73 protein-coding genes, 10 tRNA genes, 1 rRNA gene, 1 other RNA gene, 1 pseudogene and 1 riboswitch (1 of these 87 only partly in view) are annotated in these 96,201 nt (G+C 71.7%); of the genes and pseudogenes, 43 read left to right on the top strand and 43 right to left on the bottom strand.

The window, feature by feature from the left end:
- Window positions 1-86: 86 nt before the first annotated feature.
- The gene (locus Srubr_RS32675) at window positions 87-635 is read right to left on the bottom strand and encodes a MarR family winged helix-turn-helix transcriptional regulator (RefSeq protein WP_189994571.1); all 549 of its coding nucleotides are present in this window, start codon (window positions 633-635) and stop codon (window positions 87-89) included.
- Between the two features lie 134 nt (window positions 636-769).
- On the opposite strand from Srubr_RS32675, the gene Srubr_RS32670 reads away from it, so the two are divergent.
- Window positions 770-2,035 carry an MFS transporter gene (locus Srubr_RS32670; RefSeq protein WP_189995288.1) on the top strand — a complete coding sequence of 422 codons (1,266 nt, stop codon included), beginning with the start codon at window positions 770-772 and terminating at the stop codon, window positions 2,033-2,035.
- A 100-nt stretch (window positions 2,036-2,135) separates the two neighbouring features.
- Here Srubr_RS32670 and Srubr_RS32665 read toward each other — a convergent pair whose 3' ends face one another.
- Window positions 2,136-3,779 (bottom strand): ATP-binding SpoIIE family protein phosphatase, encoded by a 1,644-nt coding sequence (locus Srubr_RS32665; protein ID WP_189995290.1) that lies wholly within the window; start codon window positions 3,777-3,779, stop codon window positions 2,136-2,138.
- 136 nt (window positions 3,780-3,915) lie between these two features.
- Complete coding sequence (locus tag Srubr_RS32660; protein ID WP_189994572.1) at window positions 3,916-5,289, bottom strand: NAD(P)/FAD-dependent oxidoreductase; 1,374 nt, start codon at window positions 5,287-5,289, stop codon at window positions 3,916-3,918.
- 376 nt (window positions 5,290-5,665) lie between these two features.
- Here Srubr_RS32660 and Srubr_RS32655 point away from each other — a divergent pair, with 376 nt between their 5' ends.
- Complete coding sequence (locus tag Srubr_RS32655; RefSeq protein ID WP_189994574.1) at window positions 5,666-6,487, top strand: TetR/AcrR family transcriptional regulator; 822 nt, start codon at window positions 5,666-5,668, stop codon at window positions 6,485-6,487.
- Window positions 6,488-7,507: 1,020 nt separating this feature from the next.
- Window positions 7,508-9,427, top strand: coding sequence for a sigma-70 family RNA polymerase sigma factor (locus Srubr_RS32650; RefSeq protein ID WP_189994576.1), 1,920 nt, complete (start codon window positions 7,508-7,510; stop codon window positions 9,425-9,427).
- A 7-nt stretch (window positions 9,428-9,434) separates the two neighbouring features.
- Here Srubr_RS32650 and Srubr_RS32645 read toward each other — a convergent pair whose 3' ends face one another.
- Both Srubr_RS32645 and Srubr_RS32640 read right to left on the bottom strand, forming a co-directional pair.
- On the bottom strand, window positions 9,435-12,812 hold the full coding sequence (locus tag Srubr_RS32645) for an AfsR/SARP family transcriptional regulator (RefSeq protein ID WP_189994578.1): 3,378 nt from the start codon (window positions 12,810-12,812) through the stop codon (window positions 9,435-9,437).
- Between the two features lie 544 nt (window positions 12,813-13,356).
- On the bottom strand, window positions 13,357-15,432 hold the full coding sequence (locus Srubr_RS32640) for an asparagine synthase-related protein (protein ID WP_189994581.1): 2,076 nt from the start codon (window positions 15,430-15,432) through the stop codon (window positions 13,357-13,359).
- 712 nt (window positions 15,433-16,144) lie between these two features.
- Between Srubr_RS32640 and Srubr_RS32635 the strand changes: the two genes are divergently transcribed.
- From Srubr_RS32635 to Srubr_RS32620, 4 genes are all read left to right on the top strand, one after another.
- The gene (locus Srubr_RS32635; RefSeq protein WP_189994583.1) at window positions 16,145-17,569 is read left to right on the top strand and encodes an MFS transporter; all 1,425 of its coding nucleotides are present in this window, start codon (window positions 16,145-16,147) and stop codon (window positions 17,567-17,569) included.
- A 101-nt stretch (window positions 17,570-17,670) separates the two neighbouring features.
- The gene (gene lhgO, locus Srubr_RS32630; protein ID WP_189994585.1) at window positions 17,671-18,882 is read left to right on the top strand and encodes an L-2-hydroxyglutarate oxidase; all 1,212 of its coding nucleotides are present in this window, start codon (window positions 17,671-17,673) and stop codon (window positions 18,880-18,882) included.
- A gap of 359 nt (window positions 18,883-19,241) precedes the next feature.
- Window positions 19,242-20,057 (top strand): tRNA (guanosine(46)-N7)-methyltransferase TrmB, encoded by an 816-nt coding sequence (trmB, locus tag Srubr_RS32625; protein ID WP_189994587.1) that lies wholly within the window; start codon window positions 19,242-19,244, stop codon window positions 20,055-20,057.
- 83 nt (window positions 20,058-20,140) lie between these two features.
- The gene (locus tag Srubr_RS32620) at window positions 20,141-21,436 is read left to right on the top strand and encodes a PrsW family intramembrane metalloprotease (protein ID WP_189994589.1); all 1,296 of its coding nucleotides are present in this window, start codon (window positions 20,141-20,143) and stop codon (window positions 21,434-21,436) included.
- A 69-nt stretch (window positions 21,437-21,505) separates the two neighbouring features.
- Here Srubr_RS32620 and Srubr_RS32615 read toward each other — a convergent pair whose 3' ends face one another.
- Both Srubr_RS32615 and Srubr_RS32610 read right to left on the bottom strand, forming a co-directional pair.
- Entirely contained in the window at window positions 21,506-22,450 is a 945-nt protein-coding gene (locus Srubr_RS32615; protein ID WP_189994591.1) for an aldo/keto reductase, read from the bottom strand.
- A 78-nt stretch (window positions 22,451-22,528) separates the two neighbouring features.
- Window positions 22,529-23,596, bottom strand: coding sequence for a M23 family metallopeptidase (locus tag Srubr_RS32610; protein WP_189994593.1), 1,068 nt, complete (start codon window positions 23,594-23,596; stop codon window positions 22,529-22,531).
- Between the two features lie 9 nt (window positions 23,597-23,605).
- A riboswitch (cyclic di-AMP (ydaO/yuaA leader) is annotated at window positions 23,606-23,773 on the bottom strand.
- 347 nt (window positions 23,774-24,120) lie between these two features.
- On the opposite strand from Srubr_RS32610, the gene Srubr_RS32605 reads away from it, so the two are divergent.
- Window positions 24,121-24,194 (top strand) — tRNA-Met (locus tag Srubr_RS32605).
- A gap of 65 nt (window positions 24,195-24,259) precedes the next feature.
- Here the strand turns inward: Srubr_RS32605 and Srubr_RS32600 are convergent.
- Complete coding sequence (locus Srubr_RS32600) at window positions 24,260-25,393, bottom strand: dihydrofolate reductase family protein (protein ID WP_189994595.1); 1,134 nt, start codon at window positions 25,391-25,393, stop codon at window positions 24,260-24,262.
- Between the two features lie 85 nt (window positions 25,394-25,478).
- Here Srubr_RS32600 and Srubr_RS32595 point away from each other — a divergent pair, with 85 nt between their 5' ends.
- On the top strand, window positions 25,479-25,988 hold the full coding sequence (locus tag Srubr_RS32595; RefSeq protein ID WP_189994597.1) for a MarR family winged helix-turn-helix transcriptional regulator: 510 nt from the start codon (window positions 25,479-25,481) through the stop codon (window positions 25,986-25,988).
- Window positions 25,989-26,091: 103 nt separating this feature from the next.
- On the top strand, window positions 26,092-26,727 hold the full coding sequence (locus Srubr_RS32590; RefSeq protein ID WP_189994600.1) for a GTP cyclohydrolase II: 636 nt from the start codon (window positions 26,092-26,094) through the stop codon (window positions 26,725-26,727).
- A gap of 13 nt (window positions 26,728-26,740) precedes the next feature.
- Here the strand turns inward: Srubr_RS32590 and Srubr_RS32585 are convergent, their stop codons facing one another.
- Window positions 26,741-28,165 carry a DHA2 family efflux MFS transporter permease subunit gene (locus Srubr_RS32585; RefSeq protein ID WP_189994602.1) on the bottom strand — a complete coding sequence of 475 codons (1,425 nt, stop codon included), beginning with the start codon at window positions 28,163-28,165 and terminating at the stop codon, window positions 26,741-26,743.
- A 19-nt stretch (window positions 28,166-28,184) separates the two neighbouring features.
- Window positions 28,185-28,817: an NADPH-dependent FMN reductase gene (locus tag Srubr_RS32580; protein ID WP_229926651.1), complete on the bottom strand. Its 633-nt coding sequence runs from the start codon at window positions 28,815-28,817 to the stop codon at window positions 28,185-28,187.
- 147 nt (window positions 28,818-28,964) lie between these two features.
- Between Srubr_RS32580 and Srubr_RS32575 the strand changes: the two genes are divergently transcribed.
- Window positions 28,965-29,651, top strand: coding sequence for a TetR/AcrR family transcriptional regulator (locus Srubr_RS32575; protein WP_189994604.1), 687 nt, complete (start codon window positions 28,965-28,967; stop codon window positions 29,649-29,651).
- Window positions 29,652-29,966: 315 nt separating this feature from the next.
- Here Srubr_RS32575 and Srubr_RS32570 read toward each other — a convergent pair whose 3' ends face one another.
- A complete protein-coding gene (locus Srubr_RS32570) occupies window positions 29,967-31,991 on the bottom strand; it encodes an ATP-binding protein (RefSeq protein ID WP_189994606.1) in 2,025 nt (674 codons plus the stop codon).
- Window positions 31,992-32,418: 427 nt separating this feature from the next.
- On the opposite strand from Srubr_RS32570, the gene Srubr_RS32565 reads away from it, so the two are divergent.
- The 3 genes from Srubr_RS32565 to rrf all read left to right on the top strand — a co-directional run bounded on the left by Srubr_RS32565 (window position 32,419) and on the right by rrf (window position 35,565).
- Entirely contained in the window at window positions 32,419-34,182 is a 1,764-nt protein-coding gene (locus Srubr_RS32565; RefSeq protein WP_189994607.1) for an Eco57I restriction-modification methylase domain-containing protein, read from the top strand.
- A 2-nt stretch (window positions 34,183-34,184) separates the two neighbouring features.
- Window positions 34,185-35,288 carry a BsuBI/PstI family type II restriction endonuclease gene (locus Srubr_RS32560; RefSeq protein ID WP_189994609.1) on the top strand — a complete coding sequence of 368 codons (1,104 nt, stop codon included), beginning with the start codon at window positions 34,185-34,187 and terminating at the stop codon, window positions 35,286-35,288.
- Between the two features lie 160 nt (window positions 35,289-35,448).
- Window positions 35,449-35,565, top strand: a 5S ribosomal RNA gene (rrf, locus tag Srubr_RS32555).
- Between the two features lie 253 nt (window positions 35,566-35,818).
- Here the strand turns inward: rrf and Srubr_RS32550 are convergent.
- The 4 genes from Srubr_RS32550 to Srubr_RS32535 are packed head-to-tail and all read right to left on the bottom strand — an operon-like array spanning window position 35,819 to window position 39,652.
- Window positions 35,819-35,995 carry a hypothetical protein gene (locus tag Srubr_RS32550; protein WP_189994611.1) on the bottom strand — a complete coding sequence of 59 codons (177 nt, stop codon included), beginning with the start codon at window positions 35,993-35,995 and terminating at the stop codon, window positions 35,819-35,821.
- A 43-nt stretch (window positions 35,996-36,038) separates the two neighbouring features.
- A complete protein-coding gene (locus Srubr_RS32545; RefSeq protein WP_189994613.1) occupies window positions 36,039-36,995 on the bottom strand; it encodes a thiopeptide-type bacteriocin biosynthesis protein in 957 nt (318 codons plus the stop codon).
- 12 nt (window positions 36,996-37,007) lie between these two features.
- Complete coding sequence (locus tag Srubr_RS32540) at window positions 37,008-38,075, bottom strand: lanthionine synthetase C family protein (protein WP_189994615.1); 1,068 nt, start codon at window positions 38,073-38,075, stop codon at window positions 37,008-37,010.
- Entirely contained in the window at window positions 38,072-39,652 is a 1,581-nt protein-coding gene (locus Srubr_RS32535; protein ID WP_189994623.1) for a lantibiotic dehydratase, read from the bottom strand. The genes Srubr_RS32540 and Srubr_RS32535 overlap by 4 nt, the downstream gene beginning before the upstream one ends.
- A 13-nt stretch (window positions 39,653-39,665) precedes the next feature.
- Here Srubr_RS32535 and Srubr_RS41115 point away from each other — a divergent pair.
- Window positions 39,666-39,965 (top strand): annotated as a pseudogene (locus Srubr_RS41115) (site-specific integrase); the annotation flags it as partial.
- Between the two features lie 24 nt (window positions 39,966-39,989).
- Window positions 39,990-41,219: a hypothetical protein gene (locus Srubr_RS32530; protein WP_189994626.1), complete on the top strand. Its 1,230-nt coding sequence runs from the start codon at window positions 39,990-39,992 to the stop codon at window positions 41,217-41,219.
- Window positions 41,220-42,475: 1,256 nt separating this feature from the next.
- Here the strand turns inward: Srubr_RS32530 and Srubr_RS32525 are convergent.
- From Srubr_RS32525 to Srubr_RS32500, 6 genes are all read right to left on the bottom strand, one after another.
- Window positions 42,476-43,045, bottom strand: a complete 570-nt coding sequence (locus Srubr_RS32525) for a hypothetical protein (RefSeq protein ID WP_189994628.1) — start codon at window positions 43,043-43,045, stop codon at window positions 42,476-42,478.
- 439 nt (window positions 43,046-43,484) lie between these two features.
- Window positions 43,485-43,560, bottom strand: a tRNA-Lys gene (locus Srubr_RS32520).
- Between the two features lie 100 nt (window positions 43,561-43,660).
- Window positions 43,661-45,178, bottom strand: a complete 1,518-nt coding sequence (locus tag Srubr_RS32515; protein WP_189994630.1) for an amino acid permease — start codon at window positions 45,176-45,178, stop codon at window positions 43,661-43,663.
- A gap of 108 nt (window positions 45,179-45,286) precedes the next feature.
- Window positions 45,287-47,446, bottom strand: coding sequence for a DEAD/DEAH box helicase (locus tag Srubr_RS32510; RefSeq protein ID WP_189994632.1), 2,160 nt, complete (start codon window positions 47,444-47,446; stop codon window positions 45,287-45,289).
- A 245-nt stretch (window positions 47,447-47,691) separates the two neighbouring features.
- Window positions 47,692-48,237, bottom strand: coding sequence for a hypothetical protein (locus Srubr_RS32505; RefSeq protein WP_189994634.1), 546 nt, complete (start codon window positions 48,235-48,237; stop codon window positions 47,692-47,694).
- Window positions 48,238-48,394: 157 nt separating this feature from the next.
- Complete coding sequence (locus Srubr_RS32500; RefSeq protein ID WP_189994636.1) at window positions 48,395-48,745, bottom strand: metallopeptidase family protein; 351 nt, start codon at window positions 48,743-48,745, stop codon at window positions 48,395-48,397.
- A gap of 93 nt (window positions 48,746-48,838) precedes the next feature.
- On the opposite strand from Srubr_RS32500, the gene Srubr_RS32495 reads away from it, so the two are divergent.
- The 6 genes from Srubr_RS32495 to Srubr_RS32470 all read left to right on the top strand — a co-directional run bounded on the left by Srubr_RS32495 (window position 48,839) and on the right by Srubr_RS32470 (window position 51,950).
- Window positions 48,839-50,359, top strand: coding sequence for a metallophosphoesterase family protein (locus Srubr_RS32495; protein ID WP_189994638.1), 1,521 nt, complete (start codon window positions 48,839-48,841; stop codon window positions 50,357-50,359).
- Between the two features lie 81 nt (window positions 50,360-50,440).
- Window positions 50,441-50,513, top strand: a tRNA-Glu gene (locus Srubr_RS32490).
- Window positions 50,514-50,549: 36 nt separating this feature from the next.
- Window positions 50,550-50,624: transfer RNA gene (locus Srubr_RS32485), tRNA-Asp, on the top strand.
- A gap of 24 nt (window positions 50,625-50,648) precedes the next feature.
- A tRNA-Phe gene (locus Srubr_RS32480) sits at window positions 50,649-50,722 on the top strand.
- A 110-nt stretch (window positions 50,723-50,832) separates the two neighbouring features.
- Window positions 50,833-51,528 carry a histone deacetylase gene (locus Srubr_RS32475; protein ID WP_189994640.1) on the top strand — a complete coding sequence of 232 codons (696 nt, stop codon included), beginning with the start codon at window positions 50,833-50,835 and terminating at the stop codon, window positions 51,526-51,528.
- A 101-nt stretch (window positions 51,529-51,629) separates the two neighbouring features.
- The gene (locus tag Srubr_RS32470; RefSeq protein ID WP_189994642.1) at window positions 51,630-51,950 is read left to right on the top strand and encodes an ABC transporter ATP-binding protein; all 321 of its coding nucleotides are present in this window, start codon (window positions 51,630-51,632) and stop codon (window positions 51,948-51,950) included.
- Here the strand turns inward: Srubr_RS32470 and Srubr_RS32465 are convergent.
- Window positions 51,947-52,978, bottom strand: a complete 1,032-nt coding sequence (locus Srubr_RS32465) for an ABC transporter permease (protein WP_189994644.1) — start codon at window positions 52,976-52,978, stop codon at window positions 51,947-51,949. The two genes, Srubr_RS32470 and Srubr_RS32465, sit on opposite strands and share 4 nt — an antisense overlap.
- 163 nt (window positions 52,979-53,141) lie before the next feature.
- On the opposite strand from Srubr_RS32465, the gene hrpA reads away from it, so the two are divergent.
- The 3 genes from hrpA to Srubr_RS32450 all read left to right on the top strand — a co-directional run bounded on the left by hrpA (window position 53,142) and on the right by Srubr_RS32450 (window position 57,634).
- Window positions 53,142-57,086: an ATP-dependent RNA helicase HrpA gene (gene hrpA / locus Srubr_RS32460; protein WP_189994646.1), complete on the top strand. Its 3,945-nt coding sequence runs from the start codon at window positions 53,142-53,144 to the stop codon at window positions 57,084-57,086.
- Between the two features lie 93 nt (window positions 57,087-57,179).
- A tRNA-Asp gene (locus Srubr_RS32455) sits at window positions 57,180-57,254 on the top strand.
- A gap of 188 nt (window positions 57,255-57,442) precedes the next feature.
- Window positions 57,443-57,634 (top strand): DUF6274 family protein, encoded by a 192-nt coding sequence (locus Srubr_RS32450; protein ID WP_189994648.1) that lies wholly within the window; start codon window positions 57,443-57,445, stop codon window positions 57,632-57,634.
- 461 nt (window positions 57,635-58,095) lie between these two features.
- Here the strand turns inward: Srubr_RS32450 and bldC are convergent, their stop codons facing one another.
- Complete coding sequence (gene bldC / locus Srubr_RS32445) at window positions 58,096-58,302, bottom strand: developmental transcriptional regulator BldC (RefSeq protein WP_003949541.1); 207 nt, start codon at window positions 58,300-58,302, stop codon at window positions 58,096-58,098.
- A 519-nt stretch (window positions 58,303-58,821) separates the two neighbouring features.
- A complete protein-coding gene (locus tag Srubr_RS32440) occupies window positions 58,822-59,664 on the bottom strand; it encodes a hypothetical protein (RefSeq protein WP_189994650.1) in 843 nt (280 codons plus the stop codon).
- A 199-nt stretch (window positions 59,665-59,863) separates the two neighbouring features.
- On the opposite strand from Srubr_RS32440, the gene Srubr_RS32435 reads away from it, so the two are divergent.
- The gene (locus Srubr_RS32435; protein ID WP_189994652.1) at window positions 59,864-60,970 is read left to right on the top strand and encodes a Leu/Phe/Val dehydrogenase; all 1,107 of its coding nucleotides are present in this window, start codon (window positions 59,864-59,866) and stop codon (window positions 60,968-60,970) included.
- A gap of 290 nt (window positions 60,971-61,260) precedes the next feature.
- The gene (locus Srubr_RS32430; RefSeq protein ID WP_189994654.1) at window positions 61,261-61,506 is read left to right on the top strand and encodes a DUF3073 domain-containing protein; all 246 of its coding nucleotides are present in this window, start codon (window positions 61,261-61,263) and stop codon (window positions 61,504-61,506) included.
- A gap of 100 nt (window positions 61,507-61,606) precedes the next feature.
- Here Srubr_RS32430 and purM read toward each other — a convergent pair whose 3' ends face one another.
- From purM to Srubr_RS32410, 4 genes are all read right to left on the bottom strand, one after another.
- Window positions 61,607-62,671, bottom strand: coding sequence for a phosphoribosylformylglycinamidine cyclo-ligase (purM, locus tag Srubr_RS32425; protein WP_189994656.1), 1,065 nt, complete (start codon window positions 62,669-62,671; stop codon window positions 61,607-61,609).
- A 36-nt stretch (window positions 62,672-62,707) separates the two neighbouring features.
- Window positions 62,708-64,237 carry an amidophosphoribosyltransferase gene (purF, locus tag Srubr_RS32420; RefSeq protein ID WP_189994658.1) on the bottom strand — a complete coding sequence of 510 codons (1,530 nt, stop codon included), beginning with the start codon at window positions 64,235-64,237 and terminating at the stop codon, window positions 62,708-62,710.
- A gap of 202 nt (window positions 64,238-64,439) precedes the next feature.
- Window positions 64,440-64,889, bottom strand: coding sequence for an META domain-containing protein (locus tag Srubr_RS32415; RefSeq protein WP_189994660.1), 450 nt, complete (start codon window positions 64,887-64,889; stop codon window positions 64,440-64,442).
- A 35-nt stretch (window positions 64,890-64,924) separates the two neighbouring features.
- Entirely contained in the window at window positions 64,925-65,722 is a 798-nt protein-coding gene (locus Srubr_RS32410; RefSeq protein WP_189994662.1) for a maleylpyruvate isomerase family mycothiol-dependent enzyme, read from the bottom strand.
- 119 nt (window positions 65,723-65,841) lie between these two features.
- On the opposite strand from Srubr_RS32410, the gene Srubr_RS32405 reads away from it, so the two are divergent.
- Window positions 65,842-66,426, top strand: a complete 585-nt coding sequence (locus Srubr_RS32405) for a Uma2 family endonuclease (protein WP_189994664.1) — start codon at window positions 65,842-65,844, stop codon at window positions 66,424-66,426.
- Window positions 66,427-66,483: 57 nt separating this feature from the next.
- On the opposite strand, the gene purL is transcribed toward Srubr_RS32405, so the two are convergent.
- Genes purL through purS form a run of 3 tightly spaced genes read right to left on the bottom strand, consistent with a single transcriptional unit; the run spans window position 66,484 to window position 69,679 of the window.
- A complete protein-coding gene (gene purL, locus Srubr_RS32400) occupies window positions 66,484-68,742 on the bottom strand; it encodes a phosphoribosylformylglycinamidine synthase subunit PurL (protein ID WP_189994666.1) in 2,259 nt (752 codons plus the stop codon).
- On the bottom strand, window positions 68,739-69,419 hold the full coding sequence (gene purQ / locus Srubr_RS32395; protein WP_030792523.1) for a phosphoribosylformylglycinamidine synthase subunit PurQ: 681 nt from the start codon (window positions 69,417-69,419) through the stop codon (window positions 68,739-68,741). Before purQ ends, purL begins: the two co-directional genes overlap by 4 nt.
- Window positions 69,416-69,679, bottom strand: coding sequence for a phosphoribosylformylglycinamidine synthase subunit PurS (purS, locus tag Srubr_RS32390; RefSeq protein WP_014673609.1), 264 nt, complete (start codon window positions 69,677-69,679; stop codon window positions 69,416-69,418). Before purS ends, purQ begins: the two co-directional genes overlap by 4 nt.
- A 310-nt stretch (window positions 69,680-69,989) precedes the next feature.
- Between purS and Srubr_RS32385 the strand changes: the two genes are divergently transcribed.
- The 8 genes from Srubr_RS32385 (at window position 69,990) to Srubr_RS32350 (ending at window position 74,520) form a co-directional block, all read left to right on the top strand.
- Window positions 69,990-70,307, top strand: a complete 318-nt coding sequence (locus Srubr_RS32385) for a histone-like nucleoid-structuring protein Lsr2 (RefSeq protein WP_030619653.1) — start codon at window positions 69,990-69,992, stop codon at window positions 70,305-70,307.
- Between the two features lie 164 nt (window positions 70,308-70,471).
- Window positions 70,472-70,543: transfer RNA gene (locus Srubr_RS32380), tRNA-Gly, on the top strand.
- A gap of 80 nt (window positions 70,544-70,623) precedes the next feature.
- A tRNA-Gly gene (locus tag Srubr_RS32375) sits at window positions 70,624-70,696 on the top strand.
- 126 nt (window positions 70,697-70,822) lie between these two features.
- Entirely contained in the window at window positions 70,823-71,767 is a 945-nt protein-coding gene (locus Srubr_RS32370; RefSeq protein ID WP_189994668.1) for an ABC transporter ATP-binding protein, read from the top strand.
- Entirely contained in the window at window positions 71,764-72,543 is a 780-nt protein-coding gene (locus Srubr_RS32365; RefSeq protein WP_189994670.1) for an ABC transporter permease, read from the top strand. Before Srubr_RS32370 ends, Srubr_RS32365 begins: the two co-directional genes overlap by 4 nt.
- 13 nt (window positions 72,544-72,556) lie before the next feature.
- On the top strand, window positions 72,557-73,810 hold the full coding sequence (locus Srubr_RS32360) for a sensor histidine kinase (protein WP_189994672.1): 1,254 nt from the start codon (window positions 72,557-72,559) through the stop codon (window positions 73,808-73,810).
- Window positions 73,807-74,421, top strand: a complete 615-nt coding sequence (locus Srubr_RS32355) for a response regulator transcription factor (protein ID WP_030792512.1) — start codon at window positions 73,807-73,809, stop codon at window positions 74,419-74,421. Before Srubr_RS32360 ends, Srubr_RS32355 begins: the two co-directional genes overlap by 4 nt.
- A 23-nt stretch (window positions 74,422-74,444) precedes the next feature.
- Window positions 74,445-74,520, top strand: a tRNA-Gly gene (locus Srubr_RS32350).
- A gap of 67 nt (window positions 74,521-74,587) precedes the next feature.
- Here the strand turns inward: Srubr_RS32350 and Srubr_RS32345 are convergent.
- From Srubr_RS32345 to ffs, 6 genes are all read right to left on the bottom strand, one after another.
- A complete protein-coding gene (locus Srubr_RS32345; protein WP_189994680.1) occupies window positions 74,588-75,487 on the bottom strand; it encodes a phosphoribosylaminoimidazolesuccinocarboxamide synthase in 900 nt (299 codons plus the stop codon).
- A 69-nt stretch (window positions 75,488-75,556) separates the two neighbouring features.
- Window positions 75,557-77,053 (bottom strand): N,N-dimethylformamidase beta subunit family domain-containing protein, encoded by a 1,497-nt coding sequence (locus Srubr_RS32340; RefSeq protein WP_189994682.1) that lies wholly within the window; start codon window positions 77,051-77,053, stop codon window positions 75,557-75,559.
- Window positions 77,054-77,341: 288 nt separating this feature from the next.
- Window positions 77,342-79,207 (bottom strand): M48 family metalloprotease, encoded by a 1,866-nt coding sequence (locus Srubr_RS32335; RefSeq protein ID WP_229926652.1) that lies wholly within the window; start codon window positions 79,205-79,207, stop codon window positions 77,342-77,344.
- 284 nt (window positions 79,208-79,491) lie between these two features.
- The gene (gene purD, locus Srubr_RS32330) at window positions 79,492-80,751 is read right to left on the bottom strand and encodes a phosphoribosylamine--glycine ligase (RefSeq protein WP_189994687.1); all 1,260 of its coding nucleotides are present in this window, start codon (window positions 80,749-80,751) and stop codon (window positions 79,492-79,494) included.
- A gap of 156 nt (window positions 80,752-80,907) precedes the next feature.
- Window positions 80,908-83,373 carry a DNA polymerase III subunit gamma and tau gene (locus Srubr_RS32325; protein ID WP_189994689.1) on the bottom strand — a complete coding sequence of 822 codons (2,466 nt, stop codon included), beginning with the start codon at window positions 83,371-83,373 and terminating at the stop codon, window positions 80,908-80,910.
- Between the two features lie 109 nt (window positions 83,374-83,482).
- An RNA gene (gene ffs / locus Srubr_RS32320) (signal recognition particle sRNA small type) lies at window positions 83,483-83,581 on the bottom strand.
- Between the two features lie 119 nt (window positions 83,582-83,700).
- Between ffs and Srubr_RS32315 the strand changes: the two genes are divergently transcribed.
- The 4 genes from Srubr_RS32315 (at window position 83,701) to Srubr_RS32300 (ending at window position 88,215) form a co-directional block, all read left to right on the top strand.
- Window positions 83,701-83,785 (top strand) — tRNA-Ser (locus tag Srubr_RS32315).
- Between the two features lie 631 nt (window positions 83,786-84,416).
- Window positions 84,417-85,760 carry a transcriptional regulator gene (locus Srubr_RS32310; protein ID WP_189994691.1) on the top strand — a complete coding sequence of 448 codons (1,344 nt, stop codon included), beginning with the start codon at window positions 84,417-84,419 and terminating at the stop codon, window positions 85,758-85,760.
- Window positions 85,761-85,832: 72 nt separating this feature from the next.
- On the top strand, window positions 85,833-87,005 hold the full coding sequence (locus Srubr_RS32305; protein ID WP_189994693.1) for a serine hydrolase domain-containing protein: 1,173 nt from the start codon (window positions 85,833-85,835) through the stop codon (window positions 87,003-87,005).
- Window positions 87,006-87,297: 292 nt separating this feature from the next.
- The gene (locus Srubr_RS32300; RefSeq protein ID WP_189994695.1) at window positions 87,298-88,215 is read left to right on the top strand and encodes a restriction endonuclease; all 918 of its coding nucleotides are present in this window, start codon (window positions 87,298-87,300) and stop codon (window positions 88,213-88,215) included.
- Window positions 88,216-88,438: 223 nt separating this feature from the next.
- Here the strand turns inward: Srubr_RS32300 and Srubr_RS32295 are convergent, their stop codons facing one another.
- The 6 genes from Srubr_RS32295 to Srubr_RS32270 form a co-directional block, all read right to left on the bottom strand.
- Window positions 88,439-88,744, bottom strand: a complete 306-nt coding sequence (locus tag Srubr_RS32295) for a hypothetical protein (protein ID WP_189994697.1) — start codon at window positions 88,742-88,744, stop codon at window positions 88,439-88,441.
- A gap of 414 nt (window positions 88,745-89,158) precedes the next feature.
- Window positions 89,159-89,818, bottom strand: coding sequence for a hypothetical protein (locus Srubr_RS32290; protein WP_189994699.1), 660 nt, complete (start codon window positions 89,816-89,818; stop codon window positions 89,159-89,161).
- Window positions 89,815-90,045 carry a hypothetical protein gene (locus tag Srubr_RS32285; RefSeq protein WP_229926653.1) on the bottom strand — a complete coding sequence of 77 codons (231 nt, stop codon included), beginning with the start codon at window positions 90,043-90,045 and terminating at the stop codon, window positions 89,815-89,817. The genes Srubr_RS32290 and Srubr_RS32285 overlap by 4 nt, the downstream gene beginning before the upstream one ends.
- 237 nt (window positions 90,046-90,282) lie before the next feature.
- Complete coding sequence (locus Srubr_RS32280) at window positions 90,283-91,062, bottom strand: SDR family NAD(P)-dependent oxidoreductase (RefSeq protein ID WP_189994702.1); 780 nt, start codon at window positions 91,060-91,062, stop codon at window positions 90,283-90,285.
- Window positions 91,063-91,257: 195 nt separating this feature from the next.
- Entirely contained in the window at window positions 91,258-91,734 is a 477-nt protein-coding gene (locus Srubr_RS32275) for a cupin domain-containing protein (RefSeq protein ID WP_189994704.1), read from the bottom strand.
- Window positions 91,731-94,589: a GNAT family N-acetyltransferase gene (locus tag Srubr_RS32270; protein ID WP_189994705.1), complete on the bottom strand. Its 2,859-nt coding sequence runs from the start codon at window positions 94,587-94,589 to the stop codon at window positions 91,731-91,733. The genes Srubr_RS32275 and Srubr_RS32270 overlap by 4 nt, the downstream gene beginning before the upstream one ends.
- A 79-nt stretch (window positions 94,590-94,668) precedes the next feature.
- On the opposite strand from Srubr_RS32270, the gene Srubr_RS32265 reads away from it, so the two are divergent.
- From Srubr_RS32265 to Srubr_RS32255, 3 genes are all read left to right on the top strand, one after another.
- Window positions 94,669-95,412: a siderophore-interacting protein gene (locus tag Srubr_RS32265; RefSeq protein ID WP_189994707.1), complete on the top strand. Its 744-nt coding sequence runs from the start codon at window positions 94,669-94,671 to the stop codon at window positions 95,410-95,412.
- Between the two features lie 37 nt (window positions 95,413-95,449).
- Entirely contained in the window at window positions 95,450-96,046 is a 597-nt protein-coding gene (locus Srubr_RS32260) for an HhH-GPD-type base excision DNA repair protein (RefSeq protein ID WP_189994710.1), read from the top strand.
- A gap of 64 nt (window positions 96,047-96,110) precedes the next feature.
- Window positions 96,111-96,201, top strand: the start of a protein-coding gene (locus tag Srubr_RS32255) for an HdeD family acid-resistance protein (protein ID WP_189994712.1). The gene runs 605 nt beyond the window's last position; 91 of the gene's 696 nt are visible here — the first part of the coding sequence; it begins with the start codon at window positions 96,111-96,113; its stop codon lies off the right edge, out of view.

Here is a 96,201-nt window from a genome sequence, read left to right as displayed (position 1 = left end):
CGCGGCAACCCGAAGAACTTTACGGTTCGGACAGGGGCGTGTCAACACCCCCTGTCAAGATCTTTTCTGTGGCCCCGGGCCGGGCCTCAGTCCAGGTCGGTGAGCCGGCCGCCGGCGTCCGGCTGCGCGTGCTCGACCCGGCGCAGGAGCCGGGTCAGGACCTCGCCGAGCACCGCGCGCTCGGCGGGGGTGAGGTCCTGGAGCAGATCCTCCTCGAAGACCGTCGCCAGGCGCATGGCCTCCAGCCACTTCTCCCGGCCCTCGGGGGTCAGCTCCACGATGACGCGCACCCGGTTGGACTCGTCCCGCTCCCGGGTCACCAGCCCCTCGGCCACCATGCGGTCGATCCGGTGGGTCATCGCGGCCGGGGTGAGGCCGAGCCGCTTGGCCAGGTCGCTCGGGCCCATGCGGTAGGGCGCACCGGAGAGGACCAGTGCCTTGAGGACCTCCCACTCGGCGTTGCTGATGCCGAGGGCGGCGGTCTGGCGGCCGTACGCGACGTTCATCCGGCGGTTCAGCCGGGACAGCGCCGACACGATCTTCTCGACCTGGGGGTCCAGATCCTGGAACTCGCGCTGGTAGGCGGCGATCTGTTCTTCGAGTGTCGGCTCCGTGACGCCGGGGGTGTCGGCCATGGCCGCAGTATCGCACGCGACCCCTTTGCCTTGAAGTCCTTGACTGTGTACTCTTTAGCTTCGAACTTTAGCTTTGAAGTCTTCAGATCTAACTAGTGAGAGAGGTGAACGTGACCAGGGCGATGGGCGCAGCGATGCGCCGGATCCACGTGGGCAACGCACTCAGCGCGTTCGGGCTCGGCTTCACCGTCCCGTACCTGTACGTCTATGTGGCGCAGGTGCGAGGACTCGGAGCCATGACGGCGGGGCTCGTGCTCGCCGTCTTCGCCGTGGCCGCGCTGATCGTCCTGCCGTTCGCCGGCCGGGCGATCGTGCGGCGCGGCCCGCTGCCGGTCCTGCTCGCCGCCCTGGTCCTCGCCGCTCTGGGCGCGCTGAGCCTCGGTCTGGCGGGCGGTGCCGCGTCCGTGCTGCTGTCCGCCGCCGCGCTCGGCGCCGGACAGGCCGTGATGCAGCCGGCGCTGGCGACGATGATCGTGGACTGCTCCTCGGCGGACACCCGCTCGCGCGCGTTCGCGATGCAGTTCTTCCTGCAGAACCTGGGGCTCGGTGTCGGTGGCCTCATCGGTGGCCATCTGGTCGACACCACGCGCGTGTCCTCGTTCACGCTGCTGTTCGCGATCGAGGCGTTGATGTTCCTGCTGCTGGTCGGGGTGATGGCGACCGTGCGGATGCCGCACTCGCCCCGGATGGCGGACGCCCCGGCGCGGTCGGCCAAGGGCGCCTGGAAGCAGCTGCTCGGGAACCGGGCGATGGTGCAGCTGTGCGTGCTGGGCTTCGTGCTCTTCTTCGCCTGCTACGGCCAGTTCGAGTCGGGTCTGAGCGCCTACGGCGTGGAGGCGGCCGGGATATCCACGTCCGCGCTGGGCACGGCGCTGGCCGCGAACACGCTGATGATCGTGGTCGCCCAGTTCGCCGTGCTGAAGCTGGTGGAGCGGCGCCGGCGGTCCCGGGTCATCGCCGCGGTGGGCCTGATCTGGGCCGTCGCCTGGCTGGCCGCCGGGTACGCGGGGCTGGGACACGGCAGCCAGGAGATGGCCACGGCCGCCTTCGTGTCGACGTACGCGCTGTTCGGGCTGGGTGAGGCGATGCTGTCGCCGACGGTCGCGCCGCTGGTCGCCGATCTGGCGCCGGAGGGGCTGGCCGGGCAGTACAACTCGGCGTTCGCGCTGGTCAAGCAGTTGGCGCTGGCGGTCGGTCCGGCCGTGGGCGGCCCCTTGGGCGCCTCCCTGCACGCGCCGTACATCGTGACCTTCCTGCTGTTCTCGCTGTCGATCACCGTGCTGGCCCTGCGGCTGGGACGGCGTCTCACCGCGGTGCAGGACCGTCCGTGGACGGGGCGGGAGAGCCGGGTGGTGAGCCGGGGCCAGGCGGCTGCGGAGCCGGTGACGGCCGAGGCGTAGGGCCGCGCCGCGGGTGTGATGCCCCGCAGGGGCGTGGGGAACCACACGGCCGGCCATGGACCGCCCGCACCCGGGCAGCGGCGCCGCGCCCGCTCGGCGCTCACCCCTTCGGCAGGACGAACTCGCACCACACCGCCTTGCCGCCACCCGGTGTGCGGCGGCAGCCCCAGTTGGAGGCGATCGTCGCCACGATGGCGATGCCGCGGCCGGACTCGTCGCCCGGTTCCGCGCGCCGTCGGCGCGGCAGGTGGTCGTCGCCGTCCGTGACCTCGATGATCAGGCGGCGGTCGGTGCGGCGCAGGCGCAGCCGCATGGGCGGGGTGCCGTGCTGGAGGGAGTTGGTGACCAGCTCGCTCGTGGCGAGGACGCCGAGGTCGTGCAGTTCGGCGGGGAAGCGCCAGCTGGTCAGCACGCCGGAGGCGAACGCCCGGGCGCGGGGCGCCGCCTCGACGCCGCCGAGGAGTTCCAGGGCCGCGTTGCGGAAGAGGTCGCCGTCGGGGCCGGTACGCGCCGGGTGCTGGAGGACGAGGACGGCCACGTCGTCGTCGTGGTCGGCGGTGACGCCGGCCGAGCGGACCAGGCGGTCGCAGACGACCTGCGGGGTGCCGGTGGCGCCGGCGAGGGCGCCGGCGAGCGCGGCGATGCCCTCGTCCAGGTCGGCGTCCCGGCGCTCCACCAGGCCGTCGGTGTAGAGGACGGCCGTGGCGCCGGGGCCGAGGGCGACGCACCCGGAGGAGTGCATCCAGCCGCCGGTGCCGAGTGGCGGGCCGGTGGGTTCGTCGGCGCGGGAGACCACGCCGTTCTCGTCGCGGACCAGGATCGGCAGATGACCGGCCGACGCGTACACCAGGCGGCCCTCGTTCGGGTCGTGGATGGCGTAGACGCAGGTGGCGATCTGGTTGGCGTCGATCTCGGCGGCCAGGCCGTCGAGTAGCTGGAGCACCTCGTGCGGGGGCAGGTCGAGGCGGGCGTAGGCGCGGACTGCCGTGCGGAGCTGGCCCATGACGGCGGCGGCCCGCACCCCTCGGCCCATGACATCGCCGATGACGAGGGCGGTCCGGCCGCCGCCGAGGGTGATCACGTCGTACCAGTCGCCGCCGACCGCGGCCTCGGTGCCGCCGGGGTGGTAGGTGGCGGCGATGCGCAGGTCGTCGGGCTGTTCCAGTTCCTGCGGGAGCAGGGAGCGCTGGAGGGTGACGGCCGTCTCGCGCTGGCGGCGCTCGCTGGCGCGCAGGCGTTCGGCGGCCTCGGCGTGGTCGGTGACATCGGTGGCGAAGACGAGGACGCCCGCGTCCCGGTCGCCGTCCTCGGTGACGGGGGTGCAGGTGAAGGTGTACGAGCGGCCGTCGACGGCCTTGCGGGACTTCAGGGTGCGGGGTCTGCCGCTGCGCAGCACCTGGTCGAGCAGCGGGAGCAGGCCCAGTTCGGCGAGTTCGGGCAGGGCGTCGCGGGCGGGGACGCCGGTGGGGCGGGTGCCGAACGCCGTGGTGTAGGCGTCGTTGACGTAGCCGATGCGGTGGTCGGGGCCGTGGACGAGGGCGACGAGGGCCGGGACACGGTCCAGGACGTCACGCGCGGGCAGTACGTCGACGGCGGGCACCGGGTGGCCGTCGGCGGACCGTTCGGCGCGGGCCGCGGGCACGGAGCCGTCGCCCCGCCGGTCCGGGGAGACCGCCGACTCGGTCCGCGCGGCGGCGCGGCGCTGCGTTCCGGGGAGCCGGGCGCTCCAGCGCGTGAAGTTCACTGTGGGAAAAGCCTCGTGGGTGCTGTGGGCGGGCGGGGGCTCGTCCGGGGACGTGGGCAGTCTGGCAGGGGGGCGGACCACGGCGACAACCGTCAGACGCCTCGACGGTGCGCGGAGTTCCCGGGACCGGTCAGGACTACCCCTTCGGGTCGTCGGAGGGGCTGTGGGGAGGCTTTCCACCGGCCGCCAGTTCGAACTCGGCGCGGGGATGTTCGAGCGAGCCGAGCGAGACGATCTCCCGTTTGAACAGCCCGGCGAGGGCCCATTCGGCGAGCACCCGGGCCTTGCGGTTGACGGTGGGCACCCGGCTGAGGTGGTACGCGCGGTGCATGAACCAGGCCGGGTAGCCCTTCAGCTTCCGGCCGTAGACCTGGGCGACGCCCTTGTGCAGGCCGAGGGAGGCGACGGAGCCGGCGTACCGGTGGGCGTACGTCTCCAGGGGCTCGCCGCGCAGCGCGTGCGCGATGTTGTCCCCCAGCACCCTGGCTTGACGGACCGCGTGCTGGGCGTTGGGCGCGGTCTCGGCGCCGGGTTCGGCGGCGGTGACGTCGGGGACGGCGGCGGCGTCTCCCGCGGCCCAGGCGTGCTCGGCGCCGTCGACGGTGAGCTGGGCAGTGCAGCGGAGCCGGCCGCGGTCGGTGCGCGGCAGGCCGGTGGCGGCGATCAGCGGGTGCGGTTTGACGCCGGCCGTCCACACGAGCGTGCGGGTCGGGAAGCGCTGGCCGTCGCTGAGGACGGCGACCCGGTCGGCGCAGGACTCCAGGCGGGTGTTCAGCAGCACCTGGATGTTTCGGCGGCGTAGCTGGGTGACGGTGTAGCGGCCCATCTCCGGGCCGACCTCCGGCAGGATCCGGTCGGTGGCCTCCACGAGGATCCACTTCATGTCCTCGGGGCGGAGGTTGTGGTAGTGGCGCGCGGTGTAGCGGGCCATGTCCTCCAGTTCGCCGAGGGCCTCGACGCCCGCGTAGCCGCCGCCGACGAAGACGAAGGTGAGGGCGGCGTCGCGGAGCGCGGGGTCGCGGGTGGAGGAGGCGATGTCCATCTGCTCGATCACGTGGTTGCGCAGGCCGATGGCCTCTTCGACGGTCTTGAAACCGATGCCGTACTCGGCGAGGCCGGGGATGGGCAGGACGCGGGAGACCGAGCCGGGGGCGAGCACCAGTTCGTCGTAGCCGAACAGCTCGGCGGAGCCGCCCCGGTCGGCGGTGGCGAGCGTGCTGACGGCGGCCGTGCGCACCGCGTGGTCGATGGAGGTCACCTCGCCGACGACGACGTGGCACCGGTCGAGGACGCGGCGCAGCGGTACGACGACGTGGCGCGGGGAGATCGAGCCGGCGGCGGCCTCGGGAAGGAACGGCTGGTACGTCATGTAGGGATCGGGGGTGACGACCGTGATCTCGGCCTCGCCCCTGTTCAGCTCGGCCTTCAGCTTCCGCTGGAGACGCAGGGCCGTGTACATCCCGACGTAGCCGCCGCCGACAACCAGAATGCGCGCACGTTCCTTCACCATCCCATGACGCACCCGCCGCTGGTGTTTGTCCACAGGCCCGGCAATTTGTGTGACCGGCGGCCGGGTGCGCGCGGGACCGGCCGGGGTGCCCGGTCGGGAGAAAACGGGGCAGGTCAGCGGGGGCGGGCGAGTGGGCGGGAAGGGAGGGAATCGGGACGTACACGTCCCGTACTCCGATCGGGGGGCGCACTGTACGGAACCTGCCCCTTCTGAATTGACTGCCTCTCAACTATGTTCGTGTGTCGACGGAGTGTAGGGAATGTGGTCGAACGGGCCCGCGACGGGCGGATCCGGTCGGAACCGATGCCCGTTCCGCGCGCTTCGCAGCCAGTGGCGGGGAGTCTCCGGGGGGAGACGTCATTACCGGGGGAAACACATGCATGTTCAGGACACGCATTGGGCATCGGCTACCGCCATCGCACCCGGCGGCAGAACGATGAGTACGGCGGCGGGCACGGGACGCGCGGACGGGGCGCGGACCACTCCGCTGCGGGTCGACGCGCAGCGCAATCTGGAACACGTGCTGCGCGCGGCGCGTGAGGTGTTCGGCGAGCTGGGGTACGGCGCGCCGATGGAGGACGTGGCGCGGCGCGCCCGGGTCGGGGTCGGCACGGTGTACCGGCGCTTTCCCAGCAAGGACGTGCTGGTCCGGCGGATCGCCGAGGAGGAGACCGCCCGGCTGACCGAGCAGGCGCGGGCCGCGCTCGGGCAGGAGGACGAGCCGTGGTCGGCGCTGTCGCGGTTCCTGCGGACATCGGTGGCGTCGGGGGCGGGGCGGTTGCTGCCGCCGCAGGTGCTCCGGGTCGGCTCCGCCGGTTCGGACGGGTCGGGGGCGGCGGGTACGTCTGACGCGTCCGGAGCGTCGGGCGAGGAGGCTCGGGTGCCTCAGCAGCGGGTGCAGCCGGGGAACGGTGAGCTGCGGCTGGTGCCGGACGAGTCCCCGCTGGGGGCCGACGACGCCGGGGCCGGGGCGCTGCTCGACGTGGTCGGGCAGTTGGTGGAGCGGGCTCGGGCGGCGGGTGAGCTGCGGGCGGATGTGTCGGTGGGGGATGTGCTGCTGGTGATCGCCACGGCGGCGCCGTCCCTGCCGGATGCGGCGCAGCAGGCGGCGGCTTCGGCCCGGTTGCTGGACATCCTGCTGGAGGGGCTTCGGTCGCGGCCGGCGTCGGCGTCCGCGTCCGCGTCGGCGTCGGCGTAAGCGCGGCTCGGCTTCGCCTTCGGCGGATTCGTGTTCCCACCCGCACCACCCGTGCGGCTATCGCGGTCGGGTGCGGGTGGCCCCTGTGGGGCGCGTTCGCCGTCGGCGGCTGCGGGGGCTCGGGCGTCGGATACGGGAGCCGCGGGCGGCGCTGCCGGGGTCGGGTGCCGGGAGGCGGATGCCGAGTACCGGAAGGCGGATGCCGGGTACCGGGAGGCGAGAGGCGGGCGCTGGGTGCCGAGAGGCGGATGCCGGGTGCCGGCGCTGGGGGCCGAGGGGCGGATGCTGGTCGGCGGGGGTCGGGAAGACCGGTGCCGGTGGTCGGGGGTAGCGGCGAGCCGCCGCGCCGTTGCCGGGTGGTCCTGGAGCAGCGGCTCACCGGTCGGCGCAGCCCCGGTCGCCGCAGCACGACGGACCGCCGGGCGGTACTCCGCAGCGGCCGTGGCTCAACTCCTCCGGACGGCCCCGCCCCGACGCCGTAGCACCACAGCCCGTCGGGCGGTACTCCGCAGCGGCCCTGGACCGGCAGCCCTTCGGGCGGCGTTGCTCAGTGGGCGTGGCGCGACGGGTCGTCGGGCAGCGCCGGCACGGCAGCCCTCCAGACGGCGTCGTCCAGTGACCGTGGCCCAGCGGTCTTCCGGACAGCGCTGTGACAAGGCCGCAGGGCATCAGCAGGCCGGAGGCCGTAGCGCAGCGGCTGGACGGCGTTGCCGACCGGTCTTGGCCGCAGCGGCTCACCAAGCGACGCTGCCCCAGTCGCCGCAGCACGACGGATCGCCGGGCAGTGCTCCGCAGCGGCCCTGGACCGGCAGTCCTTCGGGCGGCCCCGCCCAGTCGACGTAGCGCCAGTCGGGCTGGTGCTGGTGGGGTAACTCTGCGGTGTGCAACGGGTGTTCGGGGGAGTGTGGGTAAGTGCGCTCGGATGAGTGGATGGGATGCGCGGGGGCGCTCGGCGGGGTGGGGTATGGCAGTCTGAGCCGGTGACGGGTTGGGCTGGGTCGGTGTCGGGGGCTTTCCGCGATGAGCGCTGACGGGTGGGACGGGTCACGCGGGGACGACGGCGGCGCGGAGACGCGCGGGCCGGCCTCGCCGTACGTACCCAGCCAGGGCGGACCCCGTGCGCGCGGGGACGGCGGCGTGCCCGCTCAGCGGGACGGCAGCGTGCTGCCGCCGCCCCGGGAGGCGCCGGCCGCCGACGGTGAACTGATCGGCCGGATGCGGGCCGGTGACGACTCCGCCTACGAGGAGCTGTACCGGCGGCACGCCGACGCGGTACGCCGGTACGCGCGGACCTGCTGCCGGGACGCCCACACCGCCGACGACCTCACCGCCGAGGTGTTCGCCCGGATGCTCCAGGCGGTGCGCGGCGGCGCCGGGCCCGAGCACGCCGTACGGGCCTACCTGCTGACCTCCGTACGCCGCGTCGCCGCGCACTGGGCCAAGTCCGCCCGGCGCGAGCAGCTCGTCGACGACTTCGCCGTCTTCGCCCAGCAGGCCGCGCGCGCCGCCGAGGCGTCCGACGCCGCCGCGCTCGACCTGGGCGCCGACGTGCGCGCCCTGCACGAGGCCGAGCAGTCCCTGGCCATGCGGGCCTTCCGCTCCCTGCCCGAGCGCTGGCAGGCCGTGCTGTGGCACACCGAGGTGGAGGACGAGTCCCCGAGCGAGGTGGCCGTCCTGTTCGGGCTGGACGCCAACGGCACCCGGGTGCTCGCCAGCCGCGCCCGGGAAGGACTGAAGCAGGCCTACCTCCAGGCCCACGTCAGCACGGCCCTCACCGCCGACGAGGAGTGCGCCCGCTACGCCGACCAGCTCGGCACCTACGCCCGCCGCAAGCTGCGCGTCCGGGCCGAGCGGGGACTGCGCGAGCATCTCGCGCAGTGCGCCCGGTGCCGGCTGGCCGCCGCGCAGATCGAGGAGGTCGCGAGCGGCATCCCCGCGGTCGTCCCGGTCGCGGTCATCGGCTGGTTCGGGGCCGCCGGGTACGCCAAGGCGCTCGGGATCGTGGCCGGCGGCGCCGGGGCCGGGGCCGCGGGGGCCGCCGCCGCGGCCACCGGCTCGTCCGCCGGGGCGGGCGGCGCGGGCGGCGCGGGCGGGGCCGCGGCCGCCGAGGGGCTCGGTGCGCCGGTGAAGGCCGGCATCGTGGCGGGCGTGGTCGCCGTGGCCGTCGCCGCCGTCGCACTCGCCCTGGTGAACGACGACCGGCCGGTGAAGGAGGCCGCCGCCAGACCGTCGCAGTCCGCACCGGTCCTGCGCTCCGAGCCGCCGGCGCCCGTGCCCGCTTCCCCGAAGCCCCGGCCCGAGCCCTCGTCCCCGAAGCCGGTGGCCGACGCCCCCGAACCGCTGCCGGCCACCCCCATACCGACTCCGACTCCCACTCCGACGCCGACGCCGAAACCCAAGCCCACGCCGGCCCCCGTTCCCCCGCCGAAGCCGAAGCCGAAACCGAAACCGACGCCTACGCCGAAGCCGACCCCCACCCCGACCCGGGCCCCGGTACCCGCGCCGACCGTCTATGAGCTGAGCGCCCTGCGTTTCGACGCCTCCGGTGACGGCACCGAGCCCGAGATCCGGCTGGCCGGGAGCAGCTGGGTGTGGCAGCGGTACGGCATGTCGGTCGGCGGCACGTCGTACGCGCGCGGGGTGACCGTGCACGGCGAGTCCTCCGTCACCGTCGACCTCAACCGGCAGTGCACCGCGTACGACGCGTGGGCCGGCGTGGACGACATGACCCTCGGGCTCGGCAAGGTCTCCTTCTCCGTCCACGCCGACGGGGTCCCGCTGTGGCGGTCCGGCGTGGTCAAGGGCCGTGGTCCGGCCGTCCCCGTCCACGTGGACCTCACCGGGCGCAGGACCGTACGGCTGGTGGTGGAGCCGCACGACCACGGCCTCGGCCGGGTGGCGCTGGCGGACTGGGCGGAGTCCCGGTTCACCTGCCGGTAGGCCCCGCTCACCCGGCGGCCGTACGGCTCGCCTCCGTCGCCGCTTCCAGTTCCCGCAGGACGTCCGCCGCGTCGAGCAAGGCGCCCCGGGCGCACTCGGCGGCGTGGCGGTCGGGGCCGAGGGCCGCGCGGGCGCCGGCGTGCACCCGGGCGGCCTCGGCGCGCTCCGGCTCGGGCCGCGGGACACCCGCGCGCCAGCGGTCCGCGGCGGTGAACAGCCGTACGGCGAGCGCCAGATCGCCGTACCGGGCCAGCAGGCAGGCCGCCGCGTCCGTCAGACCGGCGGTGACCGCCTCGGCGCACCGGTGGTCCACGGCCTCGCGCAGGGCCTTCGCCAGCACCCGCAGGCCCTGGGCCAGGCCCGACTCGTCGGCGACGACGAACCCTTCGACCACCCGTTGGGCCGCCACGAACTGCGGGGGCGCGGTGCTGCCGTCCCCGACCAGCGCGCAGGACGACCGGAGCAGTTCGCGGGCCCGGTCGAGGTCTCCGTCCGTGCGGGCGATGTGGGCGCGCAGCAGCAGGACGAAGGCCCGTGACTCCGGCACCGCGTACCGTTCGGCGGCCGACTCCGCCTCGTCCAGGGCGGCCAGCGCGCCGTCCCGGTCGCCGGAGCGGTAGTGGATCTCGGCGAGCCGGGCGATCAGGAACGGCGCCTCGGCGTCCGCGCCGACCTCGTAGGCGAGGCGCAGCCCCTCCTCGTACTCGGCGCGTGCCTCGTCGTACCGGCCGCGTGCCATGGCCGCCTCGCCGGCCGCGCCGCACACCTGGGCGAGCATCCAGCGGTCGCCGACGCGCCGGCCGAGGTGCCGCAGCTCGGCCAGGTCCTCGTCGACGCCCTCAAGATTGCCCGAGGTGTCGACGGTGACGTGGGCGCGGTACATCAGGGCGACGGCGAGTTCCCAGTCGCCCCCGTACCTGCGGGCGTTGGTGACGGACGCCGACAGGTTCGGCCGGACGTCGGCCGGGCCGCCCAGGTAGTACGTGGTCAGCGGCCAGAGGATGCCGGGGAACCGGGCGGCCTGAGGGCCGCCGCGCTCGTAGGCGCGCCGCACGCGCGCGACGTACTCCGGGGCCCGCTCGTCGCCCGCAAGGTGGTCGGCGTGCGACTCCGCGGTCAGGAACAGGTCGAGCATGCGCAGGTCGGTCCGCAGCTCGTTCAGCGGGTGCCGGGCCTGGCCGTCGGGGTCGGCGAGGAAGGCGCCCACCGGGTCGGCGGACGCCACCCGGGCCATCAGCCCGGCGGTCGGCGCGCCCGCGGGCAGGGTGTCCAGGGCGGCGCCCAGGCGGAGCACCAGCCGTACCCAGGACACCGCCTCCTGGCGGTGGCTGCGCAGCCACCAGAACCAGCCGATGGCCAGCACCAGGGCGCCGGCCTCGGCCTCGTCGCCCGCGCGGACCGCGCGGTCCAGGGCCGCGCGGACGTTGTCCAGCTCGGTCTCCAGGCGGGAGAACCAGGGCAGCTGGGCCGCCGACCGCAGCTGCGGGCCGGCCTCCTCCACCAGCGAGCGCACCCAGGCGCGGTGGCGTCGCTCGGCCGCCGCGCGCACCGCGGGGAGTTCGGCCGCGCGCTCGGTGGCGTACTCGTGGATGGTCTCCAGCATGCGGTACCGCATGCCGGTGCCGGTGCCGTCCGGGGCGCAGGGGGCGGCGACCACCAGGGACTTGTCGACCAGGGCGCCGAGCAGGTCGGCGGCGGGGCCGGTGCACACGGCCTCGGCCGCCGCGAGGTCCCAGCCGCCGGCGAACACCGACACCTCGCGCAGTACCGTCCGCTCCCGCTCGTCCAGCAGGTCCCAGGACCAGTCGACGACCGCGCGCAGCGTCTGCTGGCGGGGCAGGGCGGTGCGGCTCCCGGAGGTGAGCAGGCGGAAGCGGTCGTCCAGGCGGTCGGCGATCTGCCGCGGGGTCAGCAGCCGGAGCCGGGCGGCGGCCAGCTCGATGGCGAGCGGCAACCCGTCCAGGCGACGGCAGATCTCCGCGACGGCCTCGGTGTCACCGAGCACCGCGTCGGCGTCGGGGCGGACGGCCCGCGCGCGCTCGGCGAAGAGGCGGTGCGCCTGCTCCGGGACGAGGGGCTCGACCGGGCGCACCGACTCTCCGGGGACGCCCAGGGGTTCCCGGCTGGTGGCGAGGATCGTGAGCCCCGGGCACCGGGTGAGGAGGGTCTCGGCGAGGGCGGCCGCCGCGCCGATGACGTGTTCGCAGTTGTCGAGGACCAGGAGCAGGCCGCGCGGGGCGCAGTACTCGACCAGCAGGGCCGTGGGGTCGGCCTGCGGGAGGCCCAGCTCGTTGGTCAGCAGCACGGTCTCGCGCAGACCGAGCGCGCTGACCACCGCGCCGGGGACCGCCTCCGGCCGGTCGAGCGGGGCCAGCTCGACCAGCCAGGCCGAGGGGTGGGCCGCGGCGGCCTCCTCGGCCAGGCGCGTCTTCCCGGAGCCGCCCGGTCCGGTGAGCGTCACCAGGCGGGCCCGGCGCAGGTCGGAGCGGATGGCCTCCAGTTCCGGTCCCCGGCCGACGAAGGAGGTCAGCCGGGGGCGGAGGTTCCCGGCGCGGCGGGGCGGGTGCGCGCGGGTGAGGGGCGCCGCGGTAGGGCGCTCCGGGGTGGTGGGGGACTGCGGGACTGTGGGGGACTGCGGGACTGTGGGGGACTGCGGGACTGTGGGGTGCTCCTGTCTGAGCAGCGCCGCGTGCAGGTCCTTCAGCTCCCGGCCGGGGTCGGTGCCGAGGGTGTCGGCGAGGGTGCGGCGGGCGGACTCGTAGGCGGCGAGGGCGTCGGCGGTGCGGCCCGTGTCGCGCAGGGCGCGGATGAGCAGGACGCGCAGCGGCTCGTCGTAGGGGTGGGCGGCGGTCAGTTCCCGCAGCTCGGGTACGACCTCCTGGGCGCGGCCGAGGCCGAGGGCGGCGGCGGCGCGGGCGCGGGCCGCCTCCAGGCGCAGGGCCTCGGGGCGGGCGGCGGCGGTGCGGTCGGGCAGGTCGGCGAGGGCGGGGCCGTACCAGAGGGACAGGGCCTCGGTGAGGGTGCGGTGGGCGGCGGCCGGGTCGCCGGCGGCGAGGGCGGCGGTGCCGGCGTGGGTGAGCCGCTCGAAGACGTGCAGGTCGACATCGTCCGGGGCGGCTTCGAGGCGGTAGCCGCCCGTCGTGGAGGTGACGGCGTCCCGGCCGAGGGCGCGGCGGAGCCGGCCGACGAGGGCCTGGAGGGCGGCGGGGGCGTCCTGCGGCGGGGCGTCCGCCCAGATCTCGTCGATGAGGGTCTCGGGGGTGGCGGTACGGCCGGGCCGCAGGGCCAGGGCGGCGAGCAGCGTACGCAGCCGGCGCCCGCCGACGGGTACGGCAGTGCCCTGGTCGTCCGCCGCTTGGGTCACGCCCAGGATTCTGTACCGCATCCGGCCATTGTGGCGGGGGGCTCGGGGCTGGGGCACGGGGGTTCGGCGCCGGGGGTGTCGGAAGCGGTGCGGTGCCCGGCCGGGGCGGACTCACCGCCTCGCGCCTGCGGCGCGCCGATACGGGTGACGCCCACAGGGGCGCGGCACCGTACCCGGTACGCGGCTCCACCACGCAGACACAACCAGCCCACCACGAGCCGCCACCGCGCGACGGCCGCGCTGGGCCCGGCGCCGGCGCACCGGGTCCGGGCGGAGCAGGGGAATTGGGGCGCGAAGTTTGTTATGGGGCTCGGAGCCGGTACATCGGCCGCCCGGAAGACGGACTCGCCGCCGCGCCCGCGGGGGCGCCGATGCGGGCGACGGCCACCGCACCGCCCCGGGGGCGTGGGGCTGTATCCGATGTGCGGCTCACCACGCAGGCCCGACCAAGCCACCACGAACCGCGACCACGCAGGCCCGACCAACCCACCACAAACCCCAACCACACAGGCCCGACCAACCCACCACAAACCCCAACCACACAGGCCCGATGAACTCCCGCCGCTCACGCCCCCGGCGCCAGCGCCCCGCGCCTCGGCCGGATTCCCGAAGGGACCGCGCGGGAGCGGGACGGGGTTCCCGTCCAGCACGTGCCGCGGCGGGCGAGGAGGCGCCGTAGCCACAGTTCGAGGGAGACCAGGTCGGCGAGGCCGTCCAGCGGCAGGGGCTCGCCCGCCGCCCCGCCCCGCAGGGCCGCGCGGACGACGCGGGCCTCCACCAGCCCGGCGTCGGCGAGCAACGGTGTGGCGAACAGGTCCAGGAGGGGGTCGGCCGCGGCCCGCAGTCCGGCGCGGGCCGTCGCCACCGTGGAGGCGTGGGAGGGGGCGCCCCAGCCGGCCGGGAGGCCGGTGACGCCGGCGCCCTCCAGGACCGTGCGCAGGACGGCGGCACGGGCGCCGGGCCGGACGCGCAGGGCCTCGGGAAGGCCGCGGCAGGCGCGGACCACCTGGTTGTCGAGGAACGGCGCGTGCAGTCGCTGGGAGCGGACCTCCGCGGCCTGCTCCAGGACGCGGAGGTCGGCGGCGTGCCGGGCGAGCGCGGCCCGTGCGCGGTAGTCGCCGGGCCGCTGGACGCCGGTTCCGGAGCGGTCGGCCTCCGCCTGGAGCAGAACCGATACTTCGGCCAGCGCCTCCCCCGTCAGCCACCGCGCGGCGGGACCGGGCCCGGCCCAGCTCAGCGCGGCGAGGGACGCGTCGGCCGCCCCCTGGGGCTCGTCGAAGCGGCGCCGCATCAGCCGCTCGGCGAGTTCCTCCAGGCCCGCCCGGTAGGGGGTGCGGGCCAGGCGCCGGGCCGCGCCGTACACGCGGGCGGTAACGAACACCGAGCCGTCGGCGCGGGCCAGCGCGGCGACCGGCCGGACCAGGTGGCGCCGCCGGCGGTCCACCAGGAGGTCGGCGAGGCGGGCGGGGTGGGCGTCCAGGACCTGACGGGCGCCGTGGCCGGTGAAGTGGTCGGCGCTGCCGGCGGCGAGCCGCGCCCGGTGCCGGGCCGCCTGGACCAGGCAGGGGCCGGGTTCGTCGGTCAGCGGGCCGTCCAGGTCGGCGTACGGCAGGGTCTCCTGGCCGCCGGTGACCACGACGTGGTGCAGGCGGGGGCCCGCGGCCAGGGCCGCCGCCCGTTCCAGTTCGGCCTCGCGGCCGGGCACGGCCAGGTCGTTGAAGGTGACGGCGAGGAGGCGTTCGCCGGCGCCGGTGCGGTGGCCGAGGAGCGTGCCGGGCCGGCCGGGCAGCCCGGCGGCCAGCAGTGCGAGGGTGCCGGAGGCGGGCCCGCCGGAGAGGTCGGCGCCGACGCCGGGGACCGGCATCCCGCGCGCGGCGCGCCGCTCGGCAGGTCCCATGCCGGGCACCGGCCCGGGGTCCAGGTCGGGTACGTGCCGGGGGGCGGCGAGCCGGGTGCGGACCGCCTCCACCAGGGCGTCCCGTACGGCGTCCACGGCGTGGTCGGGGTCGGCGGGGGGCGCGGCCACGGCGAGGGAGGCGACCGGCTCGTACCCGGTGATCTCGCGCGCTCCGGCGCGCAGCACCAGGGCGTGCCCCGGCGGAACGCGCCGTACGCCGTCGTAGGGGGTGGTGTCGCGCAGCGCGGCCGGTACGTCCGGGGCGGCGAGCAGGGCGGCGAGGTGGGTGAAGTCGAGATTGGCCTCGATCAGGTCGGCGAGGGGCAGGGCGGCGGTGGCGTAGGCCGTGCCGCCCTCCCAGGGGGTGTGGAAGACCGGCCGGGCGCCCGCGAGGTCGCCGCAGACGGTGATGCGGCGGCCGGCCTGGACGACGGCGGTGTAGCTGCCGGACCAGGTGGTCAGGTGGCGCACCGCACCCCCGCGCGCGGTGAACAGGCCGCGCCGCAGTTCCTCGTCGGTGGCGCCGCAGATGCCGAGGACGGCGATGCGGTGCTCGGGGTCGGCGTGCACCACGCGCACCTCGTCGGGGCGCCAGTCGCCGACCGCCCACAGGGGGTCCGGGTCGCCCCACAGGAGCTGGGAGCCGACCGGTTGCAGGGTTTCGCCGTCGTAGCCGACGGCCCCCGCCGTGCCGGTCCCGGCGGTGCCCGCGGCGGTGCTGCTCCACCCCACCAACCACCGCATCGACGCCTCCACAGGCTGTGGACCACCAGTGCACCGTACGAACCGGCCCCCATGCTGCCATGAAGAACAGGCCGGGGAGGTGCGGCGTGGCCGCCTTCGACCGAGGGATGTACGCGGTGCCGGAGAAGGGGAGTTGACGGGTGGCGGGCGGGTGGGGCGGAGGCTGCGCTCAACGGGTACGACGCGAACGCGCCCCCAATGCGCTCCCCCAAATCCCCTTTCACGCCCTCAAGTTGCATGGTCACGAAGGAAATCCACCGCACGATCGAGTGATTATTTTCAGCCAAATCCGTGACGGCGCACCGGAATCGAGCACTCTCCGTACAGGACTGCGGAGCGCCTGGCGGCTTACCCATACGCACGGTCCGGGAGACGGACGACGCCTCCCGGACCGGTCCGCCACCCGCGGGGATGAAGGCGGCGGTGTCCCCCAGCCCACTGGATCCAGTACAGCGGGCCGACCCACGCACGGCCATGGAATCGCCCGCCGGGTGGCCGGAGAAGAGCGCACGGGCGGGCGCACGGCCACACGGTCGGGGGCACGTCGCGACAGCCCGTGCACGGTGCGTACAGGGCCGCGCCCGCCTACCGACCACAATCCCGCCATCCGGAACATTGCCCCTTAACGCTTGGGATGCGGCGAACTACGCTGGGTTTACGAATGCCGCACGGTTATGCCAGCGCGGCAGCCGTCTGTGTCGAGGGGTGGCGCATGTCCAGGGAGCAACGCGGGCCGAACGAAAAGCTCGGCGCCGTTCTCGCCCTCGCGGGAATCAGCAACGCCGGACTCGCCCGGCGCGTCAACGACCTTGGCGCCCAGCGCGGTCTGACGCTTCGCTACGACAAGACGTCCGTGGCGCGCTGGGTGTCGAAGGGCATGGTGCCGCAGGGTGCAGCGCCGCATCTGATCGCCGCCGCCATCGGCCAGAAGCTCGGCCGCCCGGTCCCGCTGCACGAGATCGGCCTGGCGGACGCGGATCCCGCGCCGGAGGTGGGGCTCGCCTTCCCCCGGGACGTGGCACAGGCCGTGAAGTCGGCGACCGAGCTGTACCGCCTCGACCTGGCCGGCCGCCGGGCCGGCTCCGGCGGCATCTGGCAGTCCCTCGCCGGATCGTTCGCAGTGAGCGCATACGCAACGCCCGCCTCGCGCTGGCTGATAACCCCCGCCGACAGCTCGGTCGCGCGGGAGGCGAGCACCGCCGAGGGCTCCGGCCCGCCGCTCAAAGTCGGCCACAGCGATGTGCAGAAGCTCAGGGAGGCCGCCGAGGACGCCCGGCGCTGGGACTCCAAGTACGGCGGCGGGGACTGGCGTTCGTCGATGGTGCCGGAGTGCCTGCGGGTGGAGGCGGCACCGCTGCTGCTCGGCTCCTACTCCGACGAGGTGGGCCGCGCCCTGTTCGGCGCCTCCGCCGAACTCACCCGGCTCGCGGGCTGGATGGCCTTCGACACCGGGCAACAGGAGGCCGCGCAGCGGTACTACATCCAGGCGCTGCGCCTCGCGCGCGCGGCGGCCGACGTCCCCCTCGGCGGGTACGTGCTGGCCTCCATGTCGTTGCAGGCCACCTACCGCGGCTTCGGCGACGAGGGCGTGGACCTCGCGCAGGCCGCGCTGGAGCGCAACCGGGGGCTGGCCACCGCCCGCACCATGAGCTTCTTCCGGCTGGTCGAGGCGCGGGCCCACGCACGCGCGGGCGACGCGCAGGCGGCCGGCGCGGCGCTGAAGGCGGCGGAGGGCTGGCTGGAGCGGTCCCGTCCCGGCGACAACGACCCCTCCTGGCTGGGTTTCTACGGATACGACCGGTTCGCCGCGGACGCCGCCGAGTGCTACCGCGATCTGAAGGCACCGCGTCAGGTGCGGAGGTTCACCGAGCAGGCGCTGTCGAAGCCGACGGAGGAGTTCGTGCGGTCGCACGGGCTGCGGCTGGTCGTCTCCGCCGTGGCCGAGCTGGAGTCGGGGAACCTCGACGCGGCGTGCGAGCAGGGGGTGCGGGCCGTGGAGGTGGCGGGACGGATCTCGTCGGCGCGGACCACCGAGTACGTGAAGGATCTCCTGCACCGGCTGGAGCCGTACGGGGACGAGCCGCGGGTGGTGGAGCTGCGCGAGCGGGCCCGGCCGCTGCTGATGGCACCGGCGTAGGGCCGCGCCGCCTCGGCGTCTGCCGGGGGGCCGCCGCAGGCCGGGCGTTTGAAGCCGCTGTCAGTGGCGCAGTGCACTATCGGGAGTGGAGGTGGTGCTCGGTGCTGGGCGGGGCGTACGACTGTGATGTGCTCGTGGTCGGCGGGGGGATCGTCGGGCTCGCGACGGCGTACGCGATCACGCGGGCGGCGCCGGGCACCCGCGTGACGGTGCTGGAGAAGGAGGACGGGCCCGCCCGGCACCAGACGGGACGCAACAGCGGGGTCATCCACAGCGGGATCTACTACCGCCCGGGCTCCCTCAAGGCGCGGTACGCGGTGCGGGGCGCCGCCGAGATGGTCAAGTTCTGCGCCGAGTACGGCATCGCGCACGCCGTCACCGGCAAGCTGATCGTCGCCACCGAGCGCGCCGAGCTGCCCCGGCTGCACGCGCTCGTGCAGCGCGGCCGGGAGAACGGCATCCCGGTGCGGGAGCTGGGACCGGCGCAGATCGCCGAGTACGAACCGGAGGTGCGCGGCCTGGCCGCGATACACGTCGGCACCACGGGCGTGTGCGACTACGCGGCCGTGGCCCGGGAGCTGGCCCGGGCCTCCGGGGCGGAGATCCGGTACGGCGCGGAGGTGGTACGGGTGGACCGGCGGCCGGAGCGGGGCGTGGCCGTGCTCACCGCGGCCGGCGCCGTCGTCCGCGCGCGGGTGCTGGTCAACTGCGCCGGGCTGCGCTGCGACGAGGTGGCGCGGCTGACCGGGGACGAGCCGGGGATGCGGATCGTGCCGTTCCGCGGGGAGTACTACGAGCTGGCCCGGCCCGAGCTGGTGCGGGGCCTGGTGTATCCGGTGCCGGACCCGGCGTTCCCGTTCCTCGGGGTGCATCTGACCCGGGGCGTCGACGGCGGCGTGCACATCGGCCCCAACGCGGTGCCGGCGCTGGCCCGCGAGGGGTACGGCTGGGGGGTCGTACGGCCCCGGGAGCTGGCCGGGACCCTGGCCTGGCCCGGCGCGTGGGCGATCGCCCGGCGGCACTGGCGGTACGGCGCGGGTGAGCTGCGCCGCTCGGTGTCCAAGGGGGCGTTCCTGGAGGCGGTGCGCAGACTGCTGCCCGGCGTGGACGCCGGGGACCTGGTGCCGGCCCCGGCCGGGGTGCGGGCGCAGGCGGTGCTGCGGGACGGGACGCTGGTGGACGACTTCCTGATCAGGGAGGGGGCGCGGGCGGTCCACGTACTGAACGCGCCGTCGCCCGCGGCCACTGCCTCGCTCCCCATCGGCCGCGAGATCGGACGCCGGGCACTGACCATGCTCACCTCACCGGAGTGACCCACCCGCCCCGAGGAACCGACCGCGCGGACCCGGACCACCGGGCCCGTGGAACCGGTCCCTGAAACCCGCCCGCCGGGCCCGTAGGACCGATCAGACGGGACCGGACCGCCGGGCTCGCCAGGACCAGCCGCGCGGAACCGACCACCAGCCCCGGGAAACCGGACCACCACACCCCGAACACCAGCCCCCGGAGCCGGGCCACCGGACTCATGAGACCAGCCCCGTGGAGTCGGCCCCGGGACCAGGCCCCCGAACCCCTGGAACCACCCCCGGACCCGGCCCACCGGCTCCGGAGGACCGGCCCCGAAACCGGACCACCGGACTGGGCGGACCGGACCCGTAAAATTGGGCTTACTGTGTCTGACTCCCTGAACTCCCCCGCCGTCCCGTCCGCCCCCGGTGACCCCGTCCGGCCCGTCCGGGCCAAGGGGGAACCGCGCTTCCCGGACGGGCCCAAGGCGGACCCCGCGGGTTCGCACTTCGAGCGGCGGATCCGGAGTTTCCAGCCACGGCGCAGCCGGGTGACGGCCGGGCAGGCGGACGCCCTGCAGCGGCTGTGGCCCAAGTGGGGCCTGGACATCGACGGGCAGCGGGTGATCGACCTGGCCGAGCTGTTCGGCAACGACCGTCCCGTGGTCCTGGAGATCGGGTTCGGGATGGGCGAGGCCACCGCGCGGATGGCCGCCGGCGACCCGGACACCAACATCCTCGCCGTCGACGTGCACACCCCGGGCCAGGGCAACCTGCTGGGCCTCGCCGACCGGGACGGCCTCACCAACATCCGGGTGGGCAACGGCGACGCGATCATCCTGCTGCGGGAGATGCTCCGCCCGGACTCGCTGGACGGGCTGCGCGTCTACTTCCCCGACCCCTGGCCCAAGAAGCGGCACCACAAGCGGCGGCTCATCCAGCCCGAGTTCCTGACGCTCGCCGCGACCCGGCTGAAGCCCGGCGCGCTGCTGCACTGCGCCACGGACTGGGAACCGTACGCCGAGCAGATGCTGGACGTGCTCACCGCGCACCCCGACTTCGCGAACACGCAGCCGGACGGCGGTTTCGCGCCGCGCCCGGAGTTCCGGCCGCTGACCCGTTTCGAGGGACAGGGACTGGACAAGGGACACGTCGTGAACGATCTGCTGTTCCGACGCGTACCGCACCGCCAGGACGGATAGCCGACCGGAGGGCCCGGACCACTCAACCGGCCGGGCCGATAATCCGCTCAGCCCCTCGTCCCGTCACCGTTAGGGTCGATGCCGTGGCCACCAGTCCTCCGTTCCCGACCCTTCCCCCGAGCCCCGGCGACGGTGTGCTCCGCCACCCGCACTGGTGGCAGCGCAGGTGGGTGCGGTACGGGGCGCCGAGCACGCTGCTCGCGCTGTCCGGGCTGGTCATCCTCGCGCTCGTGCGGCGGCAGACCGGCACGGACGGCTTCCTCGTCGGGCTCGGGCTGGCCGTGCTGCCCGTGCCCTGGCTGATCGCCGCGTTCCGGTGGCTGGACCGGGTGGAGCCGGGCCCCTGGCGGAACCTGGTGTTCTCCTTCGCCTGGGGGGCCTGCGCGGCGGCGCTGATAGCCATCGTGGCCAACAGCTTCGCCACCGAGTGGATCGCCACCTCCACCGCCGACCCGGCGAGCGCCGACACCCTCGGGGCCACGGTGATAGCGCCGGTCGTGGAGGAGTCCGCGAAGGCCGCCGCCGTGCTGCTGGTCTTCCTCTTCCGCAGACGCGACTTCACCGGGATCGTGGACGGCGTGGTGATAGCGGGGACCACCGCCACCGGGTTCGCGTTCACCGAGAACATCCTCTACCTCGGTACGGCCTTCGGGACCGACCAGCTCACCGGCGACCGGGGCATCGCCTCCGTCACCGCCGCCACCTTCTTCGTGCGCATCGTCATGTCCCCGTTCGCGCACCCCTTGTTCACCGTCCTGACCGGCATCGGCTTCGGCATCGCCGCGCTGTCCGCCGAGCGCCGGCCCGTCCGGCGGGTCCTGCTGCCGGTGTGCGGACTGCTGCTCGCGATGGGCATGCACGCCTTCTGGAACGGCTCGGCCACCTTCGGGCAGTACGGGTTCTTCGCCGTCTACGGCGGCTTCATGGTGCCCGTGTTCGGGCTGGTGACCTGGCTCGCGGTCTGGACCCGGCAGCGGGAGCTGCGCGCCGTGCGGGCGGAGCTGCCGGCGTATGTGCTGGCCGGGTGGCTGGGGCCGGGCGAGCCGTTCGCGCTCGGGTCGATGCGGGCGCGCCGGATGGCCCGGGACTACGCCCGGCACCACCACGGCCGGCCGGCGGCCCGGGAGGTGGCCCGCTACGAGCGGTACGCCACCTCGCTCGCCTTCCTGCGCCGGCGCGGACGCGCGGGCAAGGCCGGGGCGGACTTCACCGTGCGGGAGCGGGAGCTGCTGGCGGAGCTGTGGCGGCGCCGGCACGTGGCCCGGCCGGCGCTGGAGTACGCGAGCCGGGCCGCCGCTCCGGCCCCGGTGTACCGGCCGGCGGCGCCGTACGGATACCCGGCGGTGACGTACTCCCCCTACAACCCGTACCGGACCTGACGGGAGGGCGTGCCGGACGCCGGGCGGGCGGGCGGCACCGCCGGAGCGGGCCGTCGTACGGCCGTCCTTCTAGGCCGAGGCCTCCGTCAGCTTCGCGACCTCCGCGTCCGTCAGCGTCAGCTCCGCCACACCGAGCAGCGCCGGAAGCTGCTCGGGCGTGCGGGCGGAGGCGATCGGGGCGGTGACCGTCGGCTGGGCGGCCAGCCAGGCCAGGGCGACCGTGGCGACCGGGGCCTCGTGGGCGGCGGCGACCTCGTCCAGGGCCGCCAGGACCTGCTGGCCGCGCTCGGAGGCCACGTAGTCCCGCACCCGGTCGGCGCGGGCGCTGTCCACCGTCGCGCCGGGCCGGTACTTGCCGGTCAGGAAGCCCGAGGCGAGCCCGTAGTACGGGACGGCGGACAGGCCCTCGGCGGCGACGAGTTCCTGGAGCGGGCCCTCGTAGGTGTCGCGGGAGACCAGGTTGTAGTGCGGCTGGACGGCGACGTAGCGGGCCAGTCCCTCGCGGTCGGAGAACTCCAGGGACGCGCGCAGGCGCTCGGCGCCGATGTTGGAGGCGGCGATGTGCCGGACCTTGCCGGCCTTCACCAGCTCGTCCAGCGCGCCGATGATCTCCTCGACCGGCACCTCGGGCTGGTCGAAGTGGGTGTAGTAGAGGTCGATGTAGTCGGTGCCCAGGCGGCGCAGCGAGGCGTCGGCGGCGGCCTTGATGTTCGCGGCGGACAGCCCCTGGAACTCGGGGTGCTGGCTGACCTTCGTCGCGATGACCACGTCCGAGCGGTTGCCGCGGGCCTTGAGCCAGGCGCCGAGGACGGTCTCGGACTCGCCGCCCTTGTTGCCCTCGACCCAGGCCGAGTACACGTCCGCGGTGTCGATGAAGTTGCCGCCCGCCGCGGTGTAGGCGTCGAGGACGGCGAAGGAGGTCTGCTCGTCGGCCGTCCAGCCGAAGACGTTGCCGCCCAGGGCGAGCGGGAAGACCTTGAGGTCGGAGGAGCCGAGTGTGCGAAGTGACGTCATACGCCATGTCAACGCCGGCGGGGGCCGATCGCATCCCGCCGCCGGCGCCGATTTTCCCGGTCTTCCGGAAAGGGACCGTCAGGGGGTGAGGCCCTTGTCGCGCAGCCACGCCATCGGGTCGATGCCCGTGGGCGCGCCGCCGGGGTGGACCTCCAGGTGCAGGTGCGGGCCGGTTACGTTGCCGGTGGCGCCGACGCGGCCGATGACCTCGCCGGTGCTGACCTTCTGGCCGGCCGTGACGTTGATCGACGACTGGTGGCAGAACCACAGCTCGGTGCCGTCGTCCAGGGTCAGGATGGTGCGGTAGCCGTAGGCTCCGGCCCAGCCCGCCTCGGTGATCGTGCCGCTGTGCACGGCCTTGATCAGGGTGCCGGTGGGGGCGGCGAAGTCCAGACCGGTGTGGTGGCCGGAGGACCACATCGAGCCGGCCTGCCCGAACGTCGAGGTGATCGTGTACGAGGAGGTGGGCAGCGCGTACTGCTTGGCGAGCTCGGCCAGCCGCTTCTCCTCGGCCGCCCGCTTCGCCTCGGCCGCCGCCTTCTCGGCCTCGGCCTCCGCCTTCTCCTTGGCGGCGGCGGCCTTGGCGGCGGCCTCCTCCTCGGCCTGGGCGGCGGCCTCGGCGGTCTGCTTCTCGGCGGCGGCGAGCGCGGCCGCGGCGGCCTTGCTGTCGGCCTGACCCTGCTGCTGCTCGGCCTGCGCCATGATCCGGTTGCGCAGCACCTCGCCCGCGTCGGCGGTGTCCTGGCCCGCGTCGGAGGCCACGGCGACGGTGGCGAGCGTGGTGGTGCCGGCCGCCTCGGCGGGCCGGTCGTCGCCGGAGCCGTCCTGGAAGAGGGAGCCGACCGAGGGCAGGTCCGGCATGGAGATGGAGACCGGCGGCTTGCCGGTGTTGGCGCTGGCCATGCCGCCCGCGCCGACCGCGGCCATGACGCCGACGCCGAGGACCGTGGAGCTGCGCGCGAAGCCGCCGCGCTGCTTGGCGACCCGGTGCCGGCCGCGGACCGGGGCGACGGTTTCCTCGGTGGGGTTCCACTCCTCCCACGGGCCCTCGTCGGCGCGGTAGGCGCCGTAGCCGAAGGTCTCGGGCTCGGACTCGCGCTGTGCCGGTATGGACGGGGCTTCGGGGCCAGGCCGGTTGGACGCCACGCGGGCGTACTCCTTTCCTTCCTCCGCCTACCGGGTTAGCTGACGGGTTCGGAGCAGGAAGGTCTCCTACGCGCGTATACCGGTCGTGGACTCGCGTGAGTACACGACGGTATCCGCGTGATTCACCCCAAGGTGGTGGTTCCCCGGTTCCCTCGCGGGATTCGGCGCGTGCGCACGGAGCCGCCTCTTGTGACGGCTGGGACGACCGCGCTGCGTTATCGAACGTTAATAGACCTGACAGTCACTTTCCAAGCCGGTCCCCTTGATCATTAACGTTTTCACCGGTGGAGTTATCGGTAACTATCCCGCTAGAACGGGCAATTTGACCAGCACTCAGAAGCGGTCAGCAGTCACTCGCGATTTTGATGGTGACTCAGTTGTTATACGTGTGCGCTCGCCCGGTCACCGCGCGTGACCCCCGCTCGACCACCCCTCGGGAAGGCCCGCCAGGGGGCCCGCCGGGAGGCCCGCGGAAACCGGTGTGCGAAGCACCCCGCGCATGGCGTACACTGGAGTCACAACGACGCGGGGTGGAGCAGCTCGGTAGCTCGCTGGGCTCATAACCCAGAGGTCGCAGGTTCAAATCCTGTCCCCGCTACTGAAGGCCCAGGGCCCGGAATCCCAAGGATTCCGGGCCCTGGGTGTATACGCACCCAGGGCGTCTCAGCCCGGCAGATGGGCGTTCGGCGCCTTCGCCAGCTCCTCCAGCTCCGGCAGTACGACGACCCGCGCCCCCGCCGCCGTCAGCACCCCCGTCCCGTCGGCCGCCTCGACGAACGTGTCCGGCTCCCGCCAGGCGGTGACCACCCGGCGCACCCCGGCCCGCAGGATCAGCTCGGCACAGGGCGCCGGCCGGGAGGCACGGCGGGCGCACGGCTCCAGGCTGGAGTACACCGTGGCGCCGGACAACCGCGGGTCGGCCGGGTCGGTCTTCGCCAGCGCCGCCTCCTCCGCGTGCACCACCGGGTCGCCGCCCTCGCGCGAGTGGCCCCGGGCCAGTTCCGTGCCGTCGGCGGCGACCACCACCGCGCCCACGCTGAACGCCGTCCGGGAAGGCGGGCACAGGGCCGCCAGTTCGCAGGCGGTGCGCAGCCAGTGGCGGTCGGCGGCGGTGGCGTCCGGACCGGAGCCGGGAGCCGTGGGCGCGTACCGCATGAGGACCACGTCCTCGATCCGCCGGGTCTCCAGCAGGCGCAGGCGTCCGCCCTGGTAGGGGCCCGGCCCGAACAGCCGCGGTGCCGCCGGATCACCCACGAACAGCGGGGCGAGGGCCAGCTGGAGTTCGTCGGCCAGGCCCTGCCGGAGCAGCTGGGTGTGGACCGTGCCGCCGCCCTCGACCATCAGCCGCCGCACACCGCGCACGTCGTGCAGGTGCTCCAGCAGGGCCCGCCAGTCCAGCACGGGGCCGAACGGGACGACGTCGGCGGTGTTCCCGAGCAGGCGCGCGGCCCGTACGGCGCCCTGGTCGGTGGTGCAGACGAGTTTGTCGCCGCCGGTGTGCCAGAAGCGCGCCGCCGGGTCGAGGTCGCCGGAACCGGTGACGGCGACCTTCAGCGGGTACTCCGGCCGGCCCGCCGCGCGCCGGGCCGCGCGCCGCTCGGCCGAGCCGACCAGCAGGCGGGGGTTGTCGGAGCGGATCGTGCCGGCGCCGACCAGGATGGCGTCGGCCGAGGCCCGTACCCCGTCGACCCGGTCGAAGTCGGCCGGGCCGGACAGCAGGAGCCGCTCGGGGCCGGTGTCGTCCAGGTAGCCGTCGAGGGAGACGGCGGCGGACAGCAGCACGTACGGCAGGGGCATCGGCGCTCTTTCCTGTGGAGGCGGACGGGCGGGGCGGGGCCGCGAGCGGCTTGGTTCAAGTTTTAAACAAACCTACACTGGCGTCATGACGACCCGCTGGCTCACGCCCGAGGAGCAGCGCGCCTGGCGCGCCTACATCGCCGCCTCCCGCCTCCTGGAGGACGCGGTCGACCGGCAGCTCCAGCAGGCGGGCGGCATGTCACACCTGTTCTACTCGGTGCTGGCCGGTCTCTCCGACGCCCCCGGCCGGCGGCTGCGCATGACCGACCTCGCCGAGGCGCTGAAGATCACCCGCAGCCGGCTGACGTACGTGGTGAACCGGCTGGAGCGGGACGGCCTGGTGCGCCGGGAGAACTGTGCCGCCGACAAGCGGGCCTCCCTCGCAGTGCTGACGGACGAGGGGATGGCCGTACTGGAGCGTACGGCGCCCGGGCACGTCGAGACCGTCCGCTCGATGCTGTTCGACCGGCTCACCGAGGAGCAGGTGGGGCAGCTGGAGGAGATCTGCACGGGGATCGCGCGCGGATTGCAGGGCGAGGGGGCCGGGGCGGGTACGGACGACCTCCCCTGGCGGCGCCGTTCGTCCTGCTCCTGACCTGCTCCCGGCCTCAGATCCATTGCTTCAACTTTTAAGCATGGGGTAGGGTCCCCGCGTGCCACTGCTTCAAGTCTGAAGCACATGCTCCGGAGGGACCCGCATGCCCGACATCCCCACCGCCACCCCGCGCGCCCGCGTCCGGGTACCGCTGCGGTTCGCCGACGGCTACGGCGCCGACGCGGAACTCGTCACCTTCCACGGCCTCGCCGACGGCCGGGAGCACCTCGCCATCGTCCTGGGCGACCCGGGCCCCGTCCCGCTGGTGCGGCTGCACTCCGAGTGCCTGACCGGGGACGTCTTCAGCTCGGCCCGCTGCGACTGCGGACCGCAGCTGCGCGAGGCGGTCGAGCGCATCGCCGAGCGCGGCGGCATCCTGCTGTACCTCCGCCAGGAGGGCCGGGGCATCGGTCTCTACAACAAGCTCGACGCGTACGCCCTCCAGGACGAGGGGCTCGACACCTACGCGGCGAACGCCGCCCTCGGCCTGCCGGAGGACGCCCGCGACTACACGGCCGCCGCCCAGATGCTCACCGCCCTCGGCGTCACGGAACTGGACCTGCTGTCCAACAACCCCGACAAGGCGGCCCAGTTGCGCGCGCTGGGCATCGCCGTCCGGGACCGCGTGCCCACCGGCGTCTTCACCACCGCCCACAACATCCGCTACCTGCGCGCCAAGGCCCTCCAGACCCGGCACACCCTGCCGCTGACCGAACTCACGGAGCTGACGGCGGGCTGACCGGCGGCCGGGCTCAGCCCTGCCGTCCGCCCGGGAGGCGGAGCGCGGCCGGTACCGCGAGGGCGAGCAGTGCCGCCGCCACGGCGTAGGTGAGCCGGAAGCCGGCCGGGTCCGGGCCGGCCGCCCCGAGCAGCACGGACAGCAGGGCCGTACCGACCGACGCGGCCAGCTGGGCGTTGATGCTCAGCGCGGTGCTCGCCCCGGCCAGCCGGTCCGCGGGCAGATCGCGGCTCGCGGTGGTCATCGCCGGCATCAGCGTCATCCCGGCGCCCACGCCCATCACCATGCCCGCGACGACGATCCGCCACGACGCGGCCCCGGGCGTCCCGGTCTGCCAGGCCAGCAGGGCCATGCCGAGGGCGCCCACCGCGCACCCCGCCGCGATCAGCAGGCGCGGAGCGACCCGGTCGACCCGCCGCGCGGCGATCTGCATCGTCGTCCCGACCACGAGCCCGACCGGCGCGCCGAGCAGCCCGGCCGCCGTGGCGCTCAGGCCCCGCTCCTGCTGCCAGTACAGCGGGCCGAGCAGCATCGAGCCGAAGTAACCGCAGGTGAACGGGGCGAGCGTGGCGACGCCGGCGGCGAAGGTACGGTCCCGCAGCAGCCGCAGGTCCAGCAGCGGCGCGCGGACGGTGAGCGCCCGCCGCACGAAGGCCGTGACGAGCACCGCACCGGCGAGCGTCGGCACCAGCGCGCCGGGGGCCGTGAAGTCCCCGCGCTCGCCACCGCGCGAGAGGCCGTACAGGAGCAGGGCCAGGCCGGGGGAGAGCATCAGCAGACCGAGGAGGTCCAGCCGGGGCCGGTCGGTACCGGGGGCGTGCGGGGCGTCCGTCGGCAGCAGTCGGGCCGCGAGGAACAGGGCCAGGGCGCCGACGGGCAGGTTGATCAGGAAGATCCAGTGCCAGGAGGCGGCGTCGACCAGCCAACCGCCGAGCACCGGGCCGGCGACCGGGCCGACCAGGACCGGCAGCCCCAGCAGGGCCATCGCGCGGCCGAGCCGGGCCCGGTCGGCGACCCGCATGCCCATCGCCATGCCGACCGGCTGGAGCAGTCCGCCGCCCAGCCCCTGCACCGCGCGGAACGCGATCAGGCTGGCCGCGTCCCAGGCGCAGGCGGCGAGCAGCGAGCCGAGCGTGAACAGGCCGAGCGCGAGCACGTAGGTCCGTTTGGCCCCGATCCGGGCCATCGCCCAGGCGGCGACCGGGATGACCGCGGCGAGCGCGAGCGTGTACGCGGTCGCGGTCCACTGGATGGTTTCCAGCGGGGCGCCGAAGGACTCCGAGAGGGGGCGCAGCGCGACGTTGACGATCGTCATGTCGAGCACGGACATGACGGTGCCGAGGACCACGACGATGACGACGCGATAGAGGGCGGCGGCCGACGCGGCGGGCGCCTCGGCGCGGGCCGGACCGGACTTCGCGGAGCGCACGGTACGCATCTGTTGTGTCCGCCGCCCCTCAGGCCGAGTAGGGGTGCTCGGCACGCGCGGCGCGCAGCGCGCGGCCCCACCAGGCGAGCTGGCCCAGCATGCCCTTGGCGGCGCCCGCGCACACCTCGGTGTCGCGCGGGACGCCGTCCTCGCCGAGCCCGGACCAGGGGCCGTGCAGGCTGACCGAGTCGCGGACGGTCACGGCGTGCAGTTCGGCGAAGACCAGCCGGAGCTGCTCGACCGCGCGCAGGCCGCCGCCGAGACCGCCGTACGACACGAAGCCGACCGGCTTGGCCTGCCATTCGCGCAGGTGCCAGTCCAGGAGGTTCTTCAGGACGGCCGGGAAGCTGTGGTTGTACTCGGGCGTGACGACCACGAACGCGTCGGCGGCGGTGAGCCTCGGCGAGACCTCGCGCAGCACGGCGGCGGCCTTGGGGGCGGGCGTGCCGCCCCAGCCCGGCAGCACCAGCGGCAGGTCCACCTCGGCGAGGTCGATCAGGTCGAAGGCGAGGTCGGGGCCGGCCTCGGCGGCGGTGGCGAGGAACCAGTCGGCGACCGCGCGGCCCTGACGTCCCTCCCGCACGCTGCCGACGATCACGGCGACGCGGAGCGGCGAGTCCTCGGCGGCGCGGGCCACGGTGACGGGATCGGTGACGGACACGACTGTCCCCCTCTGAGCGATGCGATGGCGGGCGACCGCGTCCGGCGAGCGCCCCGCCGTCAAAGTACAACGACCGTTGTAAAAATTACAACGGTCGTTGTACTTCGGATAGAGTCGGCTGGTCACGCGGAAGCCAGGGAGGCGCGGATGGGCGAGACGAACGAGGCCCGGCGGGAGCGGGCGGGGGGCGAGGTGTCGCCGCGCAAGCTGCGCAAGCGCCAGGACATCGCGAGCGCCGCCTGCGCGGTCTTCGGCCGCGAGGGCTACGCGCGCGCCTCGGTCGACGCGCTGGCCGCGGCGGCCGGCGTCTCCACGCGCACGCTCTACAACCACTTCCCCGGCGGCAAGGCACAGCTCTTCCAGGCGGTCGTCACCTGGACGTCGAGCGAGGTCCGGGACGCCCAACTGGCCCGCCTGCGCGCCGCGCTGGACCCCGAGCGCCCGCCGCACCCCGAGGACCTCGAACGCGACCTGGTCTCACTGGCCCGCGGGCTCATCCGGCTCATGGCCGACTACGCGTACCACTTCGCGCTGGTCCGCCACATCCACGCGGAGGCCGACCACGTGCCGCCCGAGGTCCTCACGGCCTGGCACGAGGCCGGGCCGGCACCGGTCGGCCGGGCGCTCACCGAGGCGTTGGCCCGCCTGGAGGACGCCGGCCTGCTCGACCTGCACGGCGACGCACCACTGGCGGCGGACCACTTCATGGCCCTGGTCTCCCACATGATCGTCCATTTCACCCACTACGGGGTACAGCCCCTGCCCCCCGCGGAACAGGACCGTCTGATCACGGGCGGGGTATCGGCGTTCCTGCGGGCGTACCGGGCGGGGTGACGGGCGCGGCCCGTCCTGGAAACGAGACGGCGCCCGGCCGGCCGAAGCCGACGCGGGCGCCGTACCGCGGGTCAGGCTGGACTCGACCCGACCGCGAACCGTAGGCCCTGTGGGACTCGAACCCACAACCAATGGATTAAAAGTCCTGGCCAAAGCTTGCCGGGTGGTTCCGGACGGTTCTTCGGCGTCCGGAATCATCTGGTCAGAGTGCATGCGACGTGATGCGTGCGGCTCGTGACAGCTCGTGCCGCATCATCCGCTCACGCATCGCTCACGCAAACTGCTCGGGAAGAGCCCCTCCTGCGTGGCCCAAGATCAGTCCTGGTCGGGCCACAAGGGCAGTCGAATGCGAAAGGTCGCGCCCCCCAGCTCTCCGTGGGCATCCACGGATCGTGTGCCACGCATGTCAGCGACGGCGTCCCGAACGATCGTCAGCCCAAGCCCAGTGCTGTCTGATGCCCGGCCGACCACGCCCGGTCGCCACATCTCAACCAGGTCAACGTCGTCGACACCCGGACCCGAGTCCGAGAAGTCGACGACTGCCTGCCCGCCATCAACGTGGGTTCGCACCAACACGGCGCGCCCACCCAACATCTCACCAGCTCGCTCAAACGACTTGACGGCGTTCAGAGAGAGGTTAAAAACGATCGCTTCCAGATCCGAAGCGGCCGCGGCGACCCGAACCGGCTCCCCCCAGAGGTCTAGCGTGAGAGAGACCCCGTGACGCTCCAGCTGGCCGCGCACTGCGCCCAACGCGTCGCCGATAGCCTCATTGAGGTCACGTGCCGCAACCCGGAACTTATCCGGATGCGCCGCCCGTGCCCCGAGGGCAACCCACTCGGCTGCTCCGTCGGCAGCCAAACTGCCGGCGTCACCAACCGCGACGGACTCACGTACGGACGCGACAGACAAGATCCCGGCTGTGGCGAGTGCCCGATAGGCTAAACGCTCAGGCAGCACCGCCGGCAACGCCAGCTTCTGTCGCTGCTTGGGCAGAGGCGGCTCCGGCGTCGGCGGTTGATCCTGCGGCCCAAGCCCCGCAGACCCGCCCTCTAAAGTCTCCTCGGATTCCGTCTTCTGTCTGTAAGCAAGACTTTGATCGGCGCGACGAGTCGGAGCAAGACCCGCTAGCTGCTCACGATCTCGCATCCTCTTCCGTTCACGCGCTGCCCAGTCTGTAGCACTTGCGGCAAACTGCCTTAGCTCAATGAAGGCAGCATTCTCCTGGAACCCCATTCGATCCGTCTTAGGGAGAAGCATCCCATCCGGATCCTCTACCGAAAGCCGACCAATGCTGGTGTTAGTAGAGGGTCGCAGCTCCGGACTGCGCGACCGGTGAAGGTTGAGGTCTAGCCAGTCTGATCCTTGGTCACCATACGGATGAACGCGAAGCCCACGGTGGAACACGTGGACACCACCCACCACCGCTAGCCAAGGACGTAGTTCAACGTACCGTCGCTTTGATCCACGGAGGTCAAAGGCGCGCTTGCTGAGCAAGAACATCCACAGCTCGAAAGATGCTGGTGGCGCCTGGTATCGCAAAGGAGGCTGCAGACGCCCTCTGCGGCGATCGGGCACTACATCAATATGCTCACCCCTTGTGACCACATTCCCTTTCCAGTCGTACAGGATCGTACTGGCGTATCCCTGCTCATCCAGGTGGGCTTCGAGTTTGTACTCGTACTCGTCGAAGAAGCCCCGATTAACCGCCTCCGAGATTCTCTCGAACTGAGGAGCGATGAGCGTGGCAGCGAAGCCCGTGTCTTCGTCATTGAAAAACCCGGTCAGCAGCCGCATGGCGCGTGCAAGCCGCTCCATCTGTTCGTTGTCGAACCCTTCCATTAGCCGGTGAACGGTCAACGAGGTACCCGGAGGCTTTGACGTTGATCGGGTGGAGACTGCCAGCTCAACATCTTCGACCGACGTAACCGACTCGTAGTCAGACCAGTCGATGACAAGCACGTGCTCCAGGCCCGGCTCGCTACGCGGTCTCGTGATCACCTCGACTCGGCGACCAAGGCGTAGGGCTGCCAACCGCCCCAGGCCCTTCTCGCCAATCCGTCGGCGGTTGGATCGACTGTCCGGGGCACCAAGCTTCGATGACCTCCCGATGAGTAGGAACCCATCCCGGATGTCCTCAACGGTCATACCGTCGCCGTCGTCCTCAACAACGAGGGTCCCGCCCGGCTGACTGGCATTGTGCAGCTGGACGATGCACTTCGTCGCATCCGCGTCGTATGCGTTGCGCACCAACTCGATCACGCCGAGATCTGGGTGGGGGATGAGCTCCTCACCCAGGCGAATCAGGATCTCCGGTGCAAAGCGCAGATGAGTGCTCAAGCGTCCTCCTTCTTGTCCAGATCTGCCCACTCTTCGAGATCTTCTAGGCACGCAGCGTAGCCACCCGCAAGTCTGCATAGGACCAGCGGCTGGCTATGCGCCATAACCGGCTACCAGTTGGCCGGTTTTGACCCGCTGACGTGCGGAACCTCGCTGGATGCACCACCCGCTAACGGACAGCGGTGAGAGGGAGACCTCTGGCCATGAACCCAACAGGTGAGCAGCGCCGGCTGGCCTCGCCGGCCACCGCAGCTCCCGGCCCCACCCGTCCCCAATCGAACTAGACATAACCGAGCCATAACGCTGGCGCATCGCAGTAGTCTCGGTTGCCTGTAGTTGGCACTGGTAGCACAAGCCTTTCCCGGACACACCTGTTCCAGGTCGCTACTGTTGCGTCGAGCCCTACCTCTGAAGGAGCACCGCTTTCATGCCGGAACTGCTCGCTGCCGCAGCGCTGCCGGAAGCCAAGGTGAGCAACGCTACGGCGCGGCCCTTGGGTTCCCGAGGTTCCCGAGACGAGGTGACGGACCGGCCAGCAGGGCTGACTTCCAGCGCTGCAGCAGTGCTCGCCGGCCTTGCAGCATGGTGGAAGTCGCGTGCTTCCGCAGCTGGGCTCGACGGGGCGTGGCTGGATATCGAACAGGCCCTCCAGGCGCGTCCGCCCGCTGCGATCATGGATGGCTCCGTGGAGCCAGCCGACCTGTCGACGCTCGGGCCAGAGCAGGTGGGTGCGGCGTACGTGGAAGCCCTGTCGGCAGCAACGCGGGCGCGCCATGGTCGCCATTACACGCCACGCGAGCTCGCCGTCCATTTGTGGGGAATGGCTCGTGACAGCCTTGGCCTGCCCCCCAGCAACCGAATGCTTACGGGTCTAGTGCTTGACCCCGCCTGCGGCGGCGGCGCCCTTCTACTGCCAGCCTTGCGGGAACACCTGCGGGCAGCTTTCGATGTCGATCCTGCGCTCACGTTGGCCGGCCTGCCCAACCTCCTTCGCGGGGTGGACGCCGACGAAGCTGCAGTGTGGGTTGCCAACGTGGTGCTAGCAGCGGAGATGTTGCCGACTCTTGCCCGAGTCCCTGCATCTGTTCGCAAGCCACTACCCGCACTCGCCCACGTTGGTGACGGCCTGGACATGCCTGCAGGCGCTGTGCGCGTTGTGGTGATGAACCCGCCATATGGTCGCGTGCGGCTTTCTCCTGCTGAGCGCGAGCGCTATGCCCACGTCCTATACGGACACGCAAACCTGTACGGGCTCTTCATGGCTAGGGCTATCGATGCCCTGGACGGTGAGGGTGTCCTAGCCGCGCTGGTTCCGACCAGCTTCACCAGCGGACGCTACTTCAGCAAACTGCGCGATCACATAAGCCAAGAGGCGGCCATGAGCGCTGTGGCGTTCGTGGAGGACCGCAGCGGCGTGTTCACATCTGTGCTTCAAGAAACATGCCTGGCTACGTTCGAGAGGCGGAAGCGCAGGAAGACCAGGATCAGCAGTCTTGGCAGCTCCGAGACCACCATCGCCAGTGTTAAGACCCAGAGGACAGAGCAACCTTGGGTTCTTCCACGCCGTTCCGACGATGCGCCCATCGCTGCCGCAGCATCAGCCATGGAAGAGTCTCTGGGGTCCTTGGGCTGGCGCGCCTCCACAGGCCCGCTCGTGTGGAATCGACGCAGCAGCGACCTGTACCCGTCCGGCGGTCCCAATCGTTCGCATGTGATTTGGGCTGCGGACCTAGACGGCGGAGTCCTACATCGTGATCCTGCGCGGGATGCCATGCGGTTCCTGGCCCTCACCGCCGCCTCTGACCTCAAGGTGATGGTGCTAGATAGCCCTGCCGTGCTGGTCCAGCGCACCACGGCCCCGGAACAATCACGTCGGCTCGTTGCCGCACATCTCAGTCAGGCAGATCTGGACGCCCGCGACGGCCGAGTCACTGTCGAGAACCACGTAAACGTGCTGCGGTGCTCTGCCGGTGCTGATTCCGTGCTGACGCCTGATGCCATGACTCGCTTGCTTGCCACCAAGACGATGGACAAGGTTGTCCGCTGCATCTCCGGCTCGGTTGCGCTCAGCGCCTACGAGCTTGAGTCCATCCCCATGCCGCACCGCGAGATAGTGCGGAAGTGGAATGACCTTGAGGGAGATGCACTCGAAGCAGCGGTCGCCGCCGCCTACCGACCCACAGGAGCCTGAAGTTGAGGAAGCTCATCAGTCCAGAGGAAGCCGAGAGGCGACTTCAAGTGGTCTTCCCGAGGGCTGCGTTCGACCCGGTGTTCTCCTCGCCGCTCGCTGCGATGGCCGTGTCGGCTCTGATCTACGTCGACGCCGTTTGCAGCGCTGATGACCCAACGGACGCCGTTCAGTGGGCACGCCCAACGACCGTGCTGTGGATGTCCAAGGGCGCCTTGGCTCGTTCTGAGGACGCCGACCGCATAGCCTGGCGGACGGCCGCGGCGAAGGGCAACAAGCACGTAGCCGCCCTCCACGAGCAGACGTGGAACGAGCCATTTCAACCGTCCTACAGGGACAACTCACGGGAAACGCTGCGAGACGAGACCTTCAGGGAGTGGCGCTCTCACGCCGCCATCCGCAAGCGCGCCGGCCTGCCGACTGCGAGCAGCCAGCCCAGCTGGGCGCTTCTCGACCACTTCGCCGACCTCTTTGATCCAGACCTGTCCGACGAGGACTTCGAGAAGGCGGCGAACGCTTGGCGCGACAAGCACTTGGATGCGGGAGCCAGGTTGAAGGCGGCATTCGCGCTGAAGGCTGAGGCCGCCGAACATGCCGTCACTGTGCTTCTTCCCAACAGCGGAGGGGCTACTCGCACGCTCGAACCGGGCACGGCTTCCCTGATCGTCAAAGGTGTCGTGGAAACTTGGGCCGACGCTCGGATGCAGAAGCCCGTCGTCCTTGCCATCTCTGAGCCGGGAGACAAGGTTCATCTCGGCGAGGAGATAGCCTTGCAGGGCCTCGGTATCACAATTGATGTCAAGAATGTTCTCCCTGACGTCATCATGGCCGATATCGGCGCAGATCCGGTCCAGTTTTGGATCATTGAGGTTGCCGCTTCAGACGGGGTCGTCACGGCGGCTAGGCGGGCAGCGCTCCTTAAATGGGCCGCGAAACAGAATATTGCGGAAGGCCGTTGCTCATTCCTCACAGCGTTCGAGTCACGCAATTCTGATGCGGCGAGGCGACGCCTCAAGGACCTCGCCTCCGGCACGTGGGCTTGGTTTGCCGCGGAGCCGCTCCACGAACTGGCCTGGTACGAGGTGATGCCGGGCGCGGGCGAAGCCTGATAGCCGTCCGTGGTGAGGTCCGTAACGCCATAGGGACCAGCCGTCGCGCTACACCGGGCCATACGGAGACGGGCACCACCCGTAGCCTCCCGACGCGCGGCTCGGTGAACCGTGTATCATCTCCACGAAGGCGCTGGCGGGAACGCTATGCCGCACAGTTTTCGGTGGTTATAGCATCAGGGAAACGCCCGGTTACATTCCGAACCCGGAAGCTAAGCCTGATTGCGCCGATGGTACTGCGAGGGGGACCTCGTGGGAGAGTAGGTCGCCGCCGGGAAGCTTTTTAAAGGGGTGCTGCCTCGATGAGGCAGCACCCCTTTCTCTGACTCGCCTTGATCAGCCATCGCTCTCCTCGCTGTCCAAGTGCCGCACCGCGTACACGTGCTCCTCGGGATGCCGCGCCAGTCGTGCCATTACCCATGCGGTGCGGGCGTCCTCACTGCAAGCCCAAGTCCAAGGACTTCCTCCACCACCACACCAAGTCCTTGCCGAAGCCGGTTCGCCACCGTCTGCCTCGCAATGTTCCGGTCTCATCGAACTCCGGTCGGCGTCGACGCTATGCCCTGAAACCAAGAACGAGAGGCCGCCTGCTCCTCATGCACCTTGGTGCCATGCAAAACCTGGCGTTCCAGTTCGAGGATCAGCCCTTCAAGGAAGAAGGACAGCCGGAGGCTGTCAAGGGTGGCACTCAGCGAGATACCACGCACCGAACTGAAAGGTTCATCGTCCTGGCCTGTGCGCAATAACGCATCAGCGGCCGAGGGTTGCCTCCCGTGCGGCGCGTGCCCAGATGGCCTGTTGGCGGGTGGTTAAGCCCATGCGGTTCCAGTGGAAGAGGATGTGGCGGGCCAGGATGCCGCGCAGGCCGAGTTGGAAGTTGCCCGCGCGTGCGGCATCTGCGAGGGTGCAGCCGCTGCGCTCCATGCCGGTGATCCAGGTCCGCAGGGGCGTCAGGGGACCGTGCGTGAGCAGGGGGCCGGCGTCCACCGTCAGGAGCCGCCGCAATGGGTCCACCATGCCGCTGACCTGGTCGGGGGACACGTCGTCGGGCAAGGGCCGTCTGACCTCGATCTGCCCCCATACGTCTCCCTGTTCGCCCCATTCCAGCCCAGCGGCGCGCAGGAACAAGCTGGTGACGAGCAGGGAGGTCTCTTTGGCGCCCAGGAGCCCGCTGGTGCCGTCGGTGGCGTGCTGGTAGTAGGCGAGGACGCCGGTGCTGTCGGTGTGAAACAGGGTGTGGGCGAGCACCATGCCGTGAGGGCCGCCGAAGGCGATGGTTTCAGGTTCGTATCGGGAGGGCCACCATCGCTCGGCCACACCACAAGCCCGGGTGCTGGCGAGGGCTTCGGTGAGGTGCTCAACGGCGTCCTCCCTCTGGGCGTCCGGACCGGGACGGACGCGCAGTCGCCAGCAGGGGTACTTGCGCACGAACCACCATGCCCCGACCGGTCCTGTACGCAGGGCCGGCAGGACGTAGGCGCGGAACGCGCGTTCCGCGGTGGGGTAGTCGGCGAACTCCATGTTCACCTGGTGCCAGCTGTCGGGCCGAGCGTCGAGTGTGGCCCGGCCGGCGGCGCGGTAGCGCTCGGCCGCGTCGGCCAGTCGGGCCGGAGACGTGCGCGCCTTGGTGGCGGCCTGTTCGACGGGTGTTCCGGTGAGGACGCACAGGATGGCGTCCTCCAGTGTGATGGGATCCGCAGGGTTCACGTCGTCGTCCCTTCAGCACAGGAGCAGGCAGGCGTCCCAGTCGGTGGCGGGCCCGGAGCCCGGTTCGGCGCTCTGGAAGGCCAGGGTCGCTCCGGCCGCTCCTTCGAGAAAGCCGGGCGCTTCCGGAGCGGGAAGGGCGAGGAAACGGTCGCGGAGTTCGGGGAGCCGGTCGGTGAACGCGGTGGGGGTCTGGGCGTCCTCGGCGACGCGTTGGACGGTGCGCAGGAGTCCGCCGGCTCCGTGGCACAGGCCACGGGTGACGAGCTGGTCGACCTGGTGTGAGTCGGCCAGGCAGTACAGAAGGGCGCGTTCGGCCATGCGCTGGCGGTCCGCGTCGGCCAGGACGAGCCCGGCGAGCTGTTGTGCACGGGCCAGTCCGGGGGTGCCGTAGCACCAGGACGGTGCGGCAGGTTGCAGGGGTGCGGGGCCGGTCTCGGTGATCCAGCGCGGCCAGCGAGTCCCGCGGTGGTCACTGTGGCGGATGCGGTCCAGCCAGCGGCAGATGCGGACCATGGCGGTGTCGTGGCCATCCACGGTGACACCGCGGCGCTTGGCCAAGGCAAGCAGGGCGAGTGGGCCGGTGATCCCGTGGGCGAGGCCGACGTTGGCATGGCCGCCAGGCGTTGCCGCTTTGTGGTTGGCGGGGGCGTGCCCGACCCACCAGCCGAGCCGCGGCTGCCCGATGGGCCCGGCCACAGGTTCGGTGAGTCGCACCAGATACTCCAGGATGGCCTTCAGGTCTTCGCTGTCCGGTCGGCGACGCAGCAGCAGGGTGCCGAGCCCGGTAAGACCCCGGAACAGGTCGTACTCGGCGAAGCTGGCGTAGCGGCCTTGGTCGATGCGGGCGTGGGCGGCTGCCAGCCGACGGCGGGTGTGCGTAGCCACGACGTGGTCGAGGGTGTTCAGGGCTTCGGCGTAGCGCTCGCTGTCGGCGGCGGCCAGGTGCAGGACGTACGCCATCGCGGGGGCGCCGAGGAACAGGCTCGCGCGGTCTCCGTCGAGCAGGGGGCCGAGGGGGCCGTGCGCGAGGGACTGCCGGGTGGCGAGGTCGGTGGCGGGAACGGGCGGGGCGGTGGTCACCGCAGTGCTCCCTGGGTACGGGCGGTCCAGGACAGGGCGGCAGCGCGGGCGAGGCGGCGGCAGGTGGCTTCGCCGTCGGGGTCGATGCCGGCGGTGCGGTTGTGGTGCATGTGCAGGAAGGACGGCAGCACATCGGCCGGGTCGGCGCCGATCGCGTTGAGGGACTGGCGGTACGCGGTCAGGGCGTCTCGGCGCAGGGTCCAGGACAGGGCGGCGTCGTCGCCATCGGGCAGGGCCAGCAAGGCGGCGTAGTCACGGCCTGGGCTGGTAAGGCGGATAGCTTCGGCGAGTACGTCGCGTGAGGCGGCGGCGCCGTCGCTCTTCAGAAGGTTCGTCGTCAGCCAGGTCCGGCCGGCTGCTGGGGAGCCGAGGAAGGCGTCGGAGATGTCCACGAAGCTGGCGGCGGTGAGGGCAGGCCGCAGGCTGTCGGGGAGGGGAAGGGCCATCTGCGCGACGGCGGCGGCGGAGTCGGCGGCGAAGAAGCGTTCGGCGGCTGCCAGGACGGGGCCGGTGCCGTAGCGTCCGGTCTCCGGCTCGTCGGTGTCCCACTGCACGCGGTGTAGCAGGCCCTCGGCGCGCATCTCTGTTGCCCATGTGGCGACGCGCTTTGCGGCGTCGCCGAAGGCGTGCTGGTTTGGCAGGCGGAGCCGTAGTCGCAGGTGGCTGTCGGGGTCGGCGTAGCGGGTGAACCACCATGCCGGAGCTTCGTCTCCCCAGTCGGCAAGAAGGCGCTGAAGATGCACGATCAGGATCTCGGGTGCCCGATCGGCGTTGGAGTACAGCTTCAGGTACGCCCACTCGGTGGCACCGGGCAGCCGACCGGAGTACCGGCTCACGACGACCGAAGCACGGCAGACGGAGGCTGGGGAGGGCTCCTGGTCGGAGGCGAAGGATGCGGTGACCTGGTGGGCGCGGCCCAGCCAGCCGAACGCGGACTCGTCCGGCGCTTCCTGCAGCACCACGGATGGGTGGCGCTCCAGTTCCATGCGCAGGAGCTGCTGGTGGGTGGGGGTGTCGAGGTCCAGCCGGAGCTGTTGGTCGTTGCCGCCGACGTACACGGTGCGGGGAACGCCGTTGCGGATGCGCCAGTCGGTGAAGCGGAACAGCCAGTCCCGTCCGTCGTCACTTTCTTCGCGCAGGTCGCGTGCGCGCAGCCGCCAGCAGGCGGCGGACAAGATGGTGCGGCCGACGCGGATCTCGGGCAGGAACGGAAGCCGGCCCGCCGCGCCCCAGGCGAAGGGGGTGAGGATGGTGGTGTGGGAGCGGTGCAGTTCGCAGACGAAGCGGACCAGTGGGTGGGTGGCGCTGCTGAGTTCCACCGCGTTCATGACCGTCGGCTCGATCAGCCGGCCGGTGGACAGTGACACCAGGTAGAAGCGTCGGGAGTCGGCGATGACGCCGAGGTCGTCCAGGTCGAGGATGGCGTCCGGGTTGTGCTCGCCGATCGAGAGCACGTGCGGCACGACGGCCGGAGCACGGCCGACGTTGCGGGTCGGCAGTCGCAGGGGCGGGCTGGACACCTGTCCGCGTACCGCTCCGGCTGCCAATGTCGGCAGTGCGGCGTACGCGGCGGTCATGCGGTCGCGGTCGGGCGCCTGGCTCCGCCCCGAGACCGCGTCGGAGACCTTCCGGCAGATCCTGGCCCGCACTGACCTACCGCCAATAACCCTTCGTGATATACGTCACGTGTCGGCAACCCTCACCCATGGCGGTGGCGGCGACCTCCACACGATCAAGGAAACGCTTCGCCACTCCACGATCACGCTGACCTCGGACACGTACACGAGCTTGCTCCCTGAGGTCGACCAGGCAGCAGCTGAAGCAGCGGTCCGACTAGTGCCACGCGCCCGCCCTGGCAAGGTCGCAGAAAATAATCAGGCCACATCATGAGAAGAACCGCGCAGCATTGCTGTCATGGAAAACGAGAGCAACCCGTCCATCACCCTGATCACGATGGACCGCGCGGCGGCGTGCACCATCTTCACCCGTTCGGACGGGAAGGAGGCCCGGCTTCCGTTGGACCCGTCCCCGTTCGAAGACACGAGCGTCCTATCCCGGCTCGACTTCACCCCGGCTTACGGAGCACTCCTCGCCACCACTCTGAGCGGCGATCAGGCCCTCTTTGAGATGCCGCTGGAAGGGGCCGGTGATCAGCTGGCAAGACGGCTCGTCGTGTACCTCGACCAGAACCAGTGGAGCCTGCTGAGCAACGCCGATCGCGGCGCAGAGAAGAGCAGCGAGGTGGACCGGGTCGCTGCCCAAAAGCTCAAGAAGTGGGTGGACCAACGTCGAATCGTCCTACCTGCCTCTGCTGGCCACTACTTCGAGACCAGCAAGCGGTTCAGCACGGACAAGCGCTACGACCTCGGACTAACGATCTTGCAGTACAGCCGCGGCTGGCAGATGCGTGATCCGTTGCAGGTCCGGCGGAACGAGCTTCACGATGCCTTCTGCCACCTAATGGACCGGCCCGGCAGAGTATGCTCCGCCCCGGTCTTCACTCTCGACCCGGACGCCCTATACGCCCCCACCCGGTGGGCTGGTGTTGCGCAAACGCCAACGCCACAGAATCGCTTGGCTTTCCAAACCAAGGCGCTGCTCACTGCCTGCGTTTCCATTGATGCCATGCTCGACACCCAGCGGGTCGAGGAGGGACCGGACACCGGGTGGATGGCGGCGAGCCAGCGCTTCAGTGACTGGCTGGACGAGCTGGATCAGGACTCACAGCAGAAGCGCAGGGCCATCGACATCCACCTCGTGAAGGACCTACAGCAGGAATTGGCTGAAGAGGCTGCTGCGGCAGGCGTTCCTAAGGAGCTGTTCCACCAGTGGGGCTTCAAGGGATGGGTGCGCGCCATCGGAGAGGCTCCGGCCGTCGGCCTCTTCCGGGAAATGCTGCAGAGCCGGCACCTCAACAAGGGCACCACGTGGCGACGGAATGATCTGACGGACATGGTCTACCTGTCCTGTGCAGCCGGGTACGCGGACTTCGTTGTCTGCGAGAAGCACATGCGCGACCCATTGCAGCGCGGCTTGAAGCGCATGGGACGCTCGGCACAGGTCTACCGTCGGCTTACCGACGCTGTAGCGGCCATCGAGGAGCTTCTGGAAGCGCCTCCCTCCCCTGTCGGCCCTGCGCAATAGCGCTGGCGGGTCCCTATCTTCCCGACCTGCGCCGCCGGATGGCTTACACGGTTCTGGTGTGGGACGGACACGTCGACCGCCGCATCCGAAGCTGCCACCGATTGGAGCTGCTGGGGCCCCTCAACCGCACATGGATCTCCATCACTCCGATCGCGCCGACGAGGGCGCTTCGGCCACCAGGGCAACCGCTGAGGCGGCGTCTATTTGTGCCGTGGGTTCCACACAGGACAGGTCCTAGTCCCGGTTCGGCAGCTGACTAAATCCGCTGCAGGGGTGTAGGCATCGGTAGCAACAAACGTCTCTCCCCATCGGGTCTTCTCCCAAGCCGCGCCGGAGGTCGTCTCGGCTCAACTCAATCTTGGCGAGGCGGGCCAGAGGGTCTCTGGGCCGGGACACCAAACTCACTTCGTGGAGCTGCAACTGGGACATAACGGGCCGCGGGAAGGCGGAGACGGTCTCACCATCGGTGTGTGGACAGCTGAGCCGACCGCAAACGTTGCACGCACTGTCAGCGTCACGCCGCACGGTTATGTCGTATCGGGTATCGAGCAGGTGCGGACAGGAATCGATGTCCTGCCCGCACAAGGAACAATTGCGAGTCGCGGTGAAGCCAGCAGACATGCCCCATCTGCTGTGCATGAGCGAGAGTCGGCATACGTCCCAGTAAGTGTCGTCGGAGTACTCGATGCTGCAGCCGAAGAGTCCGCCTACGAGGGCTGCGACGTGGTGAGCGTGTCGGTGAGCGAGTTCGGAAAGCTCGCTGTCCTCAAGGAAGTTGTAGGCGTCCACTGCACGGGCGAGCGAGATGTGTGCTGCCGCTTCCAGGTCACTCCACGGATCGGTGAGCTGGGACGTGTCGCGCGGCAGGTGCAGAGAACGCGCCATCGCCAGGTACTGTCGGTGGCCCCGCCGGTCGGAAATGGGCTGACCGCTAGGCCATGGAGAGAACAGGGCGCGCGCCGCGATGTTGGCTCGTAATTGGCGCCGGGCTTGCGACCACACGTGGATAAGGAAGTCCCGTTGTGCGCTCATCGTCCACAGTCCGCGGCGGTGGATCTCCTCTGTCGTCGATGTCCAGGAGGGAAGGTGGGCCAGGGACAGGCCCCAGGTGAGGGAGATGCTGCGACAGCACTGCCCGTACAGGCGCATGGATTCCCGCAGAGCTGTTACGCCGTCCTGGTGCATCATGGCCAGGCGCACAGGGCCTGATGCCGGGGGCAAAGGTACCCCGGTGCGAATGACGAGGCCGGAGACTCTCATCCGGTGGTGTCCTCCGGAGCGGCATCGTCCGGGTCTACTGGGGGAAGCTCGGCACGTGCCGGGTCGGACACGGCCGCTTGGATGAGGTTCTCGATGTCTGCCAGCCGACTGGTGATCTCCAGCCCCCGGATGGCCGTTTCGTTCTCGGTCCGTACAATCTCAGCGATCTTGACCGTCACACGCGCCTCATCGACCTCCTCATCAGGACAGCTGGGCCCCAGTGAGGAGCGTGCCCGCTGCCAGGCAGTCAGGACGATGCTCTTGACCAGTTCGGTGGTGAGCGTGGTGGCCACAGCGATGCCGATGGTGGCCACCACCTCGGTGGCCCCGTACTCACTGAGATAGCGGCGGTCTTCTCGCGCGCATGCGAAGTCGATGTCCACGCCACGGTGTCGCAGTGTCTTGATCAGGCCAGCCACGTCGTCTCGGTAGACGGCCATCCCGTCGATGCTTGAGTCGGGGAGCAGAAACACGCGGTCGCCCGTTGGTGCAGTCAGCACCGTCTCGGGAAGATCTGCCGCTGAGATGTCCCAGCGTGTCACAGCATCGGTGATCTCTTTGGCCATCAGCAGGAGCCCTCTCGTGCTTAAGCGTTGTGCACGTGCCCAAGCCTAAAGCTGCGTGGGATCAGGCTGTCCCGCACGCAGTGGTCCACTGAAGTCTGGTGTTGAGTCGACTGCCTTCAGCCATGGCAGACGAGTGGGAGGGCGTGGGCTGCTGCTCTGACATTGCAGGCTGAGAAAACGACGGATGAGCTAGTGTGCTTCGGCTGCGGCCGGTCTGTCGGCTACCGCAACCCTGGGGGCGAGAGGCGCCGCGTCGCTGCGAAGCCTCGCAGACGAACCCGCGAGGGATCTTGTCAGCACCACCAAACGTGCGGCTCTGATCGAACATCCGCTCACGCATCGCTCACGCAGAGTCCCGAAAACGCCGCAGCGCCCGAGCCGACCGAAGCCGACCTGGACGCTGCGTAGCAGGTCAGAGGGTGTTCCCCTCCCCCGCCGCTGGTAGGCCCTGTGGGACTCGAACCCACAACCAATGGATTAAAAGTCCACTGCTCTGCCAATTGAGCTAAGGGCCCGGGCGATGTTGCTTGTCCGAGCATAGCCGGACGGGGCCGTGTCGCCGATCGGGTATCGGGGACACGGCCGCGTCGCGGGGCGGTGGGGCGGGCGTGTTGGTCACTTTTCGGCCGGTGTGGGGGCCGGTCGGCGGGTCAGGAACCAGTGGCGGGCCGACGCCAGCCACCAGGTCGCGGCGAAGCCGAGGACGGCCAGGACGGCGACCGGGGCGTAGTTGAAGGTCTTCCAGGTGACCGGGGAGACCTGCGGCAGCATGAACAGGACCGTGATCGCCAGCACCCAGGTCACCGAGACCACTCCGATCACCCCGGACCAGCGGCCCAGGTGCCAGGGGCCGCGGTCGAACGCGGCGCCCTTGCGGACCCGCAGGAAGGTCGGGATGACGTAGGCGATGTACAGGCCGATGACCGCGATCGACGTCACCGCCGCGTAGGCCGTCGTGTTGATCAGGTAGGGCAGGCCGAGGGCCAGCGCGCCGAGCGCGGCCAGCCAGACCGCCGCCACGGGGGTGCGGGTACGCGGGCTGACCGTGTGCCAGACGCGGGAGAAGGGCAGCGCGCCGTCCCGGGAAAAGGCGTAGATCATGCGGCTGTTGGCGGTGACGGAGGCCATGCCGCAGAACAGCTGGGCGCCGATCACCACCAGCAGGAGCAGTTTGCCGGCGGTGGCCCCGAGGGCGTCCAGGAGGATCTGGGCGGGCGGGGCGCCGGTGGGCGAGGCGAGTTCCGCTTCGTAGGACTGGATGGCGAAGGTGAAGCCGAGCAGGAGCACGAAGCCGGCGATCCAGGACGTCCAGATCGAGCGGACGATGCCCTTCGGGCCCGCCGTGGCGGCGTCCCGGGTCTCCTCGGTCATATGGGCGGAGGCGTCGTAGCCGGTGAAGGTGTACTGGGCCATCAGCAGCCCCAGCAGGACCACGTACGGGCCGCTGCCCCAGCCCGTCTCGTTGACGAAGCGCGTGAAGACGAAGGACGCCGGCTGGTGGTGGTCGGGGACCAGCGCCAGCGCGCCGGTGATCAGCGCGACCCCGAGGACGTGCCACCACACGCTCACGGCGTTCAGGAACGCCACGATCCGGACGCCGAAGGTGTTCAGCAGGCCGTGCAGGACGAGGATCGCCGCGAACAGCGCCACCGTGCGGCCCGGGGTCACCTCGAACCCGGTCTGGAGGTTCAGGTAGGCGCCCAGGAAGGAGGCCGCGCCGAAGTCGATGCCCGCGGTCACCGCCACCTGGCCCAGCACGTTGAACCAGCCCGTGAACCACGCCCAGGCCGCCGCCGACCGCGCGGGCGCCAGCCGGTGGGCCCAGAAGTACAGGCCCGCCGAGGTCGGGTACGCCGAGCAGATCTCGGCCATCGACAGGCCCACGAACAGCGTCATCAGGCCGACCGCGACCCAGCCCCAGGTGATCACCGCGGGGCCGCCCGTGGTCATGCCGAAGAGGTACAGGGTCAGGCAGCCGGAGAGGACCGAGATGATCGTGAAGGAGACGGCGTAGTTCGAGAACGCCGACATCCGGCGGGCGAGCACCTGGGTGTAGCCGAGCTGGGCCAGCCGCTCCTCGTCCGACGGGCCGGGCGCCGCCCGCTGTCCGGTCACACGCGCGTCGTCTGCCATGTCCCCAGCAATTCCCTGTCCGCCGGTGTGATATGCGCCACTCGGCAGGCATGCGGAAGGGCCCGTACGACCGGTGTCGTACGGGCCCTCGCGTCAGCTCACTCGGTGTCAGCCGTTGCGCTTCCAGCGCGGCTTGTCCTCGCGGCGGCCGAAGGAGCCGCCGGTGCCGCGGTGGTCGTCACGACGGCCGTAGGGGCGGTCGTGGCCGCCGGAGCGGAAGCCCGGGCGGTCGTCGCGGCGGTCGCGGTTGAACGGACGGTCGCTGCCCCGGTGCCCGCCACGGTCGTCACGGCGGAAGCCCGGCCGGTCGTCGCGGCGGAAGCCGCCCCGGTCGTCCCGGCGGTCGTCCCGGCGCTCGAAGCCACGGCCGCCCCGGTCGTCACGGCGCTCGAAACCACGGTCCCGGTCACGGTCACGGTCGAAGGGGCGGCGGTCGCCCCGGTCGTCACGACGGTCGTCCCGGCGCTCGAAGCCACGGCCACCCCGGTCGTCGCGACGCTCGAAACCACGGCCACCGCGGTCGTCACGGCGCTCGAAACCACGGTCCCGGTCACGGTCACGGTCGAAGGGACGGCGGTCGCCCCGGTCGTCACGGCGCTCGAAACCACGCCCACCGCGGTCGTCACGGCGCTCGAAACCACGGTCCCGGTCGAAGGAACGGCGGTCGCCACGGTCCTCGCGACGGTCGTCACGGCGCTCGGAACCGCGCCGCTCCCGGCGCTCGTACGGTGCCGCCGCCGGGCGCTCCTCGCGCTCGGTCTCGCGCTCCGCCGGCTCCTCGGCCACGGCGAGCTGCTCCGCGGCCGTCGCCTGGGCCTCGGCCACCGCGGTCTCCGGGTCCTCGCCGCGCTCGCGGGCGACCCGGGCCACCAGCCGGTCGGCCTCCTCGCGCAGCTCGGTCGCGCGGCGCTGGGCGCGCTCCAGCTGCTTGGTGAGCTGGGCGACCTCGCGCTCGGCCTGCTGGGCGGCGTTGGCGGCGGACTCGGCCTGGACCTCGGTCATCGAGCGGGCGCCGGTGATCTCGGCGACCTCCGGGTCGAAGGCGGCACCGCCCTGGATGATGTGGCGGGCCGCGTCGACGCCGGCGTCCTCCATGAGGCGGAAGATCTGGCGCCGCTGGTGCGGCAGGGAGAGCGAGACGACGGTGCCGGTACGGCCCGCGCGGGCGGTACGGCCGGCCCGGTGCAGGTAGTCCTTGTGGTCGCCGGCCGGGTCCACGTTCAGGACCAGGTCGATGCCGTCGACGTGGATGCCGCGGGCGGCGACGTCGGTGGCGACGAGCACGTTCACGTACCCGTCCTTGAAGTCCGCCAGGGTCCGGGTGCGGGCGCCCTGGGTCATGCCGCCGTGCAGCGCGTCGGCCTTCACCCCGGCGTCGCGCAGCTGCTCGGCGACGCGGTCGGCGCCCAGCTGGGTGCGGACGAAGATGATCGTGCGGCCCTTGCGGGAGGCGATCGCGGCGGTGACCGGCGCCTTGTCCTTGGGCTTCACGATGAGGATGTGGTGCGACATGGTCGTCACCGCGCCCTGGGCCGCGTCCACCTCGTGGGAGACCGGGTCCTTCAGGTAGCGGTCGACCAGGGTCTGGATCTCGTTCTCCATCGTGGCGGAGAAGAGCATGCGCTGGCCGCCGGCCGGGACCTGGTCGAGCAGCTCGGTGACCTCGGGCAGGAAGCCCAGGTCGGACATCTGGTCGGCCTCGTCCAGGACGGCGATCCGCACGTCCTCCAGGGAGCAGGCGCCGCGGTTGATGATGTCGCGCAGCCGGCCCGGGGTGGCGACGAGGATGTCCACGCCGCGCTCCAGGGCGTAGATCTGGTTGCCCATGGACGTGCCGCCGCAGACGACCTTCATCTTCAGGCCCAGGACGTCGCCGTAGGGCTGGAGGGCGTCGGCGACCTGCATGGCCAGTTCGCGGGTCGGGGTGAGGATGACGGCGCGGGGCCGCTTCTTCTCGGTACGGCCCTCGGCCAGCAGGGCCAGGGTCGGCAGACCGAAGGAGAGGGTCTTGCCGGAGCCGGTGCGGCCACGGCCGAGGATGTCCTTGCCGGCCAGGGCGTCCGGGATGGTCGCGGCCTGGATCGGGAAGGGGGTCGTCACGCCGTTCTGCGCGAGCTTGCGCACGATGCCCTCGGGGAGGCCGAGGTCGGCGAAGGTGGTCTGGGGGGTGGTGTCAGCGGCCTCGGGGGCCTCGGTGACCTCGTTCGTCACGTCGAGTTCGTTCTCGTTCTCGGACATGACGATCTGGTCAGTACTGGACACGGACATGCGAATGCGAAACCTTCCGGAGTCTCGTCGGCACGCGCCCGTCAACTCCGTGATTCGCTCACGACCGCCTCGATGCGGTCCGCCACGGCAAAGGAGAGTACGCGCCACACGGCGCGCTCTGTGGTGGCGCCGGGCAAATGGGATCAAACGATCTACCACCATACGCACCCACCCCCCTCGAAGGCAAACCGGGTGGCATAGACGCACGTCACAGTGGCCGACCGGGACCGGCGGAGCGGACGGCGTCACACCGCCACGCCCGCCGCGGGCGCCGGTTCCCGCTGGACCAGCTGCGGCCCGGTCTCCTCGTGCGCCGACGAGGACGGCTCGGCCGACGGCGGCTCCGTGGCGGGCGGCGGCTCCGTGGTGGCCGGCGGTACGGGCGGGGCGGAGCCGGCCGGGGGCGTGGGCGGCGCCTTGGTGGGCGCCGGGCCGCCGGGCGCCTCGGTCTCGTCCGGCTCCTCCGGCTCGCCGTGCTTCCCCGGCTTGCCCGGCTTCCGCGGTGCGCCCGAGGCGCTGCCCTCGCCCGACGGTACGGGCGCCGCCGGGCCGGACTCCCCCGGCTTCGCCCTGCCGCCGTGGCCGTGTTCGCCGCCGCCGGTCCCGCCCGCCTCCACGGGTCCGCCCACGCCTTGTGCCGGGCCGCCGTCGGGTACCTCGCCGGCGGGCTGTCCCGCCGAGTGGGAGGGGCGGGCCCGGCCCGCGCCGTCGCCCACGTTCACACAGCCGGCGGCGGCGGTGACGGCCAGTGCCGTGGCGGCCAGACGGACGGGTACGGACAAGGGGCGCACGGCGGCCACCTCCGGGGGCGGGGACGAAAGTCAACCTCCCCAACTCCCGCCGCCCGCAAGAGGACACGCGCACGCCCCGGGCGCACGGCGGCACCCGCCGCCCCACGTTCACCCGGGCGCCCCGCGCTCCCGTCGGTCGCACGGCGCGGCGCGCGGCTCAGCCGTACCCGAGGGCGTGCAGCCGGTCGTCGTCGATGCCGAAGTGGTGGGCGATCTCGTGCACCACCGTCACCTCGGTCTCCGCGATCACGTCCTCGCGGCTGTCGCACATCCTGAGCGTCGGCCCGCGGTAGACGGTGATCCGGTCCGGCAGGACACCCGCGTACCACTCGCCGCGCTCGGTCAGCGGTGTCCCCTCGTAGAGCCCGAGCAGCTCGGGATCGTCGGCGGGCGGTTCGTCCTCCACGAACACCGCGACGTTGTCCATCAGCCGCGTCAGCTCCGGCGGGATCCGGTCCAGCGCCTCGGCGACCAGTTCCTCGAACTCCTCGCGCGTCATCTCCAGCACACGGCCATTGTCCGGGAACCACGCCGCATATCCAGCCCTTGACGTGGGAATACGGCATCAATAGCCCGCGTCCCCGTCGCAGCCCCGAGCAGCATGCCGAACCGGACCCCGCCCCGCGCCCGCCCCCGACCGCTCCCCCGTCTCGAACTCGCCGCGCGTCCCCGCCCCTGGGCGCGCGTCCTCGGCATGGCCGCCGTCGTGCTGGCCGGTGCCTGGCTGGGCCTGCTCGTCGTCGGCGCCGTCCGGGTCCCGGTCGGCCCGGTGGACACGACGATGGCGCTGCGGCCCTCCCTCACCGGCGGCACGAGGATCGACGTGTCCCCGCTGGGCTCGCTCTCCCTGGACAGCCATGCGGCCCCGGTCCGCCTGGACGTGGACGTGGACCGGCTGGACCCACCGCGCTCCCAGGCCCTGGTCGACCACCCGGAGCGGATCTCCGGGCTCCAGGACGAGATCGTCCGGGACGTCGAGCACGGCACCCGGGACCTGGCCGTACGCTCCTGCGTCGCCGTGGTCCTCGGGGCCACCGCCCTCGGTCTCGCCGTCTACCGCCGCCCGCGCCGGGCCCTGGCGGCCGGCGGGCTGGCCCTGGCGCTGCTGGCCGCCTCGGGCGCGTCGGCGTACGCCACCTGGAACCCGAAGTCGGTCCTGGAGCCGAGGTTCTCCGGGCTGCTGGCCTCGGCGCCGTCCGTGGTCGGCAACGCCCGCAGCATCGTCACGGAGTTCGACGTCTACCAGCACGAGCTGGCGCGCCTGGTGACGAACGTGACGAAGCTGTACGACGCCACGTCCACCCTCCCGGCCTACCGCCCCGACCCGACCACCATCCGCGTTCTGCACGTGTCGGACATCCATCTCAACCCGGCGAGCTGGAAGATCATCGGCTCGCTGGTGAAGCAGTACCAGGTGAACGTGATCGTGGACTCCGGGGACACGATGGATCACGGCTCGGCGGCGGAGAACGGCTTCCTGGACCCGATCCGGGACCTGGGCGTGCCGTACGTGTGGGTGCGCGGCAACCACGATTCCCGGACCACCCAGCGCTACCTGGAGCGGATGCGGAACGTGCGCGTGCTGGACGACGGCCGGGCCGTGACGGTGGGGGGCCTGCGGTTCGCGGGCATCGGGGACCCGCAGTTCACCCCCGACCGCTCGGCGGTGCCCGGCGGCGAGGCGGCCGAGCGGCTGGCGGGCGCCCGGCTGGCCAGCGCCCTGCGCGACCAGCAGGCGGCCGGGACCCCGGTGGACGTGGCGGTGGCGCACGAGCCGACGGCCGCCAAGGAGACCGACGGCCAGGTGCCGCTGGTGCTCTGCGGGCACCTGCACCACGAGGGGACCCAGATGCTGCCGTACGGCACCCGGCTGCGGAGGGAAGGCTCCACCGGCGGCAGCGGGCTGCGGGCGGTGGAGCGCGAGCACCCCGCCCCGATCCAGGCCTCGATCCTCTACTTCGACCGGGACAGCCGCCGGCTCCAGGCCTGGGACGCGATCGAACTCGGGGGACTGGGCCTGACGACGGCCGAGGTCAGCCGCCATCTGGTGGACGAGAACCAGCCCGGCGCCACCGCCCCCTCGGACTCCCCTTCCGCCACCCCTCCCAGCGCCTCTCCGTAAACCCGTTTTGGCGATACCCCTCGCCATCCCATATGCTTCTCACGTCCCCGACGCGCTGAGAAGCGCCCAGGCGGGCCGATAGCCCTCATCGTCTAGCGGCCTAGGACGCCGCCCTTTCAAGGCGGTAGCACGGGTTCGAATCCCGTTGGGGGCACGCATTACCGTGTGCGACACTGTTGCATGCACGCTTGGTCCTGTGGAGCAGTTTGGAGTGCTCGCCACCCTGTCAAGGTGGAGGCCGCGGGTTCAAATCCCGTCAGGACCGCTGGTGTTTCACGTGAAACACCGTGGCTGGGTAGCTCAGTTGGTACGAGCGTCCGCCTGAAAAGCGGAAGGTCGCCGGTTCGACCCCGGCCCCAGCCACAACCGCCCTGACCAGGGCAGAGCCCCTCTCCGTTCGCGGAGAGGGGCTCTTTCGTACCCGCCATGCCCGCCACCCGCCAAGCCCCCGGTACGCCCACGGAGCCGCCACGGTGAAGGCCTTACCGAGCATCGACCCCACGCTGCCGCTCGACCGGTATCCCGAGCGGGTCTGGTACACCTCGTACGGCTCCAACACCCACCTGGACCGGCTCGCCGCCTACATCAAGGGCGGGCGTCCGCCCGGTGCGGGCCGGGACTACCCGGGGTGCCGCGACCCCGCCATGCCGGCCCGGTCGATCCCGGTGGAGCTGACCGGTGCGCTGTACTTCGCCACCGAATCAGCCGTCTGGGGTGGTGGGCGCGCCTTCTACGACCCGGACGCGGACGGGCGGGTGCTGGCCCGCGCGCACCTGGTGACGAGCGGGCAGTTCGCCGACATCGCGGCACAGGAGATGTACCGGCGGCCGGCCGGGGACCTGGACCTGGCGGAGGTCCTCACGCGCGGGCGCTCCGTCCTCGGCGACGGACGCTACGAGACCCTCGTCTGCGCCGGTCAGGTGAACGGTCTGCCCGTGCTCACGTTCACCGCGCCATGGGGGATGAACGACGTCCCGTGGGTCGCCCCCTCCGCCGCCTACGTCCGCTTCCTGGCCGCGGGCCTGCTCTCCGCCGGGGCGTGGGACACCGAGGCGGTCGCCTCCTACGTCGCCTCCTGCCCCGGCGCAGACGGCCACTGGTCGCCCCGGGCCGTCGCCGCCCTCCTGGACAGCGGCGCGGACGGGCACCGGCCGCCCGGGAGGCCCTGACCCGGGCCGGCCCTGTCCCGCCGTGACCGCTTGGCACCGCGCCCGCCCCGGCACTACGTTCGGCCTCGTCGCGCGGGGTGCGCGGGAACGGGGGAGAGAACATGAGCCGGAACGAGGACAGAGCCGGGCGGGACACCGACCTGGAGAAGGTCCGGGCCCGGTACGGACTGTTCGCGGTCATCGCCAGCAATCTCGCGATCGCCGTGGTCGCGATCGTCGGCGTCTGGCAGCTCGACGGGGACAAGGGCGTGATCGTCGGCATCCTCACCGCCGCGTTCACCGCCGTGACCAGCCTGACCACGGCCTACCTGGGCATCAAGGCCGTCTCCAACACCGCCAGGTCGATCGCGCTGGGCGACGGCGCGGCCCGCAGGCACCCCGAGGCCGCCCCGGCGGCCCCGCCCGCCCAAGGCGTCTCCTAAGCCCTGCTCTCCTCCGCGGCCGGCCCGACCGGGCGCCCGCCCGGGTGACGGTGGCGCCAGATCAGGAAGACCGCGCAGGAGACCGCCGCCCAGCCCGCCAGCACCAGGAACGGGAACGCGTGCTGGTGACCGCGGAAGTACACGGCGGTGTGCTGGGCGTTCACCGAGGCGCCGGGCGGCAGCCAGCGGCCGATGGTGCCGAGCAGGGACGGCAGCAGCGGCCAGGAGACGGCACCGCCGGACGACGGGTTGCCCAGCAGCACCATCAGGCCCCAGGTCGGCAGCATGGCCCACCGGCCGAACAGGGTGTTGAACATCGTGAACACCATGCCGGACGTGAACATCGTGAAGGCGAGGATGGCCCACGACTCGACGAACGGCAGCCGCACCGCGCCCAGCCACCAGTCGACCACCGCGGCGATCGTGAACCCGCCGAGCACCGAGTAGGCGACGGTGTAGGCGATCCGCTCCAGCGGGTTCAGCTCCCGCGCGTGCACGCTGAGCTGGATGGCGCCTACGAAGCCGATGATCACGGCGGCGAGGGTGATGTAGAAGATGGCCAGCCCGCGCGGGTCACCCGGCTGCAACGGCTTGAGGTCACGGACCGCCACGGTGGTCCCGGTGGCCTCGCCGACCTGCTGCGCCGCCTGCCCGAGCACCTGGGCGACCGTCGCGCCGGACGCCCCGGACACGTCCAGGGTGATCGTCCGGCCGCCGGCGGGCACGTCCAGCACCGCGAACACCCGCTGCTCGTCCACGGCCCGTACCGCATCGTCCCGGCTGCCGTACGGGCGCAGCCGCATCGAGGCGTCCAGCGCCTCCTCCATGCCGTCGATGAACCGCCGGGCGGCCGGGTCGCCGTAGTGGCCGGTGACCGCCGTAGGGATGCCGTGCGGGGTCGGGTTGGCCATGGCGTACGTGTACGAACCGGCGAAAAGGCCGGCCGCGGCGGCGAGGATGAGGACGAGGACCGTGGCGGGGAGGAAGGGGGACTCCCGGAACGCCACCCAGCGTTGCATATCGGGCATATTGAACACCTTGGCATCTCGCCGTAACGGGTGCCTGTCGGATGCCGGGTGCGGGCGCATCGTGGCTGGTCGCGCAGTTCCCCGCGTCCCTTTGGGGCGCGGGAGCGGCCCCTCGTCAAATCGTTCGCGTGTTTTTCGCCCCGGGTGAGATCCTGGATCGCGTATGTCTACGCATCCTGCCCCCGCCCTCGGCACCCTCTCCCCCCGTCTGACCGAGCTGTCGCTGCGCGACGCGCACCGGCTCGGGCGGCGGCTGGAGGGCGCGCGCAAGATCCGCAAGCCGGAGGCCCGCGCCGCCGTCCTCACCGAGATCGAGACCGAGATCGACCGCGCCGCGCGGCGGATGGCCGAACGCCGCTCGCGCGTGCCGGCCGTCACCTACCCCGAACAGCTGCCGGTCAGCCAGAAGAAGGACGCGATCGCGGACGCCATCCGCGACCACCAGGTCGTGATCGTGGCCGGTGAGACCGGCTCCGGCAAGACCACGCAGATCCCCAAGATCTGCATGGAACTGGGCCGGGGCGTACGCGGCATGATCGGGCACACCCAGCCGCGCCGGATCGCCGCCCGGACGGTCGCCGAGCGGGTCGCGGAGGAGCTGAAGACCCCGCTCGGCGAGGCCGTCGGCTGGAAGGTCCGCTTCACCGACCAGGTGAACCCGGACGCCACCTTCGTCAAGCTGATGACGGACGGCATCCTGCTCGCCGAGATCCAGACCGACCGCGAGCTGCGCGCCTACGACACGATCATCATCGACGAGGCCCACGAGCGGTCCCTCAACATCGACTTCCTGCTGGGCTACCTTGCCCAGCTGCTGCCCAGGCGCCCGGACCTGAAGGTCGTCATCACCTCGGCGACCATCGACCCCGAGCGCTTCTCCCGGCACTTCGGCGACGCCCCGATCATCGAGGTGAGCGGGCGGACGTACCCGGTGGAGGTGCGCTACCGGCCGCTGCTGGAGGAGGACTCCGAGGACGCCGACCGCGACCAGATCACCGCCATCACCGACGCCGTCGAGGAACTGATGGCCGAGGGACCGGGCGACATCCTGGTCTTCCTCTCCGGCGAGCGCGAGATCCGGGACACGGCGGACGCGCTGGAGAAGAAGAAGTACAGATTCACCGAGGTCCTGCCGCTGTACGCCCGGCTGTCCCACGCCGAGCAGCACCGCGTCTTCCAGCCGCACACCGGGCGCAGGATCGTTCTGGCCACCAACGTCGCCGAGACCTCCCTCACCGTCCCGGGCATCAAGTACGTCATCGACCCCGGCTTCGCCCGGATCAGCCGCTACAGCCACCGCACCAAGGTCCAGCGGCTGCCCATCGAGCCGGTCTCCCAGGCCAGCGCCAACCAGCGCAAGGGCCGCTGCGGCCGTACCTCCGACGGCATCTGCATCCGGCTGTACTCCGAGGAGGACTTCCTCGCCCGCCCGGAGTTCACGGACGCCGAGATCCTGCGGACGAACCTCGCCTCCGTCATCCTCCAGATGACCGCGGCCGGCCTCGGCGACATCGAGAAGTTCCCCTTCATCGACCCGCCGGACCACCGCAACATCCGCGACGGCGTGCAGCTGCTCCAGGAGCTGGGCGCGCTGGACCCGGCCCAGAAGGACCCCCGCAAGCGGCTCACGGACACCGGCCGCAAACTGGCCCAGCTGCCGGTCGACCCCCGGCTGGCCCGGATGGTCCTGGAGGCCGACAAGAACGGCTGCGTCCGCGAGGTCATGGTGATCGCCGCCGCGCTGTCCATCCAGGACCCGCGCGAGCGCCCGGCCGACAAGCAGGCCCAGGCCGACCAGCAGCACGCCCGCTTCAAGGACGAGACCAGCGACTTCCTCGCCTATCTGAACCTGTGGCGTTACATCCGCGAACAGCAGAAGGAGCGCGGCTCCAGCTCCTTCCGCCGGATGTGCAAGCAGGAGTACCTGAACTTCCTGCGCATCCGCGAATGGCAGGACATCTACACCCAGCTGCGCACGGTCGCCAAGCAGATGGGCATCCACCTCAACGAGGAGGACGCTCCGGCCGACCGGGTCCATGTCTCCCTCCTGGCCGGCCTGCTGTCCCACATCGGGATGAAGGACGTCAAGGACGGCAACAAGAACGAGTACCTGGGTGCCCGCAACGCCAAGTTCGCGATCTTCCCGGGCTCGGCGCTGTTCCGGAAGCAGCCCAAGTTCGTGATGTCCGCCGAGCTGGTGGAGACGTCCAGGCTCTGGGCCCGGGTCAACGCGAAGATCGAGCCCGAGTGGGTCGAACCCCTCGCCGGGCACCTGCTGAAGCGGACGTACAGCGAACCGCACTGGGAGAAGGACCAGGCCGCCGTGATGGCGTACGAGAAGGTCACGCTGTACGGCGTACCGATCGTCGCCCAGCGGAAGGTGAACTACGGCCGGATCGACCCCGAGGTCTCCCGCGAGCTGTTCATCCGCAACGCCCTGGTGGAGGGCGACTGGCGCACGCACCACAAGTTCTTCGCCGACAACCGCAAGCTGCTCAGCGAGGTGGAGGAGCTGGAACACCGCGCCCGGCGCCGGGACATCGTGGTCGACGACGACACGCTCTTCGACTTCTACGACCAGCGGGTGCCCGAACACGTCGTTTCCGGCGCGCACTTCGACTCCTGGTGGAAACACAAGCGGCACGAGCAGCCCGACTTCCTGGACTTCGAGCGGGAGATGCTCATCCGGGAGTCCGCGGAGGCGGTCACCAAGGCCGACTACCCGGACACCTGGCGCCAGGGCAACCTGAAGTTCCGGGTCACCTACCAGTTCGAGCCGGGCGCGGACGCCGACGGCGTGACGGTGCACATCCCGCTCCAGGTGCTCAACCAGGTCACGGACGAGGGCTTCGACTGGCAGATCCCGGGCCTGCGCGAGGAGGTGGTGACGGAGCTGATCCGCTCGCTGCCCAAGCCGATCCGCCGCAACTACGTCCCGGCGCCGAACTACGCCAAGGCGTTCCTGGAGCGGGCGGTGCCCCTCCAGGAGCCGCTGACCGTCACCATGGCCCGCGAGCTGAAGCGGATGGTCGGCGTGCCCTTCGAGGCGGACGACTTCGACTGGTCGAAGGTCCCCGACCATCTGAAGATCACCTTCCGGATCGTCGACGAGCGGCGCCGCACGCTCGCCGAGGACAAGGACCTTGAGGCGCTGAAGCTCCGGCTGAAGCCGAAGGCGCGCAAGGCCCTGTCCCAGGCCGCGGCGGCGACCGCGTCCCGCGAGGGCGGCGAGTCCCTGGAGCGCAAGGGCCTCACCGACTGGACGATCGGCACCCTCAACCGGGTCTTCGAGACGCGCCGGGCCGGGCAGCCGGTGCGGGCGTACCCGGCGCTGGTGGACGACGGCGACACGGTCTCGGTGCGGCTGTTCGACACCGAGGCGGAGCAGGCGGAGGCCATGTGGAAGGGCACCCGCCGGCTGATCCTGCGCAACATCCCGGTGAACCCGGCGAAGTTCGCGTCCGAGAAGCTGACGAACCAGCAGAAGCTGGCCCTGTCGGCGAATCCGCACGGCTCGATCCAGGCCCTGTTCGACGACTGCGCGATGGCGGCGGCGGACAAGCTGATCGCGGACTTCGGCGGCCCGGTGTGGGACGAGGAGTCGTACCGGAAGCTGTACGACAAGGTGCGCGCGGAGATCGTGGACACCACGGTCCGTACGGTCGCCCAGGTGCAGCAGGTGCTGGCCGCCTGGCAGGCCTGTGAGCGGCGCCTGAAGGCCGTACGCAGCCCCGCGCTGCTCGCCAACCTGACGGACGTCCGCAAGCAGCTGGACGCCCTCGTGAAGCCCGGCTTCGTCACCTGGGCGGGCATCCGGCGCCTGCCCGACCTGATGCGCTATCTGGTGGCCGCCGACCGGCGCCTGCAGCAGATGCCGACGAACGTGCAGCGGGACACCACGCGCATGGAGAAGGTGCACGAGATGCAGGACGAGTACGCCTGGCTGCTGGAACAGCTCCCCCAGGGCCGCCCGGTGCCGCAGCAGGTACTGGACATCCGCTGGATGATCGAGGAGCTGCGGGTCAGCTACTTCGCCCACGCGCTGGGCACGGCGTACCCGGTCTCGGACAAGCGGATCGTGAAGGCGATCGACGCGGCGGTGCCGTAGCCTCCCGGGTACGGAGGGTGAGTTCGACCGGAGGCCTCACCCTCCTGTACAGTCCTTCTCGCAGCGCAACGCACGAACAAGCGCCGCGAGCAAGGTCCTGTGGAGCAGTTTGGAGTGCTCGCCACCCTGTCAAGGTGGAGGCCGCGGGTTCAAATCCCGTCAGGACCGCAGAGAGTTATGAGGCCCGCATCCCGCAAGGGACGCGGGCCTCACTCGTGCGTCCGCTTGCCGTGAAGGGCCACCGAAAGGGGGCCCTTCACGTTTCGCGTGTCGGCGTGCGGCCTTGACGGTGCCTCATTCCGCCGGTACCCAGGGAGCAGGGCCCGTTCCTCCTGTGCGGCCCCTGGAGGTGGCGTATGGCGGCGTCGGTCAGGCACGAGACGCGAGCGCTTCTGAGAGCCCACCTGTCGGCCGCCTCGTCCTACCGGCACCTCACCCGCCACTGTCCCGTCTGCCACCACCTGCTGCGGCTGGCGATGGCCGCCGGCCCGCGGGGCCAGGAGGGCGAGCGGGAGACCACCGAGGCCGAGGACCGCCGCCGCGGATGACCCCGCGGGCCCCAACACCCGTACAGGCGTGGGAATCTGGAACCGAAGCTTCCCTTTAACCCATGCGAGCCGCGAGCGGCAAGCGTCCCGCAGTGTGACGGGAGTCACCGCACGACTTCGGGAAACAGGGGAACTTACCCCCTCCCTACAACAGGTCAATTTAATATGTGCAATTGCACTCCGCCCCGGCCTCGCACACAGCTGTTCCGACAGGCCTCCCCAGAGTCCGACAAGGACGCTCACAAGCGCCGCCCCCGGTCCCGGCCCGCACACAAAAAAGATCGCGCTGGACCCGGCGGAGTCCAGCGCGATCGACGACGCACCCTGTGCCGTATGCCTACGGCGTTCTCATCGGCTTGGGCGTGGGGCCTGTTGGGGCAGGACCCGCGTCGCTTGGAGCTAGGGTTTCGGGCGCCCCGGACGGTTGGGGGACCGTCCGCCTTGCCCGGTTATGCGGTTGTTCAGGCCTCGCTGCGCTGCTGCGGGATGCCCGCCAGCAGCGCCCGGACCTCCGCCTCGCGGTAGCGGCGGTGCCCACCGAGCGTGCGGATGGACGTGAGCTTGCCGGCCTTCGCCCACCGCGTGACCGTCTTGGGGTCGACGCGGAACATGGTGGCGACCTCAGCGGGGGTCAGCAGCGGCTCGGCATCAGGGGTGCGAGCGGTCATGAGCGGCCTCCTCGGGAGAACCGAACCTTCTCGGTTCTTTCCTCTAAATTCTGCACCTTGACCCGCGTTGCCCGAAATGGCGGACGCGAGTCGAGTCGGTTATAGGACGAACGGCTTGTCCTCGGCACTACAACTACACCATCTGTCCAGCCGCGTCGGCCAAACCGATGGAATTGCCCTCCCAGGTGTTCATCAGCGACGGAAGCCGATGGACCATGCCATAGCGGACAGTTACTCCACTGTGACGATCAGTCACAGTGGCGTTCAGGAGTCACCGGACCCCCCAAAGCGTGCAATGCTGAGATTCCGACCATAGTGGAGCATAGTTGGACGGACGGAGCCCTCCCCGGACTCCTTGTCCTATTTTGGCACGAGGGGTGGCATCCAGGGCAAGGGCCTTGTAAGTGCGGTCCATCACCCTTGGGACAAAAGTCCAGATCGTGTCCAACGTCCCGTCAGGTGGTCAAGCGAGGTAGAACGTACGTCTTCCGATGCCTGTTTGACTGTGACGCGCGCCACTCAGTTCGCGGAACGCCGGTCCCTGACCGCCCGCCAGCGCTCCACCAGCCGCCCGTACGCCTCGCCCGCGGCCACCCCGTCACCCCGGCGCAGCGCCTCGATGCCGGCCGCCACGTCCGCCGCCGAGTGGTCGTCCTCCAGCTCGCCCGCCGGCAGCACGTGCACCAGCCCGCCGTAGTCCAGCTCCACCAGGGAGCGCGGGTGGAACTCCTCCAGCCAGCGGCCGACGTCCGTCACGCCGTCGACCAGCGGCCCCTCCTCGACGGTGTCCCGCAGGGTGCGCAGCGCCCGCGCCACCCGGCGCCGGGCCTGCACCATCGGGGTGCGGTAGCGCAGCACCGGGGGCACGTCGGCGGTCCCCTTGTCGTACCGCCGCTCCTCGTCCGAGACCAGCACGAACCAGTTCAGCGGCACCTGCCAGGTCGCCGTGCGGATCCACGGCCGGGCGTCGGGGTTGCGGGCCAGCCAGCGCTCGTAGTCCTGGGCCGCCTGCCGGCGCACCACCGGCGGCAGCACCGCGTCCAGCACCGGCGGGGGCAGCTCCTCCGCGAGGCCGTCCAGGGCCTGCCAGCCGCGCAGCCGGGTCCGCCAGGGGCACACGCAGACGATCCCGTCCACCTCCAGCACGAAGGCGTCGCCGCTCTCGTGCACCGGCACCGCGATCGGCGGGGTGGCCACCAAGTCGGCCAGGGAACGCCGCAGTTCGTCCTGGTAGGAGGGACGGTCGGGGCGGCGGGCGTAGCGCGCCCAGTGGCCGCGCTCCGGCTCCGGGAAGGCGCCCAGCGGCTCGTACACACGCAGGTACGCGGCATAGGGGACGACCACGGAGGACACCTTGGGCACGCCTGCTCCCTCCCCATCGGGCCCGGCTCGAAACCACTGCAAATCGTGCCACGGACATGCGTGCGCGGCGGGCCCCGGAGAGTGATCCTGAACACTGAGCGGATGGTGACGGGGCCGAGGCTCTACGCTCATGCCACGGCTCCCCGCCACCCGTACGGGGACCGACCCCACTCGCCGCTAGTACACAGGAGTCACCACAGTGACCGACGTAACCGGCGCGCCTGCCGATGTCCTGCACACCCTGTTCCACTCCGACCAGGGCGGCCATGAGCAGGTCGTGCTCTGCCAGGACCGCGCCAGCGGCCTCAAGGCCGTGATCGCCATCCACTCCACCGCCCTGGGCCCCGCCCTCGGCGGCACGCGCTTCTACCCGTACGCCACCGAGGCCGAGGCCGTCGCGGACGCCCTGAACCTCGCGCGCGGGATGTCGTACAAGAACGCCATGGCCGGACTGGACCACGGCGGCGGCAAGGCCGTGATCGTCGGCGACCCGGAGCGCGACAAGACCGAGGACCTGCTGCTCGCCTACGGGCGCATGGTCGCCTCCCTCGGCGGGCGCTACGTCACCGCCTGCGACGTCGGCACCTACGTCGCGGACATGGACGTCGTGGCCCGCGAGTGCCGCTGGACCACCGGCCGCTCCCCCGAGAACGGTGGGGCCGGCGACTCCTCGGTGCTCACCGCCTTCGGTGTCTACCAGGGCATGCGCGCCTCCGCCCAGCACCTGTGGGGCGACCCCTCGCTGCGCGGTCGCACGGTCGGCATCGCCGGCGTCGGCAAGGTCGGCCACCACCTGGTGCGGCACCTGCGGGACGAGGGCGCCGAGGTCGTGATCACCGACGTGCGCGCCGACGCCGTCCGGCGCATCCTCGACCAGCACCCCGAGGGCGTGCGGGCCGTCGCCGACACCGAGGCGCTGATCCGGGTCGAGGGCCTGGACGTCTACGCGCCCTGCGCGCTCGGCGGCGCGCTGAACGACCTGTCCGTGCCGGTGCTCACCGCCAAGGTGGTGTGCGGGGCGGCCAACAACCAGCTCGCCCACCCGGGCGTGGAGAAGGACCTCGCCGACCGCGGGATCCTCTACGCGCCTGACTACGTGGTGAACGCCGGCGGGGTCATCCAGGTGGCCGACGAACTGCACGGGTTCGACTTCGACCGGTGCAAGGCGAAGGCGTCGGAGATCTTCGACACCACGCTGGCCATATTCGCACGTGCGAAGGAAGACGGGATTCCGCCGGCCGCCGCGGCCGACCGGATCGCCGAGCAGCGGATGACCGACGCCCGCGCCGGCCGCACCGCGCGCTAGTGGTTTCGTACATATGCGCGGTACCCGTCGGCGGGAACTTCGAGAGAACTCTCACTTCCCCCGGCGGGTCGTTCCCCGATAAGTGGTTAAAATCGCCACTGACCAGCGAGGACGGGGCGCCTCGAAGGTCCTGGGCACACGCGCGTGCTGCGGGCGACGTACCGTATGGGCGCGGGCTCAGGTACCGTGGAAGCCCTACGGACCGGCCTCTCCACGGAGAGTCCGTTCCAGATCATGAACGCGTGTCAGACTCTGGGGCCGTCGAGCCCCGTCGTTGAGGGGGTCGAGCCATGGGGCGCGGCCGGGCCAAGGCCAAGCAGACGAAGGTCGCCCGCCAGCTGAAGTACAACAGCGGTGGGACGGACCTCTCACGCCTGGCCGAGGAGCTGGGCGCATCGACGTCGAACCAGTCGCCGAACGGCGACCGTTTCGAGGACGATGAGCACGACGACGACCTGTATGCACGGTACGCCGACCTCTATGAGGACGACGACGAGGAGGACGAGGGTCCTCAGCAGCACCGTCGCGGCGCATAACGCTTGCAGCGGGCTTCATTGCACTTTCCCGGTCCCGGGGCCGTAGCACCGGACCGGGTTTTGTGCTGCCGTCGCGGGGCCGGGGCCCCGCGTCCCGGCCTTACGCGTAGTCACCGACCAGATCGGCGCCCGTCGTCTTCTCGCCGCGCTCGGTGATCTCGCCGGCCACCCAGGCGTCGACACCCCGGTCGGCCAGGGTCGTGAGGGCCACCTCGACCGACTCCGGCGGGACGATCGCCATCATGCCGACGCCCATGTTGAGGGTCTTCTCCAGCTCCAGGCGCTCGACGTTGCCGGTCTTGCCGACCAGGTCGAAGATCGCGCCCGGGGTCCAGGTGGAGCGGTCGACCACCGCGTGCAGGCCGTCCGGGATCACCCGGGCCAGGTTCGCCGCGAGCCCGCCGCCGGTGATGTGGCTGAAGGCGTGCACCTCGGCGGTGCGGGTGAGGGCCAGGCAGTCCAGCGAGTAGATCTTCGTCGGCTCCAGCAGCTCCTCGCCGAGGCCGCGGCCCAGCTCCGCGATCTCCGACTCCAGGGACAGCCCGGCGCGGTCCAGCAGGACGTGGCGGACCAGGGAGTACCCGTTCGAGTGAAGCCCGGAGGAAGCCATGGCGATCACCGCGTCGCCCGTGCGGATGCGATCGGCGCCCAGCAGCCGGTCGGCCTCCACGACGCCCGTACCGGCCCCGGCGACGTCGAAGTCGTCCTCGCCCAGCAGGCCCGGGTGTTCGGCCGTCTCACCGCCCACCAGGGCGCAGCCGGCCAGCACGCAGCCCTCGGCGATGCCCTTGACGATGGCCGCGACCCGCTCGGGGTGGACCTTGCCGACGCAGATGTAGTCGGTCATGAACAGCGGCTCGGCGCCGCACACCACGATGTCGTCCATGACCATGGCGACCAGGTCGTGGCCGATGGTGTCGTAGACGCCCATGCGGCGGGCGATGTCGACCTTCGTGCCGACGCCGTCCGTGGCGGAGGCCAGCAGGGGGCGTTCGTAGCGCTTGAGGGCGGAGGCGTCGAAGAGCCCGGCGAAGCCGCCGAGGCCGCCCAGCACCTCGGGGCGCCGGGTCTTCTTCACCCACTCCTTCATGAGCTCGACGGCGCGGTCGCCCGCCTCGATGTCGACGCCCGCCGCTGCGTAGCTGGCACCAGTTGTCTCAGACATGGCTGTGAGAGCTTTCGTGTCGTACTGCGGGGGGTGTTACGGGCGGCGGATCGCGTCGGCCGCGGCCGTGGCGGCGGGACCGGCGGCCAGCTCGGTCTCCAGCAGCTGCTTGCCGAGCAGCTCGGGGTCCGGCAGCTCCATCGGGTACTCGCCGTCGAAGCAGGCGCGGCACAGGTTCGGCTTGGCGATCGTGGTCGCCTCGATCATGCCGTCGAGGGAGATGTAGGCGAGGGAGTCGGCGCCGAGGCTGGTGCCGATCTCCTCGATGCTCATGCCGTTGGCGATCAGCTCCGCGCGGGTGGCGAAGTCGATGCCGAAGAAGCAGGGCCACTTCACGGGCGGCGAGGAGATCCGGATGTGCACCTCGGCGGCGCCCGCCTCGCGGAGCATGCGGACCAGGGCGCGCTGGGTGTTGCCGCGCACGATCGAGTCGTCCACAACGACCAGGCGCTTGCCCTTGATGACTTCCTTCAGCGGGTTCAGCTTCAGCCGGATGCCCAGCTGGCGGATGGTCTGCGAGGGCTGGATGAAGGTCCGGCCGACGTAGGCGTTCTTCACCAGGCCGGCGCCGAAGGGGATGCCGGAGGCTTCCGCGTAGCCGATGGCGGCCGGGGTGCCGGACTCCGGGGTCGCTATGACCAGGTCGGCCTCGACCGGGGATTCCTTGGCCAGCCGGCGGCCCATCTCCACGCGGGAGAGGTACACGTTGCGGCCGGCGATGTCGGTGTCCGGGCGGGCCAGGTACACGTACTCGAAGACACAGCCCTTGGGCTTCGCATCCGCGAATCGCGAGCTGCGCAGGCCGTTCTCGTCGATGGCGACGAACTCGCCCGGCTCGATCTCGCGCACGAAGCTGGCGCCGGTGATGTCCAGGGCGGCGGACTCGGAGGCGACCACCCAGCCGCGCTCCAGGCGGCCGAGGACCAGCGGGCGGATGCCCTGCGGGTCACGGGCGGCGTAGAGGGTGTGCTCGTCCATGAAGACGAGCGAGAAGGCACCGCGCGCCTTCGGGAGCACCGCGTGGGCGGCCTCCTCGACGGTGAGCGGCTTGCCGTCCTCGTCGGCCTGGGCGGCCAGCAGGGCCGTCAGCAGGTCGGTGTCGTTGGTGGCCGCGACCCGGGTGGAGCGGCTGTTGTTGTCGTTGGGCAGGGCGGCGACCATCTCGGCGAGCTGCGCCGTGTTGACCAGGTTGCCGTTGTGGCCGAGCGCGATGGAGCCGTGCGCGGTGGCGCGGAACGTCGGCTGGGCGTTCTCCCACACGGAGGCGCCGGTGGTCGAGTAGCGGGCGTGTCCGACCGCGATGTGACCCTGGAGCGAACCGAGCGAGGTTTCGTCGAAGACCTGGGAGACCAGGCCCATGTCCTTGAAGACGAGGATCTGGGAGCCGTTGCTGACCGCGATTCCCGCGGATTCCTGACCCCGGTGCTGGAGGGCGTAGAGCCCGAAGTACGTGAGCTTTGCGACCTCTTCGCCCGGAGCCCAGACGCCGAAGACGCCGCAAGCGTCCTGGGGGCCCTTTTCGCCGGGAAGCAGATCGTGATTGAGTCGACCGTCACCACGTGGCACGCCACCGAGTGTAGGCGAGGTCGTCCACTGGTCCGAATTGGGGATACGTGCCCTCGACCGGTCCGGCCACCCCGATCATGTTGGTGGTTTTCGCGTTTCCGCAGGTCATGCGCTACGAGCTGGCGAGTCGGCAGATCCCGGGCCCGGCCGCTGTCAGACGATTACGAACGATTCGCCGCCGCGATGAGTGAGGTGTCGCACATCATTCGGGAGTGCCGCGGGTGAGGTGCACGCGGTCCCCGTGACCGGTGGTGAGGGTGAGACCGCCGTGCTCGGCGGCGCCGGTGAGCGTCTGGCCGTCCAGCGCCTTGGCGAGCGCCCGCTCGAAGCTCATCCGCTCGGGGTCACAGGCCATCTTGGTGGTGCGCAGCGCCCCGAAGGTGATCCGGTCCCCGTCCACGCCGACGCGGGCGCTGAACCGGTTGCAGCCGAGGTTCCCGGCCGCGCTGCCGTCGGTGCCGATGCGCAGGCGCGGGGAGGCGGCGGCGGGGGCGGCGAGGTCCGCACCGCCGACGGTGACCCGTTCGACCCGCCACTCCACCCCGGTCACCGGTTCGCTCGCGCCCATGGCACCACTGTCCGCCTTTCCGGCGGCACAGGCCACCACCAGGGGGATCGCCGCCGCTCCGAGCCACTGCTTGTGCCGTTTCATACCGTTTCGACGCACCCGGCGGGCCGCCGGTTCCGCTATCCGAGCAGCGGCAGCAGCCCTCCGAGGTCGGCCCGCTCCCCGCTGGCGCTGACCTGCGCGCCGGCCACGGCGTCCGCCCAGGTCAGGCGGCCGGTGGCGAGCCGGATCCAGGTCAGCGGGTCGGTCTCCACGACGTTGGGCGGGGTGCCGCGGGTGTGCCGGGGCCCCTCCACGCACTGCACGACGGCGTACGGCGGCACGCGCACCTCGGTGGAACCGCCGGGCGCCTTGACGGCCAGCGCGTCGGCGAGCAGCCGGGTGGTGGCGGCCAGGGCCTGCCGGTCGTACGGCACGGCGAGGTCCGGGACGGCGGCGTTCAGGTCGTCGGTGTGGACGACGAGTTCGACGGTACGGGTGACGAGGTAGTCGTCCAGCGGCATGGCGCCCGCGTTGGTCTCCAGCAGCCGGCCGGCGGGGTGCTCGGCCAGCAGGGCGCGCAGGCCGTCCTCGGTCTCGGCGAGGAAGCCGTCGAGGTCCGGGCGCTCGGCGGCGAGCCGGCGCGTGTAGTCGTCGATGGCGGCGGAGTTGGCGGCCGTGGCGAAGGTCCAGTCGACCAGCCGCACGTCCTGCTTCGGCGGCGCCGGCCGGGCGGCGGCCCGCAGCACGGCGGTGACGGCCATGCCGATGTGCGCGACCAGCTCCCGCACGGTCCACTCCCCGAGCCGGGTCGGCAGCCCGAGCCGCTCCTCGTCCAACCCCCGCACGGCCTCCCGCACGTTGCCGAGCTGAGCGAACACGGCGGCCCGGGTCTTGGCCGGGTCGTAACTACGCGCACGTTTCCTGGCTGTTGGCATGGGACCGACCCTATGCGGGTCTCTGCTGTCGATCACTCGTGCGGGTGGTCGACGCCGGACCCCACCTCGGCAACGCCGGGACCGGACAACACTGGCCTGTGCCTGGAAGGGGGTGCAACATGACGGTTATGGCCGAGCGCACGTCTCAGATGTCGGTGCAGGAGTTCGAAGCGATCGCCTCCGCCGCTCCCGAGACCGTCACGTTGGAGTTCATCAACGGACGGATCGGAGTCAAGAAGGTGGCCGACGGAGACCACGACACCATCGTTACCTGGCTGGCCCGCCGCTGTATGCAGGCAAGGCCCGACCTTGACCTGTATCAGGGCCGTGGACTTCGGGTGGAGGCGTACCGCGAGGGCAGGGCGAAGCCGGACGCGGTGATCGCCCCCGAGGCCCACTTCGCGGGGCACGGCGAGTGGGCCGACCCGGCCGGTGTGCTGATGATCGTCGAGGTCACCTCGTACGACTCGGACACCGACCGGCGGGACCGGCACGAGAAGCCGACCGCGTACGGTCAGGCGGGAATCCCGCTCTACCTCTTGATCGACCGGGACTCCCGCACGCTCACCGTGCACAGCGGGCCGGACCGGCAGATCGGCGGCTACCGCGACGTCCACACCGCGAAGTTCGGCGAGAAGGTGGCCCTGCCCGGCCCGATGGGCATTGAGCTGGACACCGAGATCCTCAAGAACTACGTGCGCTGAACCGGAGGGTCCGGCCCGGACGGTATGCCCGGGCCGGGCCCTCACCGCGTACGGGCTTTACGCCAGCAGCGCCGGGATCGTCCCCTCGTGGGCCGCGCGGAGTTCCTCCAGGGTGAGGGAGAACTCGCCCTGGACCTCCACCGTGTCTCCGTCCACCACGCCGATGCGGGTGGCCGGCAGGCCGCGTGCGCCGCACATGTCGGTGAAGCGGATCTCCTCCGAGCGCGGGACGGCGACGATGGCGCGGCCGGCCGACTCCGAGAGGAGGAAGGTGAAGGCGTCCAGGCCGTCGGGGACGACCAGGCGGGCGCCGATGCCGCCGAGCAGCGCGGACTCCACGACCGCCTGGACCAGACCGCCGTCGGACAGGTCGTGCGCCGAGTCGATCATGCCGTCGCGGGAGGCGGAGATCAGGATCTCGGCCAGCAGCCGCTCCCGCTCCAGGTCCACCGCCGGGGGCAGGCCGCCGAGGTGGTCGTGGACCACCTGGGACCAGGCCGAGCCGCCGAACTCCTCGCGGGTGTCGCCGAGGAGGTAGATCAGCTGGCCCTCCTCCTGGAAGGCGACCGGGGTGCGGCGGGCCACGTCGTCGATCACGCCGAGGACGGCCACGACCGGGGTCGGGTGGATCGCCGCCTCGCCCGTCTGGTTGTAGAGCGAGACGTTGCCGCCGGTCACGGGCGTGCCGAGCTGGAGGCAGCCGTCGGCGAGGCCGCGTACCGCCTCGGCGAACTGCCACATCACCGCCGGGTCCTCGGGCGAGCCGAAGTTCAGGCAGTCGGAGACGGCCAGCGGCTTGGCGCCCGTGGTGGCCACGTTCCGGTAGGCCTCGGCGAGGGCCAGCTGCGCGCCCGTGTACGGGTCGAGCTTGGCGTACCGGCCGTTGCCGTCCGTCGCGATCGCGACGCCGAGACCGGTCTCCTCGTCGATGCGGATCATGCCGGAGTCCTCCGGCTGCGCCAGCACGGTGTTGCCCTGCACGAAGTGGTCGTACTGCTGCGTGACCCACTTCTTCGACGCCTGGTTCGGCGACGCCACCAGCTTCAGGACCTGGTCCCTCAGCTCCTCGCTCGTCTCCGGGCGGGGCAGCTTGTTCGCGTCGTCCGCCTGGAGGGCGTCCTGCCAGTCGGGACGGGCGTACGGGCGCTCGTAGACCGGGCCGTCGTGCGCGACCGTGCGCGGGTCGACGTCCACGATCTTCTCGCCGTGCCAGAAGATCTCCAGCCGGTCGCCGTCGGTCACCTCACCGATGACGGTGGCGATGACGTCCCACTTCTCGCAGATCTCCAGGAAGCGGTCGACCTTGTCCGGCTCCACGACCGCGCACATGCGCTCCTGCGACTCGCTCATGAGGATCTCCTCAGGAGACAGGGTCGAGTCGCGCAGCGGCACGTCGTCCAGCGTCACGCGCATGCCGCCGGAGCCGTTGGACGCCAGCTCGCTCGTCGCGCAGGACAGGCCGGCCGCGCCGAGGTCCTGGATGCCGACGACCAGCTTCTCCTTGAACGCCTCCAGGGTGCACTCGATGAGGAGCTTCTCCTGGAAGGGGTCGCCGACCTGGACGGCGGGGCGCTTGGAGGGCTTGGCGTCGTCGAAGGTCTCGCTCGCCAGGATCGACGCGCCGCCGATGCCGTCGCCGCCGGTCCGGGCGCCGTAGAGGATGACCTTGTTGCCGGCGCCGGAGGCCTTGGCGAGGTGGATGTCCTCGTGCCGCATCACACCGATGGCACCGGCGTTGACCAGCGGGTTGCCCTGGTAGCAGGCGTCGAAGACGACCTCGCCGCCGATGTTGGGCAGGCCCAGGCAGTTGCCGTAGCCGCCGATGCCCGCGACCACGCCCGGCAGGACGCGCTTGGTGTCGGGGTGGTCGGCGGCACCGAAGCGCAGCGGGTCCACGACCGCGACCGGGCGGGCGCCCATCGCGATGATGTCGCGGACGATGCCGCCGACACCGGTGGCCGCGCCCTGGTAGGGCTCCACGTACGACGGGTGGTTGTGCGACTCGACCTTGAAGGTCACGGCGTAGCCCTGGCCGACGTCGACCACGCCCGCGTTCTCGCCGATGCCGACGAGCAGCGCGTCCGACTGGGGCGCCTTCTCGCCGAACTGGCGCAGGTGGACCTTGGAGGACTTGTACGAGCAGTGCTCGGACCACATGACCGAGTACATGGCGAGTTCGGCGCCGGTCGGGCGGCGGCCGAGGATCTCCACCACCCGTTCGTACTCGTCCTTCTTCAGGCCGAGTTCGGCCCAGGGCAGCTCGACGTCGGGGGTCGCGGCCGCGTGCTCGACCGTGTCCAGAGGCGTCCGGCTCATGCGTTGACCAGCTTCTTGAGGATCGAGGTGAAGAACGGGAGCCCGTCGGTACGGCCGGTACCGATCAGCGGCTCGACGGCGTGCTCGGGGTGCGGCATGAGGCCGACGACGTTGCCCGCCTCGTTGGTGATGCCCGCGATGTCCCGGAGGCTGCCGTTCGGGTTGAAGTCGAGGTACCGGAAGACGACCCGGCCCTCCGCCTCCAGCTTGTCGAGCGTGTACGCGTCGGCGACGTACCGGCCGTCCATGTTCTTCAGCGGGATGTGGATCTCCTGCCCGGCGCGGTAGTCGCCGGTCCAGGCCGTCTCCGCGTTCTCCACCCGCAGCTTCTGGTCGCGGCAGATGAAGTGGAGGTGGTCGTTGCCGAGCATCGCGCCCGGGAGGAGGTGGGCCTCGGTGAGGACCTGGAAGCCGTTGCAGATGCCGAGGACCGGCAGCCCGGCCTTCGCCTGCTCGATCACGGTGTCCATCACCGGCGAGAACCGGGAGATGGCCCCGGCCCGCAGGTAGTCGCCGTAGGAGAAGCCGCCGGGCAGGACCACCGCGTCGACCTGCTTGAGGTCCTTGTCCTTGTGCCACAGGGCGACCGGCTCGGCACCCGCGAGGCGGATCGCGCGCTGGGTGTCCCGGTCGTCCAGGCTGCCCGGGAAAGTGACGACGCCAATACGAGCGGTCACTTGGCCGCCTCCGCGACTTCGTCGACGCGGACCGTGAAGTCCTCGATCACGGTGTTGGCGAGGAAGGATTCCGCGAGATCGCGGATGCGGGCGAGGGCGGCCTCGTCGACCGGCCCGTCAACTTCCAGTTCGAAACGCTTTCCCTGACGTACGTCCGAGATCCCTTCGAATCCCAGGCGGGGCAGCGCACGCTGGACCGCCTGGCCCTGGGGGTCGAGGATCTCCGGCTTGAGCATGACGTCGACTACGACGCGTGCCACTGGCACTCCCGGTGTGTGGTGCTGAGCAGGTTCCTTCAGACTACCCGCACAAAATTTCTACGCGGGTAGAGTTGGAGGAAAGTACGTGAGGCGCATCACGATCGGGTGTCGAAGCCGCACCCCCGCGAAAAGTTCTGGGAAAGTTCCACAGTCGCCCGCCCACCGCTATTGCGCCCGGACACGCGGACGGATTTAGTCGGGCTTCACATTTCATTGCCGGGCACTGTACAAATGAATTGGCAATAGCCGATACTCGGCACGTCATCGGCGTTGAGCTGTAACGACGTGCCGCACGAAGGGACCGATATTCGTGGCGCAAAAGGTCGTGGTCACGCTCTTTGACGACATCGACGGCTCGGAAGCGGCGGAAACGATCGCCTTCGGACTCGACGGCAAGTCGTACGAGATCGACCTGAACGAAACCAACGCCAAGAAACTGCGCAAGGCGCTCGCGCCGTACGTCGAGGCCGGCCGCAAGCGGTCGCGGTCCGGCAAGGCGTACAAGCAGACGGAGGTCGCCCCCGACCCGGCGGCCGTCCGCGCCTGGGCCCAGGCCAACAAGATGGACGTCCCGGCCCGGGGTCGCATCCCGAAGAAGGTCTACGAGGCGTTCACCGCCGCGCAGTGAGCCCGCGAAGGGGCGGCTCCCAGGGTCCGTCAGCGGGCCTTGGGAGCCGTGCACTTGGGACATACGGGACCGGGAAGGAGCCGACTTGCGCTACCCCCCCGATGATCGGCTAATGTCTGGGACACGCCGAGGGGCGAGGCCGACAGGCCGAATCCCGAGGACACGCGGGTGTAGTTCAGTAGTAGAACATCCCCCTTCCAGGGGGAAGGCGCAGTGTGCGATTCCTGTCACCCGCTCCGCACCGCCGACACGACCACTGTGGTGGATCAGGTAGGCTGGTGTTCGCACCGGTCGGTGAGAGCCGATCGGGAGCAGTGCGGACGTAGCTCAGTTGGTAGAGCGCAACCTTGCCAAGGTTGAGGTCGCGAGTTCGAGCCTCGTCGTCCGCTCGGGAATGAGACCCCGGTCCACTGGACCGGGGTCTTTTCATGCTCCGGCCCGGTGCTGACATTTGTCATGCGCGGGGATGACATCGCGCACTGCCGACGCGAGCGCGCCCCGCGGACGCTGGTGACATGAACATCGACGGACACGAGCACGTGATCGAGGTCACCGACCTCAGGCGTGTCTACGGGGGCGGGTTCGAAGCCGTACGCGGAATCAGCTTCTCCGTGGCACGCGGGGAGATCTTCGCCCTGCTGGGCACCAACGGCGCCGGGAAGACCTCGACGGTCGAACTGCTGGAGGGGCTGGCCGCACCGGCCGCCGGCCGCGTCCGGGTGCTCGGCCACGACCCCTGCCGCGAGCGGGCCGCCGTACGGCCCCGCACCGGCGTGATGCTCCAGGAGGGCGGCTTCCCGGCCGAGCTGACCGTCGCGGAGACCGCCCGGATGTGGGCCGGCTGCACCACCGGGGCCCGGCCCGAGGCCGAGGTGCTGGCACGGGTGGGGCTCGCGGACAAGCACGGCGTACGGGTCAAGCAGCTGTCCGGCGGGGAGCGCCGGCGCCTCGACCTGGCGCTCGCCCTGCTCGGCGGCCCGGAGGTGCTCTTCCTCGACGAGCCGACCACCGGACTCGACGCCGAGGGCCGCCGGGACACCTGGGCGCTGGTGCGTGAACTGCGCGACCAGGGCACCACCGTGCTGCTCACCACGCACTACCTGGAGGAGGCCGAAGAGCTGGCCGACCGGCTCGCCATCCTGCACGAGGGCCTGATCGCCGCCTCCGGCACACCCGCCGAGGTCACCGCCGGCCGCCCCTCCCGGATGTCCTTCGAACTGCCCCCCGGCTACCTCCCCGGCGATCTGCCGCCGCTCGCCGCCCTCGGCGTCTGCGATCACGAGTACGACGGCCGGACCGTCCGGCTGCGCACCCGCGAACTCCAGCGGACCGCCACCGCCGTCCTCACCTGGGCCGAGCGGTCCGGGGTCGAACTGCGCGCGCTGGACGTGCGCTCGGCCTCGCTGGAGGAGGCCTTCCTCGGGATCGCCCGGGAGCGGGAGGAGGTGGCCGCGGCATGAGCACGGTCCTCACCGCACCCTCCGTACGCCGGCTGCGGGCGCTGGCCCGGGCCGAGCTGACCCTGCTCGGCCGCAACCGCGGGGTCGTGCTCACCGCGCTCCTCGTGCCGCTCCTGCTGCCGTTCAGCGTCCGGCCGGCCCTGGACCGCCTGGACCTGGAGAAGCAGGGCATCAGCGTCGGCGCGGCCATGCTCACCGCCGGGATCGGCTTCTCGTTCCTCTTCGCCGTCTACAGCGCGCTCGTCAACGCCTACGTGGCCCGCCGCGAGGAACTCGTCCTGAAGCGGCTGCGCACCGGCGAGTTGTCCGACGTCGAAATCCTCACCGGTACCGCCCTGCCCACCATGACCGTGGGCCTCGCGCAGTCGCTGGTGCTGTGCATCGGATGCGCGGCGCTGCTGGACGCCGGGGCCCCCGAGGCGCCGTACCTGACCCTGCTGGGCCTGGTGGCCGGGCTGGTGCTGAGCGCCGCGCTGGCCGCGCTCACCGCTTCCGTCACCCGGACCGTGGAGAGCGGTCAGGTCACCGCGCTGCCCTTGGTGTTCGGTTCGATGATCGGCTCGGGGATCATGGTCCCCACCGAGGTCATGCCGGAACCGCTCGCCTCCGTCTGCGAGCTGCTCCCGCTGTCCCCCGCCATCCGGCTCGTCCGGGGCGGCTGGACCGGCCAGTTGAGCGCCTACGAGGCACTGGGCGCGCTCGCGGCCGCGCTGGCCTGGACCGCGGTGGCGGTGGTCGCGGTACGACGGTGGTTCCGGTGGGAGCCCCGGCGCTGAGGAACGGGGACGTGTGGTGGGGCCGATACGGCGGTGGCAGCAACGGCACTGGCGGGAGCGCGCCAAGGCGGACCGGGTGGAGTTGTACACGGTCGTCTCCTGGTACGTCACCACCTGGTTCTTCACCCTGTGCTGGCTGATGCTGCCCCTGGCCGCCGGGCTCGTCCGCGGCCGGCCCGCCGCCCTCCTCCTGGGCATCCCGCTGATCCTGGTGGCCGCCCTCCAGTGCGCCGCCGCGAACCGGCTCACCCGGCCCGCCCTCGACCACTATCTGGGGCGTTCCCGGCTGCCGGCCGGCGCCCACCGCGTCCCGGCCGTCCTGATGGGTCTCGCGGTGGCGCTCGTCCTGGCCCTCGCCGCCGTACGCGGGGCCGATGGGCCGACGATCCGGCTGGCGCTCGGCGCCGCCGTGCTGCCGTTCGGGATGCTCTACGGCGTCACCGTCCCGGTACGGGTCTATCTGCGGTACGCGGCGCTGCTCGCCGCGCTGCTCGTGGCCGCCCTCTGGTTCGCCGACCGGTCCGTCGCCGGGCTGCTCGGGACCGCTCTGGTCACCGCGTTCATGACGATGTTCGCGCTGCTCGCCTACCGGTGCGGGTCCTGGACGCTGTCCGTGCTGTGGGAGGCCGAGCGCGCCCGGGAGGTGCAGGCCCGGCTCGCGGTCGCCGAGGAGCGGCTGCGGTTCGGCCGGGACCTGCACGACGTCCTGGGCCGGAACCTGTCGGTGATCTCCCTCAAGAGCGAGCTGGCCGTGCAGCTGGCCCGGCGCGGACGGCCGGAGGCCGTGGAGCAGATGATCGAGGTGCAGCGGATCGCGCAGGAGACCCAGCGGGAGGTGCGGGCCGTCGTGCGCGGCTACCGGGAGGCCGACCTCGGCGCCGAACTCGCCGGTGCCCAGGGCGTGCTGGCGGCGGCCGGGATCGACTGCGAGGTCCGCGCGGAGACCGGCGGACTGCCCGCCGAGGTGCGATCCGCGCTCGGCTGGGTGGTGCGCGAGGCGGCCACCAACGTGCTGCGGCACGGGGACGCGAGCATGTGTCGGGTGGGACTGACGGTGTGTGAGGGGCGGGCGGTGCTGACGGTGGAGAACGACGGAGCCGCGGCGGCGGGCGGCGGCGGGGGCGGCGGCTCGGGGCTGGCCGGGCTGCGGGAGCGGCTGGCCGCCGTGGGCGGGACCTTGGAGGCGGACCACGTCGGCCCCGGCCGGGACCGGTTCCGGCTGGTCGCGGACATACCCCTGACCACTGTGGGAGGAGTCACCTCGTGAGCGCACCGGTACGGCTGTTGCTGGCCGACGACGAGCATCTGATCCGGGGCGCCCTGGCCGCGCTGCTGTCCCTGGAGGACGACCTGCTGGTCGTCGCGGAGGCGGCGAGCGGGCCCGAGGCGCTGGCCATGGCGCGGGCGCACGCACCCGACGTCGCCGTGCTGGATCTGCAGATGCCGGGCGCCGACGGTGTGAAGGTCGCCACATCCCTGCGCGCCGAACTGCCCGGCTGCCGGGTGCTGATCGTCACCGGGCACGGCCGCCCCGGGCATCTGAAACGGGCGCTCGCGGCCGGAGTGCGCGGGTTCGTCCCGAAGACCGTCAGCGCCCAGCGGCTCGCCGAGATCATCCGCACCGTGCACGCGGGAAACCGGTACGTCGACCCGGAGTTGGCCGCCGACGCGATCTCCGCCGGGGACTCCCCGCTGACCGCGCGGGAGGCCGAGGTGCTGGAGCTGGCCGCCGACGGGGCGCCGGTCGCGGAGATCGCCGAGCGGGCCGCGCTGTCGCCGGGGACCGTGCGGAACTACCTCTCCTCGGCGGTCACCAAGCTCGGCGCCGAGAACCGGCATGCGGCGGTGCGTCTCGCACGGGAGCGAGGTTGGGTATAGTTGCTCTCGCGCCACGGCGCAACGCGGACGTAGCTCAGTTGGTAGAGCGCAACCTTGCCAAGGTTGAGGTCGCGAGTTCGAGCCTCGTCGTCCGCTCCACGAAGAAGCCCCCGGTTACCACCGGGGGCTTTTCCCATGCCCCCGGCTTCCGCCGGGGGCTTCCGGGCTACGACCAGGCGGTGCCGGTCAGCCGTTCGTACGCCTCCAGGTACTTCTGCCGAGTCGCGGCCACGACCTCCTCGGGCAGCGGCGGCGGGGGCTGCTCGCCGCGGCGGTCCCAGCCGGACGCCGGCGAGGTCAGCCAGTCGCGCACGAACTGCTTGTCGTACGACGGCTGGGCGCGGCCCGGCTGCCAGGTGTCGGCCGGCCAGAAGCGGGAGGAGTCCGGGGTGAGGACCTCGTCGGCGAGGACGAGCGTGTCGCCGTCGAAGCCGAACTCGAACTTGGTGTCGGCCAGGATGATCCCCCGGTCCCGGGCGATGTCCCGGGCCCGCGCGTACACGGCGAGCGTGGCCTGGCGCAGCTGGGCGGCGGTCTCCGCGCCGACCTGCCGGGCCACCTCCTCGTAGGAGACGTTCTCGTCGTGCTCGCCGACCTCGGCCTTGGTGGCCGGGGTAAAGATCGGGGCGGGCAGCTCGGAGCCGTCGACGAGGCCTTCGGGGAGGGCGAGGCCGCAGACCGTACGGGACTCCTGGTACTCGGCGAGGCCGGAGCCGGTGAGGTAGCCACGGGCCACGCACTCCACCGGGACCATCTTCAGGGACTTGCACACCAGCGTCCGGCCTGCCCAGTCGGCCGGGGCGCCCTCGGGCACCTCGGTGCCGATGACGTGGTTCGCGGCGAGGTCGCGGAGCTGGTCGAACCACCACAGGGAGAGCTGGGTGAGGACCCGGCCCTTGTCGGGGATCTCGGTGGGCAGCACCCAGTCGTAGGCGGACATGCGGTCGCTGGCGACCATCACGAGGTCGCCCGCCTCGTTCTGGTACAGGTCCCGCACCTTTCCGGTGTGCAGGTGCACCAGGCCCGGAACCTGGATCGGCTCGGGCTTTTCTACGAATCCGGACACGGTTCCTCCCCGTGGCTCTGTCCAATGCCCCGATTCTCCCGTACGGGGTTGCTCGGGCGCGCCCGGGGGTCAGTCGCGTTTGCAGATGCGGTCCAGCAGGTTCGCCGTGGCCCGCTGGATCCGGGTGTCCACGTGGCCGGGGCGGTCCAGGGCCGGGGACCAGGCGAAGGTCCCGGAGGCGAACACCCAGGCGCCGGAGGGGGCGCGGTACAGGGACGTCTCCTGGTGCCGGCGGACGCCGTCGGCGTCGGTGTAGGGGGAGTGGGCGAGCAGGATGCGCCCGTCGTGCTCGGGCAGCGCGGTGCGCGGGAAGTAGCGGTCCGCCTCGCCGGCGACCAGACCCTTGATCTCGTCGCCCTCGTGCGCGCCGGTCGCCTCCCACAGCCAGTGGCCGCCGTTGCGCACGATCAGCGGGTGCGGCTCGGGGACCCGGCCCGCGTACTGGATGCCGATCAGCTCCTGTTCGGGCCGGTCGATCTCGCGCCAGAGCGCCGGCCGCCCCGGTCCCTTGCGCTTGCGGCAGGTCAGCAGCCGGTCCGGGACACCGGACGGGGACGGCGCCAGCTCCACCTGCCAGTACATGGTGTTGGCGGAGAGGAAGACCAGTGAGGTGCCCCGGTCCCGGGCGTCCTCGACGGCCCGGCGCATCGGCACCGACCAGTACTCGTCGTGGCCCGGGAAGACCAGGCCCCGGTAGCGGGTGGGGTCGATCCGGCCGGCGTGCAGGTCGCGGGCGTCGGCGTAGGCGAGGTCGTAGCCGTAGCGCTCGGCCCAGCGGATGAAGTCGTAGGCGTGGCCGACGTGCAGGGGCAGGCCCGCGCCCGCGTACGGCCGGTCGAAGGAGACCGTGACGGCGGCGTCGGCCTCGCCGAGGAGGCGGCCGTCCGCGTCCCAGGCGTGGTAGAGGCTGGCGCCGGTGTGGCCGTCCTCCGGGTAGAGGTTGTACGCCTGCCAGGTGACGTCGGGCAGCAGCAGGAGCAGGTCGGCGGGGTGGCTGTCGCGGACCGTGAAGGGCACGTGGGAGCGGTAGCCGTCGTGCGTGGTCAGGACGGCCACGTAGGCGCCGATGCTCCAGTAGGAGGGCACCTGGAGGCGCCAGGACAGCCACCAGTGGTGGCAGGAGACCGTGCGGTCGGCGGTCAGCGGCGGGGGCTGGACGATGCCGGAGAGCCGGGGGCTGGTGGTGATCTTCGCCGCGCCGTCGCCGCCGTAGTGGCCGATGCGGTAGATGTCCACGACGAACTCCTGCGGCGGGTCGACCGTGATGTGGAAGTCGATCGCCTCGCCGGGCGCGACGGCGCCGGTGGAGGTGAAGCCCTTGATCTGGAGGTGCACGTCGTCGGCGGAGCGGGGCCCGGCGGTGGAGGTGCGGGCGGCCGGGGCGCGGCGGCCGGTCTCCTTGGCCGCCTGCGGGCAGGCGTCGACGTACCAGGGCATCACCTTGCCGAAGTCGTCGATGTACGGCTCACTTCCGCGCAGCCAGGGCACCGGGCCCTGGCCGAAGGGGTCCGTGACGCCATGCGCGAGTGCTCCGGACTCCCAGCGGCGAATGCGGTCCGAGGCCATGGTCGCTCCCCTCCCTCGTCCCCCCGTGTCTGGGCTCGCTGTGCGGTGGCTCCGCCGTGTCCGGCCGCGCTGTCGTATGTCGCGCGCCATTGCCAAAGGCGTGGTCGGTCCCAGCACATCACATTACGCACGGGGCTGGTCACTACTCGTTGCGAATTGACCTGAAGTGGAAGACGCCTTTCCGTTACGGGAGTGGCCGACGGGGGTAGGGCGCCGGCCCCCGGAACCGGGCGCCGACGGCCTCGCGGAAACGCCCGGCGATGCCCGGCTAGGGCCTTCGCCGCAGCGTCATACCAGCCGTACGGGCTTCTCGGGGCGTATGCCGAAGGCGGACAGCCAGTCGCGCAGCGGGCCCGGGTCCCCGTCCTCGATCAGGGTGAGCACCTTGGGCGCGAGGTCGGCGGCCCGTTCGCCGCCCAGCAGCAGGGAGGGGCCGTCCAGCCAGTCCAGGGCGGGGACCGCGCCCGCGGTGTCGACGGCCGCGCAGCACACCATCGCCGTGACGTGGTCGGCGAGCAGCTCACGAGCGGTGCGGTGGGGCTGGAGCGGGAAGGGGGGCAGGCCGTGGTCGCCGGGGGCCCAGGCCACGCTGTCGGGGCCCTGGTGGGCGGTGGAGGCGCCGGTACGGGCCCGCCGGGCCCTCGCCTCCTCGCGGGCCAGCTCGGCGGTGAGACGGGCGGCCAGGGCGACGCTTCGGTCGGTGCCGGGCTCCGCCTCGGCCTCACCGTCGGCGTCCATGTCGCGCCCACCCAGACCACCCGTGCGAGTGACGTCGTCGGACGGGGGTGGCCCCTGCGGGGAGTACCCGCCGCCGTCGGCGGTCCGGGGGGCGGGGGCCTGGCCAGGAGGCTCGTGCGGGTGGGCGGGTTCGGCCGGGGCCGGGTCGGCGGTGGTGAGGTGGTCCAGGACCCGGGCCAGGGTGGGGCCGGCCGGGTCGGGGGTGCCGGGGTGGCGGGAGGGGCGTACGCCCAGCGCGTCCAGGGCCCGGTGGAGGCGGGCCGCGTCGACGCGCCAGGTGCGGTCCACGACCTCCTCCGGATACGCCTGCCAGTCCACCGGCGCCCAGTCGGAACACGGCTTCGCGGGGCCGCCGTGGAAGAGGCGGGCGGCGAGCAGGGACGTGGCCTCGTCCACCGCGCCGGGCTCCTCCAGCAGATCGCAGGCCGGGCGCTCGCCGAGCCGGGAGGTGAAGCCCTCGGCCAGCCGGTCGCGGCGGGACAGCTCGGTGAGCGCCGCCACCACGCCCGCGTCCAGCCGGGACGGCCACCGGCCCATGCGCCAGGCGGGCAGCGCGACCCTGGTCAGCAGCCGGTCCCAGCCGGCGTAGGCGAGTCCGACCTGCTCCTGGGCGACGATCCGCAGGCCGTAGTCCACCGCCTGGGCGCGCTCGGCCGCCGCCGCCGCGACCCCGCGCTCCATCTGCGTCGCGTGCTCCCGGCAGCCGCGCAGCAGCAGCCGTGCCGTCCAGCCGACGGCCGCCCACAGCCCGCGGGCCGGCGGACAGCGGCCCGGTGCCGAGGCCACGGCCACGGCCGCGTCCAGCCCGCGCACGAAGCGGCGGGCGGCCGCTATGTCCGGGTGCGCCGAGGGTCCCGTGCCCGCGATGACCGGGGCGAGGACCGCGCGCAGCTCGCCGACGCGCATCCACCACAGGAAGGGCGAGCCGATGACGAGGACCGGCGGGGTCGGGGTCCGGGGGCGGGCCGGGCCCGGCGGTCGGCCGGGTGCCGGGCGCGGCGGGCCGTGCGCCGAGTGCGCCCGGTCCTCCAGCCAGCTGTCGCAGTCCGGGGTGAGCGCTATGGCCGACGGGGCCGGGACCTCCAGGCGGTCGGCCAGGTCCCGCACCATCCGGTACAGGTCCGGGGCGGACTCCTCCGGGATCGGCACCGTGGGGCTGATGGCGGGGCGGGCCCGGGCCACGACCAGGCCGATACCGGCCGCGGCCAGCAACACCAGCACCGCCGGCACGCCCACGGCCCAGCGGGCGGCGTCCCAGCCCCGGCCGACGAGATGGCCGGTGGAGGCGCCGGTCAGCAGGATCACCGCGGCGCCCGCGGGCAGCACCGCCAGGGCCAGCGCCCGGCTCCGGACCCGCAGCACCGCGAGGGCCCGGGAGCGCGCGGCCTGCGCGCCCGCCTCCACACCGATTCCCATCACGTGCCGACCTCGCCCCCTCCCTGCCGCTCGCATGCTGCCCTGGTGTTGCCCACTCCCCCACTGTGGCACCCGCCACTGACAACGCAATGCCGGTGGGCCAAGTGCCGGAACGCTTGCGCGGCACCCTAGTTGGGGCCTGGCCCCCCGTCAGCCGGATAGCTGATTGCTCACACGATGGAATGGCTTTGGTCAGAGCTGGGTGACAGACAGCAAAGATCAGGCCCCGGATTGTGAATCCGGGGCCTGAAGGGCATACGTGCGGGTCAGAAGGTTTTCCTGGCTCAGGCGCCCGTGGTCCGCGCCGCCTTCGCCGCGATGTCGGTGCGGTGCTGCGAGCCGTCCAGGCCGATCCGGCCCACCGCCCGGTAGGCCCGCTCGCGCGCCTCGGCCAGGTCCTTGCCGGTGGCCGTCACGGACAGCACGCGTCCGCCGGCACTGACGACCGCGTCGCCCTGGTGCTTCGTACCGGCGTGCAGCACGTACGCGTGCGGGGCGTCCTCGGCGGCCACCGCGTCCAGCCCGGTGACCGGGTCGCCGGTGCGCGGGGTGCCGGGGTAGTTGTGCGAGGCGACGACGACGGTGACGGCCGCGTCCTCGCTCCAGCGCAGCGGCGCCAGGTCGGCCAGGTTGCCGGTGGCGGCGGCCATCAGCACGCCGGCCAGCGGCGTCTTCAGGCGGGCCAGCACGACCTGGGTCTCCGGGTCGCCGAAGCGGGCGTTGAACTCGATGACCCGTACCCCGCGCGAGGTGATCGCGAGACCGGCGTAGAGCAGCCCGGAGAAGGGCGTGCCGCGGCGGTGCATCTCGTCCACCGTCGGCTGGAGCACGGTCCGCAGCACCTCGTCGACCAGCTTCGGGTCGGCCCAGGGCAGCGGCGAGTACGCGCCCATGCCGCCGGTGTTGGGGCCCTCGTCGCCGTCCAGGGCGCGCTTGAAGTCCTGGGCGGGCTGGAGCGGTACGACGGTCTCGCCGTCGGTGATGGCGAAGAGGGACACCTCGGGGCCGTCCAGGAACTCCTCGACCACCACCCGGTCGCACCCGGCGGCGTGCGCCTTGGCAGCCTCGATGTCGGAGGTGACGACCACGCCCTTGCCGGCGGCGAGACCGTCGTCCTTGACGACGTAGGGGGCGCCGAAGGCGTCCAGGGCCTCGGCGACCTCCTCGGCGCTGGTGCAGACGTAGGAGCGGGCGGTGGGCACCCCGGCCGCCGCCATGACGTCCTTGGCGAAGGCCTTGGACCCCTCGATCCGGGCGGCCTCCCCGGAGGGGCCGAACACCGGGATGCCGGCCGCGCGGACGGCGTCGGCCACACCGGCGACCAGCGGGGCCTCCGGGCCGACGACGACCAGCTCGGCACCGAGGCGGGTGGCCAGTCCGGCCACGGCGGCACCGTCGAGCGCGTCGACCTGGTGCAACTCGGCCACCTCGGCGATGCCGGCGTTGCCGGGGGCGCAGTACAGCGCGGTGACGTCGGGGTCGAGGGACAGGGAGCGGCACAGGGCGTGTTCGCGGGCGCCGCCGCCGATGACGAGGACCTTCACGGGGTCAGCCTAATGGCAAGGTCACCGAAGGCCGGGGCTCGGGTTTGTCGGAGGTTTCTCCAAAGGGGCTGGGAGGGGGTGTGGGTGTGTGGGCGGGATCGGGGGGAGCGCTGGTGTCGGCGGCCGGGCTGGGCTCGGTGCCCGGCCGTCGCTTGGCTACTCGTTGGTGAACTCCTCCACGACCGTCGCGCCCAGCTCGCGCACGATCAGCTCGTGGCCGGAGAGGGCCGACTCGTCCAGATCCGGGTCGTCGTCCTCGGGGATGTCGTCCTCGGGGGCTACGGGCGGCGGCTCGGGGGCGGCGACCGGCTGGGGCGCCGGTGCGGGCGCGGGCGCGGCCGGGGCGCTGTTCCGGGTGGCGGCGGGGGCCTGCGCGGCAGCCTGGGGGGCCGCCGGGCGGGGTGCGGCCGGGGCGCCGTAGCCACCACCGGGAGCGCTGCCGTAGCCACCGGCGGGGGAGCCGCCGTAGCCGGGCGCGCCGCCCGGGGCCTGCGGGGCGCCGCCACCGGACGGATCGACGACCGCCTCGATCTTCCACTGCACGTTGAACTGCTCGGCCAGCGCCTGCCGCAGGACGTCCTCACTGCCGCTGCTCGCGAAGTTGTCACGGGCGCCGGCGTTGACGAAGCCGAGCTGGAGGGTGGTGCCGTCGAAGCCGGTCACCTGGGCGTTCTGGCTGAGCAGGATCCAGGTGAAGCGGCGGCGGTTCTTGACGGCCTCCAGGACGTTCGGCCAGAGCACGCGGGGGTCGAGCCCACCGGTGGGAGCGGGCGCCGGGGCCTGAGGTGCGGGCGCGGGAGCGGGAGCGGACGCGGGAGCCGGACGGCCCGGCTGCTGCTGAGGCTGCTGCGGCTGACCGGCGCCCTGTCCCTGGCCCTGACCTGCCCGCCCGCTCGCCGGAGCGGCGGCCGTGGGCCAGCCACCGGGGCGCCGGCCACTGCCGGCGGGCGTCGCGGTGGGCCAGGCGCCGGGGGCGGGGGCGGGGGCGGCCGGGGGCTGAGCCGCGGGCGCAGGGGCTGCCGGGGCCGCCGGGGCCGTCGGGGCCGTCGGAACCGGAGCTTCGGGGGCGGGAGCAGGCGCCGCCACGGCAGGGGCGACGGCCTCGACCGGACCGCCGGGACCCACCGGCACACCGGGACCACCGGAAACGCCCGGACCACCGCCGGCACCAGGCCCCGCCGGAGCCCCCGCACCCGCGGGAACACCAGAACCACCGGCACCAGCAGCACCACCGGGACCACCGGTGCCACCGGTGCCACTGGGACCACCAGCACCACCGGCACCACCCGCGGCCCGCACAGCCGCGCGGGCCGCGGCGGGCCCTCCACCGGGCGGCACGGACGAGGCGCCCGCACCCGCACCGACGCCCGCGCCCATGCCGGCTGCCGCCGCAGCGGCGCCGCCGTGGGTGTCAGGGCCCGGGACATAGCCCATGGCGGGCATGCCGCCACCGCCCGAGAAGCCGATGCCGCGCTCCAGGCGGTCGAGGCGGGCCATGACGGACCGCTCGTCGCCGTAGGCGGCGGGGAGCAGGACGCGGGCGCAGATCAGTTCCAGCTGGAGGCGGGGCGAGGTGGCGCCGCGCATCTCGGTCAGGCCCTCGTTGACGAGGTCGGCGGCGCGGCTCAGCTCGGCGGCGCCGAACGTCCCGGCCTGGGCCTGCATCCGCTCCAGCACGTCGGCCGGGGCGTCGATGAGGCCCTTCTCGACGGCGTCCGGCACGGCGGCGAGGATCACCAGGTCACGCAGCCGCTCCAGCAGGTCGGCGACGAAGCGGCGCGGGTCGTTGCCGCCCTCGATGACCCGGTCCACGACCTCGAAGGCGGCGGCCCCGTCACCGGTGGCGAAGGCCTCCACGACGGAGTCGAGCAGGGAGCCGTCGGTGTAGCCGAGGAGGGAGGTCGCCATGGCATACGTCACACCGTCCTCGCCGGCGCCGGCGAGGAGCTGGTCCATGACGGACATGGAGTCACGCACGGAACCGGCGCCGGCGCGCACGACGAGCGGCAGCACGCCGTCCTCGACCGGGATGTCCTCCTTCTGGCACACCTCGCCGAGGTACTCGCGCAGCGTGCCCGGGGGGACGAGCCGGAACGGGTAGTGGTGGGTCCGCGACCGGATGGTGCCGATGACCTTCTCGGGCTCGGTGGTCGCGAAGATGAACTTCAGGTGCTCCGGCGGCTCCTCGACGACCTTCAGCAGCGCGTTGAAGCCCGCCGACGTGACCATGTGGGCCTCGTCGATGATGTAGATCTTGTAGCGGCTGCTCGCGGGGCCGAAGAATGCCTTCTCGCGCAGCTCACGGGCGTCGTCCACACCACCGTGAGAGGCCGCGTCGATCTCGATGACGTCGATGGACCCCGGTCCGTTCCGGGCGAGGTCGCGGCACGACTGGCACTCCCCGCAGGGAGTCGGCGTGGGACCTTGCTCACAGTTCAGACAGCGGGCGAGGATGCGCGCGCTGGTCGTCTTGCCGCATCCGCGGGGGCCGCTGAACAGGTACGCGTGATTGACCCGGTTGTTCCGCAGCGCCTGCTGCAGCGGGTCGGTGACATGCTCCTGCCCGATGACCTCCGCAAAGGTCTCCGGGCGGTAGCGGCGGTACAGCGCGAGAGACGACACGCATACGAGGTTAATGGGGCCCACTGACAACGGTCCCCGCCCGCGGATCCGGCCCCTCGCCCTGACCGTGCCCCTGGCCCCGGCCCCGGCGCCCGGCGCCGGTCCCGGGAACGCAAGCGCCCCCCACGCACCCGCCAGAGCCAACCTACCCTTGCTGCCTTCCGGCCCTGGGGGAGTTCAGTCAGATAGCGCCGCGTGAGGGGCTGTGCCCCACAGTACCCGATGGCGGCGCCCGGACCGAACCCGATCGCCCCGTCCCCCGCACCCGGGGACGGCCTGCGGGAACGAGTTCGCGAGCACTCCCCTCGGTCATGTAATGTTTCCGGCGGAGGATTCGCCTAGAGGCCTAGGGCGCACGCTTGGAAAGCGTGTTGGGGGCAACCCCTCACGAGTTCGAATCTCGTATCCTCCGCAGCCGCCCACCTGGGCAAATGAGGGCCCCGACCGGATTCCGGTCGGGGCCCTCGTCGCGTCGTGGTCTCAGTTTTGGTCTCAGTTGCGCGGCGGGAACGCCCGCGGACCTGGATGGATGCAAGTCACATCGTGGGGTTCCGGCCCCAGATCTCCTTCATCAGCTCACCACAGCAGCCGCGACAGCGACATCCCGGCGCATCCTGAACATGCGATGGATGCGCTTGGTCGGCGAGCTCGGACACTAGGACCGCAAGCTCCCGCGCCCGAGCCTTCCACGCCATGGCCTCGCCGCGCGCCTGCGAAGCCCGGCCATCCGCTTCACGTGCCCGCCGATCGGCGTGGATCTTGCCCCAGGGGACACCGCTTCCGTACATACCGCTCCTCACGGCCTCGCAATCAGCATCTCACCGTAAGTAACGATGGTGTGTTTAGCGCGGTCACGATTGCTGTGTCGTCAACTGGCTGGATCTTGGAGAGCGGCTCCACCCCCGACGGGGGCGCGGGAATGGAGCCGCCGATCTGAGGAACCGCACCGCAAGCGTTCAACTGAGGTCGCTTGCCAGCGGCTGATGCTCAGTCAAGGAAGTAGCTTCACAGCTACGCCTTGAGGGGATGACAGGAGTGATGACGTGCCTGCCCAGCCGTTAGCAGTCCATCCGCTGAGCTTCCTCCTCCAGACGCGTGGATGGGGCAAGGCCGCATTCGCCCGGCTTATGCAGGACCACGGGAGGATGCTCGGTATCCCGCTGGCGACCAACCGGACGACTGTCTGGAAGTGGGCACAGGGTCAGGAGCCGGACGCGGACGCCCAGCGCGTCCTGGCCGACCTGCTGGGCGTTCCGTATGAGCAGGCGCGTGCGGAGGGATGGCCCCGCTGGCTGCCAGTCTGGGAGGTGACCGGGCTTACCGCTCCCTGGACAGAGGCCGGTACCGTCGAGGCGTTGTCCGATCTGGTGGGGAGTGGACGGATGGATCGCAGAGGCTTCCTCACCATCACGGGAGCCGCTCTGACGGGCCTCGCGGCGAGCTGGGTGGACGCGCCCTCCGCCATGGCCGCGGCACTCAACGGTGACCGGGTCACGGACACGATGGTCTCGACGATCGAGCAGCGCATCAGCACCCTCCGCACGCTCGACGACCAGCTTGGCGGCGCTCGACTACTGGAACAGGCGCGAGGCGACCTGGCTCTGGTCACCGGTCTCCTCAGCACTGGCCGCTACACCGACAAGGTCAGGCTCCGGCTGTACGCGCTGGCCGCCCGCGTGTCCCACCTGACCGGATGGATGGCCTACGACGCCGGCCTACGATCCGCAGGGCAGCGCTACTACATCGGCGCCCTGCGCAGCGCCCGCACCGCCGACGACGACGCGTTCGGCGCGTTCATCCTCGCGGAGATGGGCGTGCACGTCTCCGAGGCCGGGCGCACCGCCGAGCGTGTCGACCTCATCTCGACCGCCATCGACAACGCGCCACGCTCTCTGTCCCCCTGCACCCAGTCGTTCCTCTACCTGCACAAGGCAGAGGCGCTCTCATGCGACGGCGCCCATCGCGAGGCAGGCATGGCACTCAACCGTGCCACCTCCCTGTGGGAGCGCCACGTGACGGACGAGAACCCTGACTGGCTCGACTGGTTCGGCGAGGCACAACTGAGATCGACCGAGGGGAAGGTCCTGTTGCGCTCGGGGCAGGTGGAACGCGCGACCAGTTCCCTGGAGACTTCCGTGACGAGAGCCGCCCCCCGGGACAAGGCGGTACGGTCAAGCCGTCTCGCTGAGGCGCGGCTCGCCGGCGGCGACCTGGAAGGCGCGTTGGACGCCGCGAACTACGGCGCCGAACTCCTGGAGGACAGCGTCAGCTCCATTCGGGCCCTGAACCGCCTCAAGGAGTTCTCCACACGGCTGGAGCCGCACAAGTCCGTCCCTGCCGTTCGCGAGTTCCGTGAGCGCCTGCAGGAACTGTCCGTCGCCGTTTGATGTCGACCGTCTGATCACCGGGGACGAGCCCGTCTCGGTGAAGAGGGCGGCAAGACTGCCAGGATGGCCGGCATGACGACGATCTACGGTGAGGTGGCACCCGGGTTCGAGCCGGTGCGGACGGCGTTCATAGAGAACTTCACCCGGCACGGGGACCTCGGCGCGGCGGTGTGCGTGTACCGGAACGGCCGACCGGTGGTGGACCTGTGGGGTGGCGTGGCCGACGCCGAAACCGGTCGCCCCTGGACGCGGGACACGCTGCAACTGGTCTACTCGGCGACCAAGGGAGCGACCGCTACCGCTGTGCACATGCTGGCCGAGCGCGGAGCACTCAACCTGGACGCGCCCGTCGCGAAGTACTGGCCGGAGTTCGCCGCGAACGGCAAGGCGGACATCCCGGTGCGCTGGCTCCTGTCCCACAAGGCCGGCCTGGTCGCACTGGATCAGCCAGTGCCGTTGAAGGATGCACTGGCTTGGCACCCGATGGCGGCGGCAATGGCCGCGCAACGCCCCCTCTGGACTCCGGGCACAGCGCACGGCTACCACGGCCGGACCTGGGGCTGGCTGGTCGGCGAGGTGATCCGACGGGTGTCCGGCCGCTCACCGGGCCGCTTCTTCGCCGACGAGATCGCGGCCCCACTGGGCTTGGATTTCTTCATCGGCTTGCCCGCCGGCGAGCGCGACCGAGTCAGCCGCATGGTGTACCAACGGCCGGACGTCGACCTCACCACCCTGCCCACCGAGTCGGTCCCCGAGGAACTCCGCGAGCAGGTCGCCGCCTGGCGGGACCCGGACTCATTCAGCAACAGGGCGTACGCCGTCACCGACCCGCCCGAGATCGACTTCGACTCACCGGAGGTACAGGCCGCGGAGCTCCCGGCCTCCAACGGCATCGGCACCGCACGCGCTCTCGCCCGCATGTACGCCGCGCTGATCGGCGAAGTGGATGGAGTCCGCCTGCTTTCCCCGGACGCATTGGCGTCAGCGACCGAGGAGCAGGCCAGCGGGAAGGACCAGGTCATGCTGATCCCAAGCCGCTTCAGCGCCGGCTACATGCTGCCCACCGAGAGCAACCCGATGCTCGGGCCGAGCTCTTTCGGCCACACCGGCCGGGGAGGGTCGCTCGCCTTCGCCGATCCAGAGCACGGCGCCACTTTCGCTTACGCGATGAACCTCGTCATCGGAGGCGGCGAGGATGCGCGTGCTGCCTCGCTGGTCGATGCAGTGCGGAAGTCACTGACTTAGCAGTCAGCAGGTCGGCCGCAGCAGGCCTCGTCGCACGGATGGCCCTGCTCGGTGCCCTACTCCGCGACGCCCGCAGCTCGCGGCTATCCAACGTGAGCGTGCTGTTCGCCCGCCAAGAACCAGATCGCCCAGTATCCGAGAGGCCACTGGATGGCTTCTGGCTGCGGACGGGAAGACACACGGCTCTGTCAGCGATGGGTGGTAAGCCTGTTCTTCAGCCAATCAGCTCAGCGCCGCCCCGAGGGCAACCGACCAGCCGGCGCGACATCGCACTTCACTGACAGGGAGCACCATGCTCGACTTTCACGAGTTGGCGCCGGACGGCGAGGACCTGGAGCAACTAGTCCGAGAGCTGGCCCTGGCCCTCGGCTACAGGGCCAAGTGGTCCGGCCGGGGGGCAGACGGTGGACGCGACCTTCTCCTGGAAGAACCGGGCGATGTACTGCTCGGGGCGAAGACACGGAAGTGGGTGATCTCGTGCAAGCACATGGCCCACGCCAAGGATGGTGTAGGGCGCTCGGTCAACGGTGAAGATGTTGGGAGCATCGGTGGCATCGTAGATGCCGTTGCACAGCATGACGCCGACGGCTTCCTCCTCGTCTGCTCTACTCAACCGTCAAGCGCCCTGGTCTCCAGGCTGGAATCGATCGAGCGAACCAAAGGCGTACACACTCACGTGTGGGACGGCGTAGAGCTCGAACGCATGCTCGCGACTCCTCGGGGCTGGGCGGTGGCCCAGCGGTTTTTCCCGGTGAGCGCCGAAGCCAGCGGGTGGAAAGTCTTCGCCACCAGCGAGCCAAACCGGTTCATCGGCATCACCCGCGGCTTCTACCTTCGTGTCGCCAACCGACATGGAAGTGCAGTTGGATTCCCACTCAGCTGGATCGACGAGCGTCTAGATCGAATCGAATCGATCGCACTGCCTGTCGGGCACGAAATTCGCCCCCGGGCTATCTTTTACGACGACAAGCACGGCGGATTCGTCTGGTACCTCGACTACTTGTACGGCTACCGCAGTTGGCAGGCCGAGGAGATCGAGCCGCCGATGGATGAGTACATCTTGCGCCGGCAGCTCGGCGACGATGGTGTCTCATATGACGACGGTCAGTTCGACAACTTCGAGATCACCTTCAGGAAGGTCAACCGAGGTCACGATGCCTACGACGCGGACCATTACCGGTACTACGAGAACGTCCCCAGCTACGTCTAGGCCACTGGTGTCGACGGTCCCTTGAAGGGACGGTCCCGATCCAGTACAGGTAGAGCGAACCATGCCGAGTGAGCGTGAGGGAGAAGCCGAGGAGGTCGACGCGCAGACCAACGAGCAGATCGCTGATGGCTCCGCTGGCAGGCGCCTTGGAACCGTGCTTCGCGAGAACACCACCTCGGTCACTAAAGACCTCAGCGGCCTGGGCCTCCTGCCCGATGGTTCATTAGGTGACATTGGGTAGGCTGAGGTCGCCGGTGGACAGTTCCTCCCGCATCAAAGCCCGATAGCTGCGGATCTCGCGTTCCAGCAGGGCCATCGCCTCCTCCTTACTCATCCTCTCCTTCGCCACGTACACCTCGGCAGCAGCCGCCCGAGCCCTGAGCGACTGCTCCTCCAGGAACCCAACCAATTGGGCAGCGCTTGCGTCCGGGTGCAGTTCTAACCAGGTGGCTGCCAACTGATGGCCGAACGCAAGCGTCATGGAGTTGGTGATGACTGCGTGATCTTGGGCTGCGTTGCGATGAGGCACGGGGACCACCATGCCACTAGGTGTAGGACCGCACGGACGATTCTGGTGAAGCGGGTATCTGGAGGCTCATGTCGTCCATGACCGCTCACCCGCCGGCTGTTGCAGCGCTTCCGTCCGGGGTGGTCTCAGTTCTGGTCTCATTCACCCCCGTCCAGTACCGTCCGAAACGCCCACCAGCACCCCCTCCACAGCAGGTCAGGACGCCTCCGTCCCTCGCCGGCCCCCCAGACGAACATTTGGAAAGCGTGTTGGGGGCAACCCCTCACGAGTTCGAATCTCGTATCCTCCGCCAGCCCGAAGGGCCGGACCGCAGCAGCGGTCCGGCCCTTCGGCGTATATCTCTCCAAGCAGGCCTTCCGGACCCGCGACCGGTGGGGAGCGGTTAGCGAGTCCGGAAGGGCCCGTGGGGAGGGGTCAGTGGGTCGGGGAGGAAGTGGGTGGGGTTGTCGGGAGGGGGCTGATGCCCGGCTCGTAGTGGTCGCGGAGGTAGATGCGGGTGCGGTCCGGGGCGTAGTCGTGGGCGTAGAGGCTGACGCAGCCGGTGTCCGAGGTGCCGTACGGGTCGGCGAGCGGGTCCGGGCTCGCGGTGGGCTCGGGGTCGGCGCCGGGGCAGACGGAGCCGTAGCGCATGCCCTTGTTGAATGACTCCGGTTCCGGCACGCCCAGGTGTCTGAAGTCGTGGGTCCGCACGTCGGTCACGGCGGCCGTAGGCTCCAGCAGCTCGCCGGCCGGCGGATAGGCGGCCAGAAAGGCCCGTGCCTGGGACCTGGCCAGTGTGAAGGTGAGCACACCAGTGTCGAAGCGCGAGGTCACCTGATAGCCGGCCCGCGCGTCCTGGGCCGCCGCCGGGATGTCGACGCCCATGTGCCCGCTCATCCACCCCGGCGTGACGCCCTCGACCCACCTGTCGTCCGCGGTCTGCCCGACGGCGCGGTCACCGGCCGGGCCGGTACCGGAGTCGGGTGCGGAGCAGCCTGTCGCCGTCAGGGCGCCCAGGAGGGCCAGCGTGCCGAGGGCCGTCCCGGCGGCGCGCGTCCGGTGGTGGCCGCCTGTGTTGTCGTGGGCGTCGTTCATCGGACGGCCGGCCTCCCGGGTGACCTCTGCGTCGTACGGTCCTGCTGTTGCTCCCGGCCCGGGTCCGTGCGTCCGTCCCTGCTTTCGCCGGGGCCCGGCAGCGGGGACTGGTTGGGCCGCGAGGAGCCGAGATCGTAGTGGTGAGTGCTGCTGCTCCCCGCCATGTCGTACTCCTGGGCGAGTCCCACCCGGTGGAGCTTGGCCATCCGGCCGTCGGGGATCTTCATCGGGCCCACGTTGACGCCCTTGCCCTCGTCCCAGCGCCGGAGGACAGGGGCCAGGGGACCGGGGCGCCGGAGAGTGGCCGGCGACGGGCGGACGCGGCGGCGGGAGGTCGACGGCCGGACGCGTCGTCGTGGTGTTCTCCCTGTGCCGCGCCCCGCCCTCGGTCTCCGTCCGTCGCCTCGTGGGCCCGGGTCCGCTGACGGGCCCCGGGATACGTACGGAGGGAACGGGCGGTGTGCTCACCAGGTCGGGCGGGACGTCACCCCGCCGTCCACCACCAGGTCGTGGCCGGTGATCCAGGAGGCCAGTGGGGAGGCGAGGAAGGCGCAGGCGTCGGCCACGTCCTCGGGGCGGCCCAGGCGGCCGGCCGGGGCGGCGGCGAGCCAGCGGCGTACGCCGTCCGGCCAGGACTCGGTCAGGTCGGGCCGGTCGATCAGCCCGGGCGAGACCGTGTTGACGCGGATGCCGTCGGGGCCGTACTCCAGGGCCGCCGCGCGGGCGTGCATGACCACCGCCGCCTTGGCCGCGCCGTAGTGGGCGTGGCCGGGGGCCGGGTGGGCGGCCTCGATGGAGGCGATGTGGGTGATGGTGCCGCCACCGTGGGCGCGCATGTGGGCGGCGGCGGCCTGGGCGCAGGCGAAGACGCTGGTGAGGTTGGTGTCGACGACCGCGCGCCAGTCCTCGGCCGACAGCTCCGCAAGCGGCTGGACGGGCTGGACGGCCGCATTGTTCACGAGCGCGGTCAGGTGCCCGCCGGACCAGGCCGTCGTCTCCTCGACCAGGCGGCGGCAGGCGGTCTCGTCCGTCAGGTCGGCCCGGAGCACGACCGCCCTGCCGCCCGCCGCCCGGATGCGGTCGGCCACCTCGGTGGCGGCGGCGAGCGCCGTACGGCAGTGCACGGCGACCGCCGCGCCGTGCTCCGCGAAGCGCAGGGCGATGGCGCGGCCGATGCCGCCGCCCGCACCGGTCACCAGCGCGGTCTGTCCGTCCAGCAGGCGAGTGGGAGGGGGCGGGGTCATGGGCGCCGGGCGTCCGCGACGGGGGATACGGCTGGAGTCATGGGCGGCAGGGCTCCCTGGTCGGGGACGCGGCTCGGATCATGGACAGCAAGCCCCCTGGTCAGGAACGCGGCTCCGGTCACGGACAACAGGCCCCCTGCTCAGGAACGCGGCTCCGGTCACGGACAACAGGCCCCCTGCTCAGGAACGATCGGGTCATGGGCGGCACAGTTCCGTGATCAGGGGTGCCTCGGCCGGGTAACGCGCCGTGAGGTCGGCCGGGTTCCCGTGTTCGTAGTCCGCGTAGGTGAATCCGGGGGCCATCGTGCAGCCGAAGAACGTCCACGCGCCGCCCGCCACCACCCGCGCGCCCATCCAGGTGCGGGCCGGCACGGTCAGCTGGAGGTGCTGGCCCGCGCCGGGGTCCGGGCCCAGGACGGGGTGACGGGTGGTGCCGTCGGGCGCGAGGAGCAGCAGCCGGAGCGGGTCGCCGAGGTAGAAGTGCCAGGTCTCGGCGAACGGCAGGCGGTGCAGGGCGGAGAAGTCGTCGGCGGTGAGCAGGGCCACGATGGCCGACCCCTCGGGGCGGCCGTCCGGGCGCTCGGGCCCGGCCCAGGTGCGCCGGAACAGGCCGCCTTCGCGGGGCAGGGGTTCGAGGCCGTAGCGGGCGGTCAGCTCTTCGGGCGTCGTCACCCGGCGAAGGCTACCGCGCGCTCCAGAAAGGCGAGTTGGGCGTGCTTCTCGGGCAGGTACACCTCGGGGAGGTCGACCTCGGGCAGGACGACGGCCGGGCCGCGGGTGAAGCCCTGGCGTTCGAAGCGGGCGATCGCCTTGGCGTTGCGCACGTCCGGGTCGATCACGATCCGCGACCGGTCCAGGACCCGCAGCACGTATGTCGTGATCGCCTTCACCAGCCCGGACGTCCAGCCGGGGTGCGGTCCGTCGGCACCGGCGGGGGCGAGGAGGAGGTGGACGCCGAGGTCGCCGGGGCGGACGTCGTAGCACTCGCCGACCCGGTCGGCGGACGGCTCGTAGGTCTGGAGGAGCGCGGCCGGTTCGCCGTCCTTGGTGACCAGGTGGGCGTGGTGGGTGTCGAGGGTCGCCATGTGGGCGTATATCTCGGCGACCTGGTCCCTGCCGAGGCCGTTCATGCCCCAGAACACGGCGCGTTCGTCGCTCACCCAGGAGTGGATCAGCTCCGCGTCCCCCTCCGGGTCGACGGGGCGGATGCGGACGGTGCCGAAGCCGTCGATGTGCTGGACGTGCAGGTCGGTCATCGGGTTCCTCGGGGTGTCGGGGACGGTTCGCTCGGGGGTGAGCCGGGTCCAGTCGGTGACCACCGGGGCGAGTTCGCCCTTGAGCCACAGCGGGAGCTGGTCGTGGTGGTGGGGGCTGCCGGGTACGCCGTCGGCGCCGAACGGCACCACCCAGCGGCTGCCCTCCCGGTCGGCGAGGTCCCAGACGTAGCGGGCGGCCGGTCCGCGGGCGGCGCGGTCGGTGACGCCGGGGACGGCCGAGGTGCACAGCACGCAGTCGTGGTCGCCGCCGAGTCCGGGTTCGGCGGCGTCGGCGGCCGGCTGCCCGGGCAGGGCCCGCCAGGGGGCCAGGCGGTGGGTGGCGGACCAGGGGCGGGCCGGCGGTGCGGTGGCGATCTCCTCCAGCGCGTCGCGGACGGCCGCCGTGCGGTCGATGTCGTACAACTCCTTGGCTTCCAGGAGGTGTTCGAGGGCGTGGCCGACGCGGGGTACGAGGGCCAGCCAGGGCAGCAGGACCTCCGGGTAGGCCGGGGGCTCGGTGAGCGGGGCGAAGACCGGTTCCGCGGCGAGCCGGCGTACGACCGCGTGGCGCAGCGCCGCGAACACCGCCGCGTCGGTGCTGTCCGCGTCCATCCGGCGGTCCCAGTCGAGCAGGCGGTCCCGGAGGGCCGCGGCGGCGGGGCTGAGCCCGGTGAGGGCGGTGAGGCGCTCCAGCAGCGGGGCGGCGGAGCCGAGGTGGGTGTCGGTGTGGATGGCGGCCATGTCGTCGGCCGTCCAGGTACGGCGGCTGTCGAGCAGGGCGCCGATACGGTTCGCGCGGTGGGGCGGGGCGAACTCGACGCCGAGGGGGGCGGCGAGGCCGCGGGCGTTGGCCATCACCGCGATGCCGTCGGTGGTGGGCGGGTCGGCGTACGGCGTCTGGTGCGTGCCCTGCCAGTCGTGGCCGGGGAGCCAGGCCGGTACCGGGTGGTGGCGGTTGGCCTGGCCGCGGAGGGGGACCTTTCCGGCGACGCGGTGCAGGGTGCCGCCGGCGGTGTCGGCTGCCTGGACGACGTTGACCGGCTCGGTCCAGGCGTCCAGGGCGCGGTCGACGTCGGTGACGGTGCGGGCGCGCAGGAGGGGGAGGAGGGCGCTGAAGCCGAGGTCTTCGGTGACGCGGGGCGGGTAGCGCAGGGCGAGCGCCTCGGCTTCGCCGTCGGCCGGGCCGTGGTACCACCCGTCCGCAGCACCCGTGCGGCCTTCACCGTCGGCCCCGGGGTCGTACGGCGGTTCCTCCCCCGGCCCGGCCGGTTCCCCGGCCGAGTCCGCGCCCGGCCCGGCCGGTCCACGCCCGGAACCGTCCGGTCCCGGCACGGTGACCGCGTCCAGGCCCTCCGGTCCGCCGGCTATCACCGGGCCCCGGGGCGTCTCGACGATTTCTATCTCCAGCGGTGGTTCGGAGGCGATGCGGACGGTCTCGGTGTGGCGGGTGGCACGTTGCCAGGTGCCGTCCGGGCCGAGGGCCTCGACGCCCGCGCCGGTGCGGCGGAGCCGTTCGCGGTAGAGGTCCTGGTAGTCGGCCATGGCGTTGGTGATCGCCCAGGCGACCGTGCCGGTGTGGCCGAAGTGCGGGATGCCGGGCACGCCGGGCACGGCCAGGCCGACGACGTCGAACTCGGGACAGGCCAGGCGGATCTGCTGGTAGACACCGGGGTCCTCGATGAACCGGTGCGGGTCGCCGGCGAGCAGCGCCCGCCCGGTGGCGGTGCGTTCGCCGGTGACCAGCCAGCCGTTGCTGCCCGCCGTGCCCGTACCGTCGGTGGCGAACAGGCCGACGGCCTCCGGACCGAGGTGCCGTATCACCTGCTCGCGCCAGAGCTTGGCGGGGAAGCCGGCGAACAGGATGTGGGTGCCGAGCCAGACCGCGAGGGGCGTCCAGGGCTGCCAGCGACCCGGGGCCAGCCCGGTGCGGGCGAACTCGGGTGCGCGCCCGGCGCCTTCGGCCAGGCCCTCGTTGACGCCGTCGACGTACGCCCGTACCCAGTCCGCCGTCTCGGCGTCCCGGCGTTCCAGCGCGGCGAAGCAGCGCCGGGCGGTGTCCGCGAGCCGCGCCCGGCGGGCGAAGACGTCCCAGGACAGGGCGTCGGCGCCGAGGAAGGACGCGGACGTGCCCTGCGCCCGATGCCGTTCGACCTCCAGTTGCCAGGCCCGGTCGTGCGCCGTGACCAGGCCCTGGGCGCGGGCGAGTTGACGGGCGTCGGACGCGCGCAGGTGGGGGACGCCCCAGGCGTCGCGGTGTATCTCGATGGCCACGAGGGCCCCCTTGGTGCTTTAGGTTAGCCTTGCCTAAGTATTTTCTGTGGCGGAATCGTACGCGAACGATGGAGGGGGCATGGGACAGGGGCGGGGCTGGGAAGGCGCGGTCCTACGACTGCTGCGCGCCAAGGACTTCGTACTGACCGTCCTCGAAGCCGAGGACGTGACCCCTCACTACCGGCGGCTCCGGCTGAGCGACGGCGGACTGCTCGCCGCGACCGGCGTCCACCCGACGATGTGGGTCCGGCTGTGGTTCTCCGACCGGGGCCGGCCGCACCAGCGGGCCTACACCCTGGTCGACCCCGACCCGGCCACCGGCACCTTCGGCCTGGAGTTCGCCCTGCACGAGGGCGTGGCCTCCGACTGGGCCCGGACCGCGCGGCCCGGCGACACCGTCGAGGCCACCGTCCAGGGCACCGGCTTCGCCCACCCCGACCCCGCTCCCTCCCACCTCGTCGCGATCGCCGACCCGGCCTCGCTGCCCGCCGTCAACTCCCTCCTCGGCGCTCTGGGTTCCGCCCCGGCGACCGTCTGGTTCGAGGGCGACCCGGCGGGGCTGCCCTGCCGGACCGAGCCCGGCCGGCACGAGATCCGGCCGGTGCCCCGCCGGGACGCGGGCGCCCACCTGGTGGAACGGGTCCGCGCCGAGCTGCCCGCCGTCCTCGCCGGCACCCCGCACCCGTACGTCTGGATCGCCTGCGACACCGCCACCACCCGCACCCTCGCGGCCTACGCGCGCAAGGAACTGGGCGTGCCGAAACAGCGGGTGCACGCGCTCGGGTACTGGCGCGCCCAGCCCGCGCCCCGGGGAGCGGACTGAGCGGGCGGTGCGGGCGGGGGCGCGGGATCATCGACGCATGGACGTCACCCTGCACCTCGCCCAGGACCCCGCGGCCGACGCGCTGCTCGGGCGCTCCCCGCTCGCCGCGCTGACCGGGATGCTGCTGGACCAGCAGATCCCGATGGAGTGGGCGTTCAAGGGCCCCCGGACCATCGCCGACCGGCTCGGCACCGAGGACCTGGACGCCCACGAGATCGCCGCGATGGACCCGGAGGCCTTCGCCGCGCTGCTCTCCGAGAAGCCGGCGGTGCACCGCTACCCGGGCTCGATGGCCAAGCGCGTCCAGCAGTTGTGCCAGTACCTCGTCGAGCACTACGACGGGGACGCGGAGGCGGTCTGGCGGGACGCCGGCAGCGGGCCGGAGCTGCTGCGCCGGCTCCAGGAGCTGCCGGGGTTCGGCAAGCAGAAGGCGCAGATCTTCCTGGCCCTGCTCGGCAAGCGGCTCGGGGTCGCCCCGGAGGGCTGGCGGGAGGCCGCCGGCGCCTACGGCGAACCCGGTTCCTTCCGGTCCGTCGCCGACATCACCGGACCGGAGTCGCTGGCCAAGGTGCGCGCCCACAAGCAGGAGATGAAGGCGGCGGCCAAGGCGGCCAAGGCGGCCCGGAAGAAGTGAATCCGCGTCCCCCGTCCGGCCCACTCCGGTGGCCGTCGCCCGCCGCCCGCTCCCAGCATGGAGCATGACCGAGGCACCGAGCGGCGGCCCCGCCGGGGACCGTGAGTACGACGACCGGCACGTCCACGCGGCGGAACCGGCCCGGGGACACCCGG

It is taken from the genome of Streptomyces rubradiris (assembly GCF_016860525.1).
GTDB lineage: Bacteria > Actinomycetota > Actinomycetes > Streptomycetales > Streptomycetaceae > Streptomyces > Streptomyces rubradiris.
Note: the sequence above shows the minus strand (reverse complement) of the source record. Positions and strands in the feature narration are given on the sequence as shown.

Coding starts and splice junctions, on each gene's coding strand:
- Srubr_RS32670 (WP_189995288.1), top strand. CDS start 770: ATGCGCCGGATCCACGTGGGCAACGCACTCAGCGCGTTCGGGCTCGGC.
- Srubr_RS32615 (WP_189994591.1), bottom strand. CDS start 22,450: ATGACGTCACTTCGCACACTCGGCTCCTCCGACCTCAAGGTCTTCCCG.
- Srubr_RS32370 (WP_189994668.1), top strand. CDS start 70,823: ATGAACATCGACGGACACGAGCACGTGATCGAGGTCACCGACCTCAGG.
- Srubr_RS32590 (WP_189994600.1), top strand. CDS start 26,092: ATGCCCGACATCCCCACCGCCACCCCGCGCGCCCGCGTCCGGGTACCG.
- Srubr_RS32565 (WP_189994607.1), top strand. CDS start 32,419: ATGCCGGAACTGCTCGCTGCCGCAGCGCTGCCGGAAGCCAAGGTGAGC.
- Srubr_RS32525 (WP_189994628.1), bottom strand. CDS start 43,045: ATGGCCAAAGAGATCACCGATGCTGTGACACGCTGGGACATCTCAGCG.
- Srubr_RS32290 (WP_189994699.1), bottom strand. CDS start 89,818: ATGAACGACGCCCACGACAACACAGGCGGCCACCACCGGACGCGCGCC.
- Srubr_RS32365 (WP_189994670.1), top strand. CDS start 71,764: ATGAGCACGGTCCTCACCGCACCCTCCGTACGCCGGCTGCGGGCGCTG.
- Srubr_RS32495 (WP_189994638.1), top strand. CDS start 48,839: ATGCCGAACCGGACCCCGCCCCGCGCCCGCCCCCGACCGCTCCCCCGT.
- Srubr_RS32470 (WP_189994642.1), top strand. CDS start 51,630: ATGAGCCGGAACGAGGACAGAGCCGGGCGGGACACCGACCTGGAGAAG.
- Srubr_RS32340 (WP_189994682.1), bottom strand. CDS start 77,053: ATGGCCTCGGACCGCATTCGCCGCTGGGAGTCCGGAGCACTCGCGCAT.
- Srubr_RS32430 (WP_189994654.1), top strand. CDS start 61,261: ATGGGGCGCGGCCGGGCCAAGGCCAAGCAGACGAAGGTCGCCCGCCAG.
- Srubr_RS32450 (WP_189994648.1), top strand. CDS start 57,443: ATGGCGGCGTCGGTCAGGCACGAGACGCGAGCGCTTCTGAGAGCCCAC.
- Srubr_RS32305 (WP_189994693.1), top strand. CDS start 85,833: ATGACGACGATCTACGGTGAGGTGGCACCCGGGTTCGAGCCGGTGCGG.
- Srubr_RS32640 (WP_189994581.1), bottom strand. CDS start 15,432: ATGCGGTGGTTGGTGGGGTGGAGCAGCACCGCCGCGGGCACCGCCGGG.
- bldC (WP_003949541.1), bottom strand. CDS start 58,302: ATGACCGCTCGCACCCCTGATGCCGAGCCGCTGCTGACCCCCGCTGAG.
- Srubr_RS32335 (WP_229926652.1), bottom strand. CDS start 79,207: ATGGGAATCGGTGTGGAGGCGGGCGCGCAGGCCGCGCGCTCCCGGGCC.
- Srubr_RS32405 (WP_189994664.1), top strand. CDS start 65,842: ATGACGGTTATGGCCGAGCGCACGTCTCAGATGTCGGTGCAGGAGTTC.
- Srubr_RS32600 (WP_189994595.1), bottom strand. CDS start 25,393: ATGCCCCTGCCGTACGTGCTGCTGTCCGCCGCCGTCTCCCTCGACGGC.
- purM (WP_189994656.1), bottom strand. CDS start 62,671: ATGTCTGAGACAACTGGTGCCAGCTACGCAGCGGCGGGCGTCGACATC.
- Srubr_RS32535 (WP_189994623.1), bottom strand. CDS start 39,652: ATGACCGCCGCGTACGCCGCACTGCCGACATTGGCAGCCGGAGCGGTA.
- purL (WP_189994666.1), bottom strand. CDS start 68,742: ATGAGCCGGACGCCTCTGGACACGGTCGAGCACGCGGCCGCGACCCCC.
- Srubr_RS32575 (WP_189994604.1), top strand. CDS start 28,965: ATGGGCGAGACGAACGAGGCCCGGCGGGAGCGGGCGGGGGGCGAGGTG.
- Srubr_RS32530 (WP_189994626.1), top strand. CDS start 39,990: ATGGAAAACGAGAGCAACCCGTCCATCACCCTGATCACGATGGACCGC.
- Srubr_RS32635 (WP_189994583.1), top strand. CDS start 16,145: ATGTCCAGGGAGCAACGCGGGCCGAACGAAAAGCTCGGCGCCGTTCTC.
- Srubr_RS32260 (WP_189994710.1), top strand. CDS start 95,450: ATGGACGTCACCCTGCACCTCGCCCAGGACCCCGCGGCCGACGCGCTG.
- Srubr_RS32650 (WP_189994576.1), top strand. CDS start 7,508: ATGAGCGCTGACGGGTGGGACGGGTCACGCGGGGACGACGGCGGCGCG.
- Srubr_RS32585 (WP_189994602.1), bottom strand. CDS start 28,165: ATGCGTACCGTGCGCTCCGCGAAGTCCGGTCCGGCCCGCGCCGAGGCG.
- hrpA (WP_189994646.1), top strand. CDS start 53,142: ATGTCTACGCATCCTGCCCCCGCCCTCGGCACCCTCTCCCCCCGTCTG.
- Srubr_RS32265 (WP_189994707.1), top strand. CDS start 94,669: ATGGGACAGGGGCGGGGCTGGGAAGGCGCGGTCCTACGACTGCTGCGC.
- Srubr_RS32415 (WP_189994660.1), bottom strand. CDS start 64,889: ATGAAACGGCACAAGCAGTGGCTCGGAGCGGCGGCGATCCCCCTGGTG.
- Srubr_RS32655 (WP_189994574.1), top strand. CDS start 5,666: ATGCATGTTCAGGACACGCATTGGGCATCGGCTACCGCCATCGCACCC.
- Srubr_RS32280 (WP_189994702.1), bottom strand. CDS start 91,062: ATGACCCCGCCCCCTCCCACTCGCCTGCTGGACGGACAGACCGCGCTG.
- Srubr_RS32285 (WP_229926653.1), bottom strand. CDS start 90,045: ATGAAGATCCCCGACGGCCGGATGGCCAAGCTCCACCGGGTGGGACTC.
- Srubr_RS32645 (WP_189994578.1), bottom strand. CDS start 12,812: ATGCGGTACAGAATCCTGGGCGTGACCCAAGCGGCGGACGACCAGGGC.
- Srubr_RS32510 (WP_189994632.1), bottom strand. CDS start 47,446: ATGTCCGTGTCCAGTACTGACCAGATCGTCATGTCCGAGAACGAGAAC.
- Srubr_RS32595 (WP_189994597.1), top strand. CDS start 25,479: ATGACGACCCGCTGGCTCACGCCCGAGGAGCAGCGCGCCTGGCGCGCC.
- Srubr_RS32465 (WP_189994644.1), bottom strand. CDS start 52,978: ATGCCCGATATGCAACGCTGGGTGGCGTTCCGGGAGTCCCCCTTCCTC.
- Srubr_RS32675 (WP_189994571.1), bottom strand. CDS start 635: ATGGCCGACACCCCCGGCGTCACGGAGCCGACACTCGAAGAACAGATC.
- Srubr_RS32410 (WP_189994662.1), bottom strand. CDS start 65,722: ATGCCAACAGCCAGGAAACGTGCGCGTAGTTACGACCCGGCCAAGACC.
- Srubr_RS32300 (WP_189994695.1), top strand. CDS start 87,298: ATGCTCGACTTTCACGAGTTGGCGCCGGACGGCGAGGACCTGGAGCAA.
- Srubr_RS32515 (WP_189994630.1), bottom strand. CDS start 45,178: ATGGCAGACGACGCGCGTGTGACCGGACAGCGGGCGGCGCCCGGCCCG.
- Srubr_RS32660 (WP_189994572.1), bottom strand. CDS start 5,289: ATGGTGAAGGAACGTGCGCGCATTCTGGTTGTCGGCGGCGGCTACGTC.